At 37.4% G+C, this 115,343-nt stretch carries 104 protein-coding genes, 1 pseudogene, 1 riboswitch and 1 other annotated feature (2 of these 107 cut by a window edge); of the genes and pseudogenes, 33 read left to right on the forward strand and 72 right to left on the reverse strand.

What is annotated here, in order from left to right:
• Both brnQ and AC6CHV_RS17050 read right to left on the reverse strand, forming a co-directional pair.
• On the reverse strand, positions 1–1,077 hold the 5' portion of the coding sequence (gene brnQ, locus AC6CHV_RS17045) for a branched-chain amino acid transport system II carrier protein (RefSeq protein ID WP_498079296.1). It extends 267 nt beyond the left edge of the window; only the first 1,077 of its 1,344 coding nucleotides appear in the window; its start codon is at positions 1,075–1,077; the stop codon falls past the left edge of the window.
• Between the two features lie 1,107 nt (positions 1,078–2,184).
• Positions 2,185–2,850 (reverse strand): phosphatase PAP2 family protein, encoded by a 666-nt coding sequence (locus tag AC6CHV_RS17050; protein ID WP_440274691.1) that lies wholly within the window; start codon positions 2,848–2,850, stop codon positions 2,185–2,187.
• A gap of 141 nt (positions 2,851–2,991) precedes the next feature.
• Here AC6CHV_RS17050 and AC6CHV_RS17055 point away from each other — a divergent pair, with 141 nt between their 5' ends.
• Positions 2,992–3,693 (forward strand): metallophosphoesterase, encoded by a 702-nt coding sequence (locus AC6CHV_RS17055; RefSeq protein WP_498079297.1) that lies wholly within the window; start codon positions 2,992–2,994, stop codon positions 3,691–3,693.
• 205 nt (positions 3,694–3,898) lie between these two features.
• On the opposite strand, the gene AC6CHV_RS17060 is transcribed toward AC6CHV_RS17055, so the two are convergent.
• Entirely contained in the window at positions 3,899–4,786 is an 888-nt protein-coding gene (locus AC6CHV_RS17060; protein ID WP_498079298.1) for a LysR substrate-binding domain-containing protein, read from the reverse strand.
• Positions 4,787–4,905: 119 nt separating this feature from the next.
• Between AC6CHV_RS17060 and AC6CHV_RS17065 the strand changes: the two genes are divergently transcribed.
• Positions 4,906–6,096: a coenzyme F420-0:L-glutamate ligase gene (locus AC6CHV_RS17065; protein WP_341333372.1), complete on the forward strand. Its 1,191-nt coding sequence runs from the start codon at positions 4,906–4,908 to the stop codon at positions 6,094–6,096.
• 124 nt (positions 6,097–6,220) lie between these two features.
• Positions 6,221–7,081 (forward strand): mechanosensitive ion channel family protein, encoded by an 861-nt coding sequence (locus AC6CHV_RS17070; protein ID WP_440274693.1) that lies wholly within the window; start codon positions 6,221–6,223, stop codon positions 7,079–7,081.
• A 157-nt stretch (positions 7,082–7,238) separates the two neighbouring features.
• Here AC6CHV_RS17070 and AC6CHV_RS17075 read toward each other — a convergent pair whose 3' ends face one another.
• The 3 genes from AC6CHV_RS17075 to AC6CHV_RS17085 all read right to left on the reverse strand — a co-directional run bounded on the left by AC6CHV_RS17075 (position 7,239) and on the right by AC6CHV_RS17085 (position 10,821).
• On the reverse strand, positions 7,239–8,510 hold the full coding sequence (locus AC6CHV_RS17075) for a cytosine deaminase (protein WP_440274694.1): 1,272 nt from the start codon (positions 8,508–8,510) through the stop codon (positions 7,239–7,241).
• Entirely contained in the window at positions 8,500–9,759 is a 1,260-nt protein-coding gene (codB, locus tag AC6CHV_RS17080; RefSeq protein ID WP_440274695.1) for a cytosine permease, read from the reverse strand. The genes AC6CHV_RS17075 and codB overlap by 11 nt, the downstream gene beginning before the upstream one ends.
• Before the next feature lie 324 nt (positions 9,760–10,083).
• Positions 10,084–10,821 (reverse strand): SDR family NAD(P)-dependent oxidoreductase, encoded by a 738-nt coding sequence (locus AC6CHV_RS17085; protein ID WP_440274696.1) that lies wholly within the window; start codon positions 10,819–10,821, stop codon positions 10,084–10,086.
• A gap of 197 nt (positions 10,822–11,018) precedes the next feature.
• Between AC6CHV_RS17085 and AC6CHV_RS17090 the strand changes: the two genes are divergently transcribed.
• Complete coding sequence (locus AC6CHV_RS17090) at positions 11,019–11,621, forward strand: TetR/AcrR family transcriptional regulator C-terminal domain-containing protein (RefSeq protein WP_498079299.1); 603 nt, start codon at positions 11,019–11,021, stop codon at positions 11,619–11,621.
• Between the two features lie 36 nt (positions 11,622–11,657).
• Here the strand turns inward: AC6CHV_RS17090 and AC6CHV_RS17095 are convergent, their stop codons facing one another.
• Together AC6CHV_RS17095 and AC6CHV_RS17100 are read right to left on the reverse strand one after the other, a co-directional pair.
• Positions 11,658–12,233, reverse strand: a complete 576-nt coding sequence (locus tag AC6CHV_RS17095; RefSeq protein ID WP_498079300.1) for a uracil-DNA glycosylase family protein — start codon at positions 12,231–12,233, stop codon at positions 11,658–11,660.
• A gap of 85 nt (positions 12,234–12,318) precedes the next feature.
• Positions 12,319–13,053, reverse strand: coding sequence for a sulfite exporter TauE/SafE family protein (locus AC6CHV_RS17100; protein WP_341333378.1), 735 nt, complete (start codon positions 13,051–13,053; stop codon positions 12,319–12,321).
• 185 nt (positions 13,054–13,238) lie between these two features.
• Between AC6CHV_RS17100 and AC6CHV_RS17105 the strand changes: the two genes are divergently transcribed.
• Positions 13,239–14,147 carry a nuclease-related domain-containing protein gene (locus AC6CHV_RS17105; RefSeq protein WP_341333379.1) on the forward strand — a complete coding sequence of 303 codons (909 nt, stop codon included), beginning with the start codon at positions 13,239–13,241 and terminating at the stop codon, positions 14,145–14,147.
• Between the two features lie 30 nt (positions 14,148–14,177).
• Here the strand turns inward: AC6CHV_RS17105 and AC6CHV_RS17110 are convergent, their stop codons facing one another.
• The 5 genes from AC6CHV_RS17110 to AC6CHV_RS17130 all read right to left on the reverse strand — a co-directional run bounded on the left by AC6CHV_RS17110 (position 14,178) and on the right by AC6CHV_RS17130 (position 19,020).
• Positions 14,178–14,525 carry a hypothetical protein gene (locus AC6CHV_RS17110; RefSeq protein ID WP_440274187.1) on the reverse strand — a complete coding sequence of 116 codons (348 nt, stop codon included), beginning with the start codon at positions 14,523–14,525 and terminating at the stop codon, positions 14,178–14,180.
• A gap of 3 nt (positions 14,526–14,528) precedes the next feature.
• Positions 14,529–14,858: a hypothetical protein gene (locus tag AC6CHV_RS17115; protein ID WP_498079301.1), complete on the reverse strand. Its 330-nt coding sequence runs from the start codon at positions 14,856–14,858 to the stop codon at positions 14,529–14,531.
• A 125-nt stretch (positions 14,859–14,983) separates the two neighbouring features.
• Positions 14,984–16,777: an ABC transporter transmembrane domain-containing protein gene (locus AC6CHV_RS17120; RefSeq protein ID WP_498079318.1), complete on the reverse strand. Its 1,794-nt coding sequence runs from the start codon at positions 16,775–16,777 to the stop codon at positions 14,984–14,986.
• Between the two features lie 29 nt (positions 16,778–16,806).
• Positions 16,807–18,546 (reverse strand): ABC transporter ATP-binding protein, encoded by a 1,740-nt coding sequence (locus AC6CHV_RS17125; RefSeq protein ID WP_341333381.1) that lies wholly within the window; start codon positions 18,544–18,546, stop codon positions 16,807–16,809.
• Positions 18,547–18,558: 12 nt separating this feature from the next.
• Positions 18,559–19,020: a PadR family transcriptional regulator gene (locus AC6CHV_RS17130; RefSeq protein WP_341333382.1), complete on the reverse strand. Its 462-nt coding sequence runs from the start codon at positions 19,018–19,020 to the stop codon at positions 18,559–18,561.
• 384 nt (positions 19,021–19,404) lie between these two features.
• Here AC6CHV_RS17130 and AC6CHV_RS17135 point away from each other — a divergent pair, with 384 nt between their 5' ends.
• On the forward strand, positions 19,405–20,805 hold the full coding sequence (locus tag AC6CHV_RS17135; RefSeq protein ID WP_341333383.1) for a purine-cytosine permease family protein: 1,401 nt from the start codon (positions 19,405–19,407) through the stop codon (positions 20,803–20,805).
• Between the two features lie 235 nt (positions 20,806–21,040).
• On the opposite strand, the gene hprK is transcribed toward AC6CHV_RS17135, so the two are convergent.
• From hprK to proB, 7 genes are all read right to left on the reverse strand, one after another.
• Positions 21,041–21,979: an HPr(Ser) kinase/phosphatase gene (gene hprK, locus AC6CHV_RS17140; protein ID WP_498079302.1), complete on the reverse strand. Its 939-nt coding sequence runs from the start codon at positions 21,977–21,979 to the stop codon at positions 21,041–21,043.
• Between the two features lie 104 nt (positions 21,980–22,083).
• The gene (locus AC6CHV_RS17145; RefSeq protein WP_341333385.1) at positions 22,084–22,926 is read right to left on the reverse strand and encodes a sulfurtransferase; all 843 of its coding nucleotides are present in this window, start codon (positions 22,924–22,926) and stop codon (positions 22,084–22,086) included.
• Between the two features lie 19 nt (positions 22,927–22,945).
• Positions 22,946–24,142 (reverse strand): class I SAM-dependent rRNA methyltransferase, encoded by a 1,197-nt coding sequence (locus tag AC6CHV_RS17150; protein WP_341333386.1) that lies wholly within the window; start codon positions 24,140–24,142, stop codon positions 22,946–22,948.
• 111 nt (positions 24,143–24,253) lie between these two features.
• Complete coding sequence (locus AC6CHV_RS17155) at positions 24,254–24,856, reverse strand: hypothetical protein (protein ID WP_341333387.1); 603 nt, start codon at positions 24,854–24,856, stop codon at positions 24,254–24,256.
• A gap of 267 nt (positions 24,857–25,123) precedes the next feature.
• Entirely contained in the window at positions 25,124–26,296 is a 1,173-nt protein-coding gene (locus AC6CHV_RS17160; protein WP_341333388.1) for an Alp7A family actin-like protein, read from the reverse strand.
• Positions 26,297–26,665: 369 nt separating this feature from the next.
• On the reverse strand, positions 26,666–27,910 hold the full coding sequence (locus AC6CHV_RS17165) for a glutamate-5-semialdehyde dehydrogenase (RefSeq protein ID WP_440274185.1): 1,245 nt from the start codon (positions 27,908–27,910) through the stop codon (positions 26,666–26,668).
• Positions 27,903–29,030 carry a glutamate 5-kinase gene (gene proB, locus AC6CHV_RS17170; protein WP_440274184.1) on the reverse strand — a complete coding sequence of 376 codons (1,128 nt, stop codon included), beginning with the start codon at positions 29,028–29,030 and terminating at the stop codon, positions 27,903–27,905. The genes AC6CHV_RS17165 and proB overlap by 8 nt, the downstream gene beginning before the upstream one ends.
• A 51-nt stretch (positions 29,031–29,081) precedes the next feature.
• Positions 29,082–29,302: a binding site (T-box leader), on the reverse strand.
• Positions 29,303–29,591: 289 nt separating this feature from the next.
• Between proB and ahpC the strand changes: the two genes are divergently transcribed.
• Positions 29,592–30,155, forward strand: a complete 564-nt coding sequence (gene ahpC / locus AC6CHV_RS17175) for an alkyl hydroperoxide reductase subunit C (RefSeq protein ID WP_099351424.1) — start codon at positions 29,592–29,594, stop codon at positions 30,153–30,155.
• Positions 30,156–30,167: 12 nt separating this feature from the next.
• Positions 30,168–31,748: an alkyl hydroperoxide reductase subunit F gene (gene ahpF, locus AC6CHV_RS17180; RefSeq protein WP_498079303.1), complete on the forward strand. Its 1,581-nt coding sequence runs from the start codon at positions 30,168–30,170 to the stop codon at positions 31,746–31,748.
• A 58-nt stretch (positions 31,749–31,806) separates the two neighbouring features.
• Here ahpF and AC6CHV_RS17185 read toward each other — a convergent pair whose 3' ends face one another.
• The gene (locus AC6CHV_RS17185; protein WP_341333392.1) at positions 31,807–32,148 is read right to left on the reverse strand and encodes a zinc ribbon domain-containing protein YjdM; all 342 of its coding nucleotides are present in this window, start codon (positions 32,146–32,148) and stop codon (positions 31,807–31,809) included.
• An 82-nt stretch (positions 32,149–32,230) separates the two neighbouring features.
• Positions 32,231–33,664, reverse strand: a complete 1,434-nt coding sequence (locus tag AC6CHV_RS17190) for a multicopper oxidase family protein (RefSeq protein WP_440274182.1) — start codon at positions 33,662–33,664, stop codon at positions 32,231–32,233.
• 304 nt (positions 33,665–33,968) lie between these two features.
• Here AC6CHV_RS17190 and AC6CHV_RS17195 point away from each other — a divergent pair, with 304 nt between their 5' ends.
• Entirely contained in the window at positions 33,969–34,904 is a 936-nt protein-coding gene (locus AC6CHV_RS17195) for an EamA family transporter (RefSeq protein ID WP_498079304.1), read from the forward strand.
• 52 nt (positions 34,905–34,956) lie between these two features.
• Here the strand turns inward: AC6CHV_RS17195 and AC6CHV_RS17200 are convergent, their stop codons facing one another.
• The 6 genes from AC6CHV_RS17200 to AC6CHV_RS17225 form a co-directional block, all read right to left on the reverse strand.
• Positions 34,957–36,207, reverse strand: a complete 1,251-nt coding sequence (locus AC6CHV_RS17200) for a nickel pincer cofactor-dependent isomerase, group 22 (RefSeq protein ID WP_440274180.1) — start codon at positions 36,205–36,207, stop codon at positions 34,957–34,959.
• A gap of 104 nt (positions 36,208–36,311) precedes the next feature.
• Positions 36,312–37,316 (reverse strand): 4-hydroxythreonine-4-phosphate dehydrogenase PdxA, encoded by a 1,005-nt coding sequence (gene pdxA / locus AC6CHV_RS17205; protein ID WP_440274179.1) that lies wholly within the window; start codon positions 37,314–37,316, stop codon positions 36,312–36,314.
• A 70-nt stretch (positions 37,317–37,386) separates the two neighbouring features.
• Complete coding sequence (locus AC6CHV_RS17210) at positions 37,387–38,694, reverse strand: four-carbon acid sugar kinase family protein (protein ID WP_440274178.1); 1,308 nt, start codon at positions 38,692–38,694, stop codon at positions 37,387–37,389.
• Positions 38,695–38,960: 266 nt separating this feature from the next.
• The gene (locus AC6CHV_RS17215) at positions 38,961–40,733 is read right to left on the reverse strand and encodes a PrpR N-terminal domain-containing protein (protein ID WP_498079305.1); all 1,773 of its coding nucleotides are present in this window, start codon (positions 40,731–40,733) and stop codon (positions 38,961–38,963) included.
• 35 nt (positions 40,734–40,768) lie between these two features.
• Positions 40,769–41,578, reverse strand: coding sequence for an ATP-dependent sacrificial sulfur transferase LarE (gene larE / locus AC6CHV_RS17220; RefSeq protein ID WP_440274474.1), 810 nt, complete (start codon positions 41,576–41,578; stop codon positions 40,769–40,771).
• Between the two features lie 716 nt (positions 41,579–42,294).
• On the reverse strand, positions 42,295–43,671 hold the full coding sequence (locus AC6CHV_RS17225) for a GntP family permease (RefSeq protein WP_440274475.1): 1,377 nt from the start codon (positions 43,669–43,671) through the stop codon (positions 42,295–42,297).
• 823 nt (positions 43,672–44,494) lie between these two features.
• On the opposite strand from AC6CHV_RS17225, the gene AC6CHV_RS17230 reads away from it, so the two are divergent.
• The 15 genes and pseudogenes from AC6CHV_RS17230 (at position 44,495) to AC6CHV_RS17300 (ending at position 61,043) form a co-directional block, all read left to right on the forward strand.
• Positions 44,495–45,373 (forward strand): LysM peptidoglycan-binding domain-containing protein, encoded by an 879-nt coding sequence (locus AC6CHV_RS17230; RefSeq protein ID WP_341333402.1) that lies wholly within the window; start codon positions 44,495–44,497, stop codon positions 45,371–45,373.
• Positions 45,374–45,906: 533 nt separating this feature from the next.
• Positions 45,907–46,353 carry an AsnC family transcriptional regulator gene (locus AC6CHV_RS17235; RefSeq protein ID WP_498079306.1) on the forward strand — a complete coding sequence of 149 codons (447 nt, stop codon included), beginning with the start codon at positions 45,907–45,909 and terminating at the stop codon, positions 46,351–46,353.
• Positions 46,354–46,402: 49 nt separating this feature from the next.
• Entirely contained in the window at positions 46,403–47,251 is an 849-nt protein-coding gene (locus AC6CHV_RS17240) for a M55 family metallopeptidase (protein WP_440274477.1), read from the forward strand.
• A gap of 153 nt (positions 47,252–47,404) precedes the next feature.
• The gene (locus AC6CHV_RS17245; protein WP_341333405.1) at positions 47,405–48,331 is read left to right on the forward strand and encodes an ABC transporter permease; all 927 of its coding nucleotides are present in this window, start codon (positions 47,405–47,407) and stop codon (positions 48,329–48,331) included.
• Between the two features lies 1 nt (position 48,332).
• Positions 48,333–49,277, forward strand: coding sequence for an ABC transporter permease (locus AC6CHV_RS17250; protein ID WP_341333406.1), 945 nt, complete (start codon positions 48,333–48,335; stop codon positions 49,275–49,277).
• Between the two features lie 12 nt (positions 49,278–49,289).
• A complete protein-coding gene (locus AC6CHV_RS17255) occupies positions 49,290–50,306 on the forward strand; it encodes an oligopeptide/dipeptide ABC transporter ATP-binding protein (RefSeq protein WP_498079307.1) in 1,017 nt (338 codons plus the stop codon).
• Positions 50,306–51,256 (forward strand): oligopeptide/dipeptide ABC transporter ATP-binding protein, encoded by a 951-nt coding sequence (locus AC6CHV_RS17260; protein WP_121448161.1) that lies wholly within the window; start codon positions 50,306–50,308, stop codon positions 51,254–51,256. Before AC6CHV_RS17255 ends, AC6CHV_RS17260 begins: the two co-directional genes overlap by 1 nt.
• A gap of 5 nt (positions 51,257–51,261) precedes the next feature.
• Positions 51,262–51,468 (forward strand): annotated as a pseudogene (locus AC6CHV_RS17265) (peptide ABC transporter substrate-binding protein); the annotation flags it as partial.
• A 146-nt stretch (positions 51,469–51,614) separates the two neighbouring features.
• Entirely contained in the window at positions 51,615–51,986 is a 372-nt protein-coding gene (locus tag AC6CHV_RS17270; protein WP_341333409.1) for a DUF3899 domain-containing protein, read from the forward strand.
• 59 nt (positions 51,987–52,045) lie between these two features.
• Positions 52,046–53,842, forward strand: a complete 1,797-nt coding sequence (locus AC6CHV_RS17275; protein WP_341333410.1) for a S9 family peptidase — start codon at positions 52,046–52,048, stop codon at positions 53,840–53,842.
• A 364-nt stretch (positions 53,843–54,206) separates the two neighbouring features.
• The gene (locus AC6CHV_RS17280) at positions 54,207–55,835 is read left to right on the forward strand and encodes a peptide ABC transporter substrate-binding protein (protein ID WP_341333411.1); all 1,629 of its coding nucleotides are present in this window, start codon (positions 54,207–54,209) and stop codon (positions 55,833–55,835) included.
• Positions 55,836–56,280: 445 nt separating this feature from the next.
• The gene (locus AC6CHV_RS17285; protein WP_341333412.1) at positions 56,281–57,135 is read left to right on the forward strand and encodes a manganese catalase family protein; all 855 of its coding nucleotides are present in this window, start codon (positions 56,281–56,283) and stop codon (positions 57,133–57,135) included.
• Between the two features lie 279 nt (positions 57,136–57,414).
• Positions 57,415–58,305 carry a hypothetical protein gene (locus AC6CHV_RS17290; protein WP_341333413.1) on the forward strand — a complete coding sequence of 297 codons (891 nt, stop codon included), beginning with the start codon at positions 57,415–57,417 and terminating at the stop codon, positions 58,303–58,305.
• Positions 58,306–58,457: 152 nt separating this feature from the next.
• The gene (locus tag AC6CHV_RS17295) at positions 58,458–59,366 is read left to right on the forward strand and encodes a nuclease-related domain-containing protein (RefSeq protein ID WP_341333414.1); all 909 of its coding nucleotides are present in this window, start codon (positions 58,458–58,460) and stop codon (positions 59,364–59,366) included.
• A 1,197-nt stretch (positions 59,367–60,563) separates the two neighbouring features.
• A complete protein-coding gene (locus AC6CHV_RS17300; RefSeq protein WP_341333415.1) occupies positions 60,564–61,043 on the forward strand; it encodes a PAS domain-containing protein in 480 nt (159 codons plus the stop codon).
• 171 nt (positions 61,044–61,214) lie between these two features.
• Here AC6CHV_RS17300 and AC6CHV_RS17305 read toward each other — a convergent pair whose 3' ends face one another.
• Both AC6CHV_RS17305 and AC6CHV_RS17310 read right to left on the reverse strand, forming a co-directional pair.
• Positions 61,215–61,985 carry a class I SAM-dependent methyltransferase gene (locus tag AC6CHV_RS17305; RefSeq protein WP_341333416.1) on the reverse strand — a complete coding sequence of 257 codons (771 nt, stop codon included), beginning with the start codon at positions 61,983–61,985 and terminating at the stop codon, positions 61,215–61,217.
• A gap of 134 nt (positions 61,986–62,119) precedes the next feature.
• Positions 62,120–63,778 (reverse strand): PAS domain-containing sensor histidine kinase, encoded by a 1,659-nt coding sequence (locus tag AC6CHV_RS17310; protein WP_341333417.1) that lies wholly within the window; start codon positions 63,776–63,778, stop codon positions 62,120–62,122.
• Positions 63,779–64,075: 297 nt separating this feature from the next.
• On the opposite strand from AC6CHV_RS17310, the gene AC6CHV_RS17315 reads away from it, so the two are divergent.
• Positions 64,076–64,525, forward strand: a complete 450-nt coding sequence (locus AC6CHV_RS17315; protein WP_341333418.1) for a YdeI/OmpD-associated family protein — start codon at positions 64,076–64,078, stop codon at positions 64,523–64,525.
• A gap of 59 nt (positions 64,526–64,584) precedes the next feature.
• On the opposite strand, the gene AC6CHV_RS17320 is transcribed toward AC6CHV_RS17315, so the two are convergent.
• From AC6CHV_RS17320 to AC6CHV_RS17430, 23 genes are all read right to left on the reverse strand, one after another.
• Positions 64,585–65,682 (reverse strand): sensor histidine kinase, encoded by a 1,098-nt coding sequence (locus tag AC6CHV_RS17320; protein WP_341333419.1) that lies wholly within the window; start codon positions 65,680–65,682, stop codon positions 64,585–64,587.
• A complete protein-coding gene (locus tag AC6CHV_RS17325) occupies positions 65,679–66,359 on the reverse strand; it encodes a response regulator transcription factor (protein WP_341333420.1) in 681 nt (226 codons plus the stop codon). The genes AC6CHV_RS17320 and AC6CHV_RS17325 overlap by 4 nt, the downstream gene beginning before the upstream one ends.
• Positions 66,360–66,453: 94 nt before the next feature.
• Complete coding sequence (locus AC6CHV_RS17330) at positions 66,454–67,269, reverse strand: ABC transporter permease (protein ID WP_341333421.1); 816 nt, start codon at positions 67,267–67,269, stop codon at positions 66,454–66,456.
• On the reverse strand, positions 67,266–68,282 hold the full coding sequence (locus AC6CHV_RS17335; RefSeq protein ID WP_498079308.1) for an ATP-binding cassette domain-containing protein: 1,017 nt from the start codon (positions 68,280–68,282) through the stop codon (positions 67,266–67,268). Before AC6CHV_RS17335 ends, AC6CHV_RS17330 begins: the two co-directional genes overlap by 4 nt.
• A 178-nt stretch (positions 68,283–68,460) precedes the next feature.
• Positions 68,461–68,940, reverse strand: a complete 480-nt coding sequence (gene rlmH / locus AC6CHV_RS17340; RefSeq protein ID WP_498079309.1) for a 23S rRNA (pseudouridine(1915)-N(3))-methyltransferase RlmH — start codon at positions 68,938–68,940, stop codon at positions 68,461–68,463.
• A 93-nt stretch (positions 68,941–69,033) separates the two neighbouring features.
• A complete protein-coding gene (locus tag AC6CHV_RS17345) occupies positions 69,034–69,189 on the reverse strand; it encodes a CxxH/CxxC protein (protein WP_341333424.1) in 156 nt (51 codons plus the stop codon).
• 150 nt (positions 69,190–69,339) lie between these two features.
• Entirely contained in the window at positions 69,340–70,581 is a 1,242-nt protein-coding gene (locus AC6CHV_RS17350; protein WP_341333425.1) for a S1C family serine protease, read from the reverse strand.
• 114 nt (positions 70,582–70,695) lie between these two features.
• Complete coding sequence (locus AC6CHV_RS17355) at positions 70,696–71,808, reverse strand: ABC transporter permease (protein WP_341333426.1); 1,113 nt, start codon at positions 71,806–71,808, stop codon at positions 70,696–70,698.
• Complete coding sequence (locus AC6CHV_RS17360) at positions 71,805–73,064, reverse strand: ABC transporter permease (RefSeq protein ID WP_341333427.1); 1,260 nt, start codon at positions 73,062–73,064, stop codon at positions 71,805–71,807. The genes AC6CHV_RS17355 and AC6CHV_RS17360 overlap by 4 nt, the downstream gene beginning before the upstream one ends.
• An 11-nt stretch (positions 73,065–73,075) precedes the next feature.
• Positions 73,076–74,008, reverse strand: coding sequence for an ABC transporter ATP-binding protein (locus tag AC6CHV_RS17365; RefSeq protein WP_341333428.1), 933 nt, complete (start codon positions 74,006–74,008; stop codon positions 73,076–73,078).
• A gap of 147 nt (positions 74,009–74,155) precedes the next feature.
• On the reverse strand, positions 74,156–74,785 hold the full coding sequence (locus tag AC6CHV_RS17370; RefSeq protein ID WP_121448181.1) for a response regulator: 630 nt from the start codon (positions 74,783–74,785) through the stop codon (positions 74,156–74,158).
• A gap of 16 nt (positions 74,786–74,801) precedes the next feature.
• Positions 74,802–75,884 carry a sensor histidine kinase gene (locus tag AC6CHV_RS17375; protein WP_341333429.1) on the reverse strand — a complete coding sequence of 361 codons (1,083 nt, stop codon included), beginning with the start codon at positions 75,882–75,884 and terminating at the stop codon, positions 74,802–74,804.
• 413 nt (positions 75,885–76,297) lie between these two features.
• Positions 76,298–77,092 (reverse strand): exodeoxyribonuclease YycJ, encoded by a 795-nt coding sequence (gene yycJ / locus AC6CHV_RS17380; RefSeq protein ID WP_341333430.1) that lies wholly within the window; start codon positions 77,090–77,092, stop codon positions 76,298–76,300.
• Positions 77,093–77,098: 6 nt separating this feature from the next.
• Positions 77,099–77,875 (reverse strand): two-component system regulatory protein YycI, encoded by a 777-nt coding sequence (locus AC6CHV_RS17385; protein ID WP_341333431.1) that lies wholly within the window; start codon positions 77,873–77,875, stop codon positions 77,099–77,101.
• A complete protein-coding gene (locus AC6CHV_RS17390) occupies positions 77,862–79,193 on the reverse strand; it encodes a YycH family regulatory protein (protein WP_341333432.1) in 1,332 nt (443 codons plus the stop codon). Before AC6CHV_RS17390 ends, AC6CHV_RS17385 begins: the two co-directional genes overlap by 14 nt.
• Complete coding sequence (walK, locus tag AC6CHV_RS17395) at positions 79,183–81,018, reverse strand: cell wall metabolism sensor histidine kinase WalK (protein ID WP_341333433.1); 1,836 nt, start codon at positions 81,016–81,018, stop codon at positions 79,183–79,185. Before walK ends, AC6CHV_RS17390 begins: the two co-directional genes overlap by 11 nt.
• A gap of 8 nt (positions 81,019–81,026) precedes the next feature.
• Positions 81,027–81,734, reverse strand: coding sequence for a response regulator YycF (yycF, locus tag AC6CHV_RS17400; protein ID WP_121448187.1), 708 nt, complete (start codon positions 81,732–81,734; stop codon positions 81,027–81,029).
• Between the two features lie 252 nt (positions 81,735–81,986).
• A complete protein-coding gene (locus tag AC6CHV_RS17405) occupies positions 81,987–83,420 on the reverse strand; it encodes a peptidoglycan DD-metalloendopeptidase family protein (protein ID WP_498079310.1) in 1,434 nt (477 codons plus the stop codon).
• 682 nt (positions 83,421–84,102) lie between these two features.
• The gene (locus AC6CHV_RS17410; RefSeq protein ID WP_498079311.1) at positions 84,103–85,389 is read right to left on the reverse strand and encodes an adenylosuccinate synthase; all 1,287 of its coding nucleotides are present in this window, start codon (positions 85,387–85,389) and stop codon (positions 84,103–84,105) included.
• 230 nt (positions 85,390–85,619) lie between these two features.
• The gene (dnaB, locus tag AC6CHV_RS17415) at positions 85,620–86,984 is read right to left on the reverse strand and encodes a replicative DNA helicase (protein WP_121448191.1); all 1,365 of its coding nucleotides are present in this window, start codon (positions 86,982–86,984) and stop codon (positions 85,620–85,622) included.
• A 178-nt stretch (positions 86,985–87,162) separates the two neighbouring features.
• On the reverse strand, positions 87,163–87,609 hold the full coding sequence (gene rplI / locus AC6CHV_RS17420; RefSeq protein ID WP_121448192.1) for a 50S ribosomal protein L9: 447 nt from the start codon (positions 87,607–87,609) through the stop codon (positions 87,163–87,165).
• Complete coding sequence (locus tag AC6CHV_RS17425; RefSeq protein ID WP_440273942.1) at positions 87,606–89,579, reverse strand: DHH family phosphoesterase; 1,974 nt, start codon at positions 89,577–89,579, stop codon at positions 87,606–87,608. The genes rplI and AC6CHV_RS17425 overlap by 4 nt, the downstream gene beginning before the upstream one ends.
• A 27-nt stretch (positions 89,580–89,606) precedes the next feature.
• Positions 89,607–90,536 (reverse strand): YybS family protein, encoded by a 930-nt coding sequence (locus AC6CHV_RS17430; protein WP_341333439.1) that lies wholly within the window; start codon positions 90,534–90,536, stop codon positions 89,607–89,609.
• Positions 90,537–90,824: 288 nt separating this feature from the next.
• A riboswitch (TPP riboswitch) is annotated at positions 90,825–90,926 on the forward strand.
• A gap of 73 nt (positions 90,927–90,999) precedes the next feature.
• Here AC6CHV_RS17430 and thiT point away from each other — a divergent pair.
• Positions 91,000–91,581, forward strand: a complete 582-nt coding sequence (thiT, locus tag AC6CHV_RS17435) for an energy-coupled thiamine transporter ThiT (RefSeq protein WP_341333440.1) — start codon at positions 91,000–91,002, stop codon at positions 91,579–91,581.
• A 62-nt stretch (positions 91,582–91,643) separates the two neighbouring features.
• On the opposite strand, the gene rpsR is transcribed toward thiT, so the two are convergent.
• The 7 genes from rpsR to AC6CHV_RS17470 all read right to left on the reverse strand — a co-directional run bounded on the left by rpsR (position 91,644) and on the right by AC6CHV_RS17470 (position 97,804).
• Entirely contained in the window at positions 91,644–91,883 is a 240-nt protein-coding gene (rpsR, locus tag AC6CHV_RS17440; protein ID WP_010677416.1) for a 30S ribosomal protein S18, read from the reverse strand.
• Between the two features lie 46 nt (positions 91,884–91,929).
• Positions 91,930–92,496 carry a single-stranded DNA-binding protein gene (ssb, locus tag AC6CHV_RS17445; RefSeq protein WP_498079312.1) on the reverse strand — a complete coding sequence of 189 codons (567 nt, stop codon included), beginning with the start codon at positions 92,494–92,496 and terminating at the stop codon, positions 91,930–91,932.
• 53 nt (positions 92,497–92,549) lie between these two features.
• Positions 92,550–92,837 carry a 30S ribosomal protein S6 gene (gene rpsF, locus AC6CHV_RS17450; RefSeq protein ID WP_341333442.1) on the reverse strand — a complete coding sequence of 96 codons (288 nt, stop codon included), beginning with the start codon at positions 92,835–92,837 and terminating at the stop codon, positions 92,550–92,552.
• A 344-nt stretch (positions 92,838–93,181) separates the two neighbouring features.
• Positions 93,182–94,282, reverse strand: a complete 1,101-nt coding sequence (gene ychF / locus AC6CHV_RS17455) for a redox-regulated ATPase YchF (RefSeq protein ID WP_121448198.1) — start codon at positions 94,280–94,282, stop codon at positions 93,182–93,184.
• Between the two features lie 114 nt (positions 94,283–94,396).
• A complete protein-coding gene (locus AC6CHV_RS17460) occupies positions 94,397–96,397 on the reverse strand; it encodes a molybdopterin-dependent oxidoreductase (protein WP_498079313.1) in 2,001 nt (666 codons plus the stop codon).
• Positions 96,398–96,526: 129 nt separating this feature from the next.
• On the reverse strand, positions 96,527–96,724 hold the full coding sequence (locus tag AC6CHV_RS17465) for a DUF951 domain-containing protein (protein ID WP_099351381.1): 198 nt from the start codon (positions 96,722–96,724) through the stop codon (positions 96,527–96,529).
• A gap of 60 nt (positions 96,725–96,784) precedes the next feature.
• Positions 96,785–97,804: a YkvI family membrane protein gene (locus tag AC6CHV_RS17470; protein ID WP_440274153.1), complete on the reverse strand. Its 1,020-nt coding sequence runs from the start codon at positions 97,802–97,804 to the stop codon at positions 96,785–96,787.
• A gap of 134 nt (positions 97,805–97,938) precedes the next feature.
• Here AC6CHV_RS17470 and yyaC point away from each other — a divergent pair, with 134 nt between their 5' ends.
• Positions 97,939–98,556: a spore protease YyaC gene (gene yyaC / locus AC6CHV_RS17475; protein ID WP_440274152.1), complete on the forward strand. Its 618-nt coding sequence runs from the start codon at positions 97,939–97,941 to the stop codon at positions 98,554–98,556.
• A 26-nt stretch (positions 98,557–98,582) separates the two neighbouring features.
• Here the strand turns inward: yyaC and AC6CHV_RS17480 are convergent, their stop codons facing one another.
• The 12 genes from AC6CHV_RS17480 to AC6CHV_RS17535 all read right to left on the reverse strand — a co-directional run bounded on the left by AC6CHV_RS17480 (position 98,583) and on the right by AC6CHV_RS17535 (position 109,790).
• On the reverse strand, positions 98,583–99,320 hold the full coding sequence (locus AC6CHV_RS17480; protein WP_440274151.1) for a DUF554 domain-containing protein: 738 nt from the start codon (positions 99,318–99,320) through the stop codon (positions 98,583–98,585).
• A gap of 98 nt (positions 99,321–99,418) precedes the next feature.
• The gene (locus AC6CHV_RS17485) at positions 99,419–100,279 is read right to left on the reverse strand and encodes a ParB/RepB/Spo0J family partition protein (RefSeq protein ID WP_341333447.1); all 861 of its coding nucleotides are present in this window, start codon (positions 100,277–100,279) and stop codon (positions 99,419–99,421) included.
• Entirely contained in the window at positions 100,272–101,033 is a 762-nt protein-coding gene (locus AC6CHV_RS17490; RefSeq protein ID WP_099360704.1) for a ParA family protein, read from the reverse strand. Before AC6CHV_RS17490 ends, AC6CHV_RS17485 begins: the two co-directional genes overlap by 8 nt.
• 247 nt (positions 101,034–101,280) lie before the next feature.
• On the reverse strand, positions 101,281–102,189 hold the full coding sequence (gene noc, locus AC6CHV_RS17495) for a nucleoid occlusion protein (protein WP_121448204.1): 909 nt from the start codon (positions 102,187–102,189) through the stop codon (positions 101,281–101,283).
• A gap of 398 nt (positions 102,190–102,587) precedes the next feature.
• Entirely contained in the window at positions 102,588–103,304 is a 717-nt protein-coding gene (rsmG, locus tag AC6CHV_RS17500; protein WP_440274150.1) for a 16S rRNA (guanine(527)-N(7))-methyltransferase RsmG, read from the reverse strand.
• A gap of 15 nt (positions 103,305–103,319) precedes the next feature.
• A complete protein-coding gene (gene mnmG / locus AC6CHV_RS17505; protein ID WP_498079314.1) occupies positions 103,320–105,203 on the reverse strand; it encodes a tRNA uridine-5-carboxymethylaminomethyl(34) synthesis enzyme MnmG in 1,884 nt (627 codons plus the stop codon).
• Between the two features lie 257 nt (positions 105,204–105,460).
• A complete protein-coding gene (gene mnmE / locus AC6CHV_RS17510) occupies positions 105,461–106,837 on the reverse strand; it encodes a tRNA uridine-5-carboxymethylaminomethyl(34) synthesis GTPase MnmE (RefSeq protein WP_341333450.1) in 1,377 nt (458 codons plus the stop codon).
• Positions 106,838–107,154: 317 nt separating this feature from the next.
• Positions 107,155–107,775, reverse strand: a complete 621-nt coding sequence (gene jag, locus AC6CHV_RS17515; RefSeq protein ID WP_440274147.1) for an RNA-binding cell elongation regulator Jag/EloR — start codon at positions 107,773–107,775, stop codon at positions 107,155–107,157.
• Positions 107,772–108,548, reverse strand: a complete 777-nt coding sequence (gene spoIIIJ / locus AC6CHV_RS17520) for a YidC family membrane integrase SpoIIIJ (RefSeq protein WP_498079315.1) — start codon at positions 108,546–108,548, stop codon at positions 107,772–107,774. Before spoIIIJ ends, jag begins: the two co-directional genes overlap by 4 nt.
• A gap of 147 nt (positions 108,549–108,695) precedes the next feature.
• Positions 108,696–109,043 (reverse strand): ribonuclease P protein component, encoded by a 348-nt coding sequence (gene rnpA / locus AC6CHV_RS17525; RefSeq protein ID WP_099360698.1) that lies wholly within the window; start codon positions 109,041–109,043, stop codon positions 108,696–108,698.
• Between the two features lie 150 nt (positions 109,044–109,193).
• Positions 109,194–109,328: a 50S ribosomal protein L34 gene (rpmH, locus tag AC6CHV_RS17530; protein WP_057997955.1), complete on the reverse strand. Its 135-nt coding sequence runs from the start codon at positions 109,326–109,328 to the stop codon at positions 109,194–109,196.
• Between the two features lie 291 nt (positions 109,329–109,619).
• Complete coding sequence (locus tag AC6CHV_RS17535) at positions 109,620–109,790, reverse strand: hypothetical protein (protein WP_498079316.1); 171 nt, start codon at positions 109,788–109,790, stop codon at positions 109,620–109,622.
• Between the two features lie 640 nt (positions 109,791–110,430).
• Here AC6CHV_RS17535 and dnaA point away from each other — a divergent pair.
• The 6 genes from dnaA to gyrB all read left to right on the forward strand — a co-directional run.
• Positions 110,431–111,777, forward strand: a complete 1,347-nt coding sequence (gene dnaA / locus AC6CHV_RS17540) for a chromosomal replication initiator protein DnaA (RefSeq protein ID WP_440274144.1) — start codon at positions 110,431–110,433, stop codon at positions 111,775–111,777.
• A 253-nt stretch (positions 111,778–112,030) separates the two neighbouring features.
• Complete coding sequence (dnaN, locus tag AC6CHV_RS17545) at positions 112,031–113,167, forward strand: DNA polymerase III subunit beta (RefSeq protein WP_498079317.1); 1,137 nt, start codon at positions 112,031–112,033, stop codon at positions 113,165–113,167.
• Between the two features lie 92 nt (positions 113,168–113,259).
• On the forward strand, positions 113,260–113,478 hold the full coding sequence (gene yaaA / locus AC6CHV_RS17550; RefSeq protein ID WP_341329551.1) for a S4 domain-containing protein YaaA: 219 nt from the start codon (positions 113,260–113,262) through the stop codon (positions 113,476–113,478).
• 46 nt (positions 113,479–113,524) lie between these two features.
• Positions 113,525–114,643, forward strand: a complete 1,119-nt coding sequence (gene recF / locus AC6CHV_RS17555) for a DNA replication/repair protein RecF (RefSeq protein WP_121448214.1) — start codon at positions 113,525–113,527, stop codon at positions 114,641–114,643.
• A gap of 10 nt (positions 114,644–114,653) precedes the next feature.
• Positions 114,654–114,917: an extracellular matrix regulator RemB gene (gene remB / locus AC6CHV_RS17560; protein ID WP_165918236.1), complete on the forward strand. Its 264-nt coding sequence runs from the start codon at positions 114,654–114,656 to the stop codon at positions 114,915–114,917.
• Positions 114,918–114,982: 65 nt separating this feature from the next.
• Positions 114,983–115,343 carry the start of a DNA topoisomerase (ATP-hydrolyzing) subunit B gene (gene gyrB / locus AC6CHV_RS17565; RefSeq protein WP_498079319.1) on the forward strand. 1,562 nt of this gene lie beyond the right edge of the window, so only the first 361 of its 1,923 coding nucleotides appear in the window; its start codon is at positions 114,983–114,985; its stop codon lies off the right edge, out of view.

A 115,343-nucleotide genomic window follows, 5' to 3' on the forward strand; every position in this document is an offset into this window, starting at 1 on the left:
CATCAAGCAAATCGCTAATGGATATAAAGCAACCAAAACTGGTATAGAAAAACTAATAATTGTACTTAAACCGAAGTTTGAAATCACAGCACTAAATAATGTAAAGACAACTGCCCACTTCTTATAAGAAAGAGCAGGAATTAATTTTGTGAAATAAGAAGCACAAGATGTAATAAGTCCAATACTTGTTGTTAAACATGCTGCGATAACAATTACTGCAAGAATAACTTTCCCATACCATCCAAAGAAATGTTGAGAAGCAGCTGCTAATATTGCTCCACCATTATCTAACATTCCAAGACCTTCTACACTTGTTGCACCTAAGAATGCAAGTGAAGAATAAATAACTGCTAGTAGAACACCTGCTACTAATGCAACTTTACCTGTTGAAAGCATGATTTGTTTTTTAGAAGTTGCTCCACGTTGCTTCATAATGTTAATAATGATAATTCCAAATACAAACGCTGCAAGTGCATCCATTGTGTTATACCCTTCTTGGAAACCTTTAAAGAAGCTATTTGACATATAGGTTTCTGTAGGCTCTTGAATCGCACCAATCGGATTCACGAATGCCGCTATAATAAGAATAGCAATTACGATTAATAGTATCGGTGTTAACATTTTCCCGACAATATCAACAATCTTACTAGACTTTAAAGAAAAGAATAGTGTTACCCCAAAGAACACAATTGTAAATAGGAATAACGGAAGATAGCTGCTTTGATTTTCTAGGAATGGAACAATCCCAATTTCATAAGCAACTGTATTCGTTCTTGGAATTGCAAAGAAAGGACCAATTGTTAAATATAATGCAACAGTAAAGAAAATACCATAAATAGGATTAACTCGTCCCGCTAAAGATTCCAAATCACTTTTACCTGAGAATGCTAATGATAGTATACAAAGAACAGGTAATCCTACTCCTGTAATGATGAAACCAAGATTGGCTGTAAAAACATTATCTCCAGCTAACTGACCTAATTGTACAGGGAAAATTAAATTCCCTGCTCCAAAGAATAATGCAAACAACATAAATCCGACTGCAATTACATTGCTAAATGAATCTCTCGCTGACATATCTATTCCTCCTAAAACACTCTAGACACCTAATTATCCGATAACTTCTAGAGCATAAAAAATTATACTAGTAAACTCACTTGCTTACAAATCTAATCTTGATAGGAACTAATATATCACACAAAAAATTCAAAAGCAACACTTTTCAGAAAATAAAATTATATCAAAATACTTTTAATAATAAATGTAAGTACTGGTATTTAGTTCCACTGTACTAGCATAATCTATCATTTTAACGATATTTTCTTCATAAAACGATTACTTGTAATAATGGCTACTTTATAACGATTCAGTACTTGTTTTATCGAATAAGAACCTTTTACTTAGAACAAATTAATAAAAACTTATTACCAGAAGGGTTGTTATCGATGTTAAAAAACGGCATCAGGCTTTTTATTGTTTTATGCTCGGTAGTAGCTGCAGTGCTACTTCCAAAGAAATCGTATATAAAATACTTACCTGTTTCCTTATTCTCATCTAGTATTATTATGTTTGAAATCTTCTATTTTACCGTACACAAGCTCTGGAAAGTAAAAGGTAGTGTTGGGGCAATGGTTTGTGACACCTGTATATTAATTATAGGCCCTTATCTTTTTGCGAATTAATGGGTGTTTAATCTTTCAAAAGGAAAGTTTCTGCCATATACCTTCATCAATCTTGTCGCTGATTGGATTTACGCATACCCAATTATTTCATTACTAAGACAGCTAAAATTTTTCAAATTAAAAATTAGTTCTGCTAAGTTCTTTACCTTAATTTTTTCTAATGCTTTAATGAACTATATCTTCCACAAATTTTATGAAAAATGCATTGCACCAAAGCAATCGAAAAATCACCTAGAATTTGGCGAAGCCGACTTTTACTAATAAATCCACACAAAAAAGGGACCATTTAATTCACTGAATTAAATGGTCCCTTTTTAATAATACACTTAAAAATAATACATTTTAACGTGTTACTTCACTACAGTATCGGCCCCACCTTCGCCAAATACCACGATGACCACACATGTCATCCACCTGACTTTATTATAGTTGATAGCGCTTTCATTTTCAATCAAAACCTTTCCCTAAGATTCGACAAAATCGTTGGAATCATCTACCTGCATCAACCCGTTTGTAGCTTCTTGTTTTTGATGGCTTGTCTATCCTTGTACCACTGAAAGGTCCATATTGAAAATCCAAGCCATGTAGCACTTGCAAAATATCCACCGATAATATCGGTTGGATAATGGACTCCTAAATATATTCGACTGATCCCAATCCCCACTATCATTATTCCACTAGATATGAGTAGTACCATTCTCCCCCACACGACTGGAATATGGCGCCATAACAGGAATGTGAAGATACCGTAAAATGTGAAAGCATTCATCGCATGACCACTCGGAAAGCTATAACCCGAGATTTCAATTAATCTGCGGAATTCTGGTCTTGCCCTTTCAAATAGTTCTTTTAGTAAGATGTTTAAGAGTGGCGAACCAACCATCACGCCTATAAACAAAACCAACTCATGACGATGCTTCAATACTTTATAGAGGAAATACAAAATAAGAAGGGATAAAACAACGACGACTGGTGCAGACCCGATTAATGAAAGGAACTTCATCAGCGCGGTAAGTCTGGCTGATTCCATCCCCTGAACTAAATCAATCACACGCCTATCAATAAGGAGCACATCATGGACATGAACAAAGTAGGCCAAAGTCCCAAACACAATAATTGATGAAAAACAAAAAATAACGGCAACTGATAGCGGTTTTCTTATGTTCATTAGCGTCACACTCTCTCTAGTTTGATCACTTGCTTTTAGGAATTTATTTACTTTAAAAAAATTTGCAAAATGGGTATTCCTCACTATGACGTAGGGTGTGCTAAAATAGAAGAACCTATTATAGTAAAAGGTTGTGTGTGGATGAGACGAATGCTTGCGATAAGTGATATTCATGGTGATTTAGATAAATTTGAACGGCTTTTAGAACTAGTAAAATACAATGATCAGGCAGACCAACTTTTGTTGTTGGGAGACTATGTTGATCGAGGACCACACTCAAGGGCTGTTTTAGATAGAGTAATTGAGTTACGGGACAAAGGAGCTATTGCGTTGATAGGCAATCATGAAAAGATGATGATGGAGGCTTTCCGCGCTGATTCAATGAGTGTCAAACGATGGTTTTACAATGGCGGGATAAAAACTTTACAAAACTACGGCTATCACATTGAAAAGGATGATGCGAAGTATTGGTACACCACGGAGGAAATGCCTAATCTTCTTCAAATAAACAAAGAAATTCAGCAGCATTTAGAAATTTTAAAGGAATTTCCATATTATTATCAAACAGATACTCATATTTTTGTTCATGCAGGGGTTCATCCTGAAACACCACTAGAATCAACTGACCCCCATTTATTAGTCTGGATTCGCGAGGAATTTCACAATGGCTACATGGGACATAAGACTGTTGTTTTTGGTCATACACCTACCAAATATCTACATAAGAGTAATGAAGTTTATTTCGGAAAAAATAACATCATTGGTATTGATGGTGGCTGTGCATACGGAGGGAGACTTTACTGCCTTGATGCTACCAATTCGCAGATTTATTATGTCGAATGAATACATAGGGGCAATCTACAGTTTAAGAAATTAGAACCCCCCAAAACTAGCCTTATGCTTCTTTACTAATCAACGCTTAGCAACAATTTTTTAGAAAAGAGCCTTTTAAAAGAGTAACCTGTCTTTCTAGTAAAAGTACACTGGTTACTCAGTTTTGATTTTTATTTATCTCTTAAAAATTATGACATGGAATAGATATACACCCTCATCCTTCCTTCTTAACGATTTCAACAAACTTTGTTGATGCTGGTGATAGTGGTACATTTTTAACGTAACAGATTCCAATGCTCCGTTTTGGGATCTGTTCTGTAAGCTTTACCTCATGTAGGATGCCACTTTTTAAATATTCTTGGGAAAATTCTCTCGTGACACAGGCAATACCAAGATTTATTTTAGCAAACTCCAATAATAAATCATGAGAGCCCAGTTCAAACTCTGGCGATATCCTCAGTCCCTTTGACAATAGATATTCCTCAACATAATTTCGTGAAATGGATTTCGGTTCTAAAAATATTAATGGATATTCTATAAGATCGGACACATTGACTGACTTATATAGAAGCTCATTATAATTTTTCCCGCACACAAATATATCATGAATATCCATGCATGGAATTTGTGCTAGGGTAGCGTCATTTACCGGGAAGTTACAAATGGCGAGGTCAACCTCTCCTAACTTCAATAAAGAAATAAGTTCCTGGGTTGTCCCATTTTCAATCTTAAACTTTATATTGGGATATTCCGTATGAAAAATTTCTAAATAGGCGAGCAAAAAGTATTTCGATATCGTATCACCCACACCTATTCTTAGTTCCCCTTTTGTTAGATTCTTAAATTCCATAATCATTTCCTCACCAACATTGATGAGATTCATAGCCGAATGAACATATTCATATAAAAGATTTCCCTCATCGGTCAACGAAACCCCTTTAGGTGTACGGTTAAATAGTCTTGTATCCAATTCTCTTTCTAGTTGCATCATCGCTTGACTAACTGCAGGCTGTGTCATAAATATGTCCTTGGCCGCCTTGGAAAAGCTCCCATTCTTAGCGACTACACTAAAAACTTTATATAAATCTAATTTACCTATCATATTAATACTCCTTATACCCATTATTAGATATATTAATTTTACTTATATCCCATGGTAGATGTATAGTACTAGTAGATAATATTTACATAAAAACTTATCAGCATGTAGGAGTGATTGTTTTGGAAAGAGTAGTTGGAACAGTTGTAAGAGGTTTACGTGGACCAATCATCAATACAGGTGACAGCATTGAGCAAATCGTTGTTGATACTGTATTAACCGCTTCTGAGGTGGAAGGTTTTACAATTCAAGATAAAGATATCATAACGATTACAGAATCTATTGTTGCTCGTGCTCAAGGTAACTATGCGACAATCGACCATATCGCAAAGGATGTACAATCTAAATTTGGAGACGACACAATCGGTGTTATTTTTCCAATCCTAAGCCGTAACCGTTTTGCGATTAATCTTCGTGGAATTGCAAAAGGCGCAAAGAAAATCGTCCTTATGTTAAGCTATCCATCAGATGAAGTAGGTAATCACCTTGTGGACCTTGATTTACTTGATGAAAAAGGCGTAAATCCTTGGACGGATGTGTTAACAGAGCAACAATTCCGCGAATTTTTCGGACATAATAAACACACTTTTACAGGTGTAGATTACATTGATTACTACAAATCGTTAGTTGAAGAATACGGAGTAGAATGTGAAGTAATCTTCTCAAATAACCCAAGAACGATTCTAGACTATACTAAGAGCGTGCTAACTTGTGACATTCACACAAGATTCCGTACAAAGAAAATTTTAAAGGCAAACGGCGGAGAAAAAATTTATAGCCTTGATAATATTCTTTCAGAATCAATCGACGGCAGCGGCTATAACGAAAACTATGGCTTACTTGGTTCTAACAAAGCAACTGAGGAAAGCGTGAAGCTCTTCCCTCGTAATTGCCAACCAGTTGTAGATCAAATCCAGGAAGTCCTCAAAGAGAAAACTGGTAAAATGGTAGAGGTTATGATTTACGGTGACGGCGCATTTAAAGACCCTGTCGGAAAGATTTGGGAACTTGCTGATCCGGTTGTTTCACCTGCCTACACAGCAGGCCTTGAAGGAACGCCGAATGAGGTTAAATTAAAATATCTTGCTGATAATAATTTTGCAGATTTAAAGGGCGAAGAACTTAAAAAGGCAATCTCTGAGTTTATTAAAAATAAAGAAAACGACCTTGTTGGACAAATGGAAGCACAAGGTACAACACCTAGAAGACTAACTGACCTGATTGGCTCTCTATCTGATTTAACTTCAGGAAGTGGGGACAAAGGTACCCCGTTCATCTATATCCAAGGGTACTTTGATAACTATACAAAATAAAGAATGCCAATTCCTCTGTGATCTCACAGGGGATTTTTTCTTAGAAACATGTTTCCTTTTTTACGATTTGTGGTATTCTCTTACTAATCAAAAATGAATTGGAAACAAAGGAAGGATGATATGTTTGTTTGATTTACTTGATATCAATTGGGAGGCTCTGCTCCTACATACAGGAATTATCATTTTAAAACTAATCGGAATCTTTATCGCCTTTATTATTGTAAAAAAGATTGGAAACAAAGTGATTGACCGAACCTTTACGAAATTACAGGATAAACAAAACATTACTTTAGGGCGAGCTCATACGCTTCAAAGGCTAATGGAAAATATTTTATCATATGCCTTGATTTTTATGCTAATTGCGTCCATTTTTGGCATATTTAATATTCCTGTTGCAAGTCTGATTGCCGGTGCCGGAATTGTTGGACTGGCTGTTGGTTTTGGAGCACAAGGACTCGTAAGTGATGTTGTAACAGGCTTTTTCTTGTTATTAGAAAAACAAATTGATGTTAATGATTATGTTACCATTGGAGCTATTGATGGTGTAGTAGAGGCAGTAGGTTTACGAACCACTCAACTTCGCGGCTTTGATGGAACCTTACATTATATTCCGAATCGCGACATTACAAGTGTAAGTAACCATTCCCGCGGAAATATGCGTGCCCTTGTAGATATCGGGATTGCCTATGGAGAAGACATTGATAAAGCCATAACCGTAATGCAAGAAGTATGTGAACATGTTGCTGCAGAGAATCCAGTAATTGTTGAAGGACCAAATGTCATTGGGGTTCAAGCACTTGGAGCATCAGATGTTGTTCTACGTGTTATAGCCAAAACAGAAAATGGGGAACATTGGGGTGTTGAGCGTCAACTTCGAAAAGCGATTAAAGAGGCCTTTGACAAAAATGGAATTGAAATACCATTCCCTCATCAAGTCACCATTCATAAGAATGATGAAAGTCCACAAAGAATGGGACAAGCATAAGACGAGCGCTGTCATAAGGTGCTTTGACATCCAAAGCGATTTGGCTTAGACCAGCGAGCCGATAGCACCTGGAGCTAAACGTGAAAACCAGGTAAACAGTTTATACTCTCCTATCTTATAAAAAAAGGGCATCCTATTGTGGATGCCCGTTCTCTATTCATCGATTAAAATCAACTGCTTCTGTTTGGTCTAATGAAATCATTGTTTCACTTGGCTTTGTTTCTGCGATGATTTTTCCATTTCTAAATGAATAGCGGACTTTTGCTTGTTTACGGATTGTTTCATATTCATTTTCTGCTGACATGACAACGAAGTTTGCCGGCTTTCCTTCTTCAATTCCGTAGCGTTCTTCGATGTGTAGTGTCTTAGCGCTGTTTGTCGTAATCAAATCAATGGAATTCACAATTTGCTCATAACCCATCAATTGTGAAGCGTGGATTCCCATATGAAGTACCTGTAGCATATTACCCGTTCCTAGTGGATACCACGGGTCAAAAATATCATCATGTCCAAAGCTTACGTTTAGTCCCGCTTCTAATAGTTCTTTAACACGCGTTAGTCCTCTGCGTTTTGGGTACGTATCAAAGCGACCTTGTAGGTGAATATTCACCAGTGGATTTGACACAAAATTAATATTTGAAAGCTTTAGTAAACGGAAAAGCTTGTACGTATACGCATCATTGTATGAACCCATCGCTGTAGTGTGGCTTGCTGTTGTACGAGTACCAAGTCCGCGCTCATAGGCTTCCTTTGCCACAACCTCAACAAATCTTGATTGCTCATCATCAATTTCGTCACAATGGATATCAACTAACCGATCATATTTTTCTGCTAAATCAAAGGCAATCTTCATTGACTCGACACCATATTCACGAGTAAATTCAAAATGAGGAATACCTCCAACGACATCAGCACCCATTTTGACTGCTTCTTCAAGCAATTCTACTCCATTCGGATAGGATAATATTCCTTCCTGAGGAAAGGCAACAAGCTGAATATCTACATAATCTTTCATTTCCTCTTTCACTTCAAGCATTGCCTTTAGTGCTGTTAAGTTAGGGTCAGTAACATCGACATGGGTACGAACGTGCCCTATCCCTTGAGCAATTTGCCATTTTAGTGCTGTTTTGGAACGTGTTTTTACATCCTCAAGGGTTAAGGATTCTTTACGCTGTGACCAGCGCTGGATCCCCTCAAATAAAGTACCGCTTTGATTCCACTCCGGTTCGCCTGCCGTCAAAGTCGTATCCAAATGAATATGTGGCTCAATGAAAGGTGGCAATACTAGGGAGCCATCTACATCGATTACTTCCTCATTTGCCTCTGTTTCAACTAGTTGTTCTTTCGTAATTTTTTCAAACTGACCTTCTTTAATAACAAGATGCCAGAGACCTTCTTTTCCTCGTAAAGTTGCATTTTTAATAATCAACTGAAATCACCTTTGCTTCTTTAAGTTTTTTTGCTTCTGCTACTTTCATGAATACGAAGTAAATTACCGCTGTTCCTAGTAGTGCATTTAGTGGTGTAATCCCAGGTGCTACTTGCGCAATAGCTACACCTACACCCCACGCCGCAATTGAAACCCAGTTTACTGATTTAAAAGTCATTTCTTCAAAAGCTTTATATTCTCTGCGCTTTACAAAGAAGTAGTCTGTAATGATGATGGCACCGATAGAAGGGATCGCAGCACCAAGAAGTGTTAGGAATCCTACAAAGTTGTTGTACATCCACATTGCTAGTATGGTTCCAACTAGTCCATTTACCACTACAAATACCTTTTTAGGAATCTTCGTGATGTTTGCAAATCCTAAGCCTGAAGCATACAGTGCATTGTCATTTGTTGTCCAAATATTTAACCCGAGTACAATAATAGCTGGAATCATTAATCCCTGTAGAAACATTACTTCTGAAATATCTGCTAAGCCATAAGACATCGATCCGATTGCTCCGAAAAGGAACATTAATGAGTTTCCTAAGAAAAAGGCGATCACTGTTGCAACTACTGCTGAACGTGATGTTTTTGCAAAACGCGCAAAGTCTGGTGTTAACGTTCCTGCACTGATGAATGATCCGACGCAAATCGTAAGGGCTGCTGAAAGTGTGATGGATACGTTTGGTTTGTAATCCATCAGAGCTTCTATTCCACCTAAGGACTCAGTTGCCTCAACTGCTGAGTAGCTACCAAGAATTCCAATTGCTGGCACCGCTACGAATCCTAAAACAACCAGTGCTTTCATTCCAAAAATTGAAGTTGCTGTCATTGCAAGTCCAAAGATGAATATTAAGGCGTACACATTCCAGTCCATTGCATTTGCAACTGGAACTGCAAACATCGCTACACCTACTCCGAACCAACCAACTTGTGTAAATCCTAGTAAAAAGGATGGAAGATAGGATCCTTTATCACCAAATGCATACTTTGCCAAAAGATGTGTTGATAGTCCTGTCTTCGATGCGATATAAGCTAAGGTTCCTGTAAAAATTCCTAAAGCTAGATTCCCTGCTAACACGATTATGATAAACTCTGAAAATGTTAAGCCCATCCCAATTTCTCCACCAGCTAGCATACTTGCTGAGAAAAACGTAAGGCCTAGCATTACGGATAATGTCTTCCAAAAACCGTTTCGACTAGATTGTGGAACTGCTTGCCATGAGAACTCTGAATCCACTTTTTTCATAAATGATTCCTCCTGTATGATCATTTCTGATACCAGAAGCAAGCAGAAAAAAAAGAGGCTAATTACCAGGTATCCTGACAATTAGCCCCTTCATCTATTAAAAGGAACAGGGAAAGTTTATACACGTATCCCCACGTCTTTTAATAAAATCCGCCGTCCTTGTCAGCCTCTCTGGACTGAATTAAAGGTACCAGTTATTAAATTAATGTTATTATTGCACAAAAATCTCCAAATCGTCAACAACTATATTTAAAATGTTTGACTAGAATACTATTTCCCCGAAAATAAAAAAGCCCAGCACCAGTAAGGTGATGGGCAATATGATTATTGAGCTGTATAGCCGCCGTCAACAATTAAGCTGTTTCCTGTCATGAATGTAGAATCATCACTAGCAAGGAATAATACAGCTTTAGCCATTTCTTTAGCTTGTCCTAGGCGCTTCATTGGAGTCATAGAACGTAATACTTCTTTGCTTTCTTCAGGAATAATTGGAGTGTCAATGAAACCTGGGCAAAGAGCATTTACACGAATATTTTGCTCTGCATATTCAAGTGCTAATGAACGAGTTAAGTTCACTACGCCACCTTTTGCTGCATTATAGGCTGCTGAACCTGGTGATCCCACCCAACCATACATTGATGCAGTGTTTACGATTACTCCACCATCAGCTTTTAAGAATTCACGGATCGCTTCACGTGCCACTAAGAAAACACCATCTAAGTCAACATTAACCGTATTTCTCCACTCAGAATAGTCTAATTCATGTGATGGTTGAACTCGACCAATACCAGCATTATTGAAAACAATATCGACTTTACCGAATGCTTCAATTGTTTGTTTATAGATATTTGCTACTTCTTCTTCACTCGTAATGTTTGCTTTTACAAATAAAGCCTCTGCATTTAGCGCTTTCAATTCTTCCTCAAAAGCTTTTCCCTTTTCTTCATTTAAATCAACAAGAACAACCTTTGCTCCTTCTTCAACAAATAAACGAGCTGTTGCTGCTCCAATTCCTGAAGCTCCCCCAGTTATAATAGCAACTTTATCTTGTAGTTTTCCCATTATATAATCCCCCTTATTGTATAATATGGATAGCATTAACCTATAGTAGAGTAATATTTACTCCAATAGGCTTTGTCACCATTTGGTCACAATTCTATTTTACTACCTTGACTAGACTTAACAATCATCAAAGAAATTCAAAGTGTCTAAATAATAGACATTTCCAATAAAATTGTCTATTTTACGGAGGTTTTTTTATGAATGATGAATTGGATCTCACATCTAAACGACGAAATCGAACCCAAGAACACTTAAAGCATGCCCTTATTGACCTTATTAAAGAAAAGGGTTACCATTCCGTTTCTGTAAAAGACATTGTAGATAAGGCTACCTATAATCGCAGTACCTTTTATATTCACTACCATGACAAAATTGATTTAGCTGAAGACTTGCTAAATTCCATGATGGTAGGATTATGGAACTCGGTTGGAAAACACCATCCTCCAGGACAAAAAGTGTATACATCTAAGATAGGCAAGCCTTCTTTTAATATCGTGTCTTATATTTATGAGCATCGACACTTTTTTGAACTCATTAAATATGACGACACATTACCAGGGTTACATACAAGCTTCCCTCAAACCATCTTAAAAATTTATCAAGAAAAATTTATATTTGAAACAATCAACAATATTCCAGTCAATATGGACTATTTTAAACGCTATACAGCGTATGGCTTTTACGGGCTTATCCAAAATTGGATTACAAGCGGATTTAAAGAGTCCCAAGAGGAATTTATTGAGGAAGTCATTGAATTAACAAAAACGCATATCTATTCGTTTAAGTATATAAGTCATTAAAAAGGACAGGTTCAGCATAGTGGACCCGTCCCTTTTTTATATATGCTTCCGAAGTTCCGATTCTACTAACTTCATATCCTCCAATAGTTGTGGATACAAGTTTGGCCTTCTTCTGGCCGCGAGTGGATGATACGCAACAGTCGTTTGATATCCATTCATTTGATAGAAATTGCCCCTAAGCCCTTTGACTTCAAGCTCTGGATTCTGAAAAAAAGATTGCACTGCTACATTGCCTAGACAAACAATAAGTTTAGGTTTTTGTTCCTCCAGTTGCGTATACAAATGGTTTATACAAATCTCGCGTGTCTTTTCCTTATCATAGGCGCGTTTCGGTTGTCGTTTTAAAATGTAAGTAACATATATTTGCTCTTTATCTAATCCCGCTTCATATACTGCCTTTTGCAAGGTTTGCCTCGTTCCACAAACCATTGGATTACCTTCACGATCTTCACGAGCACCAGGATTATCCAAAATAATCATGATCGGTGCTTTCGGATTGCCCTCACCCCAAATCATTCGCGCTCCTTGTTGATACAACCCACAATCTTCACAATTCTTCACATCTTCGGGTACAGGATCCTCATTCCACATCACCGGACAGAACGAATTCATTTTACTCACACTCCTTATGATTATGATAACCAGAACTAGAAAAAACCAAAAAAATCTGGACTATTTAATGAGTCCAGATTTTTATTTAAAGAACATTCTCGGTTACAATTTGAAAAATAAGTAGTACTGTTACAATTCTTAAAATTGGCTTTACATATTGAGGCTTTAACTTTTGCGCAATACGCACCCCGATTTGAGCCCCTGTAAAAGAACCAAGTAACAAGGCAATGGCAACCGGCCAAATGATCTTACCAGTAGCAATATAGGTCATCGCAGCTCCAAAACAACTTGAAAATGTAGCAAGGCGGACCAATCCGACGGCACGAATGTATGCAATATTTAAATGATTATATAGATAAAGCATTAAAGTGCCTTGACCAGGCCCAAATAGTCCATCATAAATGCCAATACTATATAGCCCGGGTGCACTAATTTTATTGAACTTCAATGGCTCATTTCCGGTAAAATCTCCTTTTCCCACAAAAGAAACAATGAAAGCGAATAGTAGCAGGACAATTGCTACAATATACATGTTTTCTGATGAAATCCGTGAAGCGATGAGGCCCCCACTTATCCCGCCAGAAAGGCTAACCGGTATAATCCAAACCGATTCTTTTAAAGAGAGCTCCTTTTTACGCAACAAGTAGAAGAAACTCGAGAACGAACTTATTGTATTGGAAACCTTATTCGCTCCAATTGCCGAATGAACAGGTACACCTAAAAGTAACATCGACGGCAAACTGATTAATCCCCCACCACCAGCAAGCGTCCCCAAAGTCGTCGCACAAACCCCAATAAAAAACAGGATAATATACTCCATTTATTACCACCCCTTGTACCTTAAGTATAGTAGCAAAAGAGTGATTAAGAAATTTAATCTTTATTATAGAAATGGATAAGTATTTCCTATGGAACACTGGACACAAAAAGTTAAAGGAATTTTCACATTTAACAGGTTGAATTTCTATTAAAATAGGAATGAATAAATAGAAAGGAAGTGGACGTTTGTTACTTAAAGTGCGAACTGAATCAGAGGAATTGTTAGCTCTTCGTTCGTTAGATATTCGAATGGAGTTAACTGCAAAGGAGAAATTTCTCTACCAAAACCTTGAAAGAGGCTATGAAGGAGAGGTGAAATTTGATTCCATGCTACATGATCTTCGTGAAGAAAGATATATAATCAATGACCTTTTATTAGAAGTAAACAACTCCTTTTTCCAAATTGATACATTGCTTATTTCAAGGGGCATAATTAATGTTTTAGATATAAAAAACTTTCAAGGGGATTGTTACCTTAAATCTGACAATCTTTTTTCTGTTACAACTGGCCGTGAATATAAAAACCCCATAACTCAAATAAACAGAAGCGCCTCTTTATTCCGCCAATTACTCCAAAATCTCAATCAACATTACCTAGTGGATGCCTCCATTATTTTTATCAATCCCGAGTTTACATTATACCAAGCACCTCTTGAACAGCCATTTATTTTACCAACTCAAGTAAATCGATTTTTGAGAGATTTAAATAAGGGATCTTCTCCGTTAACTGACGGAGATAGAAAAATTGCTCAAAAACTATTAGAATTGCATCAGCCGAAGAACCCCTTCACCAAGTTGCCATCCTATACTTATGAAAAAGTTAAAAAAGGGATCTTTTGTAAGAACTGTAAGTCCTTTCAGATTACAATAAATCACCATAACCTAGTTTGTGATAACTGTGGAGGAGTGGAAAAAATAGACCAAGCTATTTTGCGAAATGTGAAAGAATTCAATTTGCTTTTTCCTAATCAAAAAATTACAACTCAAGCCATTTATGAATGGTGCAAACTTGACCTATGCAAACGCACATATTCGAGAGTCCTAAAAGCAAACTTTAATACTATTGGTAACACAAAAAATACATACTACGAATAAAAGTTAGTACTGTAAAAAATAAAACCTCATCTAACTATTTCGATGGGGTTTTTTGTTGTTGGTGTATTTTATTTTGGGTGGTCCTCCATGTGGCTCTTTAATTTTTTGCAATGAGGGCTTGTATTCTGACTCTATTAATTTCGTTTTCGCGTTCTTTGTCCGAATCACACCTTCTTTCCGACTCATTCCTGCATCCTTGTCTATCTTTCTGTCCGAATCAAGCTCGTTTTCTGACTCTACTAATCTCGTTTTCGCGTTCTTTGTCTCAATCACACCTTCTTTCCGACTCATTCCTGCATCCTTATCTATCTTTCTGTCCGAATCAAGCTCGTTTTCTGACTCTACTAATCTCGTTTTTGCATTCTTTGTCTCAATCACACCTTAATTCCGACTCATCCCTGCATCCTTATCTATCTTTCTGTCCGAATCAAGCTCGCTTTCTGACTCTACTAATCTCGTTTTCGCATTCTTTGTCCAAATCACACCTTCTTTCCGACTCATTTCTTCACCTTTGTCTATCCTTCTGTCCGAATCAAGCTCGTTTTCTGACTCTACTAATCTCGTTTTCGCATTCTTTGTCCAAATCACACCTTCTTTCCGACTCATTTCTTCACCTTTGTCTATCCTTCTGTCCGAATCAACACCGCTTTCTGACTCTGTTTCCCCCTTTTCCTCATTCCTTGTCCGAATGAAGCATTGATTCCGTCTCACTCTGGTTTCACTACCCTCCACTTGTCCTACAACAAGTACCTTTCTCTAATTTAAAACACAGAAAACAGCCTAGCTTCACCTGCTAGGCTGTTTTCGAATTTGCACCCTACCTTATAACCAGTATCTCATATCTCCTGTAGGTTAAATTGACTGTCATACATGTCAAAGTAGAAGCCTTTTTTCTTTAAAAGCTCTTGATGTGTGCCTGATTCAATAATTTCTCCTTGATGAATAACGAGGATGCGATCGGCGTTTTCAATGGTCTTCAAACGGTGAGCAATCATAAAACTTGTCCGCCCTTCTGTTAATTTATTGATGCCCTTTTGTATTTCAATTTCAGTATTGGTATCAATACTAGAAGTTGCCTCATCAAGAATAAGAATATCTGAATCTGCTAAAATCGCCCTTGCAATCGCTAATAATTGACGCTGCCCCTGGCTTAAATTTTCACCACCAGATGTAATTTGAGTAAGGTAAGCTTCAGGTAAATGTTGAATAAATTGATGTGCTGATGCCATTTTTGCTGCATTTATTACTTCTTCCTCTGTTGCTTCCAAACACCCGTATCTGATATTCTCCATGATCGTACCCGAAAATAAGAAAGTATCTTGAAGGACGACACCGATTTTTTTTCGTAAACTGCTTATTTGATAGTCCTGTATATTTCGACCATCTACTTTTAGCTCACCCGCTGTTACGTCATAAAACCGCGATAATAGATTAATAATGGTCGTCTTACCTGAACCAGTCGGGCCAACAAGCGCGACTTTCTCACCCGCTTTGACAGAAAAATGAACATTCTTTAAGATTGGCTGACCATCCTCATAACCTAAAGTCACATGAGAAAATTCAACATCACCCTTCAAGGAATCAACCACAATCGCATTCTCTTTATCTACAATATCCGGAGTCTCATCCATAATTTCAAAGACACGTTCCGCACCAGCTATAGCTGATTGGAACATATTGATTAGATTTGAAAGCTGATTGATTGGTCTAAAAAATTGACGAGAATAGAGAACGAATGCACCGATAATCCCAACAGTCGCTAGATTATGCACTGCAAGTACGGCGCCTATCGCAATCACAAGACCGAGTCCTAGATTATTAATAAAATTATTAACTGGACCTAGAAATCCCGAAACAGTGTCAGCGGCCATAGCAGATCTGCGCAACCGCTCATTGATACCCGAAAATTGCTCGTTTATCTTTTCTTCTTTTCCAAAGAGCCTAATGACCTCACTTCCAGAGATGGATTCTTCAATTACACCATTTAACTCACCCAGATCGCGTTGTCTTTTTATAAAATAGCTACTGCTATATGTAATGATTTTTTTCGTTGTTAAAATCATCAGCGGGATGACTAAAAGGGTAACAATAGCGAGCACCCAATTAAGTGAAAACATTGCAATCGCTACTCCCGAAATCATTAAAATTGATGACAAGATTTGAATAACGCTTTGGCTTAATGCGTTATTTAAGGTATCAATATCATTTGTTACCCTACTCATTAAGTCTCCGTGTGTACGTTTATCAAAGAATTTTAAGGATAGAGTGTGGAGCTTATTAAATAAATCTTGACGTAAATTTCGAATGGTTTCCAAGGATACCCGAACCATCATGAAGGTTTGAAGCCATGTAAACAAAGCGGTTGCCACATATATAGCGGTAAGTATTCCTAAAAACTTTATTGTCCCAGTTATGTCTTTTGGAATGATATATTCATCAATAATGATACCGATCAAATATGGTCCAGCGAGCCCTAGCAAAGTAGATAGGATAACAAAGATAATTGAAAAAACTAATGCCATCTTTTGCTTCTCCATCTGCTTCCAGATACGGTGAATCGTCCCCTTCCAATCCTTTGCCTTTTCTACGGGTCCCCCAAATCCTCTTGGCCCACGCGCTCGGGCTAACATATTAGCATTCGGTTGTGATGTGGCTTTACTCATCCGAACTCAACCTCCCTCCCAGTTTGTGTAGCAACGATTTTTCGATACACTTCACTCTTTCTGAGTAACTCATCATGTCTGCCGCTAGCCTCAATTTCGCCATCGTTCATCACAAGAATTTGATCTGCATCGATAATGGATGAAATCTTTGATGAAATGATGAACACGGTTGAATCAGCATAATCTTCTCGTAATGCCTGTTGAACTAAGCCTTCCGATAAAGCATCAATTGCAGAGGTTGAATCATCAAGCACTAAAATACTCGGCTTGCGGATAAAAGCTCGCGCCATCGATAAACGCTGCTTTTGACCACCTGATAGATTCGTTGCACCTTGCAACAATGAGTGTGAAAACTTATCTTCTAATCTCATAATAAATTCACTTGCTGCAGCAGATTCCGTAGCTTGATCCAACTCACGTTCTGATGCTAATTCTTTTCCGAAACGCAAATTCTCCTCAATCGTTCCTGAAAACAAGGTAGCCTTTTGAGGAACAAAACCGATACTATTTCGTAAGTTTTCAAGTGGTATATCTTTTACATTAACCCCATCGATAAGAATTTCACCAGAATCAGGGTTATATAGACGCGGAATAAGCTTCACTAATGTCGACTTTCCGCTTCCTGTTGAACCAATAATGCCGATTGTTTGCCCCGCCTTAGCTTTAAAAGAAATATCCTGGAGCACATTATTTCCGTTTTTACTATAACTAAAATTTACCTTCCGAAATTCCACTTCGCCTTTTAAATCATATATAGTGCGAGGCTGAACCGGCTCTGTAATATCAATTTTTGTTTCAAGCGTATGAACAATCCTCTCAGCAGAAGGAAAAGAACGTGCAATTTGCATCAAGACATGACTGCTACTAATTAACCCGTTCATCATGATATTTAAATAGTTTAGAAAGGCTAAAATAACCCCCACCTGAAGTGTACCTTCGTTTACCTTGATGACTCCTAACCAAAGCCCAGCTATTATTCCAAGATTAACAACAAACATCATAATGGGCATTAGGGTTAAAACAAACTGTTCTGCGGTCATCAGACGATTCGTTAACAAATTATTAACCTTTTTAAAGTGGGCCTTTTCGTAATTTTGGCGATCAAACGCCTTGATGACCCGAATCCCAGCTAACGTTTCTTGCAACTTTGTATTCACCTTATCCATTGCCTTCTGTACTTGAGAAAAAAGTTTCCCTGATTTTACAGAAAAGAAATAAATAAAAGCAATTAGAACCGGGATGGCGACTAATAAAATGGGAAACAGTTCCCTCGCAGTAAACCAAACAATCACGACCGAACCAATAAATAAGAGTGGGCCTCGTACAAAAATACGTAATATCATAATAACAGCCTGCTGCACTGTCGTAATATCGTTTGTCGTAATCGTAATCAATTTTCCAGTCCCAAACGAATCAATATTCTGATTCGAAAATCGGCCTGTTTTTTTAAACACATCATGGCGAATATCAGTTGCAAAATTTACAGCAGCCTTGGCTGAAAAAACAATACAGCCGATTCCACCTATCAATCCAATGATTGCACATAGCAGCATAACGAGTCCAAATTTAATGACATATTCATTATCCTGATTGGCAATTCCTGTATCAATCATCTTCTGCATGATTGTTGGTTGTAAAAGATCCATCACCACCTCAATACACATAAAAAGAGGTGCTAAAATGGCAAATAACAGATATGGCTTTATATACTTAACTAGTTTTTTCATGGCTTTCATGAAAGTTTCCCCTTACTTCCCACTATTCTTTTTTAATTGTTCAGTCATTTCTTCAATGAACGAAATTAATTCAAGTACCCCTCGGGAATTCCCACGTGTTTGTTTTACAGCATGTCGAAATTCCTTTTCCCAGCGCTCCATCGCTGTCCTTAGTTGAATAAACTCCCCCGAGTTCTTCCAGGCCATTCTCTCTTTCCACTCAACCCAAAAATCACCCTCGACATGCTTTGCTTCATCTAGCCGTTTTTGACCATTTTTATGAATTGAATAAACCTTTTTTTGTGTATCAGCATCTCGTTCAATCAGGCCCTGGTCCTCCAACTCCTGAAGTGCTGGATATACAGTCCCAGCACTTGCAGAGTAAGCACCATTTGATCGCTCTTCTAATTCCTTCATAATCTGATAGCCATGCATTGGTTCTTCCTTTAACAAATGCAAAATAGCTATTTGAACAAACCCTCTTTTTCTCCTCATTGCATGCTGCCTCCTTAATTATATCGATAATTATAATCGATATATCGGAGTGTTACAATCGTAACCCTTTAAATGATCAAAATACCGAAAACCCGAACTTTTAATGCCACATTCTTTTATACTATCCATCCAATGATATAATACGCACATTTCCAAGCATTTCAGATATATTATTCGGTATTTGTGGATAATCCTAAGAAAAACCCGGATTATGTAACCTAGACATGCTGTAAATAGGTTTTATCACGGAATATGCTGGTTTATCGCGTTTGATGCAACGTTATCTTTAGTGATATAGTTATTCTAGTTAAGCGAACTGTGCACTTATATTTATTTCACAAGAAATGTTTTTGTGAAATTATTCACAAAAAGGGAGTTGATAAAATGGGATCTAATATCCAACCGGAGCAAAATCGCAACGAAGCGTTGAGTGATGACTATTCCTTGGATAGAGTACCTCTTAACAAAAGAAACATGAGTTGGTTAAGTATAACGAATATTACATTCGGAATTGCAACGGCTATTTTTTATTTTCAAATGGGAAGTGTAATGGCACTTCAATTTGGCGCAATTAACGCCATCATTTCCGCGATATATGCGATTATCGTTGCCGGTATTCTTGGAACTTTCATTGCGTACCTATCTGCAAAGTCAGGTATGAACGTAAATTTATTATCAAGGGGTGGCGGGTTCGGCTATATTGGCGCTTCATTAACCTCCATAATTTATGCCACAAATTTCATCATGTATTGTGCACTTGAAGGTTTAATCTTAGTTTCCGCAGTCCACGAATTCTTACCTATTATTCCAGAATGGGCTTTAATTCTTTTCTTCGGTACCATTGTCATTCCACTAAACTGGTTTGGAATTAAGCAGTTGGATAAATTACAAAAATGGTCATTGCCATTGTTCGGTGTATTTTTAGTTGGAGCAATCGTAGTGGCAGCAATCAAGCCATCTGTTTATGATGGAACTTTCTGGTCCTATATGCCAGAAAATGTTCAGGTTGGAGGAACCGCTCTCTTGCTTTGTATTGGAATGCAACACGGAATTATGGGATTAACTCCACTACTCGCATCCGATTATGCTCGATTCCTTAAACCTAAGGACACGAAAATTGGAGTATTTGCAATTGGGTTTGTCCCGCAGATCTTCTGTTTTGGTGTAATGGGAGGCTTAGGTATTTGGTTTGGTGTTCGTCTAGGTGAACCAAATCCTGGTGTGTATATCGTAATGCTTCTAGGAATGTGGGGAGCGTTGTTTACGATGATTACCCAAGTGAGAATCAATGTCACAAATATATATAGTGGTTCACTTTCTCTTTCAAATTTCTTCGAAAACATTTTTAACTTTAAACCTGGAAGACGCTTTTGGGTAGTTGTAACAGGAGTATCTGCCATCTTCTTAATGCTCACCGATATTGTCAATCATCTTGGCACTGTCTTGACCTTCCAAGGAGTCTTCTTATTATCTTGGGCAGCTATTTTAGTTACTGATGCTGTCTTTGTTAAGAAATTATTAAAAATTGGCCCTGGATATTACGAGGCAAGACAAGAGAACTTATATAAATGGAATCCCGTCGGTGTTGCTGCTTTATTAATTTCAAGTGCCCTCGGTACTGTAGCAGCACTTGGATTTATGGGAACCTTCTTACAAAGTACGGCCGCATTTTTTGCAGCAATCCTTGCATCGATCCTAACAATAATCTTAGCCATTGCTACAAAAGGAAAATATTATATAAAAAAAGAAGCAACAGATATCAAAAAAGAAGAGTACGTCGCTTAACCTATTAACCCTCTACTTACTTAGAAGATGTAGAGGGGCTTTTTTTACCTTAGAAGAGTAACTGGGCATGGGCGATGCCCTCACTTGGCACCGGCAGTAAATTCCTGGGTACCTAACCGTAATAATATATCTAATCAGGGGCATCGCCAAGACCTCATCCATCTTGGCAAGGCACATTAGAAATTGAAAACCAAGTTCAACTCAAATTGGGGTTCTCAAGCTTTGAACCTCCCCTTTATTTATCGCCATTAGAGGTCGTCAACTCATTATCAATCCTACTCATGAATTCCTCTGCCGCATTGTAACCTTGTTGTTTTAAATACCAGTTGTTTGCGGCTGCTTCAATTAGCCCTGCGACATCTCGCCCAGGCTGAAGCTGAATCTCAATTGAAGGAATCTTAACACCCATAAATTCCATCGTGTTGATTTCTTGTTCTAGATCATTATACAAAGCATCTTTTTCCCACTTCGTCAAATGAATATCAAGGGAGATGCGGGTTTCATCTTGAAATGTTTTTCTTCCATACATCCGAACTACATTTAAAAGCCCGATACTACGAAGGGCTAAGAACTCCTTTGTTTTTTCATCATGTGTACCTAGAATCGTTTGTGGACTTAGCTTTTTTAAGACGACGATATCATCTGCTACGAGCCGATGTCCCCTGCGAATCAAGGTATGCGCAGTCTCACTTTTTCCTACACCAGAATTCCCCCGGATCAGAATACCAATCCCCGACACATTCATACAAACACCGTGTACAGCAATTTCTTCCGCTAATTCCTTAATTAAATAGGCGTCCAATCTTACAATATAATCAGAAGTAATCTCAGGCTGATTTGTAACCAGCAATGGAATGCCTTGTTCCACACAATGCTGTTTTAAATAGGTTAGCCCCTCTTCCCCACATGTTACGATAAAACAAGGAGGATGGTATTTAACAATATTTCCAATCCGAATTCTACGTTCCTCTTTTGTAAGTTTATGTAAATACGTGACTTCCTTTTCTCCTAAAATTTGAACTCGCTCTGTTGGAAAAAAGTCAAAGTGACCAACGAACTCAAGACCCGGTCGATGTACCCGGGATTGCGTAATTGTATTCTGTAATTGGTCTTCACCAGCCAATACCTTCAATGAAAACCTACGGACCAAGTCTGCCACGGTTATCCTTTTCACTGTACCCTCACCGTCCAAATAATGTTTAAGTGTATTATACTTTATTGAGGGGGTAAACGTCATCAGTATGTTAATGAAAAAGAGCCTCCCTTTCAGAAAGGCACTTATCTCTCATTCCCTTTTGCAACCGGATTGTCTTCATAAGAAACCCAATCACTATAACTACCTGCATATAGTCTGACATTCTTAAATCCTGCCATTTTCAAAGCAATATAATTAGGAGTAGCTGTTACACCAGACCCACAATAAACAATGATTGGTTCGTCTTTTTTAAGGTCTGCAAATCTCTTTTTCTGTTCTTCACTATCTTTAAAGGTCCCTTGTTCCATCCCTTCTATCCAACATCTATTTATTGCGCGGGGAATATGTCCTGCAATACGATCGATAGGCTCAAATTCCCCTTTATAGCGGCTTTCATCTCTCGAATCTATTAAAATGGGAGAATCCATTTTCTGATCAACGATTTCCTTAACCTCTTCATAAGAGGCTAACATGTCTTCACGTATATTTATGTTAAATGAAGCTGATTCTAGTTCTGGTATTTCATTTGTTGTAGGATAACCTGCTTCAGTCCAACCTTTAAAGCCTTCGTTTAATACATAAACCTTCTCATGTCCAAGATAGGTCAGTAACCACCAAAAACGAGATGCAAACTGACCTTCACCCCCATCATAAGCAACTACTGTTTTTGAATGATCGATTCCAGCTTTTTCAACCCCACGTTTAAACTGCTCTATATCCGGCAGTGGATGCCTTCCCCCATGCTCCGATACAGGAGCTGATAGCTGCTTTTCTAAATCAAAATAAAAAGCACCAGGTAAATGACTTTCCTGATAGAGCTTTTCTCCTTGGGTTGGATTTCCTAAAGCAAACCGGCAATCCACAATCTTTATATCCTTGTTATGTAGTTGTTCAACAAGCCATTCCTTATTTACTACGAAATCCATCTCATTCGCCTCCATCTTCCTAGCCATTTAGCTTTTTGATAAATACTACTTTTAGATAGTTACCTTCCTTAAATTGCGAAATTGTTTGAAAGTCTGAAGGTAATGTGAATTCCTCTTTAATTTTGTATTTGCAATTACTTTCCTTAAACGCCGCATCAATAAAGCTCTTAAATTTTTTCATATCAAAGGATGCACTATTTGTTGAAGCAACAATTATTCCATTATTTTCTGTAATTACAATTGCTTCCTTCAATAGATTTTTATAGTCCTTTTCAGCACTAAATGTCATTTTCTTCGACCTTGCAAAACTAGGCGGATCAAGAATTACCACGTCAAATTTTAAGTTCTTTTTACCTGCGTACTTAAAATAATGAAAAACGTCTTCAACAATAATGTCATGGGCCTCATAATCAATTCCGTTTACACTAAACTGCTCAATCGTTTTTGGCAGACTACGATTCGCTAAATCCACACTCGTTGTCTTTGCAGCTCCACCCATTGCTGCAAACACAGAAAAGGCCCCTGTATATGAAAAGGTATTTAATACAGTCTTCCCATTTGCATACTTATCGCGAATTGTTCTTCTTACATCCCGCTGATCGAGAAACACCCCGACCATGGCTTCTTCATTAAAATAAACGGCAAAATTAACCCCATTTTCTTTAACAATAATCGGAAATTGGCCACGTTCACCTTCAACAAACCCATCTTCTTCAATAAACTTCCCGTCTTCACGAAATCGTTTTTTCTGATAAATTGCTTTATACTGGACTAGATTTTTAAGTGAGGTTAACACATGATTGAAATATGTATAGATGCCTTTACTGTACCAATTAATTAAATAATACCCATCAAAATAATCAATGGTGAAGCCCCCAATTCCGTCTCCTTCTCCATTAAATACACGGAAGGCATTCGTTTCCTTGTCATTAAAAAATGACTTTCTTTTGTCTAAGGCAGCTTTCATCTTTCTTTCAAAAAAGGACTGATCAATCTTTTCATCCATGTTCCTCGTTAGGATCCAGCCATATCCTTTATTTTGCTTGCCATAATAGCCCCTCCCAATAAATGAATGTCTTTCGTCAACAAGGTTAATTTGGGCTCCCTCTTCTAAATGGCTTGTATTATTCATCACTTGCTTTGTAATAAGCGGATAACCCCCTTTGTACTTATTAGCGAGTTTTGAATTTACTTGTATATTCAATTCCGTTTCCATGATCTCCATCCTCATCCTATGGTTTTCTTTCTACTATCATACATTTCTCTTCTTTCATTTAAAAGGGACAGTACCACGTCACCATAATGTAACAAGTACTGTCCCTTCATTTTACTTATTCATCGCAGAAAGAAAATCCCCCAAAAGACTGTCTAAATCAGCGTTCTCTGCATCATTATCTTCTTCTTTTGGTTCATCTTGCTTGGCAGCTTCCCAGTTAAAATTATCTAAGTCATCCTCAAGGTTGGTCGCATCCTTAGCTACAGCGACTTCGTCAACCGAATGTACATGACCTTCCTCGGTGATTGGCTTAGCCTTATGTTGCTCCACAGACAATTCCTCTTGAAGATATAAGGCTTCATCTAAATCTACTGATTTGCTGTTTAACGAAGCTAGTAGTGCAGTCGCACGAACTGGGTCAGATAAAAGGTGGTAAATAATACTTCCTAGTAATGCTTCAGAATGCTCATGCTTAAGCCAATTTCGCTGTGATTTACTTAATTTATGAGGGAGTGGAACGGTGATGACTTCCCGCTCCCTTGAATAAGTCTGGCCGACTCCCTGCATGACAAACTCAGCTATTTTACTAGAAAAATTCCTTCGCTCTGTTTCCTTCAGTTTTTGTAGATGCTTTAATAAATGATCAGGTGTATCAGATGGTACTCGAAACGAAATCGCTTGGCCCCTCTTTACCTCAGGTGAGGTTGTTTTCATAGGATCACCTTATCTTATTTTTTTGAAGATGTTCAAAAAAGTCGGATAAAAATGACACTTCGAATTTCTGCGCACTGCACCAAGTACATCGTGAATCACTTGGTTATGCGCTTGCGTCTACTAGCTTATTCTCGAAGTCAATTCCTCAGCGCAAGGCTGCATGGAGGCTAACTCAAGCAGTTGCCTCGCTCCGGTACTCAAAGCTGCACCGCCTTGAACTTCTTGGTCCTTTTTGTCCTCATTTTTGAACCCTTATTTTTTAAATTCTTATTTTTTTACTGGCTCTTGTGGTACCTTTTGCTTCTCATTTTTTCTTATAAAGTCAGTAATAAGCTTATAATAGGCATTTGCCATCATCCAAATGCTCTCTTTTTCATCTTCAAAGAATTCAATATTATAACCATCAAGGTTGTTATTTAATGTTTTAATATAATCTTTAAGCACATTTGATCCACCACCGACGAAATAGCAGATTTCCGTTTGAGAGTTTTTCAGCCAAACATTGCGTAGTAATCGATATTGCTTTTTCGCCAATTCAAGCAAGATTCGATCTGTAATATCATGAACGCTTGTCCGACTTCCTTTTACCATAATATGATTTCGGTTATTTTTTCTCGTAATAATATCTACTACATCTCGGCGACTATCTAACTCTATTCCGTGCTTAGAGCGAATTTCTTCTCTAATGGCTTCCAATGATTCGGATACCCCGAGATTAAAGCCTTGGGCCTTATCATCATCAACAGTTCGGTTACGAATCACCGCAATATCCGTGGAAAGACCACCAATATCTTGAATTAAAATCTGCTTATCAATTAGATCCTTATTGATTACTTTCAAATTATTATCCATTACAAGATTAATATAAGCCGCAAAACCTTCTGGATAGATTTTCACTTCATTGAATTTAATGTTGACCTTTAATCCTTGATATCTCGGTGTTACAAGAAATTCGACTTGATGAACTGATCCTGTTAACTTTGATCGATATCCAGCATCTTTTCCTTCTTTTACTTCTCGAAGTGGCAATCCTGTTCCTAATGTGTAATTTGCATCAATTACATTTTTTGACCTCGGAAAGGAAGTTGTGTTTCCCTCACGTACTGCATCCAATGCCAATGTAGCAAAAAGCATAATCAATGTCTGATCCTCTTCTGATTTGCTGCTCCCCGGGTCTAATTCTGATGCACTGTTACTCTTGGTTGCCAAGTGCCCTACACGATAAATGACATTATTCTCTTTTAGGGCAGGGGAGTGAACCTTAATATGAATTCCTTCCAACGGATCCTTACTATTTAATTCTTCTATACCAATTACCGGACGGTCCTCGGTGTCTCTTGCAATAATATTAGGAATATTTAATTCATACTCTAGTTCTCCGAAGATTGCCTTAATAGAATCATTTCCAACATCAACTGCTGCAATTCTGGACATAGTCATTCAAACATCATCCCTTTTCAATTTAGTTAGATTTGTTGCTATGTAGGTCTGTTGAACTTATTCACTTAATAAAAGGGTATAAGAGATTACTAGATTCCACAATGACTCTCAGCAAAAAGAAACAAAACTGTAAACCTGTAAACACTCTGTAAACATGTCGGTTTTTGTATACATTTCTGTAAACAACGAATACAAACCCGTATACATGTTGTTATCTCGGGATGTATACAGATTTGTAAACATGTAAACAGGTTTGTATACATCTTGTTTACTTTTTGTGTACGTGTAAACATTTTTGTAAACAGCAAAAAAATAAAAAGGGATGTTCCCAAGATTGTTGGAAACATCCCTTATATTTCGTATTCAATTTTACTTAATTTGCCCATTTCCTCGAATTGTATATTTTGTGGAGGTTAAGGCCTGTAGCCCCATCGGTCCACGTGCATGTAGTTTTTGAGTACTAATTCCAATTTCTGCACCAAATCCAAATTCAAATCCATCTGTGAATCTGGTAGATGCATTATGGTAAACAGCTGCTGCATCCACTTCTGTAAAAAATTTCTCTACATTTTCAACGGTTGAAGAGATAATGGCTTCGGAATGCTTTGTTCCATATTGATTAATATGGGTAATCGCCTCTTCTACACCCTCCACCACTTTTAAAGCGACTTCTAGCCCTAAAAATTCAGTACCCCAGTCTTCCAAGCTCGCAGGAATGATTTCCTTCCCTGCTTTTTGGACCTTTTCATCTCCATGTATTTGAACATCTTTTTCCTGTAAGGCTGTTATTAACTCTTGTAAATGTTCTGATGCCCAATCCTTTTGGACAAGAACATTCTCAATTGCATTACATACCGATGGACGCTGTGTTTTCGCATTAATCGCAATTTCAATCGCCATGTTTGGATCAGCTGTTTCATCTATATATACATGACAATTTCCTGCTCCTGTTTCTAATACAGGAACTGTCGAATTTTGTACGACTGTCTGAATTAATTTTGCACCACCACGCGGAATCAACACATCTAGATACTCATTTAACTTGAACATTTCTGATGCTGTTTCTCGGCTAGTATCCTCTAATAGTTGAACACCATCAACTGGTAGATTAATTAACTCAAGTGCATGTTGAATAACCTTCACAAGGGCTTTATTTGAATGAATTGCTGTAGAGCTACCACGAAGGAGTACTGCATTTCCCGTTTTTAAACATAAACTTGATGCATCAACGGTTACATTTGGTCTTGCCTCATATATCATTCCGATGACCCCTAGAGGAACTCGAACTTGAGCAATTTTAAGTCCGTTTGGACGCTCCCATTCTTCTATTAATTGTCCAATTGGGTCCTCTAGTTTCGTTAATTGAACAATGGCATCTGCCATATCTTGAATCCGCTGTTCATTTAACTTTAAGCGATCAAGTAAAGACTCACTCATTCCCTTTTCTTTTCCTGCTTGCAAATCCTTGTTGTTTTCTTCCAAAATAAACGTTTGTTCTTTGATAAGTTGCTCAGAAATTGTCGAAAGAGCCTTGTTCTTTTGTTCTGTGGTTGCCTTTGCTAAAAGTGATGCTGCTATTTTTGCCTTTTTCCCTTTTAGAATTAACTCACTCATACGTAACTCTCCTCTCTTTTTGACTTACCCAATTATCTCTATGAATGACAACACGTTGATCACTGTTTACCTTAACCATTGCCTTAGTGCTTGATAATCCTTTAATCTCTACTAATTGGTCAGAAGAAAAGTTTACCTTTCCTTTTCCGATTGTATCTCCCTTAAGATTTACAACCTCAACAACATCATTTATGTCAAAATTACCGATAATATTAGTGACACCTGCAGGTAGAAGGCTTTTTCCATGCCTTAGTATAGCCGCTGCAGCACCCTGATCGACTTCAATTTTCCCGCTTGGAATTGAGTGCAAGGCTAGCCACTGCTTTGATGTATTCATACTAGGTCGTGAGGAGTCTCCAATATATGTTCCATCCCCTTTTCCTGCAAGAATATCGACAAACTTCTCATCTCCAGAACCAGATCCAATAAACACTTTTACTCCTAAACCGACAGCTGTCTTTGCTGCCTCAATTTTTGACTTCATTCCTCCAGTGCCTACCTTTGACCCCGAACCAGAAGCTCCCCTTACTAATTCGTCATTAATCTCATTGAGGAAATTGTACCTCTTTGCATTTGGATGTGTTTGTGGATTTTGATCATAGATTCCATTGACATCTGTTATGATAATCAAAAAGTTAGCATGTACAAGCCCGCTTACTAATGCCGATAACATGTCATTATCTCCAAAGTTTAATTCTTCTAATGATACGGAATCATTCTCATTAATAATTGGTACAACATTTCGTTTTAGAAGTTCCGATAGAGTAGCATTAGCATTGTTGTATTGATCCTTGTATAAAAAATTTTGCCTTGTTAACAGTAATTGCGCGGCAACAATACCATGCTTTTTAAATTCTTCCGTATACCCCCTTAAAAGAAGGCCTTGGCCCACCGCTGCAGCTGCTTGTTTGCCAGCGACAGTTTTAGGGCGGGAAGAATAGCCAAGATCCATAAATCCAGCTGCAACAGCCCCAGATGAAATGAGAATGACTTCATGCCCAAGTTCCTTTAAACGAGCTATCGCATCCACATGTTCTTTAAGCTTATCGTTACTAAGTCCGCCATTTTGATTGGTTAAAGAACTGCTCCCTATTTTGACAACAATTCGCTTCTTCTTCATTTCATTCACCACCCATTAAATTCTATAAAAAAAGGCCCTTCCATCCCTATAAAAAAGGACGAAAAGACCATGTCTTTCGTGGTACCACCTTTATTGATACTAAGAAACGCTCTAGTATCCACTCAAAACCTTTAACGCAGGCAACGGTTAGGTTTTCCTAACAGTTCAAAGGACAGGTTCAATAGCATTGCAGGTTATAAAATCTTTCAGCCCATGGATTTTACTCTCTTTTACCTGAGGACTACTTACTAGTTCCCTTTCATCACTTCTTATTATTAAAATAGTTCGTACATTGCTTTTGAATTATAGATTAGGAATATTATGAATCAAATTTACATTTGTGTCAATGGAAGTCAGCATTAATCAAGAATTACCATTTATAAAGGTACCTTCTAATACAAAATCTAATAATTGATATTTGAATATAATTTTCATAGCATTTTAATTGACATAAATAATAACATCTATATAATAATTATTATAAACAAGTATTAATTATAGATTTATTAGTCAATAATGCTAATAATCTATATTAAATATAATTAATTGGAGGAATTTATTATGTCACTTATTGGAAAACAAGTAGAACCATTCACATTACAAGCTTATAGAAATGGTGATTTCATCGAGGTTACAGAGGAAGATTTAAAAGGTCATTGGAGTATTGTTTGCTTCTACCCTGCTGACTTCACTTTCGTATGTCCTACTGAATTAGAAGACTTACAAGAGCAATACCCAGCATTACAAGATCTTGGTGTTGAAGTATTCTCTGCTTCTAGAGATTCTCATTTCACTCACAAAGCATGGCATGATTCTTCTGAAGCAATTGGTAAAATTACTTATACAATGATCGGTGACCCTGCTCACGTACTTTCTCGTCAATTTGATGTATTAGTTGAAGAACTTGGACAAGCTGACCGTGGTACTTTCATCATTGATCCAGATGGTGTAATCCAAGCTGTTGAAATCAATGCAGACGGTATTGGCCGTGATGCAAGCACACTTATTAATAAAATTAAAGCTGCACAATATGTACGTAACAACCCTGGTGAGGTTTGCCCTGCTAAGTGGAAAGAAGGAGAAGCAACACTTAAGCCAAGCCTAGACCTAGTAGGAAAAATCTAAGGAGTGCTTTAAATGATACTAGATGCTGATATAAAGCAACAATTATCTCAATATCTTCAACTTTTAGAAAGTGACGTCCTACTCAAAGTAAGCGTGGGATCTGATAATGTCTCAAAAGATATGCAGGCTCTTGTTGATGAGTTGGCAGAGATGTCTTCTAAAATTAAGGTTGAGTATGTTCAGTTAGAAAGAACACCTAGCTTTAGCATCAATCGTATCGGCGAGGATTCTGGTATAACATTCGCTGGAATCCCTCTTGGACATGAATTTACTTCATTTGTGTTGGCTCTTTTACAAGTAAGCGGAAGAGCTCCGAAGGTTGATCAGAAGCTAATTGACCAAATAAAAGCAATTAAAGGTGAATACCACTTTGAAACTTACGTAAGCTTAAGTTGCCACAACTGCCCTGATGTTGTACAAGCTCTTAACGTGATGAGTGTTCTCAACCCTGGCATCACACATACAATGATTGATGGTGCTGCCTTTAAGGAAGAAGTTGAAAGTAAGGATATCATGGCTGTTCCAACTGCTTTCCTCAATGGAGAAGTATTTGGTAATGGACGTATGTCATTAGAAGAAATTCTTTCAAAAGTTGGAAGCGCACCTGATGCATCAGAATTTGCTAATAAAGATTCGTTTGATGTTCTTGTTATTGGTGGCGGGCCAGCAGGTAGCAGTGCAGCTGTATATGCAGCGCGTAAAGGTATTCGCACAGGTATTGTTGCTGAACGCTTTGGCGGACAAATTATGGATACACTTGGCATTGAGAACTTTATTAGTGTTAAGTACACAGAAGGCCCTAAGCTTGCAGCAAGTCTCGAAGAACATGTAAAAGAATATAATGTTGATATAATGAACCTACAGCGTGCGAAACGCATTGAAAAGAAAGACTTAGTTGAGATTGAATTGGAAAACGGTGCTGTTTTAAAAAGTAAAACCGTTATTCTTTCAACTGGTGCTCGTTGGCGTAATGTTAATGTACCAGGGGAAGCTGAGTTCAAAAACAAAGGTGTAGCATACTGTCCACATTGTGATGGTCCATTATTTGCCGGCAAAGACGTAGCCGTTATTGGTGGCGGTAACTCTGGAGTTGAAGCTGCAATTGATCTTGCTGGTATTGTTAAGCATGTAACAGTTGTTGAATTTAATCCTGAACTCAAAGCCGACACCGTGCTTCAAGATCGTCTTTTCAGTCTTCCAAACGTAACGGTTATCAAGAACGCACAAACTAAAGAAATTACGGGTACTGACAAAGTAAATGGTCTTACTTATGTTGACCGTGAATCTGGTGAAGAAAAGCATATTGAATTACAAGGTGTATTTGTTCAAATTGGTCTTGTACCAAACACTGATTGGCTTGGTAACACAATCGAACGTAACCGAATGGGTGAGATTGTTGTTGATAACCACGGTGCAACAAATATCCCTGGTGTCTTTGCTGCTGGTGACTGTACAAACAGCCCTTATAAGCAAATCATCATTTCAATGGGCTCAGGTGCAACTGCATCATTAAGTGCATTTGACTACCTAATCCGAAACAATTGGGATACAACTACTGATGATTCTGGTCAAAAGACCCTTGTTCACCAGTAATCCTTTTCAATAGTAAAAGTCGCTATTAACCTAACTGGTTAATAGCGACTTTTTTACTTTATATCTTCTTAACAAATTCTGACTTTAATTTCATCGCACCAAATCCATCAATTTTGCAATCAATATCATGGTCTCCTTCGACTAAGCGAATGTTTTTTACTTTTGTCCCCTGTTTTAGTACAGAAGAGCTCCCTTTTACCTTCAAATCTTTAATAACGGTAACAGTATCTCCATCCACCAATACATTCCCGTTTGCATCTTTGATGACTCTTTCACCTTCATTGTTATCCTCTTCTTGATTCAATGGCCATTCATAAGCACATTCTGGGCATACTAGTAACGCTCCATCCTCATACGTATACTCTGAATTACATTTTGGACAATTAGGCAAATTACTCATTTTTTCCTCCTATTAAGGTTTATTATTTGAAATTACTTATCTTGATTATATCCTTAAAAAACAATTATGTTTTTCTATATCTTTAATGATGACCCTGATGTTCTCCACTCGTACCATTATTAGGAAGCGTTGTTGGCACCTCCGATTCAGTACCGGGTTCGACTAATAAGAATTGCCCCATCATGCCGTCATCTTCATGTCGCAATAAATGGCAGTGATACATGAACGGGAAATTTGGGTCAGCGTGTTTACCAAATTCCACAACAATTCTCACCTTTGAACCATTAGGGATAAAAACAGTATCTTTTCTTCCTCGCTCATACTCTGAAGGTGGCTTATCATTGATGTCTAGGACTCGAAATGCAGCATTATGAATATGAAAATTATGCGACCATCCAAAGTTGTTGATCTCCCATATTTCTGTTGCTCCTGCTGGAACAACCTCGTCAATACGATACATATCCATTAACTTGTCATTAATCTTATTCTCCATTGTAAGTTTGAACTGACGAACTCTAGCATCTTTTGGTGCCTCTATTGGTGGTACGCTTGAAAGTTGCCCAGTAACTGGAGCTGACTCTTCTAATTCAGAGGCTGCTACTATCTTTACCAAATCAAATTCACCATTATCTAAACCAGTATTCCCACTAAAACTATGGAGAACCGTCTCCTCACCCGGCTCAAATTCTACAACGATTTCTGCACGTTCACCAGGACTTAACATAAATCGCTCCAGGGTCACTGGCTCTTCTAAGAGGCCAGCATCGTTCCCTACAAGTTTGAAAGCTCTCCCATCGCTAAAGCCAAAATTATAGGCTCTTGCATTCGAACCATTGAGCAATCGAAAACGAACCTGACTCGTTTTAACTTCAAGATAGGGGTCATACGTTCCATTCACAAGTATTTCATCACCAAGGGTGCCAAATACTCCCTCTTCGTCCTCAGTTAATTGTCCCTCATTCGTAAACAACTTATCTTGGATAATGAGTGGAATATCATCTACTCCATATTCCGAAGGGAGTTTTTTTGAATCCTCATCATCGATGATGAACATGCCTGCAAGTCCTTTATATACATGCTGGGCTGTCTTCCCATGTAAGTGAGGATGGTACCACGTGGTAGCAGATGGTTGATCAATCGTCCAATGGGGAGTCCAAGTTTCCCCAGCATCAACCATTTGGTGTGGACCTCCGTCCATTTTGGCTGGCAATCTCATTCCATGCCAGTGTAGAGTTGATGGCTCGTTCAAACTATTTACAACATTAAAAGAAACCTTGTCCCCACGAGAAACTCTAATCGTTGGACCTAAATAGGCACCATTAATCCCCCAAGTATCCGCAATCTTACCTGGCAACAATTCTGTCTCTCCCGATTGCATGGTCAATGTAAAGTTTTTTGTACCATCGGATTCTATTGTAGGCTCAATAAGCGGTGGAAGTTTTAATGGCTGATCAAAGTCTAGTTTTCCCACATTTGTAACAATATCTTCCTTACCACAACCAGCTAAACTAATCATAAGTAACATACTAAAAAGTAAAAAAAATCTATTATGTGTTCTCAATTTTTCCCCTAACTTTCTCTCTTACCCATACGGTAGTTTAATATATACCTTGTTTCTAGCCTATTTTACTATCGTTTTTTCTTTATCCATGGTGAATCATGGTTTTGTCATAAAATTGACATATTTATTCCCCGCATTTTATAATTCACCAAACGAACCCTATCTTTTTATCAAGATAATGGAAGCCTCCATTAGGCATCTAGTTTCCCCTTTTATGATACAATAGTTTAATAGTATTTAGCTTCATGGAGGTTTCATAATGAAAGTAAATAAGGGCATATTGTTTGTATTATTGGGTGCTGGATGTTATGGCTTTACACCCGTTTTTGCGAAATTAGGGTTTAGCTACGGCTATTCGCTAGGCCAAATCAATATTGTTCAAATGCTGATTTCCTCGTTTTTATTATGGACTATCACTCTAATTAAACGACCTAGCTTTAAAGGACTTACGAAGAACAATCTTCCTTTAATCATGATAACTGGATGTTTTACCGGATTAACTAGTATTTTTTATTATGGGGCAATGCAATATCTACCTGCTTCATTGGCCATTATTTTAATGTTTCAATTCGTTTGGATTGGAATTCTTTTAGAATGGATTTTCAGCAAAGTGAAACCCGCTCCTATCACTGTTTTGTCCATCCTTTTAATATTAATCGGCGTCTTTTTTGCTTCCAATATAATAAATGGGGACATCCAAGGACTACCTCTTAAAGGTTTGCTTTTTGGTATTTTATCTGCATTTACGTATGCAGGATTTATTTTTTTCAGTGGAAAAGTCGCAGTAGATGTAGACCCATTGGCTCGTACTTCATTAATGGCAACTGGGTCAACCATTTTGATACTGATCATATTCATGCGTGACATTCCATCCGTTTTTCCATTAGAGACAAGCTTAATAGCAACAGCCATTGGTGTGTCATTATTTGGCGCCGTCTTTCCTCCACTATTCTTTGCGGTGGGAGCACCATTGGTCTCTGGCGGAATTGCAAATATCCTAACATCCATCGAATTACCCATTGCCATCCTATCAGCTAGTATCATTTTGTCCGAAACGGTAACACCAAATCAATGGGTTGGAACAGCCATTATATTAGCCGCAATTGCGTTGAATGAACTTGGTGGTAAACTAATCAGAGTTCGAAAGCATAATAAAGAGGTTATTTATATCGATAAAAACAAACAGCCCCTCTAATTGGAGCTGTTTGTTTTTTTCTGTATTTATAGTTTCAATTCTAAAAGGGACATTACATAGGTAAGAAATAACCGTTATCGTCAAACTTCATTTCATGTAGGTTCTCTAATACTTCAATGTTTTCTTTATCTTTTAATTCATTAAAAATAGCTTCGGATACATATAATTCTCCGATATGAAGTGTATTTGGAATCCTTGCAATTCTAGCCTTTTCCGGTGATACACCCCAATTCGCGCGGAGTGCTGCTTTAAGAGCTTCTTGGTCATTTTCAAGAATAATGGGAATACTTGCTCGAGCTAAAAACGTACTTGTAATTACATTTTCATTCATTGCTTGATAATCAATTTTTTCAAATAGGCGCTTTGTAGTTAAGTCAGCTAAGCCAATTCCCAACGCATTTCCATGGCTCGCCTCACTTAAATTTGAAGCAATGACATATTTAATGCTCGGCTTTTGTGGTTCTTCAACTCCAAGCACCCGGATACGCCCAATAATATTAGTATCCATTCCAGTCCCACTATAGTTTTTCCCAATCTCGTCAACGACTAAAATATCCATATTTTCGACTGGAAGACTAGGCATCAATGCAAATGCCTCTTTCAATAATTCTCTTTCACGCTCTTCTACTCGATCTTTTTCGATAGCCTCGATGATAGCTATTTCTTCATGAGCGTTTTCAACAATAGCTATACCAAATAAAGTATTTGAATTAGCGATAGCCACTTTGCCGACCTCAGGCATCATTTCGCTAATTCCTTTAATACCATGTGTATGTAAAGCTAAGGCTTGTTTATGTTTCCCCATTCCAATTGACGCCATTTTCAATACGCCACTCTCAACTTTGTTTTTAAAATCCGTATGAGGCTTAACACGCCCCATAACGATAATGCCATCTGCCTGATACGCGTTCTTATCAATGTAAACAGGGATTCCGTCAGAAGTTTTGCCCACTTCAACCACATCCATGGATGAACGTATTTCACATCCTGTTGATTCCTCAGTGACACCTAGTCCCTCAAGAACCTCAATTTGTCCTTCCGCAGTAGCTCCACCGTGACTTCCCATCGCTGGAATGATAAATGGAGACGCCCCTCTTTTTTTAATTTCATCTGCCACACTTTTAACGATTAAAGGAATATTGGCGATACCTCTACTTCCCACGGTAATCGCAATTTCCATACCCGGTTTAATTTTTTCATCCGCATGTACATGAAGAAATTGCTCAACAATTGCTCCTGGGATATCATTTACACTTTCAGTTTGGAATTTCTGACGTATCTTTGCAACCTTTGGTAAAGTCATCATTCTTGTCTCCTTTTACAGAAATGCTACTTGTTGATAAAAAATGGTTTGTATACAAAGTCAGCAAGAGATCTGTATTTGACCTCTTGCTTGATATTCTCATATTACGCTTTTTTCTTTGGAGCTAATTCAACTGCCATACGTAGCGCTTCTTTTAATGATTGCTCGTCCGCAATATTTTTACCAGCAATATCAAAAGCAGTTCCATGGTCAACGCTTGTACGAATGGTTGGAAGACCTACTGTAATATTTACTCCAGCCTCTAGACCTAACACTTTAATTGGACCATGACCTTGATCGTGATATTGTGCAACAACAATATCAAAGTCTCCACGTCTTGCTCTAAAGAATAATGTATCCGCTGGAAGTGGACCTTGAACATTTATTCCTTCTGCTTGCGCTTTTTCAATAGCTGGAACAATCTTTTCTTCTTCCTCACCATGACCAAATAGTCCATTTTCACCTGCATGTGGGTTAATTCCACAAACAGCGATTCGAGGAGATTCAATTCCTGCCTTTTGTAATGTTTCATGTGCAAGTTTGATAACCGTATATTGACGTTCTGCATTTATCCTATGAATTGCATCAAGAAGTCCAATGTGTGTTGTTACATGAATGACTCTTAACGCTGGTGCAGAGAGCATCATAGCAAAATCCTTTGTATTTGTTAATTCTGCTAAAATCTCTGTATGGCCCGGGTAAATATGCCCTGCTTTATGAAGTGCTTCTTTATTTAAAGGTGCTGTACAAATCCCTTGAATTTTGCCTTCATTTGCGTATTGAATAGCTCTTTCTAAATAACGGAAAGCCGCATTTCCAGCTTCTGGCGAAACTTGTCCCCATGGTAGATCTTCAGAAACTAAATCAAGGTCGATAATATCGATCGTACCATATTGTGACTTTGCTTCTTCTGGATTGGTAATGCTATTTAATTCAAGATTGATATTTGTTACGTTTAAAGCTCTTTTTAAAATTTTCAAGTCACCTACAACAAATGGACTGCAGTTATCGTAAATATTTTTGTCATTCAAAGATTTTACGATAATTTCAGGTCCGACACCAGAAGGGTCTCCCATTGTAATCGCGATACTTGGTTTATAGCTAGTCATATATAATTCCTCCTGTAAATATCTCTTATTTGAACAAGCAAAATGTCAGTTATAATTTCTATATTAGTACTCATTGAGTACGTGTATTGAGTTCAGTAACCTTTTGAAGTGCCTTTGAAAGTGCTTGGTCGGTTCCAAACGCGCCTGCCTTGGTGACAAGTGGAATGCCATCATATAATCCTCCAAAGAGTTTCCCATACGGAATACCTGGCTCTACTTCGCCAATGACACGAATCCCTTCACCTTGTAACACTTTACAAGTAGCACCTGCAATATCTCCACCTGTTAAAACGGCACCACAAATTTTCTTACTTTCGATTAATTGACCAGCAATTTCTCCCATTGAATTGGCTATTGTGTTTCCAACATCGAAATTTGATAAACCAAGTTCACGTTGTAAGTTCTTTACTTTCCCTATCACTTCTTGGTCTCTATTCGTGGTTACTACTAAGTCGCCTTTATCTAGCAATGTTTTACTTGCTTTCACAATACGATCAATCTCAAGTTTTCTCCTATCCTCAAAAAAGAATTCTTCAGGAGAAATAACAATTTCTGCTACATTATTTTTTTCTTTAAGGACCTGAATTTGTTGATGAGTGATTGAATTTACACTGCCCGCAACCACTAATACAGGATCTCGATCACGCACTTTATTGGTATTAATAACCTCTTCCTGAATCTCTTCATTAAAGATGTGCGATGCGATTCCTGCGGAACCCACCCAGAGATATTTCTCTTGTAAGACTTGTGCTGATTTAACGATGATTTCTAACTCGTCATCAGTCGTCGCATCGACAATGATGATTTTCGACGTATCACTCAAGGAAAATTCCTTCATTATGTTAGATAAGTGGTCGATTCCTTTTCTAACATGAGAGATGGTAATTAACTCAACATCCCTCTTACTTTGTTTCTGTACCAATTTAGGCAGATAACTTTCATTTACCGGGCTGGCAGGGTCTTTTGCCATTTCAGCTTTCTCTAATAAAACTCCATTTACGAAATGTTCACCATTAATAGTAGTTCGATTACTTTTTGGAAAAGCTGGTATTACAAATGAAACCTTATAATTAAAAGCATCCATTACTGCATCAATTTCCGGACCAATGTTTCCCCTCATCGTTGAATCTATCTTCTTAAAAACATTAGAAACACCTAATTGCTTCAATTGTGCCGTTAGATCATAAACGATGTCATAGGACTTACCAGCCTCTATTGCTCGACTATCTGAATTTAAAACAATGACATCTTCAGTAAGATGTGACGGTTGTAATTGTGTATATGAAAATAGCACTGTTGTGTTTAAACCCTGTTTTGCGAATTGAACTCCAGTGTCGTTTGCACCCGTTAAATCATCTGCGATTACCGCTAGTTTCACCTACATCCCGCCCCCTTTACTACTTAGTTTGTATAATTTAGCTTTTTTTATTTGTTTCGAAACAAGTGTCACATTACATGTACAACTACTCTTTTTGTATTACTCAGCATCTTTTTCATGCGGTATTTTTAAACAAATACCTAAAAACGCTTACACTTATCATAAAACAATATGTTGCATTTAGCAATAGAATTCATGACATTTGTTCTTATTTTTATTATATGTTGCATTTTACATCAAATTGAAATAAAAGAAAGGCACAAGCTTTATTTTAGCTTGCGCCATAATGTGGAACGGTTAATCCCTAATCGCTTAGCTGCTTTCGATTGGTTCAACCCTTCTTCTTCTAGTACTTTTTTGATTACTTGTTTTTCTATATCTTCTAATGTACCAGTTATATCAATCTGTACGAATAGGTCATCTTTCTTCTCTTTTTGGTCTATTCGTTCCAAAAGTGCCTCAACTTCTTCTTTTTCAATATAGTAAGAGTGTGATTGTAGAAATAATTGTTCGATTACTTGTTTAAGTTGTTCGATATTTCCCGGCCAATCGTATTTTATAATCTCATCCATGGCTTCCTGACGAATCCCTATGACTCCATTTCCATACTTCGGATGTAATTCAGTAATAAATAGATGAACTAAATCCTCAATATCCTCCATACGTTCCCGGATTGGTGGTATATGGATTGTTAGTTGCGCCAAGGCATTATATAACTCTTGATGGAAAGAACCACTTTTCACCTTATCTCCTATATTTTCATCGGAGGACACAATCCATTTTAGTTTTTTACCATTACCATTAATATAAACTTGATAGAGTTCCTTTTGAACATATGGGTTTAATTTATGGATGTTTCTTAAAAAAACAACACCATCTGATAACGTAAGAAAAAAGCCTTCATTGATTTCTTTAAGTTGTTCCGAAGTTAATTTTTCGCAATTTAAAAGAATAAATGGTTCACTTTGTGACCTTCTATTTTGGTAAATCGATTGAGCTGCTACTGATTTCCCAGTCCCCTCTTCACCTAAAATCCAAACAGTATCATCCTTTTTACTGTATTGCTCAATTTTCTTCAAGACATTTTTAATCTGTTCGCTCTTTCCTGAAAAAGGAGAAAAGGTTGAATCTGGGGTATGAATTTCGATTGCATTTACGTTCATCCCTTCTCCTTGGTTAGCAGATTCATTAGGGAGATTATTTTCTATAAATAGAACAATATGATTTTCGTTGGGACAAGCTGTTAATTTCCAAAATGAATCATTTATGTGTATTGTTTTTGAAATCTTTTGACCTGTAATAACTATTTCTTGTATTAAATTTCTTATCGTATCTGAATTCTTTACCTTTACCCAATTAAAATCTTGATTGAACCGTTCATTGCTGTAAATGACCTCTTCATCTTCGTTAAGAACTCCAATTGCTTGCTCGCTACAACTTAGAATGGTTTTATAAAAAGAAACATCCTGTTGTAATTGAGAAAAGACACGGTAGGCTCTTCTTGTTTCTTCTAATGCGTCAATAATTGCCTCTTTACCTGATGTTATTAGAACCCCGGTTAAACCTAACTCTTTAGCAACTTGGACCGTAACCACATCACCTATGACCACTTCATAACCTTGTTTTTTTAGATTTGTTAACATTTCTTTTACTTCTATTTCTTTTGTAATCGTTAATGTTTTAATATCAAAATCCAGGAGTTTACATATTGTACCGGCGCCCTGTGTAATATTGGAGAAGCCTACAATCGCGGCTTTTCGCGAAAATCCTTTAACCATCGTTAAAATACGCAACACATCATAGCCAGAAACTTGAATATCAATCACCGGTATTGAGACAGACTCCTGAATTAAGGAAGCTGTCCCCCCACGACTTATAATGACATGGTAACCGTCTTTTTCAGCCTCTTTTGCAATGGCTACTCCTTCATGCAAGTTTCCTAGTTCAATCTGGAACTCAATATCATTAACATCTTGTGTGACTTCTTTCATTATTTCATATAATCCCTCGTAAGGGACAATTGCCAATGCCTTAATCATTTCTCCATCACCCTTGGCTTGATTTAACCATCCTATTATTTGTTACTTTTTGCTAACACCTTGTTCATACTTCCGCTTATGTACCCTTGTAAGTCAAGAGTGACATATTTATAACCGAATACCTGCAGGTTTTCGATAATTTCTTGATGATTGGCTAATATGCGTTCCATGTCTTGAGGCTCTACCTCAATTCTAGCAATATCCTCATGCGTCCGAACACGTACTTGTTTAATTCCGAGCCCTTTAATGTATTCCTCTGATCTTTCAACTTTTGTTAACTTTTCTTGCGTTATCTTTTCACCATAAGCAATCCTTGATGATAAACATGCAAACGAAGGCTTTTCCCAGGTTGGTAAATCTAATTGCTTTGAAAGTTCACGTATTTCTTCCTTAAAAAGATTCGCTTCTTGAAGTGGACCACGTACACCATGTTCTTTGGCCGCTCGTACACCAGGACGGTGTTCACTCATATCATCTGCAATTAAACCATAGACAACGTTCTTAAATCCTTTTTCACGCATGATTGGAACGATTTCCTCGAATAACCCATTTTTACAAAAGTAACAACGGTTCCTATCATTTTCCGCATAACCTGGAATGCTCAGTTCAGAAGTTTCAATCACTTGATGTGTCGCACCGATCTCTTTGGCAAGCTTCTTTGCTTCCTCTAATTCACTCGATGGATATGTTTCAGAATCGGCCGTAACCGCTAAAACCTTCTCTGCTCCCAAAACGTCAATGGCTACTTTTAGCAGAAATGTACTGTCTACTCCACCAGAAAAAGCAACCACTACATTTTCCATCTCTCTCAATATTTCCTTAAGTCGTTCATACTTTTCTCGCATTCTTTATTCCACCTATATCATAAATTTAGTAGTAAACAAGTGATACTTAATAGATTATAGTGTATTAAATCTAAATAACTTTGCATTTTGCAACACTTTTCATTATAAGCGATTTATAACCAAAGTAAAAGAATATACTAAAGCGATTTCATTTATGGCATAAATTGCATGGGCAATCCAATCTAATTCCTCGTTAGCTTTTATCGTAAGGCTGTTTTCGCAAACTTTGTTGTTTTTATATCGTTGACTTCCACTTCAGATGGACGCTTTCCCCGGGCGTGGTTTGAGCCTCCTCAACGAAATGTGGAGGCGGCTTGCACAGAAACGAGAAAATTTGCCGACTAAAGCGCCACGTCCTGTGGCGAAGTCGGCACTAGCACGTCGTGTGCGTCGGAGACCCCGACAAAGAGGCGTATTTTGCCTCTGAAGGAGGAGTTGAAATTTCTCGAGTTTCTATCCGCTGCAACTGGACAGGTCGCTGCCTCTCCTGCGGGGTCTCAAGTCTCACGCTTTTCCCGCTGGACATTGAATTTGCTTCTTTGAAATAACCCACGCACGAAGAAAATGTGAATACATTTTCGAGGAGTCGCCACCTTACGCTCCAATCAACTAGTTTTGCCTTTATTATCAGAAAGCAACAATCTTTTAGAAAAGAGCCTATCGTAAAGAAAAAGAGCTCAACACTGAGCTCTTTTAAGGTTCTTTACTTTATGAACTTAGATAAACATGTTAGCAATTAAGAGAAGAATGAATCCTGTGAACCACATAAGAGTCGTTGGTACTGACCAAACCAAGATTTGCTCTTTTACATTTTTAATACCTAGCATACGGTTTACTACCCAGAAGAAGCTATCATTAAAGTAAGAGAAAATAAGTGATCCTAATGCAGCAGCTTGAGCAGCAAGTGCCATGTTCACATCTAATTGAGCTAAAATTGGCGCTGAAATAGATGCTGCAGTTATCATCGCTACTGTTCCACTACCTTGAACTAAACGAACCATACTAGCTACAAAGAAAGGAATCAGAACTGCTGGTAGCGGTAGGTCTGCTATTTGTTGAGCAATGTAATCCCCTGTACCACTTGTACGCAATACGTTTCCTAGTGCACCACCTGCACCTGTTACTAGTAAGATAATACCAGCATCTTGAATACCTTTTTCCATTTCTTCAAGCGTTGTATTACGACTTAGTTTTCCTGCTAATGCATAAATTGCTGTGATTAAACCAAGTCCAACTGCTATGATTGGTTGACCTAAGAAATTAAAAATTCCATAAACACCTTCTGTTAATTCTAAAGCTGATAAAGTTGTATTGATAAAAATAAGGATAATCGGAATTAAAATTGGTAAAAACGATCTTGCAAATGAAGGAAGTTCTTTTGATCTTTCATTTACAATTTCCAATAACTCTGGGTAGGTCATTTCCGTTTCAGGTCTAACATATCCAGATTCTGATTCTTCACTTGGGAGTTGATAAATCTTCTTACCGAGCCATTTCGCATATAAAACCCCTACAATCATTAGAGGTATACCAAATCCAAGACCTAAAGCGATCATTAGACCAATGTCTACTCCGAAAATCCCTGCAACACCTAATGGACCTGGAGTTGGAGGTACAATGGAGTGTGTAAGCACAAGTCCAACCGCTAATGATACACCAATCGCTATAACTGATTTACCTGTTTTCTTTGAAAGTGTCTTTACTAATGGATTTAAAATAACGAAAGCTGAGTCAACAAAAATCGGAATGGAAATAATATAACCCGCTATTGCCATTGCCCACTCTTCTTTTTTCTTACCAACAAATTTAATTAATGAATAGGCTAATGTTTCGGCAGCACCTGTTATTTCAAGAATACGACCCATCATAACACCTAATCCAATTACAATACCTACTGAAGCTAATGTACTCCCGAATCCTGCTGAGATAGCTCCAGCAACATCACCAGGAACCATTCCTCCAACAAGTCCAGCGATTGAAGCTCCTATTATAAGCGCTAGAAATGCGTGAATTTTTGTTTTTAATACAAGTAAGATTAATACGATTACCCCGAGTATTAGCCCGGAAACCATTTGGATGCCTGACGGTTCCATTTTATTACTTCCCCCTTAATTTGAAGATGTGCTTTTTATTTGAATTGAAATAATGGATGGATGAGATACCAGCTTTCATTTTTTGTAAAGGTCTGTTAGAATATACCGATTATTACCGCTTACTAAATTTCTTATTTACAAGTATACGGTTACATTTATTTACATCGGTATAAATAAGACTATTACACTTGAGCTAATCAATAGATGATCTTGTAAATAAAACTTTCTATTTAAGGACAATGATTTCGATAATATTGTGTACAATTCCACTAGCATCTACTATCCATCCCCAAGAAAGAACTGCAAGTGCTTACATATGGACGATAAAAATAAGTGGCAGGAACCACTAGAATATTAGTCCTATATTTAGGTAAAATTGCAACACATTTTTTAAAGTTTTATCTAAAAGCTAAATTGGTCGCCCAAGAAATGTTGCGTATCGCATCATTACTTGTTCTTTAACAGATTCTATACTGTTCTAATAAACTTGTCAAGTAGACAATAACCGATAATTTGTTCATTTTTACAACAATATACTCATTCTGCTTACAAACATCTAGATATAGCAAACTAAGTGTTGCATCATTGTTAAACTTTGCTACACGCAATATGAACCGGTACTTATTTCCTATTCTGAAATAACAGAAGATGCTCTTACATATTTAAGAAAACCATATATTTCAACCATTAGTATGTAAGAAATATTCTTGCAATATAATTGCCACAGTTGAAACCAAATTATTACCTCCCTGTTCTTTTTCTACAGATTTTCTATGATACGATTATTGAAAATTAGCAACCAAAGAATATGGAGGGTAATTAAATGCTAAAAAAAATGGTAGCGATCTTAACAGGTACTGTACTCTCAGTAACAGTAAGTGCTAATGTACATGCTTCAATGATTACAGTACAAAAAGGAGATACCCTTTGGGATCTATCACGCGCACAAAATACATCCGTTAAAAATACTAAAATGTTGAATCATCTTTCAACTGACCTCATTCACCCTGGGGATGAACTATTTATTGCACCAGAAAAACAATATACGGTTAAGAAAGGCGACACATTATGGGACATCGCCATTCAACATCAGGTAAAGGTTTCACAATTAAAGGAATGGAACCAATTACATAGTGATCTTATCCATCCTGGATTAAATCTAGTAATCTTTGAAGGTGCAAAAACAGTTGCAGCAGCTGTTGGAGAAAAGCCAGTACAATCAGTTACAGGAACAACAAAAGAAACTACAAGCACAGTTACAACTGATAAAAAGACAATTAAGAGCACCCCTGTAGCGCCAGCGGCAACTACAGAAAAGCAAAAAGAAAGTGCACCTGTAGCACCCGCTACTGAAAAACCAAAAGAAAACTCAACTAAAGAACAACAAGCAGCATCAACAACGAATACAAGTCAGAAGGAAATAACTGTAACTGCTACAGCATACACCGCTACATGTGATGGATGTTCGGGTATTACATCTACTGGAATTAACTTAATGGAAAATCCAGATGCAAAGGTAATCTCTGTTGACCCATCTGTCATTCCACTTGGCAGCAAAGTTCATGTAGAAGGATATGGAGAAGCAATTGCAGGAGACACTGGTGGAGCCATTAAAGGAAATAAAATTGATATATTTATTCCATCCAAACAAGATGCCATTAATTACGGTGTTCAACAAGTAAAAGTAACAATTTTAGACTAAGAAGTTATCTAACGATAAAGACCCTACAAAACATTAGACTTAGTGTTTTGTAGGGTCCCTTTTATTTTTTTGGAAAACGGCTTACTGATATTATATAGAAGATAATCGTCATTCTATTATCCATTCATTTTTAGTACCCACGATACTTCCTCTTTGTTGAATCCCTTTTTAATTCTAAAGAAGCACCTAGTCTATTTACCGTTCAACTACTTATAAAGCACATAAAAGTTTCGACAATTTCCCCTCCTTTCCAAAAACTATTCTAATAAAAAGTACCTGTTCGAAAGTGAAGTATATAGTCCTTATCATTTCAAAACTCCGTAAACATGAGCATTACTAATACATAACGAAAAAATTTCTTTCTAATTAACAAAATTATAATTGATTTCTGAAAACTATTTCTATATAATTGCAACTAATTCCTTATTTAGATAATAAACTATATTTAAAGTATTTTAAATTGGTAGTGAAAATTAAATTATTATCCTTTTGTGATAGTCGTTTAGAAAAAAGTACTGAAAGGGGGAGATTAATTGCATTATGAATTAGATGAACTGGACAGTGGCATTATTCGACATTTATCAGTTGATGGGAGAATGTCGTTTAAAGACCTTGCCTGCAAATTAAATGTAACAGAAAAGACAGTAAGGCTTCGTTACAAAAGCTTAATCGAAAAAGAAATATTGAACGTAGTCGGTATTGTTGATCCACTTACTGTTGGAATTAAGGCTGGAGCCATTATTTTAATTAAGGTTCATCCTAAGTCTATTGAAACTGTTGTAAAGGACTTACAGGAAATTAAATGGATTCGCTATATTTCATTAATTTCAGGCAAATATCAACTTCTTATACAAATAGCGGTTAAAGATCAAAAGAAAATCACAGATACGATCATTCTTTTAAATGACAACGAAAAAATATTGGAAATTAATTCCATGGTACAGCTTGATGTATATAAAAATACATTTGAATTTATCTAATGACAAGATTTTTAACATCTTAATTCTAATGAAAAAGGGAGAGAGTTTGATGAAAATATTTATTTCTGCTGATATGGAGGGTATTTCTGGTGTTGCTACCAATCAACAATTAAAAACCCCGAGTGAGTATCAACGCTTTCGTAAACTAATGACAGCTGATGTAAATGCTGCAATCGAAGGGGCATTTAATGGTGGTGCTACAGAGGTAGTCGTAGCTGATGGGCACGGTAATATGTCCAATATTATTATAGAAGAATTAGATTCTAGAGCTCGACTAGTATCAGGTAGCAATAGAGTGATGTGCCAACTTGAAGGTCTTGATGAAACATTTAGCGGTATTATGTTTGTTGGTCATCACGGACGTGAAGCTGGGTCTGATGTAACAGTAATTAGTCATACATTGGCTGGTATTTGTGTAAAGGAAATGAAAATTAATGGCAAGGTTGTTGGGGAAACAGAAATGAATACAATGGTTGCAGGTTCTTTTGGTGTCCCTGCTATTTTCATTAGTGGAGACGATGCGTATGTAAAAGAAGTGAAAGAAACCTTGCCTAACGTAGAAGGGGCAGTAACCAAAAGGGCTGTTGATCGTTTTTCTGCAGAACTTCTACATCCTGAAGTAGCGCAAACTATCATTCGTGAGAAAGCAGAAAAAGCTGTTGAACGTATTGGAGAGTTTACACCTACTAAAGTGAATGGCCCCATTACATTTGAAATTGATTTTAAAGGCCCACAACAAGCTAAAATGACAACAACTCTTCCTACTGTTGAACTTATTAGTCCAACAAAGATTCGCTTCACTTGTGATGACATGGTGACAGCATACAAACATATGTGGGGTTGTGTCATTATTGCAATGGCAGCTACAAACGGTGTGCTAGGTAGTGTAAATTCATAACTTCTCAATCTATAAAAAAGTAAAAACTTAAACCCATTTTTTTGTGTTAAGCTCCTGCGCCTGTCCCTCCCTCTACAATCTTGTAAGAAATTTATAGGTTGTGAGGCAGAGGAATGTGCATAAGTTTTTCATATTCTGGAGGTGTTTTGTTACATGTATATAGTTAAACGATTCTTTACCATGTTACTTACGATTTGGATAATAGCTTCTCTAACTTTCATAATAATGAAATTTATCCCTGGTGATCCATTTGCGTCTGACTCTAATGCACTACCACCAGAAGTGTTAGAAAATATGCGAGCAAAGTTTAATTTAGATGAACCATTACCCGTTCAATATGCTCTCTATTTGAAAAATCTCGTAATGCTAGATTTAGGTCCTTCCATTCAATCGGAAACTCGTACAGTAAACCAGATTATTTCGGACGGATTCTCCGCATCTGCAATTCTCGGTCTTCAGTCCATTATTATTGCACTTGTAATTGGACTAATGTTAGGGATTGTTGCTGCCTTAAACCATAACCGATTCCTGGATTATACATCGATGATTATTGCCATAATCGGTATATCAGTACCTAGTTTCATATTAGCACCATTTTTAATTAAATATTTTGCAGTTGAATGGGGACTTCTCCCTGTTGCTTCTTGGGGTACATGGCAGCATACCATACTTCCTTCATTAGCATTAGCAACAACACCTTTAGCTGTTATCGCTAGATTTATGAGGTCTAGCATGCTTGAAGTCATGAACCAAAACTATATAAAAACTGCAAACGCTAAGGGGTTATCAACAACGAATTTAGTTTTAAAACATGGAATACGAAATGCAATATTACCTGTTGTATCTTTTATTGGTCCTTTATTTGTTTCATTAATCACAGGTACATTCGTAATTGAAAAAATATTTGCAATACCGGGAATTGGACGTTACTTCGTAGATAGTATTTTTAATCGTGATTATCCGGTAATCATGGGTACAACCGTATTCTTTAGTACGATTCTTGTTGTGACTCTTTTTGTGATTGATATTTCATATCGTCTCATCGATCCTAGAATTAAGTTATCAAGTAAGGGGGATTAACATGATAGAAAAAAGCGTAGATCATTCCCTATTTCGTCCGGCAGATCCCAAAAAACTCAAGGCTGATCCAATACAACGACCAAGTCTGAGTGTTTGGAAAGAAACAGTATTAAGTATTCTTAAAAATAAACTTGCTATATTTGGTCTTGCACTATTAGTTGTAATCATGTTTTTCGCTATCTTTGGACCGATGATGGCACCATACTCGGCGTCCGATCAAGACTTAACGAAAACAAACCTGGCTCCTTCAGGTGAACATTGGTTTGGAACAGATGATTTAGGTCGTGACATGTGGGTTAGAACATGGATGGGTGCTCGAATATCCCTAACCATTGGTCTTGTTGCAGCCGTAATTGATTTATTCTTAGGGGTTGTAATTGGGGGAATCTCTGGTTATATGGCAGGTCGCGGAAAGCTAGGAGATCGTATTGATAGTGGACTAATGAGAATAGTAGAAATTCTTTATGGAATCCCATACCTGTTAGTCGTTATTCTGTTGATGGTGATAATGGAACCCGGGGTAACCACCATAATAATTGCACTATGTGTAACGGGGTGGGTCGGGATGGCCAGAATTATACGTGGACAAGTTCTGCAATTAAAATCACAAGAATACGTATTGGCAGCACAAAAACTTGGTACTTCACATGCAAAAATAATTTCCCGACATTTAGTACCAAATATGATGGGGATTATCATCGTCAATTTAACATTTTCCATTCCAAGTGCAATCTTTGCTGAAGCATTTTTAAGTTTCCTAGGACTAGGAGTACAAGCTCCATTCGCAAGCTGGGGTACCATGGCAAATGATGCATTAGGGGTTATTTTAAGTGGACAGTGGTGGCGTTTATTTTTCCCTGCAGTGTTAATCTCATTAACAATGTTTGCTTTTAATGCATTTGGTGATGGATTACAAGATGCTCTTGATCCAAGATCTCGAGATTAGGAGGTTTTTAGATTGGCCCATTTATTAGAAGTTAAGAATTTAGAAGTTAATTTTAAAACGTATGGGGGAGAAGTCAAAGCAGTACGTGACGTATCCTTCCATGTAAATAAAGGTGAAATACTTGCAATAGTCGGTGAAAGTGGTAGTGGTAAAAGCGTTACGGTTCAATCTATTATGGGATTGATTCCAACTCCTCCAGGTATTATTAGAGGCGGTACCATTCACTTTCACGATAAAGATATTCTAAAGATGTCCAAAAAAGAAATGCGAAAAATTAAAGGTTCAAAAATAAGTATGGTTTTCCAAGATCCGATGACATCCTTAAATCCTACCATGCGCATTGGGAAGCAAATCGAAGAAGGGCTGATCCTTCACCAAGGATTATCTAAAGATGATGCAAAAAAACGAGCGATCGAAATGATTAAACTCGTAGGTATTCCAAACCCTGAAGAGCGATATAATCAATTTCCACATGAATTCAGTGGAGGTATGAGGCAAAGAGCGATGATTGCAATTGCCTTATCATGTAATCCGGAGTTGTTAATTGCAGATGAACCTACAACTGCACTTGATGTAACGATTCAGGCACAAGTCCTTGAACTAATGAAGGATTTACAAAACAAATTAGACACTTCTATTATTCTAATAACACACGACCTTGGTGTAGTTGCTGAAACTGCACAACGTGTAATTGTAATGTATGCAGGAATGATGGTCGAAAGCGGAACTGTCTTTGACCTATTTGAAAATCCAAAACACCCTTATACTTGGGGTTTACTTGAATCCATACCAAAAGTTGAGGATGGAGAGAAAAAACCATTGGTTCCAATTGAGGGATCACCACCAGATCTTTTTTCTCCTCCAAAAGGATGTCCATTTGCTCCCCGTTGTAAATTTGCAATGGACATTTGCTTAGAGGAAATTCCACCAGATTTTGAAATAGATCAGGGACATACAGCAAAATGCTGGTTGAACGACCCTAGGGCTCCAAAGGTAGAAGATTTAGTTGCAGCAGGGAGTGAAGAATAATGTCGGAACATATTCTTGAAGTTCAACAGCTTTCAAAGTATTTTCATATCAATAAAAATCAGACTGTGAAATCGGTAGACGATATATCTATCTCCATCAAAAAAGGAGAAACATTTGGCCTTGTAGGCGAAAGTGGTAGTGGAAAGTCTACCTTAGGAAAAACAATCGTAGGGTTACAGGCACCTACATCCGGAAATATCATCTACAATGGCAAAGATGTAGAAAAATTAGACAAGTCTACAAAAAAAGTAATTAACCGTGAACTGCAAATCATTTTCCAAGACCCACATGCATCTCTTAACCCTAGGATGCAAGTTGGGGACATCATCGCAGAAGGTATGGATGCTTATAAGCTGGCAAAAGGACAAGAACGTCAAAATCGCATCTATGAATTACTTGAAAGAGTAGGACTAAGACCAGAACACGCAAAACGCTACCCACATGAATTTAGTGGTGGTCAGCGACAACGTATAGGCATTGCTAGAGCACTTGCCGTTAAACCGAAGTTTATCGTTGCCGATGAACCTATTTCTGCCTTAGATGTGTCCATCCAAGCACAGGTTATTAATTTGCTAGATGATTTAAAGAAAGAGGAAGAATTAACGTATTTGTTTATCGCCCATGACCTAGGCATGGTAAAACATATAAGTGATCGAATCGGCGTAATGTACTTAGGTAAAATGATGGAAATGAGTGAAAGTGACGAACTTTTTAAAAATCCATTACATCCTTACACACAGGCACTGTTATCAGCTATTCCTAACCCAAATCCACGAGCGGATAAAAGAGAGCGTATTGTTCTTCAAGGTGATCCACCAAGTCCGGTAAACCCGCCAAGTGGGTGTCGTTTTAGAACAAGATGCCCACATGCAATGGACATTTGCTCTCAAAAAGCGCCAGAGTGGAAAGAGATTCAAAAAGATCATTGGACAGCTTGTCACTTGTATTAACTAATCAATTATCCAACCAGGAGTGGGGAACTTATTTAGATACAACCCAACCTAAAAAAAATGATCAAATGGCTCGCATGGGCTGGATTGGTATCTTTGTTAATCCAGTTGTAATGCTTGACTACTATTTGGGTGATAGCCCGAATAACCAAACAGGATGGGGAATTGAAGATTTTGATAGTCTCTTGATGCAAGCAAAAGTAGAACAAGATCTAGCCACGATGCTAAAAAAGTATAAATGAATGATTTACCATTTATTCTGTTAAAATGGGCTAAAAGGGTTTCTGAAGTATTATAAACAGGCAGGGTGAGCCATTTGTTTGACTCCTCTGCCCTGTTAAATAAGGGGCTTAAGAAGATGAAAAAAGTTATTTTTCCGATGTTTATTATCCTTTTCTGGATCGGGACAATTGCATTTCTGCATTTATCTTTACTTGAATGGATAAATGTAACATTCCTGATCGGACTGATTTCAGGTTTGATAGCTACATCCGTTAAGATAATTCATAGCGGATTTTTACACCTTTTTATGTCTGGTTTTAAGAAGTTAAATATGACCATGATGCCAAAGTCTAGGTCATTACAACAAGTGGATGAAGAATTAGAAAGTAATGAAGACATCATTCAGTTTAAGCATAACCTTTCTATGATGGTTTATAAGGTAACATTACAGTTTTCAATTTTGACTATATCTCTTTCTGTTATTGGGCTATTTGTATTTTACAACTAAAACAAATAGTCTTTTTTGTATACTAGTCCATTCAAAAATAAAGATTGGGGGAATTAGAAGTGGAAATCACACTTGAATCAAAATTACATAGTTATTTAAACGCAGTTTCTGCTTATAAACCTACTGTTATTCCAAATCAAAATACAGTTACATTTTTAACTAAGAAAACCGGCATACCTCAAGTATGGAAATGGAGCAAAGATACTTCAACGATTGAACAATACACGGATTTAGAAGATCGTATTTTATCCGTCTATCATTCACCGTCTGGTGATAAAACAGTCGTTGGAATGGATTCAAAAGGGAATGAAAAACAACAGTTTTATCTCCTAAAAGAGGAGGGTAAGATTGTTGAAGAACTAGTGGTCTCTCCTTCCCATTTCCATTACTTTGGAGGTTGGTCTCCTGATGGTAGTAAAATTGCCTATTCAAGCAATAGAAGGCATCCAGGATCATTTGACGTATTCATTATGGATGTCGAAACAAAACAGGAATCTGTTGTATTTGAGTATGATGGAAACTGTACACCTCTAGTATGGCTTAAAAATGAAGAACAGTTAGTTATCAGCATACAAGATACGAACATAGATACTTCTTTATATGTTCTAGATATACATACTGGGGAAAGAAATAGAATTGGATTTGAAGGAACTCATGCAAGATACCAATCTCTCATACTAACAAAGGATGGTAAAAGCGGCTTCGTATTATCTGATGCTTTCAATGACACTTTAGATATTTACCAATTCTGGTGGGATAAGCCTACTGCACCGAAAAAGTTATTCTCAGTTGATAAATGGGATGTTGAAGAGATAGCATTGTCACCCAATGAAGAAAAGCTAGTGTATACGGTCAACGAAGGCGGGATTTATTCACTTACGATATTTGATTTGATTACAGGTATACATGAACAAATAACAGGCATTCCAAACGGCATTTTGGACTCTCTTTCCTGGCTAGATGACGAAAACCTGATTTTCAGCTTAAATAGTCCAACCCTTCCTGGGGATATTTGGAGAGCCTCCATTGACAAAAGTAAAGTAGAAAGACTTACATTTGTAGGACGTTCAGAAAGCGTCGAAAACCTATGGCTAGAGCCTGAACTATGTACATTTTCCTCCTTTGATGGGTTAGAGGTTCCATATTTTATCTATGGGAAAAAGGAACAGTCGCAGCCCCTTGTCATATATGTCCATGGTGGTCCGGAATATCAAATTAAAGCCGAGTTTAATCCTGTTATCCAATTTTTAGCAGGACAAGGATTTGCCGTAGTAGCACCAAATGTCCGTGGTAGTATGGGATATGGAAGAAAATATGTACAATTGGATGACGGACGAAAGCGTATGGATGCTGTTGCTGATCTCGCTTGGCTTGTTAAGGATCTGATTACAAACAGGTCTGTTGATAAAAATAGAATCGGAATTATGGGAAGAAGCTATGGGGGCTTTATGGTTCTTGCGGCTTTAACACACTATCCTGATATTTGGGCAGCAGGCGTGGACATTGTTGGGATTTCTCATTTTAAAACCTTTCTTGAAAATACTGGATCATGGCGTCGAAAATTGCGTGAGTGTGAATACGGAACCCTGGACAAGGACATGGATTTCTTTGAAGAAATAGCTCCATTAAATCATACTAAGAATATATCTGTTCCGTTACTAATCTTCCATGGTCGTAATGATACCAGGGTACCGGTAAGTGAGGCGGAGCAACTTTACTCTGATTTACGCTCTCAAGGTAAACAAGCCGAACTGATCATTTTCGAGGATGAAGGGCATCAAACAGAAAAGATTGAAAACCATATTAAAATGAATTCAATGATTGTTAGCTTCATGAATCAATATTTAACAAGGTAAATTTCCTAAAGAGAAATGTAAATCGAACATTTCTCTGCTTTTCTTTTGTAGCATTTTTATTTTTTTACCATTGGTTAATTTTTGTTCGCATTAATATATTTTTTATTCTCCTTTTTAAAAATTATTATTGATTTCTGAAAATTATTTTTATATAATGACTATTATCAATTCCTATTTTAGGTATGAAAAAGTTTTCTAAATATTGAAACTAGGTAATTTCCAAAGCAGAAAACCGATTTTCGGTAAAATTGATGGATTTTAGTATCTATTTTAGGTAAATGGTTATTATTCATTGAGTCTACTACTTCTATCTAGTAATACGACGATATGATTGAATAAAAATTGAAACAAAGGGGAGAAAATCATGAAGAAAAAATGGCTAATGTTATTATCGATAGTAATGGTAGCTTCGTCCATTCTTGCCGCATGCAGTAGTAATTCTACTGGAAATGAATCAGATGGAAAAAGTTCCGCAGATGTAAAACAGGAAATGGTAGTTAATATCAAAACTGAGCCACCTGCGATTGACCCAGCAATGGCAACTGATGTTCCTTCTGGATGGGTATTAGATCATATTTTTGAAGGCTTATATACCCGTGATAAGGATGGAAATCCAGTCCTAGGTGTTGCTGAAGATGTAAAGGTTTCTGATGATGGGAAAACATACACTTTCACTCTACGTGAGGATGCAAAATGGTCTGATGGCTCACAAGTAACTGCGCAAGACTTTGAATATGCGTGGGAGCGTGTGCTGAATCCTGAAACAGGAAGTTCTTTTGCATTTTACTTGTATTACATAAAAGGTGCAGAAGAGTATAACAAAGGGAATGGAACAGTCGAAGACGTTGGTATAAAAGCAGTTGATGACCGTACATTCGAAGTTGAACTAACAAGCCCTCTTGGTTATTTTGATAGTTTGTTAACATTATGGACATTCTATCCTGTTAAAAAGGACCTTGTTGAATCGAACAAAAACTGGGCAGCTGAAGCTGAAGGCTATATTAGTAATGGTCCATTTAAAATGACTGAATGGCAACATGATAGCCAAGTAGTTATTGAGAAAAACAAAGAGTATTATGCACAAGACGTTGTAAATCTAGAAAAAGTCACATTCAAAATGGTTGGAGAAGCAACAACATTCTACCAAATGTTCAAAACTAAAGAACTTGATTTAGTTATGACATTACCTACTGATTCAATTGATGCTGAAAGAAATAATCCAGAGTATAAGGAAGTCCCTTACTATGGAACTTACATGTATATGTTTAACGTCGAGAAAGAACCTTTTAATAATGCAAAAGTACGTAGAGCATTTGCAATGGGAATTGACCGAGATGCGTTAACAAAGAATATTACAAAAGCAGGAGAAACTCCAGCATACGCAATGGTACCAACTGGAGCAGAAACGCCAGACGGTGAATTCCGTGAAACTGGTGGGGACTATTTTGAAGAAAACTATGAAGAAGCTAAAAAGCTTTTAGCTGAAGGTATGGCTGAAGAAGGCTGGACAGAACTACCGGAAGTAACGTTGCTCTATAACACAGATGAGAATCACAAAAAGACTGCTGAGGCAGTTCAAGAAATGTTGAAAAAGAACCTTGGGGTAGATATTAAGCTTGGTAACCAAGAGTGGGGTACTTACTTAGACACAACTAAGCAACATAACTATCAAATGGCGCGTATGGGTTGGATTGGAATATTCGTAGATCCAGTTGTTAACCTAGACTACTATTTAGGGGATAGCCCGAATAACCGTACTGGATGGGTAAATGAAGAGTTCGATAGCGTAATGGCACAAGCCAAGGTTGAACAAGATAGTAAGAAACGTTTTGACCTTCTTCACGACGCTGAAGAAATTCTTATGACAGACATGCCGTTTATGCCGGTGTATTTCTATACAAATAACTACCTTGTATCAGAAAAATTTGAAGATATTGCATACTATGTAAACCGTTATCCTACATTAAAGTGGGCTAAGAAGGTTTCTGAATAATGTAATTGGCAGAGAGAGTTTATAAATACTCTTCTCTGCTTTTTTTTGAAACAAAAACAAAGATCCCCTTTTATATTCGCTTTTCTTCTTTTAATACATCCTTAAATACACTTTTTTATCCTAGTGGGTTCCATGCTAATCTTTTTCATTCATTTATGCCAATTTGTGCCGTTAAAGCTTTGCGATATGAGCAGTCTAAGCCATTGCATCTAATAGGTCACTTACTGCAATGGTCCGTGCTTCTTTAGGAATTGCCTTTTGGGGGGCAAACCAGGTGAATGTAGCCCTATTGAATTGTTTTTCTGTTTTTTTAATCAACAGATAAAGTCTATTATTAATCTTTCATGATTACCTCCTCCTTTCATATTTCGTAAATTAGAATATTATCTATAAATTAAACAAACATTAACTTCGTAATAACAAGGAATATGTTAGGAGGTAAATCATGTACTTTTATAGAGAAGATTTGATTAATATTATTGTTCCAGACAAACCTGATCCCGCTGCAGCCAAAGTACTTCAAGAAACACTTGGTGGTAGGTTTGGAGAAATGAGAACAATGATGCAGTTCTTTTTCCAAAGTTCAAATTTCCGGGGAAACCAAAAACAGTACCGCGACCTAATTAGAGGTGTTTTCCTAGAGGAAATAAGCCATGTGGAACTTGTTCAAACGACGATTAATCAATTATTAAATGGCTCTGGAGAAGAAGCCGTTGGATCCGGTGGTAGTACAGGGGCCCCTTTAGAGGAGGCAATCAAACATGCAAATCCGCATCACTTTATAATGGGGGCACAAAGCTCGCTTCCTGTTGATGCTGCAGGTAATCCCTGGAATGGAAACTATGTTTATAGCCATGGAAACTTGATTAGTGATTTACTCGATAATGTCGTTTTGGAATCAACAGGTGTACTCCAAAAGACAAGAATATATGAAATGAGTTCGAATAAAACTTTTAGAGAAACATTAGCTTTCTTAATTGTACGTGATAATGCTCATCAAAATGCATTTGCTAAGGCTCTAGAAACTCTAGGTGTAGATTGGGCAAAAATTTTCCCAGTACCAAATTATGATATTAACAAATATCCAGAATGTAGAAAGTATGTAGAAATGGGCTTCCATAATGCACAATTTAACTTTAGATTAGATGAAACATTAATCGGACAAATTTTCCAAGGTGAGTCCCCAAGTAGAAATGACGGTACTCTCTCAGTAGTTCCACCACCAGATGGCTACCCAGTACCTGTTCTACCTGAGATGCCTAATGAACATAGCCCTGGAATACAAGACTTAAACAGATAAAAAGCGTCTTAACATAGACGCTTTTTTCTGTTTATGGTAAAGTTCCACACCAACCTCCTCCCCACTATTTCTTAACTCGATACCTTGATTCTCATTAAATACCTCTGTCCATACTATATTCACCATGCATATAGTTAAATGTAATTTTTTGTAAATAATTATTGCGAAAGAAATTCTTACTCATTACAATGAAAGAGTAATGGGGCATGACCTATATCATTGTTTCTTCATTTTAAAAACTTAATAAACTAAAATTTTGAAAGTGAGTTGATTCTTTTTATGTCTAACCGATTTAAATCCAAATATTTTCGGAACAAAAATGGCCCGCAAGTAAGTGTTAGAACATACGAATTTGCAAACCCTGCAGAACGTCAGCAATTGTTGAGAGATTTAGCTTTTAGTTCTGAATTTGAGATGAGGTATCGTGGTCTCTTTGAATATTATGGAAAAGACTTTATTTCCTACAAGAAAGAAAAACCCTCTGATAAAAAACGCAATGAGTTTCTTCGTGTCATTTCAAATTTCATGACCAACTATTTAGATGATGATTGTCCACCCTCTTGGAAACAATGTTCGTCCTCCTTTTGGGAAGTCCTCATTTATTCCTTTTATCCTGACCACATCAAACTTTCACCTAACGAACAAGACGTAGAAGATTTCCTTTACCAATTAAAAAAATTCGTCCGTTGGCTAGACAAGCGTAATGGCACGTCATGGTATCCAGCAGTCGAGCAATACTCATCAGAAGCTTTTCCTGAATTAAAAATCTGTGAACGAATAATAAACCGGATTTTTTTAATAGACTTCCCTCGAATTCATCATGATGACTGGAATCTTGATCAAGATATAGACCGACTAAAGCAGAAATTTAACCAATTTACTAATCAAGTTGATAGTTCGTTTAAAGTAACAAGCATTATTGGAGAAAGAGTTGTTTTGACAGAAACAAAAACGAATTGTACCTATTACGTCAAAGGTCTCCCCTATGAGATCATTTCACCTGGCATTAAAATGAGCGGAATTATTTGCAATAAAAACGGAGATCAAACGTGGCACTGGTATCACACTCATGGGATTTATCCGTCTAAAGGAGAAAGACTTGAATATCCTGTCTCGATAAAACATGAAGGTCTGAAAACCAACGATGGAGTGAATTTTTTCAAGAAGTAAGATTTGTGCCTGTCGCTCCAGTTATGAGTTGACAGGTTCTGATTCTCTAAAATTAAATGCAGGCTAGAATCCACTTTTATATATATAAAATAAAATTCGTATGTTTACTTTTTTATAAAAAAAGACTTATGGATTTTGAAAGGCTGTGGCTTATGATACTTAAGGAAAGAGCAGAATCTGAAGAGTTACTGAAAATGCGATCTTTAAACACGCGGATGGAGTTAACACAAGAAGAAAAATTTCATTTTTTCAACCTAGAAAAGGGTTATGAAGGTGAGACCAAATTTGATCAGAAGGCAGAAAGTCTTCAAGAAGAAAGATATATTATCAATGACTTGATGCTAAAAATCAACAATTCCTATTTTCAAATTGATTCAACATTTATTTCACAGGAAGGAATTCGACTCTTAGATGTGAAAAATTTTGAAGGTGACTTCTGCATAGAAAAGGATAGATTTTACGCAATTAAGACCGGTCGCGAATATAAGAATCCAATCGAACAATTAAACAAATGTACTTCACAATTCCGTCAACTACTCCGGGACCTTAAGCTCAATTACCTCGTTGAAGCCTTTGTTATTTTTATTAACCCCGAGTTCACTTTATACAACACGCAAATAGACTACCCTATTATTCTTCCCAATCAGGTTGACCGTTTTTTTAGAAATATAAATAATACACCATCTAAGTTGAATGAGGGGCATGAAAAATTGGCTAAACAATTAATTTCATTACATCAAACTAAAAATCCATATTCAAAGGTACCAAACTACCAATATGAACATCTAAAAAAGAAAGTTTATTGTAAATACTGTAGTTCCTTTCAAGTTACATTACGAAACCATACATTTATTTGTGATAAGTGTGAAGGCCATGAAACCATAGAAGATGCCATTCTACGGAATGTTAAGGAATTTCAGTTGCTATTTCCTGAACGGAAGATTACGACTTCGAATATTTTTGAATGGTGCAATGTTGATTTAACCAAGAGGACATTTTGCAGGGTATTAAATAAAAACTTTAAAGCAGTTGGAAAGACAAGTGATTCCTATTATATATAATTTTTGTTCTTATAAAGACCCTATTTCTTTGGACACAACCTTGCTTTTTCGACGACTTCCTGTCCGAAGTTAGCACGACTTCGGACACAACCGCACCTTTTCTGCGACTCTTTGTCCGAAGTTAGAACGGCTTCGGACACTTTCCTGCTTTTCCAGTGACTCCTTGTCTGAAGTTGACTCGGCTTCGGACACAACCGCACCTTTTCTGCGACTCCTTGTCTGAAGTTAGCACGACTTCGGACACAACCGCACCTTTTCTGCGACTCCTTGTCTGAAGTTAGCACGACTTCGGACACAACCGCACCTTTTCTGCGACTCTTTGTCCGAAGTTAGAACGGCTTCGGACATACCCCCGCTTTTCCGTCTCTACTTTGTCCGAAGTTAGCACGGCTTCGGACATACCCCCGCTTTTCCGACTCTTCCTTGTCCGAAGTTAGAACGACTTCAGACACTTTCCTGCTTTTCCGCTTCTTCCCTGTCCGAAGTTAGAACGACTTCATACACTTTCCTGCCTTTTCTGCGACTCCTTGTCCGAAGTTGACACGACTTCAGACACTTTCCTGCTTTTCCGACTCTTCCTTGTCTGAAGTTAGCACGACTTCAGACACTTTCCTGCTTTTCCGACTCTTCCTTGTCCGAAGTTGACACGACTTCGGACACTAGCCTGCTTTTCCGAACCTTCCTTGTCCGAAGTTGACACGACTTCGGACACTAGCCTGCTTTTCCGAACCTTCCTTGTCCGAAGTTAACATTGCTTCGGACTCTATCCTGCCCTTTCTGCAACTCTTTGTCCGAAGTTAACACGACTTCGGACACTATCCCGCTTTTCTGCCTCTTCCTTGTCCGAAGTTAGCACGACTTCGGACACAATCGCACCCTTTCTGCGACTCCTTGTCCGAAGTTAGCACAGCTTCACACACCCCCACCTTTCCGCCTCTTCCTTGTCCGAAGTTAGCATGACTTCAGACACTATCCCACTTTTCCGCCTCTTTCTAATAAGAGCTTTCAATCCCTCTATATCAAGGAATAATCAAAAGCATCTTCTGTGAGATGAATCACATTACGCTATCTATAATAATGCTATATTAATATTGAGGTTAGATAATAAGCACTCAGAAGTGTCCGATTTTTTCCTCACTAATTCTTAGATTATTTTATTCTTCTCATCAACAGAGATTATTTATAGGAGGTTTTTCTATGTCTGCTGAAAAATTGTCTGAATTAATAAGTCCTGAAGCTGTCATTAATTTTGAAACTGGTGCGATTAAAGCAAGCACTTTGGATTCAATTATTAATCTTTTACCATTTGAAATGGGTTTTTGCGATGCGGACGATATTTTCCGCTGGTATTCAAATAACCCTGACCGGGTGCATCGTCGTCGTAAAGAGGCGATTGGCCGCCATGTGCTTGAGCTTCATCCGAAAGTCGCTCACCACGTTGAGAAATTATTGAATGATTTCAGATCCGGAACGCGCGATGAATGGGAATTTTGGTTCCCTAAACGTTCAGGTGAAGAAACTGGTCAAATCTATCAAAAATTCATGGCAGTACGTGATGAAAATGGCAAATATCTTGGATGCATGGATGTAACCGTTAATATTGACCTTTTCCAAGGAAAAGAAGGTAAACATACCCCAGAAACTATTGACGAATTTATCGTCGTCAAGCCTGAGTAAATAATTTCAGAAACTACTGAAAAACACATTGAATCCCCAGTTCAATGTGTTTTTTTGGTACAAATTTACCGCTCCTATTATACTTAAAACACTATTAAGGCCATGCCACAGACCTCAGTAAACAGCACCATGTTTTGGTATTTATAAATTTACAAGTAAATTTATTTACAGTTACTTCCGTCCATCGAAAATCATTGCATTTCCTAAAACCTTTTTACCCAATAAGAGCTTAGGCAATTTAATTTCTTCAGCAAGTTTGGAACTATTCAATTCGGATATGCCATGTTTCTTTATGTTATTTATGAGCTCTTTTTCATCACCAAATATATTTTCATCCATAAATAAATCTAAGAAAACAAATACGCCACCTGGTTTTAATACTCTTAATGCCTCTTTAATAACTTCAGTTTTATCTCTTCTATCTTTTACTTCATGAAATGTTAAACAACTTACAACTATATCAAATTCATCATCATTAAAAGGGAGTTCTGAAGCACTTGCTTTCAAAAAATGAATCCTCTCATTGACTCCTTCTATTTCAGCATTTTGTTGGCATTGGGCTTTCGAATATTCCCAATTCTCACCCCAATAATCAATTCCAGTTAAAACAGAATTAGGAAAGGTCTTTGCCAATTTAATAATCAATGAGCCGTTTCCCGTACCAATATCAAGTATTTTTCCTTCTCCATCCCAAATCACTTTGGCAACGATTAGATCATGAATTTTTGACTGATAATTACCCCCAAATGTTGCAAATTGATAAACAGAATAAGAAAGTAAAAACGCTATATAAATAAAAGGCAACGATAAGAACCCTGACAGAACTCGAAGATATAAATTAATAGGTAATAATGTAACTATAAGGAGGATGACTGAAATAACCAAGAATATCAGTAGCTTACGAATTCGTATCCAAGTTTGATATTTAGCTCTTGCTTTCAAGTTATCAGCCGCCTCATAATCTATTTTTTGTCCGAGAGATGAATTACACCACTTCTACTTCGCAACAACACCCATTGTTTCATAGCTTCATTTTTCTCACTAAAAGCTGGCGAGTACGGTTCAAGATTAATACCTTATACTTGTTGAAGAGAAGGAGTAATAGGTAAGTTAATATTAATGGTGGTACCCTTGTTTATCTGACTAGATATATTCATCGTTCCACCATGATTTTCAATAATTCGAAAGCTTACCATTAATCCTAATCCTGTGCCATTTTCTTTTGTCGAGAAGAAGGGTTCTCCTAAATTAGGAATTTTCTCCTCTTCTATCCCTATTCCTTCATCTATAATTTGGATATTGACCATCTCATTATTTTCAACCTGTACGATTACATGAATGCTTCCGCCTTGAGGCATTGCTTCAATCGCATTTTTTACAATATTAATAAATACTTGCTTTAATTGATTTTGTTCACACTGTATGCATGGTATTTCTTTATCAAATTCAAGTTGGAATTGTATATTTTTTAATAATGCCTGTGGCATCAGTAATGAAATACTACTCTGTAATAGCTGTTTAATATCTATATACTCATACTTTGTTGCTTGTGGTTTTGAAAGAATAAGAAATTCACTGACTATAAGGTTAATCCGATCTAACTCGGTTAACATAACATCTACATACTGTTTATCAATGTTCGACTTATATAATTGAACAAACCCTTTAAGTGTTGTTAATGGATTTCTAATTTCATGAGCTACTCCTGCAGCTAGTTGACCGACAACTGATAATTTATCAGACCTTCTTATCATTTCCTCAGTTAATATGGCTTCTGTCATATCTTTTGCAATTTCATAAATACCAATTAGCTGATTATCGATAATAATTGGAATCATTCTTAAATTAACGACTCTTTCACTGCCATCCTCATGAATCATCGATACCGTACATTCCTGTTGTGTTCCTTCATTTACATATTGAAAATATTTCCTGTGCAAATCTATGTATTTTGGAACAAAGACAGCTTCCCACTCCTTTTCTTTGAGACTCTCAATAGAGTAACCTAATAGTTCCTCTGCAGCTTCGTTAGCCTCAATTAATTTCCCCTCTAAATTAAATGTAAAAATGGCATCGGAATTATGAACAAATAATGACTTAAACCGTTGTTCGGTTTCTTCCAAACGTTTTTCTAATAGTTTATGATTTTGTTCTTGGCTAAATTTAAGTAATTCTTCTACTTTTTTACGCTTATCAATATCAATATCAATTCCATTCAACTTTACAAGTGTTCCATGCGAGTCCAATATGGGCGTAACACGCTTTTGAATCCACTTTAATTCACCATTTGGGAGATGAATTCGATATTCACCTAATCCACTTTCCCCGTTGTAGACTTTTCGCTCTATTTCTTTTACAATGTCCATGTCTTCGTTATAAATATGTTCTTTCCATAAATTCGGGTTTTTTCTAAATTCATGAGCTTCATATCCATATAACTCACTAATTTTCTTTGATACCATCGTGTGGTTCGTTCGAAGATTAATTGAATAAATCACAGCATCAACACTATCAAAAAGTTCGACGATTTCTTTATCCTTTCTCTCCAATTCCTTAGCATAATATTTCGCTTTATCAACTTGTAAACCAACCCACCACACAGGGAATATAGAAATGAATGTCAAAATCCATTCAATGGGTGGCAAATACCCTAGTGATAAATAAACATTTATTTTAAAAATTGTTGTGGTAATAATCAAAATAGAAATTGATAATATTCTCCATCTATACTTCATTCCCTAAACTCCTTAATTTCCAACTATTATGGTCTAATGACCACTTTTGCACTCTAAATTCTTTCGTAATAGTACAGTACATATATTACCATAGTACTTTTTACTATTTCTTATTAAATTTTGGAAACAAGTTGGAAAAGAAGGATAACATACCCTTGAAACGATTGAGGAATTTATAGCTACAATCTTCGACCGCTCATACATTGTAAAACCGGAAGTTCTTTCTCCGGTGTTAAAGAGTTTCTAATAGATTAATGGGTAACAATAAAAATTGATAATTAAAGGGAGGAATTTTTTATGAGATTTCGAGCAACTATCCAACTAAGCAGAAAAACCGCAACAGGTATTCCAGTTCCGGAGGATGTTGTAGCAAGCCTCGGGTCTAGCAAGAAACCGGCAGTAATCGTTACAATCGGAGAATACAGCTACAATAGTACGATTGGTTCAATGGGGGGACAATTCATGATTCCACTCAGTGCAGAGCATCGGAAAGGTGCTGGTGTCGGAGCAGGTGACGAAGTTGATGTTGACATTGAACTAGACACTAAGCCTCGGGAACTTGTTGTGCCTGCAGATTTCTCAGAAGCACTTGAGCAAGAGACTGAAGCAAAACACTTTTTCGACGGTTTATCCTACAGCAACAAACGGAGATTTGTTCTTTCGATTGAGGGTGCTAAGACAGCTGAGACTCGCCAGCGTCGGATTGAGAAAGCAGTCAATACATTAAAAGAAGGTCGGACACAGTAATCAAATCATGCTTAATAATAGCACATTCAAAGGGACTGATTTGACAAATTCAAGTCCCTTTAATTAACTTTATACTTCTCCCAAGAATCTCCAATCAAGGTAACAGTAAACTCTGTTCCTACCCCGAACTCGCTCTGTACTCTAATATCACCTTCATGCAAATCAATTATTTTTTTGACGATGGAAAGACCGAGCCCATTTCCTCCGGCTATCCGATTTCTAGATTGATCTGCCTTATAAAAACGTTCAAAGATATGCATGAGTGAATCTTTTTCCATGCCTATTCCTGTATCCCGGATTTTAACGATGATGCTGTCTTCTCCTGATTTACATGCAACGACTGATATGGTACCTCCTTGTGGCGTAAATTTTATACTATTATGAAGTAAATTAATCCATACTTGGTCCATGAGCTCTTCATCCGCTGTAATTGTCAGGTGATCAAGTGAAATATCCATGTTAATTTTTTTCTCTGTCCACTGAGGTTCGTTCGCCAGTATATTCCGGCGAAGTTGATAATCAAGCCGATAACTTTTTCGATCAAGTGATAGATGCTCGGACTCTAAAGAGGTGAGTTTCAGAAGATTTTCGCTTAATTTGGAAAGTCGAATGCACTCCGTCTCAATAATCTCTAGGTAATGTCTGCGTTCCTCCGGTTCCAAGTCTTCATTCTTTAATGCATGGGCAAAGCCAATGATAGAAGTAAGGGGAGATTGAATTTCATGGGAAACATTCGAGATAAACTCTTGTCGCATTTCCTCCACTTCTCCCAGTTTCGTTGCCATTAATTTAATGTTTTCCACAATTTGATAATAGGGATGATGCTTATCCTGTTCGCGAAACTGGTTTGAATAAAATGAAAGATCCACATTAAAGTTTCCTTCTGAAATCATCTTCATGGCTTGTAAGATCGGATGTAAGTATTGATTTTGTTTAGATCTAACCCATGGATTTCTTGTTAGTAACAACATTAGGCAAAAAAACAAGGTAAAGCCCACGAACGAGTTAATGAGCAGGCTAAGATATTCATTAGGAACATATTGGATTTTCTTAAATAATTTTGTCGTCAGCCAGTACGCACAGGACCACGCCAATAAAAGACTTCCCACAACCGCAAGAATTCCACCGATTCGCTTTACATAGTTAAGTCTCTTCAACCTACTACCTCCAGACGATATCCTAAACCACGAATTGTTGTGATTTTGAATGGGCAATCTTCTTGTGAAAACCGTTGGCGTAGCCGTTTAATATGAACATCAACCGTTCGTTCATCTCCCTGATAATCAAAGCCCCAAATATCCTCGATTAATTGTTCTCTTGAAAACGTTTTTTGCTGATGGGTGGCGAGCTTAAACAATAGTTCAAATTCTTTCAATGGCAAGGTAATCCGCTCCGCCCCTACCAAAACGGAATAGGATGAACGATCAATGACCACATTTCCAATCGTAATTTGATTGGCCAAGGTCACTTGATACCGTTTAAGTAGAACTTTTACTCGTGCCACTAGCTCAGCTACATCAAAAGGTTTGACCAAATAATCATCAGCACCGAGATTAAAGCCTTTTACTTTTTGTGCCGTTTCCCCTTTTGCCGTTAACATTAGTATAGGAAGAGTATCCGAGTAATACCTTCGAATCTCCTTGCAAAATGACCATCCGTCCATATTTGGCATCATAATATCGAGAATAATCAAATCAATTCTTTCTGCTTCCAGTAATGAAAGTGCATCCTTACCATCGGTTGCTTCTTCAATGGAGAACCCTTCTTTCGAAAGAATGACACAAATTAATTCTCTAATATGTGAATCATCATCTACCACTAATATTTTTGCCATAGAATCAATCCTTTTATAAAATTGAAAGGAACCTCCAATGCCACTACGATTCCATCAGTGTCTTTTTATACTACAATATTTCGAGCATTATTTACTACGCACGACGCATGTAGGCTCGAACTGTAATTGGTGCAAAAACTGCTACAATTATAGCAGCCCCAGTAAGTGAAATAGCGAGATCCCAGCCCAGGGTTCCAGAATTCGTCAAATCTCTGACGGCCGTGACGAGATGGGAAATTGGATTAATATTCACGAACCATTGTAACCAGTTCGGCATTGTATCCGCTGGAACAAATGCATTCGAAAGAAAGGTTAATGGAAAGAGGACTAACATCGAAATCCCTTGTACACTCGAAGCAGAACGAGCAATCACTCCAAAAAAGGCGAAGATCCAACTAATTGCCCATGAACACGCAATGACAAGTAGTCCAGCAATAATAACAGCACCTAGTCCTCCCTCAGGACGATAGCCTAAGATAAATCCCATTGAAAATGTAAGTACTGTTGCAATTGTATAACGGATTGTATCCGCAAGCAAAGCTCCTGCTAACGGTGCAATCCTGGCAATCGGTAATGACTTAAAGCGGTCAAATACCCCTTTATCCATATCCTCTCGTAATTGCGTACCTGTGACGATTGAAGTCGTGATTACCGTCTGAACAAGAATCCCTGGGATAATAATAGGCAAATAATTTTGCACATTGCCGGCAATCGCCCCACCAAAAATATAGGTAAACATTAGCGTAAAAATAATCGGCTGGAATGTAACATCAAATAGTTGTTCCGGTGTTCGACGGACTTTCAGTAACCCACGATAAGCCATAGTGAATGAATTTCGCACTGCCTGTTTGAAGCTAGCTTTATTCCGTAGCTGAATATTGGAAATGGACATAGTTGATTGTTTCTTCATAGAATATCCCCCTTCTTTTTCTGATTTAGATTAGCTTGGCTGTTTTTATTGCCTTCAGCTGTAATGTTCAAAAAGACCTCATCTAAAGATGGTTTCTGCACACTTAGCTCAGCCAATTTGATGTCTGCTTCCCGAAGAGCGACTAACAGATCCGTAACTCTATCCGCAGCTGCCATAGGTGCAGTAATCATACCTCCTTCTGGTGATACTGCTGATTGTACGTGTAAAACTTGTTCCACAATTATTCGAGCATTTGGGATATCCTGAGTATGTTGAATACTTAAATGCAAAGAGGAAGTTCCAATCGATTCTTTTAGTTCATTGACAGTACCTTCTGCAACTACACTTCCATGATCGATGACAGCAATTCGATCTGCTAGTTCATCTGCTTCTTGTAGATACTGAGTCGTTAACAACACGGTTGACCCAGATTTTACTAACCGGCGAATTGTATCCCACATTTGATTACGTGTTCGCGGGTCTAGTCCTGTAGTCGGTTCGTCTAGGAAAATGAGTGGTGGTTGTGCAATTAAACTTGCGGCTAAATCCAGTCGTCTACGCATTCCCCCTGAGAAATTTTTCAATGGACGTTTGGCAGCATCCATTAATCCAAATTCCTCAAGTAACTCATTTGTTTTACGTTTTGCCTCCATACGACTAAGCCCCAGTAATCGAGAGAAAATGATGAGGTTCTCTGTTGCACTTAGTGACTCATCCACTGAAGCATACTGGCCCGTAACGCCAATTAACTGACGGACTATTTGTGAATCCTTCACTACATCATATCCAAAAATCTTTGCTGATCCCGAATCAGCTCTGAGTAATGTTGCCAGCATTCGAATCGTTGTCGTCTTGCCTGCGCCATTTGGTCCCAATACACCGTAAATGGAACCAGTCGGCACTACCAAATCCACCCCGTCAACTGCTCGATGATCGCCAAAAGTTTTAATCAACCCTTTAGCCTCCACTGCATACTTCACATTTGTTAAGTTCATACTATCCTTATTTCTCATGTGACCCTCCCTGTAATAAACCTTAACTATAGCTACTTTTGTAATCACTCATCTTTCGATTACTATTGGATTATAGACGCCTTTTATGAACTGAATATGAACAAAAAAAGGAGGAATCTCAATTAGTGGCTGAGACACCTCCTTTTTTTAAAAAATTAATCTGTTATAAAAACCTCATTTACTTGTGGTACGGCTCATTCCTAATGATCCGAAACGCTCTATACACCTGCTCCACTAATATCAGTCTCATTAATTGATGCGGAAAGGTCATCTTTGAAAAAGACAATGTACCATTTGCTCGCTTCATTACGTCCTTGCTCAGGCCAAGAGAACCACCGATGACAAAGGCAACTTTGCTTTTTCCATAGGTTGCTAGGTTTTCAAGATCGGCTGCCAGCTGTTCGGATGATTTCATCTTTCCTTCAATTGCCAAAGCAATCACATGAGTGTCATCCGATACTTTTGAAAGTATCCGCTCTCCCTCTTTTTGTTTTACTTGCTCCATTTCTGACTCACTCAAATTTTCCGGCGCCTTTTCATCAGCAAGTTCAATTATGTCAATCTTGGCATAGGCCGTTAATCGTTTTAAGTATTCGTTGATCCCTTGGATCAAATATTTCTCTTTTAACTTGCCTATTGTTACGATTGTGATGTTCACACTTATCCCCACTTCGCTCACATTTTACAAACACACTATCCACAGAAGTTATCCACATATCCACATTTTCTATCCACATCTTGTATGAGAATATTAGTTCCCTACAACATATACCGCCTTATTTTGACAAAATTCACAGGTTGTTGATAAGTTTTCGTCTTCAATTTTCGTCAAAATCGGCGCTACCTCATGTTCATCAACCACGATGTCCAATGCTAATTCAATATGTTCTTCACAACATTTAATCATTTTTTTGTCCTCCATCAAACTTACCCACATCCGACTGCGAATTATGGGTATAACTTTATCTTTTTTTCTTATCCACATGTTTTATCTTACCCATTTTAGCATATAATCTTATCCACAAAAAACAGGGGAAGTTTCTCTCCCCTGTTTTCTCTACAATGATTCTCTTGCCAATCGTACTGTCGCCTTTTGTTTTTCTCCGCCTCGGTAGAATGTGACCTCCATTGTGTCTCCTACTGATTTTTCATTATATAAATGCTTTCGCAACTCAATTAGTGAGGTGATTCTTTCACCATCTAGTTCTACAATCACATCAAGTTCCCTTAATCCTGCTTGTGATGCGGGTGTATTTCGCAGTACTTCTAAAACTGCCACTCCCTCTGTTACGTCATTTGGAAGATGTAAGGTTTGCATTCGATGATAGGAGGAAATTTCACTTAAACTCTTAAGTTGTCCAACTCCTAAAAAAGGACGATTAACCTCACCATACACTTCAAGATCTTCAATAATCGGCTTTGCACTCGTAATTGGAATCGAAAGGCCAATTCCTTCAACGGCCTCCTGTGCAATTTTCATGGAATTAATTCCTATTACTTCTCCCTTGATATTTACAAGCGCTCCTCCACTATTTCCTGGATTAATCGCAGCATCTGTTTGCATGACATCAGCATTCCAATCAGGTACTCCATCCTGATTAATATCAACAGGAATCGTCCGATTTAAGCCTGAAATAATTCCTTGTGTGACTGACCCAGAAAACTCAAGTCCCAACGGGTTTCCAATCGCAATGACAGGTTCACCAAGATTAATGTTATCGGAATTTCCAAATTGAGCAACCTTTTTAATATGGCTTCCATCAATCTCGATTACAGCCAAATCCGTCCAAATATCACTTCCAAGCACTCTTCCCTTCACCCTTGCCCCATCACTAAGACTTACCTCAATATCCGAAGCGCCTTCAATTACATGATGGTTTGTGACGACAAAAGCTTTACCGTCCCCTTTTTTATAGATAACGCCAGATCCCGTTCCCGCTGTCATCGATTCCTCTGTCCAGAAATTCGTTTGTTGTAGATTGACAATACCTACAACAGCCTCACTTACTTTATTGACCGCACTGGTAATCTCGGTAGTTACGTTCACGTTGATATTTTGTTGGACACTTTCTCCTGTTACTGGTGCTTTTTCCTCCACCTCATCAAGCCCATTTACCTCTTCAGGGGTCGCATTCTCTTCACTTGGAAGTAAATGATACTTGGATAAGGTCGGTAAAAGAGCTATTACAAGGAGTGCCCCAATAACAGCACCGACTAACGCTGAGAAAAACCAACTGCCTCGGTTCCCTTTCCTTCTTTGTTGCCTTTGGTTTAGATAATCCTGATCATAGTACCCCATTACATGATTTCTCCTTTTTACACTCTTTCTATTAATTTTACCCATATTTTATGCAATTCATGATTTTGTCCCACAACGACAAAAGACAGGAGCCACTTGCCCCTGCCTTTTTCTTTAAGCGCTTTTCCGTTCCATTAAATTGATTCCGATCCCGATTAACACGACTCCCATTAACGTCAGAATACTGATTGGATATAGTAATTCACTCATTGGTGCTCCATAAATGGTGGCGGCTTTTAAGCCTTCCATCGCATGTTTAATTGGCACAAAGTCTGACACCTTTAACAAGAAGTCTGAGCTTACAATTTCTAATGGCCAATAAGCCCCACCCAGCATCGATAAGCATACTGATATCAGTGAAATAATCGCGTTGAATTGTTGAGTGCTTTTAACAACGCTGACTAAAAATAACGATAGTGCGACAATTGAGAACACGTATGGGATTAACACAATTAATGTTTTTCCAAATCCCCCGTAAAAGTCTACCCCGACGGCATACCGGAACACTATAAAGATAAGTGCAACCTGAAAATATCCCATTAGGAAACTATAAACTAAATTGCCGGCGTACATCTCCCATTTCTTTAAAGGGGATAAAATCATGCGGTCCCAAACTCCCCATGTTCTCTCTTGTAAGATGTTGTGAACATTATAAGAGATGGTGTAAATGACAAAAAACAAGGTAAATCCAAAAATCGTCTGCAGTTGGTTATCAATAATCACAGCATCATCGCTACGAAATGACGCAGCTTGAATCTTAAATAACGGGTTCTCTTCCTTTTCGTTTAATTCTTCAATAATGGCATCTGAGTCGATATAAGAATTTGTTGCTGTTGCCTCTTTAATCTTCTCTTCCATTAAAATATCGCTATAAAAAGTCTGAAGATAGCTTTCTATTATATGAAGGTTTGAAGTCTCCGTCACAATGACAATTGTGTAAGATTCCTTTTCTAGCTTCACAGCAGCCTCTGCATCACCTTCACTGACCATTTTCTTTGCCTCATCTTCAGTCATTCGTATAAATTCAAACGCCTCTGTCTTATTTAGTTCTTTCCATAATCCCGTTTCTTCAATATTTTCAATATCTGTATAAATAGGTACTTTAATATTTGAATAATTTGCGGCACCTAATAACAAAGCAAACACAATACTCATTACGGTCATGCCAATCATAAGCATTGGCTTTCTTAAAAATAATTTAAACTTTGCCTGTAAAATACTTATCATATGGCATCACCTCTTTTCGGAAAGCTAAAAACAGCTGCAGTCAGCATTATCAAACCAAAGCCCACTAAATAAAAAAGATGATGAGCAATAGCCGATAGCTCCACACCTTGAAGCAATTGTAATAAGGAGGACATTCCTGCACCATTTGGCGTAAGATTCCCCAACATACCGATAACAGAAGAAGTTTCAGCAATCGGTGTAAAGCTTCCACCTAAAAAGGCAAAGATGGACACCATTACATTTCCAAAAAAGTTTGATACGCCTTCTGAGTCTATTCGGTAGTTTAATGCGGTCAACAATGCTCCGACTCCTCCTATCGCAAAGGATAGTGATAGGTTCACTAAGAAAAACCCGAAAAGATCTTTCCAAACCACACCAAATATGAGAGAAGTAACTCCATATAAAATCGCTTGCTGGATTATCGCAATTACTATTACAGAGAAAAAGATGCCACCTAGATATGACCATCTTGACGTATTTGATAAAATAATTCGATTGAACACCTGTAACTGTTTTTCGCGATAGGCAGATGAGCCAATATGAGAGGCAATAAACATAATAAACATGACGCTCATACCGACGGAATAATATTGCAATGAATTAATTGGTTCACGCTCGGTAACAGTCTCTGTTTTTCCAATTTCCTTACTTTTTATATCTTCTAGCTGAACTCCAGCTTTCCCTATTACGGTCATGGAAGTAAGCTGTTTTTGGAAATTCATAAGGATATCCTCCACTATTTTTGGAGAAATCTGTTTTCCTTCATTTTTATAAAGGGTAATTGTCGCGGATGAAGGTTCATCAAGTAAGGCAGATGATAGAATATCATATGTGTAATGCGCTGGTATCTCAATCACAGCAGCGTAATGATCATCATTTTTAATTTCATCTAGTTTTTCAGCCTTAACTACCTCAAGTTCCACAATTTCTTTTAGTTCCTTACTACCAAACACATCATCTACTAATGTCTGAATTGGATGAAGTAGATTAGCGCTTTGGATAAGTGCTGTTTCTGCTTCCTCTGGCATTTCCTGTCCCTTTATCTCTTCAATAAATGCCTCTATCTCTTTTTGTTCATCACTATGTGTAATAAATGCCACTTTAGCCGTGATCGGTTCTGCATCTCCCCCCATCACTCCACCTAAGGCAAAGCCTAGGATAGCAATAAGGACAAGCGGCATTAGAACTAGAACAAGTAACTCCTGGGGGTTCCTTAGTAACACCAATAAGTCTTTTTTTATAAATGGAATTATCATCCTCTCACCTCCTAATCTCTTAACGCTCTACCCGTCAGATGAAGAAATACGTCTTCAAGTGTTGGCGCTTTTACTTCTACTGATATCAATGCTGTACTCGTTTCCTCAGCGATCTGGGATATTTTTTGAAACAAATTGTACTCCTTTGGAACAATTACTGTTACATTACGGTCCAACACCTTTACTTGACGTATGGTTGGATCTGCTTCAAGTAATTGAATAAATTCTTCTTTTACCCGCTCAACCTGAATAGAAATCGTATTTTCAGAGGAAAGGATATTTTTTAACTCTTCCTTTGTACCTGAGGCGATAATATGACCTTTATCCATAATATAAATACGGTCACATAAGAATTCGACTTCTTCCATGTAATGACTTGTATATAATACGGTCATTCCACGTTCCTTATTGAGCCGTTTTACCGCTTCTAAAATATAATTTCGAGATTGCGGGTCAATCCCTACCGTTGGCTCGTCCATAATAATAATTTCCGGATTATGAAGTAAAGCCACTCCAATATTTAACCTTCTTTTCATACCACCCGAAAATGTTTTAACTAGATCCTTTCTTCGGTCAGTTAGGCCAATTTGCTCTAGAACCTCTTCAATCCGCTTTTTTAACTCAGCACCTTTTAGCCTATAAATCTCTCCAAAAAACCGCAAATTTTCTTCAGCCGATAAATCCGTGTACAATGCGATTTCTTGAGGAACCACTCCTAAAATCTTACGGATATTCTGTGGATTCTTAATTGTACTTTCATTTAATAGCCTCACATCACCAGATGTTGGAACAACCAAAGATGAAAGCATAGAGATGGTGGTAGATTTTCCTGCTCCATTTGGACCAAGCAGACCCACAATCTCCCCTTTTTCTAAAAACATATTAATCCCCTGTGCAGCATACTTTTGTTTATATTTCTTCGATAAATCAATCACTTCTAACATACCGTCGCCTCCTTTATACATTAATCATAGACATTCAAGGCTTCTTACAGCACTATCTAACGTCACTTGTTTATGTTAAAAACATGACCTGAGTCATATCTGCATGAAAAAAGGGTCATCCACTGAAGTTAGGACAACCCTTGTCTTTTATGTAATATCGTTTTTCACTGCAAAAATAGCTAACTGAGTACGATCCCGAAGTTCTAATTTATGCAAGATTTGTGTGATGTGGTTTTTTACCGTTCCGACTGATAGAAATAAATCATCTGCAATTTCCTTATTTGTTTTTCCTTCCCCCACTAATTTTGTAATATCTAATTCTCGTGTAGATAAAGGCAGTTCAAGTTTCTTCTCAACCTTGTGTAATAATCGCGGCATTACTTTCGCTGCAACTTCTTCATGAATCGTTAGACCCCCTTGAAAACAACTATAAACCGCATGGATTAGTGTATTCTGGTCTGATGTTTTCAGTAAAAAAGCATTTGCCCCGTATTTTAATGCTTGGATTGCGTATTCATCATCATTAAAGGTTGTGAGGATTAAAATCTTAGTATCGGGCCAACGTTCCTTGATCTTTCTAGTTGCTTCAAGTCCATTCATAACTGGCATCCGGATATCCATTAATACCACATCAATCACATGTGCCTCCATCTTCTTAATTGCTTCTTCTCCATTTTCGGCTTCAGCCACAACACGGATTTTTCCATCTTGCTCCAACATGAGTTTTAAGCCTTGCCTAACAATCGATTGGTCTTCTACAATTAACACATTCCACATGTCCGTTTCCCCTCCCTTACGTTTTTGCTAACGGAAGTATACCTTTAATGACAAATTCCTCATCCGTTTGATAGACTGATAGCATTCCCTCCAATTCCTCAACTCGCTTCCGCATATTTGACAGCCCGAATCCCTCTTTAAATGACTCCTTCTTATAGATTCGGTTTTTCATAACAAGTTCAATATTTCCGTCTGCTGTTTTTCCAAGCAGCACCTGAACTTCACGTGAGTGGGCATGGCGCATTGCATTCGTAAGTCCTTCCTGGATTACTCTATATAGCACGACACTTTGTTCATTTGTGAGCTGTTCGGACAAGATTCCTTGTTTTGTCGTCAGTTGGACCATAATATGACTTTCAGCCTCAAGTTTTTTGAATAGCTGTAAGATGGTTGCAATTCCTTCATGTTCCCGGTCCTTTAAAGTTCGTACTGCAAAACGTGTTTCTTCTAAGCTCTCTTTAGCCAATTCCTTTAAATCTTGATAATGTTCTGGACCTTGTTTAATTGATAAGACTTCCAACTGCATTAACAATGCTGTCAACTTATGCCCAACAGAATCATGGATGTCCCTTGCAATTTTGGTCCTCTCTTGATATCGTGCTTCCTCCTCCGCCACAAGGGCAACCCTCTTTAACTTTCGATATTCCCCAAGCAATTCTTCATAAAGGTTGCGTTGTTCCTCTTGCTTCGTCCAAAGTTCATTCACTTGAAGGGCAAGAAGGTAGAATAAGAGAAAGTAGACATAAACGGATAAATCACTTTTCATCCACATTAAGAAAGCCAATAAACTGGTCACCGTAAAAGCAACAAGTCCTTTAAATGGTTGACTTTCTAGTTGAATTGCAGCTAATAACACAACGTACAATAGTAATAAAAGTGTAAATGGATTGCCTGATTCAATAACTCCTTGCGTCAGTAGAAGTGTGGTTATCGCAACATATAAATAGACTGGCTTTGATGTGATTTTCAGGAAAAAATATAAGGTCATCACAACAGCACAAATCATAATTGAATAAGCTGTTGGAACTGGCCTTTCAAAAATGAAAAACAACACCCAAAGCACCATTAAACCTGCCGCTTGCAACATAAAAGATTTCATAGCATCCCTACTTTCATCCTATTTTCAAGTTACTAGAAAATTATGGGCGCGGCAAGTGTTTTTCTTCGAAAAGTGCAACCGCCTTGAAAGTGGAACATCGACTAACTACTGCCACTTCCTGTGGCAAACGTCGATGTCAGCACTTCCTCGAAAATGCTTTGCATTTTCTTCGTGCGATGTTATGACTGTCGAAGCCTTCCTTGTCCTGTGCAAGTCCGACAAGCATAAGAAAAGCCGGTGAGAAGGATGCCTTTTATCCTTCTTGACGGATTGGCTTATGACCTCGAGCTGCTCAAAGCAGAGCTTTTCGCAAGATACTCGCTGGAGCCAATTCAAGGGGAAAACTGGCTAGGCGCTGGAGCTAGACATGCACACAAAAAAGCCCATCTGATCAAAATCAAATGGGCTTCTTTCTACACATAAGCTAGTTTTGTAGGTACCTTTGGATCTGTATCATACAAATCAAACTGTTCCCCGACAACATACCCTTTGCTTTCTAAGGTTTGCTTAACCGACATACGTGCTAAATCCTTTAAATTATTATCTTTACTTAGATGCGCCAAGTAGATTCGTTTCGTGTTATCCCCAATTACATCTGACATAGCTAACGCTGCATCCTCATTCGATACATGTCCAACATCACTTAAAATACGTCGCTTAATACTCCAGGGATAATGGCCCATCTGAAGCATAGACACATCGTGGTTACTTTCAAATACATACGCATCGGCATTTTCAATGGTGCCCTTCATACGGTCACTGACATAGCCTGTATCCGTAATTAAAACAACCTTTTTTCCCTCGTTGTGGAATACATAAAACATTGGTTCAGCCGCATCATGGGAAACACCGAAAGATTCAACATCCATATTTCCAAATGTCTTTACTGACCCCATTTGAAAAATAAACTTCTGTTCTGTCGGGATTTCTCCAATATTACGCTCCATCGCACTCCATGTCTTTTCATTTGCATAGATGGGAAGCTTGTACTTTCTAGCCAGTACACCTAGCCCCTTAATATGGTCACTATGCTCATGTGTCACAAGAATTCCGGAAAGATGCTTAATTTCTTTGTTGATTTCTTTAAATAACAGTTCTAGTTGTTTACCACTTAACCCGGCATCTACAAGCAAGGAATGCTTGTCTGTTCCAACATAGAACGCATTTCCTGTGCTCCCGCTTGCAAGCACACTAAAATGCAACCCCATAATCGTTCACTCCATCTTATTTAAAATTTGTCCTTCGATGGCATTGACATAAATATCTGTTTCATCGTCTATGGTAACATGCCAAGCTGGAGCCAATAACTGTGATTCTGAATATGGGACAAGTGGGTAATACCCAACTTCCACCTTAGATACATGGCTACCTGATTTGAGATGGAAGTTATTAAAAAGGTTTTCTAGAGTTTCCATAGGCGTAATTAACTCCTCCATCTCATGCTCTTCAAATTCAGGAATTAATGTTTGCTCATAGGACGTTACCTCATGATCCTCATTCAGATACAAATAGATGACACCACTTATATTCGATGATTGGCCAAAGACCTTGTAATTTTTATATTGTTGAATTAAAACAACCGTGCCAGCCTCTTCATCCACATCCCAAACGGTATATTTGTCCCCCGATAGGATATGTTCCTTCACAAATTGTCCGATCTTCATTTGATCTGTTAAGGAAAGCTTAATAGGATCTGTAAACTCAGCCTTTAGCATACCAGCAGTATCAATGTTAACGGTCTGATTTTTAAGAGTTTTAACATCTTCCTCTGTAAAAACCTTGATTTTCCCACTTATATAGCTTAATTCCTCCGGTTCCTTTGGCAAAGCCTCATACGTGATTTCCTCTTCCGCTAGTTTCTCGTCAATACTTAATTCTTTTAGCAAATCGAGTTGACTGCTATCCCTCTTTTGAACAAGCTGATATCCTAAAAAGATGTTGAGAATCAAGAAGGTAACGATAAATAAAGACTTGGTTTTACTCCAATCCATCTTTATGTCCTCCTAAATCCTCATTCTTTATCTCAACCTTTTTCCAACTTCCATTATACCTGTAAGTCCAAATCGGTTGAAGTGAAACAAACTGGGAATTATCTTCACTTTCTACAAGGTCATAAGCAACTGTCACAGACTCGAGCAATTCAGGATTAAAATTTGGCTTACTTATAATTTCCTCCATTACCTTTTCGCCTTTTGGTAGTCTCACCTTAATTGAGTCCAAATCGATTCGTAAGTTTATGGATGGATGAAAATATCTCGCTATATCATTGTTATCCCATTGTTGTGTAATATCTGTTAGTTTATTTTGACTAAAAACAGGGATATTTTTTACATAGAGTTTAAAAACTGTCGTTTGACTCTCTTTACTCCACCTAAAAAAGCGGTAATCATCTGTCCATCCAACATGTTCATTAACAAAATCAATGCTAGTTTGAATTAAATCTGTTGTCTGTGCTGGTTCTCCACTAATTCTTGTTGGATTAATGAACTCAATATACTTTTTATTATTATACGCTCTTAGTAACCTTGTTCCATCGGTATGAACTTCACCTGTAGTAAGAACATCCCGCTTAACAAGACTTGAATTGGTGAATAAGCGATCTTTAAAGGTATCAATTTCAATCGCATCAATATAATAGTCAACACGTTCTACAATTGTTGTGTCCTTCGGTAAGTAGACTGAATTCGTATCTGATAGTTCATATTCAATTTGCTCGGGATATCTCGTCGCCGTTGTATAAAAGTTTTTCCGGTATTCCCTTGTAAGCCTACTATTGACACGGCCCTCATACACTAAGTTGTCACCGGTGGACACAAAGTACACAATCCCTTCGCCATCTTCTTCAGAATTGACATCAATTACAAATCGGTCAAACGAAATGAAGGAATGATCCTTATCATTAATTTTTTTAATAAACGATTTATAAAGCTCTAGCGGAAACGGATCAGGAAAGTATATTTCAACTTGTCCATTTTGCTTTAAGAAGTCTGCTAAACCTTGATCCTGAACAGTATGTGTAATGTTGTGGACCTCATCAATTTCCCAAGACCTAAGTTCTTTCATGACTCGGTTCAGTTCCGTCTCGTTAAAAGTCCCAAAATGCTGACCATCAATATGATAAAGAATTTTAGTTGGCCTTATAATTTCGGAGGCGTCCTTTGTAATATTTGTCGTTACTTCCGCTACTAAGTCATCATTTTCTCCTAGGTGATCGTATTGGGGCTGATACGTCCACAAAGACCATGTAAGAACAATGCTAGAAAGCACTAAGAGAATTAAAATTGTTGTTTTTATTGATTCATACTTCATCCCAATCATCCTCTAAACCATCTTGATTCACATTGATTGGTAGGGTAAAGAAAATAGTTGTACCTACCCCTTCTTCACTTTCAGCCCAAATCCTGCCTCCATGAGCAACGACCATCTCCTTGGCAATCGCAAGACCTAACCCTGTTCCTCCTAATTTACGTGTGCGTGCTTTGTCCACCCGGTAAAATCGCTCAAAAATTCGATTGATGTTATCCTTCGGTATTCCAACACCCTGGTCTCTTACGCTTACGACGATTTCATCATTTGATTCTTCCACTTGAAAGGATACCGTTCCTCCCTCAGGTGAATATTTCAAAGCATTTGAAATAATATTATCGAGAACCTGTGTCATCTTATCTTGATCGATTTCCAGATAAATGGGCTTCTCAGGTAAATTTCGAATAAAGGAGATATGCTGCTTCCTTGTCATTTCAAATCGGTCAATGATTCGGTGGAAGTACTTTGTAAAATCAATTAAATCCTTGGATAAACGATAATCCTTACTATCTAGTTTTGATAACTTCAGCAAGTCATTGACCAACCTAATCATCCGTTCTGTTTCGGTTTGCGTTACATGTAAAAACTGAGGCGCAATCTTTTCATCCTCCCAAGCACCATCTGCTAGTGCTTCAAGATAGCTCCGCATTGTCGTTAATGGTGTTCGTAATTCATGTGAAACATTTGCGACAAACTCTCGTCTCTCACTTTCAATCTTTTCTTGCTCGGTCACGTCATATAATACAGCAATTAAACCATTGATAATGCCTGATTCCTTTTTAATAACTGAAAAACTAACCTTTATAATGTATTGTTTTTTATGCGTACTAAAATCAAGGATTTCCGTATCTATATCGTGAACAAGCTGCTCAAAAGTATATTGTTCATCTAACCCTAAGACGGAAACAATTGACTGATCAAGGACTGTTTCACGTGAAACATCTAGCATGTCAATTGCAGGCGTATTGATTAAGATTATCCGCCCCTTTTTATCGGTTGCAATTACCCCATCTGTCATATGAGCAAGCACAGAAGAGAGCTTGCGACGTTCCCCTTCTGTTGTCGCTTGTGCATCTTGTATTTTTTTCGATAAATTATTGAAGGTCATTGCAAGTTGACCAATCTCGTCATGGCCGAATAATTTTACCTTCTTTGAAAAATTACCTCTTCCTAATTCTAAAACATGCTTTCTCATTGCTGAAATTGGTCTTGTAATCGTTTGAGCGACAAAGATTCCAAGGACTGCCGTAATCGCCATCGCAATTCCAGTACCCGTTACAAAAATATCATTGATTTCTTTTATATCATCATAGACATTTTCCATCCTCGCGATTAAAAAGATTGCGCCGATGATATCTCCATTCGAACGAATTGGTGTTGAAGATACATACATCCGATCATACGTTGATTCATCTAAGCGCACATAATCTGGATTGTCGCCAAGCAGTAACGTACGTTTGACCGAATCCTCATTCGTTTTTCTGCCAACAATTCCCTGACTATATGGGTTTGAGCTCCCAACTACACGGCTTTTATTATCGATAACCCGAATTTCTTGGATATCCTCAGACTCATAGTCCTGCAATATATTCCGGATATCTTTTTCTAATGTAGAAGCATCTTCCCTCTCCTTATTCATTTCCTGCTCAATACTAAATGCAAGTATATTGACCCGTTCATTTAAGGATATTTTAAAATTTTCTACTAATCGCAACTCTAATTTCCCTATAAAATAAACACCAATAATTTGCATCGCAATTAAAATTAAGAGCAAATAGATAAGTGCAAATTTAAAATGAATTGATTGAAAAAAACCTAGTCTTTTCATTTCAAGATTTACTCCTGATCAGGGTTTCGTAAATAGTAGCCCACTCCACGTCTTGTGACAATCCATGTTGGATGGCTCGGACTGTCTTCAATTTTTTCACGTAAGCGGCGTACTGTTACGTCAACTGTACGTACATCTCCAAAATAATCATATCCCCATACCGTTTGTAACAAATGCTCTCGTGTCATGACTTGACCAAGGTGCTTGGCTAAATAGTGTAAAAGCTCGAATTCACGATGTGTTAATTCTATTGTTTCTCCACGTTTACTCACCACATAGGCATCTGGATGGATTACAAGGGAACCCACAGCAATCTCACTTGTTGTTTCCTGGCTAACTGCCTCAGAAATTTGTTGGTGTCTTCGAAGGTTCGCCTTTACCCTTGCAAGCAGTTCTCTCGTACTAAAAGGCTTTGTAACATAGTCGTCAGCTCCTAGCTCAAGCCCTAATACTTTATCAATTTCAGAGTCCTTTGCTGTTAACATAACGATCGGCATATCATACTTTTTTCGTACCTCTCGACAAACCTCCATGCCATCTTTATGTGGAAGCATGATATCAAGTAGAATGAGATCAGGACTTACTTCCTCTACCTTTTCTAGAGCCTCATTACCATCATAGGCACAAACGACTTTATACCCTTCCTTTTCAAGATTAAATTGTAATATATCCGCAATTGGTTTCTCATCATCAACTACAAGAATTACTTTTTCCATTCACTTTTTCTCCTTCACATTAAAATAAAAACCGTATCACCTAAAACAGTTTTCATATTATATTGTTCGAATTGTACCTTTTATTTTGTTCCTTTACCTCTAACTTTAGCAGAAAAAGGGAGGTATATCATCAGAAGTGTATAAAAAAACAGTGATATAGGTCATCTGTCCAATTCCGACTTCCATTTTATCGTTCTTTATACTTATTAAAAAAGCCTTCAGCATCATGCTGAAGGCGTATATTGTCTAATATTATAAGTAATCTAATGGATTTTTCAAAGCTCCATTAATATATAATTCGAAATGTAGGTGCGTCCCTGTTGAGTTACCAGTTGAACCCATTACACCAATTTGTTGGCCCTTCGTTACGGTTTGTCCAACACGAACATTAAGGGATGACATATGAGCATAAATGGTTTTCATTCCATTGTTATGGTTAATCGTAATTTTATTCCCAAAGCCGCCAGAATATCCAGCCTCTACAACTGTCCCATTGTCAGCTGCTTTAATCGTATAATTACTTGGTCTTGCAATATCAATACCTTTATGGAGTTGTCCCCATCTATATCCAACATGACTGGAGATATAACCGCCAACTGCTGGCCATGCTAACTGACCTGATCCCCTTGAAGGAACAACCTTCGTTCCTTTTTCAATTACCTCTGTTACAGGCTCTTTTGTGATGGTTTCATTAAGTTTCTTTGTTTCAGCATTCACGCCATTAACCATTTTATATTCATAGTGAACAGTCTTTTCACCCTCTTGACCTTCTTGAGTGACTTTTCTGTCCCCTTTGTACATATTTGAATTTTCGTTAACCTTCGTTTCAAAATTAATCGTTTCTTTTTTATTTTGCTCCATCTTTACCACAACTGTTAAAAATGGCTTATATGCTGTTACGTTTAATTCTTGTCCAATTTTTATAAGTGTATCCTTAGTAATTCCAGGGTTTAATGCTAATAAATCCGCTGTCTTTAAATCATGGTCTACCGCAATAGAACCCAGTACATCTCCTTCTTTAACTTGGTACTTTTTCTCCTCTAATGTACCCTTTTGAAGCAATGTGACGGTATCAGCAGGATTATGAATTTGATCTGGTGAAATTTTTTCATCTGAAACTGAAACCTTTTCCACAAATGAAACGTCTAATAAACGAGATTGTCCTTCAGCTAATGCAGGCAAAGGTTGTTCTGATTTTTCTCTCGCCTCAAGCTCTTGCAATTGCTCTTCTTTTACATATTGTAACTTTAATTGTTTCAGAGCTTCATTCGCTTCTTCTTCATTTTTTAGATAAGCAACTGGCTCTCCATCAATCGTAATCGCTTTAGCTTGTGCTGCAATTTCAATCTCTGATTCTAGCACCTTCACAGTATTTTCATTATTGAAGGTTGGTAGAAAAACCTGTTCTTCAATAATTGAAACATTATCGGCTACCAAAGAAAGCTCTTTATATTGATCTTGTAAGGAATCTACTTTTTGTTCGACTACCTTTTCTACTACATTCTTTGAATCAACTGTTCCAACTCTATTGCCATCTATGTATACATGATACACTGTTTGTATTTTTGTATCAGCTGATGCTGATCCAAACACTAATGTTGAAAGCGCAACTGAGGTTATCGCAACTCGTTTTAACAAAGTCATATATTTTCTTGGTGTTTTATTTGTATTATTTTGGTCTGACACGGTCTTTCCTCCCTGAACAAAGGTTGCTTGTCCGAAATTATCGTTCATCTCACCTTGTGAGTTGAAAAGCGTTGTCTTACAAAATACGCCAAGACGTATTCTATCGTTCGACAATTCTCTCTATTTTACACTTTATTAATTTACCATAGAATTTGAAAAAAAGTATAATAGTTTCCAATATGTAATATAATTGTAGTATTACTGACAAATTTTTACACAGAAAACTGTAGAATTTTGACATTGAAATGAGCCTTTCTTCCCTTTAAACCGTGGATTTTTTAAAGATTTATGTCGTTTTTGCACGACAAAAGACTCCTTATCAAAATATGACATAGTGAGATTGTCATGGGAAAGGAGATAAGTGTTTATATGTTGTCTGTGGGGATGGGGTTGATTTAAAATAAAGGCTGTTTTCGCAAACTTTGTTGTTTTTATCAATGGTTTCCGCTTCAGGTGGACGCTTTCCGCGGGCGTGGATTGAGCCTCTCGCTTTTCCCGCTGGACATTGAATTTGCTTCTTTGAAATAACCCACGCACGAAGAAAATGTGAATACATTTTCGAGGAGTCGCCACCTTACGCTCCAATCTACTAGGTTTCCACATTATAACTAAAAACAACAAACTTATAGAAAAGAGCCAAAATAAAAAAACATAGCTGTTTCCAACTATGTTTTTCATGTTATTAGCTATATATATTGCGCACTACATTTGTTTGTGTTCTGTCAGGTCCAACTGAGAATACAGATAATGGGATACCAGTTAACTGGGATATACGCTCAACATAGTTTCGAGCATTTTCTGGTAGTTCTTCTAACTTTTTCACTCCTGTAATATCCTCTGTCCACCCTGGAAACTCTTCATAGACTGGTTCACATTCTGCGAGGACTTTTAAACTAGCTGGGTATTCCTCAATTAGCTCCCCTTTGTGTCGATAGGCCACGCAAATTTTTAACGTTTCAATTCCTGTTAATACATCAATGGAATTAAGAGATAAGTCAGTAACTCCACTTACCCGTCTTGCATGACGTACAACTACTGCGTCAAACCAGCCTACTCTTCGAGGACGTCCAGTAGTCGTCCCATACTCACGACCAACTTCTCGAATTTGATGACCAATCTCATCGTTTAGCTCTGTTGGGAAAGGTCCGTCTCCTACACGTGTTGTATAGGCTTTTGAAACGCCTACTACAGAATTTATTTTAGTAGGGCCCACTCCAGAACCAATTGTAACCCCGCCGGCTACTGGATTTGAAGATGTAACAAATGGATACGTTCCCTGATCAATATCTAACATAACACCTTGGGCACCTTCAAATAGAACACGACGTCCACCATCTAGAGCATCATTCAACACAACAGATGTATCACAAACATATTGAACGATTTGCTGTCCATATTCATAATACTCATCTACGATATCTTCTAGAGTAAATCCTTGTGTTTCATAAACCTTTTCGAATAGTCGATTCTTCTCAGTAAGGTTATGAGAAAGCTTTTCTTCAAACACTTCTCGGTCAAGTAAGTCTGCAATACGAATTCCCACTCTGGAAGCCTTATCCATATAGGCAGGTCCAATTCCTTTTTTTGTAGTCCCTATTTTGTTTATCCCTTTGTATTCTTCTTCTAATTCATCCAACTTAATATGATAAGGAAGAATAACATGGGCACGATTGCTTATACGTAAATTATCTGTCTGAACACCCTTGTCATGCAAATAGGCTAGTTCTTTGACTAATGCCTTTGGGTCTACTACCATACCATTGCCGATGACACAGATTTTCTCTGAATAAAAAATGCCTGATGGAATCAAATGAAGTTTGTACGTTTCTCCATTAAATACGATTGTATGTCCCGCATTGTTTCCACCCTGATATCTAGCTACTACTTCAGCCTGTTCTGAAAGAAAGTCAGTAATTTTCCCCTTTCCTTCATCTCCCCACTGTGTTCCTACAACTACGACTGCTGACATTACTATGCACCCCCAGGGTTAATATAAAGATATTGTTCATTTCCAGTCAATATTTTATCAGTTTTCTTTTCTTATTACAACAAAAATACGAACATTGCATATGTAGAAATAATGAACATTCGTGTTTATTATTTCATTTTATCTCCAATAATATGTAAGAAAATCAAAAAAAGACGTATCATGAATTGATACATCTTTTTTCTGTACTCAGGTACGTTTTAACCATTTTACTACGCACCTGGTGGCATGTTTGCATCATCAAACCTTCGTTCCAGATTGACGAATTTATTATATTCTTTAACGAATGCCAACGAAACTGTTCCAACCGGGCCGTTACGTTGTTTAGCAATAATGATCTCAATAATATTCTTATTCTCTGACTCTTTATCATAGTAATCATCACGGTATAAGAACGCAACAATATCCGCATCCTGCTCGATACTCCCTGATTCACGAATATCAGACATCATTGGACGCTTGTCCTGTCTTTGCTCTACCCCACGGGATAACTGTGATAAGGCAATAACAGGAACCTTTAATTCACGGGCTAAGGCTTTTAAAGAACGAGAGATTTCAGATACCTCTTGCTGACGGTTTTCGCCGCTTCTTCCATTACCTTGGATCAACTGTAGGTAATCGATAAGAATCATCCCTAATCCACTTTCCTGCTTAAGTCTGCGACATTTTGAACGAATATCATTCACACGAATACCAGGAGTATCATCAATATAAATTCCTGAGTTGGATAAGCTCCCCATTGCCATGGTTAACTTACTCCAATCTTCCGGTGTTAAGGAACCTGTACGTAGATTTTGTGCATTAATGTTACCCTCTGCGCAAAGCATCCTCATTACAAGCTGCTCAGCACCCATCTCTAGACTAAAGATAGCGACATTTTCATCAGTCTTAGTTGCCACGTTTTGCGCAATATTAAGAGCAAATGCTGTCTTACCAACAGATGGACGGGCTGCTACGATTATTAAATCATTTCGCTGGAATCCGGCTGTCATCTTGTCCAGCTCTGTAAACCCGGTAGGAATACCGGTAATATCTCCAACACGATTATGAAGAGTTTCAATATTATCATAGGTCTGAACGAGAACGTCCTTAATATTTTGGAAAGCACCCGCATTTTTACGGTTCGCGACTTCCATTATATTTTTTTCGGCCTCACCTAAAAGTGCATCGACCTCGTCTTCTCGGGAATAGCCATCTGTAGCAATCGTTGTTGCTGTGCGAATCAATCGGCGAAGTATTGACTTTTCTTCAATAATCTTCGCGTAGTATTCAATATTCCCGGCTGTTGGTACGGAACTCGCCAACTCACTTAAGTACGAAACGCCACCTATTTCATCTAAAATTTTCGCATCCGCTAACTCGGAAGTAACCGTTACTAAGTCAACTGGTTCACCTTTATCTGAGAGACCTAGCATCGCGTCAAAAATCTTCTGGTGTGCTGTCCGATAAAAGTCTTCTGGAATCAACACTTCTGAAGCAAGAGTTAATGAGCTTGGTTCTAGGAAAATAGCACCTAAAACAGCTTGCTCAGCCTCTATATTTTGCGGAGGAATACGATCAGCAAAAATGTCACTCAACTATTCTCCACTCCCTTTACATAACTTTTTTATGTCTATCTATCTATTATACTTCTCTTTTATTTAATTCCAATGGAAAAGCTTTATTAACAATCATGTAAATAAAAAATGTGATCTTGTATGTAACAAAACCACATTCTTCATTCTATCTGTTTTCCCTATTCAGTTTCAATGGAAATTACTGTTCTTTGACATGTACCTTAACTGTTGCTGTTACTTCTTGATGCAATTTTACAGAAACATTGGTATAACCTAATGCTCTAATTCCATCAGGAAGGTCAAATTTACGCTTATCGATTTTAATGCCGTGTTTTTTCGCGAGCTCATCTGCAATTTGCTTACTTGTTACAGAGCCAAATAAACGACCACCTTCACCCGCTTTTGCTTGAAGCTCAACGGTCAATGCTTCAATCTTTTCCTTTAGCTGTTTTGACTGGGCAAGTTCCTCAGCGGCTTCTTTTGATTCTTTATTTTTCTTAGCTTCTAATGATTTCATATTCGCTGGTGTTGCCTCAATTGCAAGATTTTGCTTGAACAGGAAATTGTGAGCATATCCATCAGATACATTCTTCACTTCCCCTTTTTTCCCTTTACCTTTTACATCCTTTAAGAAAATAACCTTCATTTCTTGGTTCCTCCCTCTAAATACTCATCTATTACTAAAAGTAGCTGTTCTTCTGCCTCTTCTATTGTTGTATCTTCTATCTGTGTTGCAGCATTTGTAAGATGGCCGCCACCGCCTAAACTTTCCATAATCAGCTGCACATTGACGTCACCCAATGAACGTGCACTGATTCCCACTCTTAAGTCATGTCGGACAGAAATAACGAACGAGGCAACAACATCATTCATTGTCAGTAATGTATCAGCGGCTTGTGCAATCATCACTTGGTCATAGGTCTCATTTTGTTTTCCTTTTGCAATCGCAATTCCTCTTTTATAAATAAATGCTGACTCAATTAATCTCGATCGCTTTTTAAAATGGTCCATATTTTCTTTAAGGAATTTCTGAACAAGAATGGTATCTGCTCCTTGTGCACGAAGATAGGATGCTGCATCAAATGTTCTTGAACCCGTGCGAAGCGTAAAACTCTTTGTATCAACAATGATCCCAGCTAGTAAAGCTGTCGCCTCAAGCATATTAATTTTTTTCTTCTTAGGTTGATATTCAAGAAGTTCCGTCACCAACTCGGCTGTCGATGATGCATATGGTTCCATATAGACGAGTAATGGTGATTGAATAAATTCCTCTCCACGGCGATGATGGTCAATAACAACCACTTTATCAATTTTTGATACCAGCTTTTCCTCAATTACAAGTGATGGTTTATGGGTATCTACTACAACAAGCAGTGTGTCGTTTGAAGCAATTTCAAGTGCCTGCTCTGGCGTAATAAAGTATGACCATAATTCCGTATTTTCCTTTACTTCTTCAAGTAAACGCCCAACACCTGAATCAATTTCATTCGGATTTAATACAATATATCCTTCTTTATGATTCATTTGTGCTACTTTCAATATCCCAATGGAAGCACCTACAGCATCCATATCAGGGTATTTATGGCCCATGATGATGACTTTATCGCTATCCGAGACAATTTCCTTTAGAGCATGTGAAATAACGCGTGCGCGGACTCTAGTGCGTTTTTCCATTGGATTTGTTTTGCCCCCATAGAACTTAACCTTACCGTTTGGAAGCTTAATCGCAACTTGGTCACCACCACGTCCCAGTGCAAGGTCCAAGCTGGATTGTGCTGAAACTCCTAGCTCAGGAAGGGTTGGGACTCCAATTCCGATTCCTATACTTAGAGTTAGTGCTACGCTATCCCTTGCTGTATTTTCCCTAACATCATCCAGAATCGTAAACTTTGTTTTTTCAAGATTGGATAATATTTCTTCATTTAACACCGCAATGAAACGCTCAGATGAGGTTCGCTTTAAAAACACACCATGTTCATTGGCCCATTCATTAAGGATTGACGTAACCTGACTATTTAAAGAACTCTTCCGTTGGTCATCCATTCCTTGAGTAACTTCATCATAGTTGTCTAAAAAGATGATCCCTAGCACTGTACGCTCAGCTTCATACAATTGCACAATTTCCATTTGTTCAGTGACATCAAAGAAATAAAGTAATCGTTCTTCCCTCTTAATGATTACCTTAAACTTCTGCTCATTTAATGTAATTGTCTCACTCTCGACCTCTTGCTGAATTAAAGGAACAATTAATTCCTCAACATCATATAGTGATCTCCCCACTAACGTATCTGCGTCAAGGCAATTTGATAAGTAAGCATTGGCCCATTCAACTTGAAACTCATCATTATATAGCAAAATCCCAATCGGCATTTCCATTAACGCTTCTTCGCCAACCTTCTTTAAGCGATAGGATAGGGTTGAGATATAATGCTCCATTTCTTTTTTTAGAAGTGAATTTGCTTTGTACAAATAGTACGTAATTAATCCAAGGAGCAGAAAACTTGCTAACCCAATCACCCACTGAAAATAAACGAGAATTGCACTAAAAATACTTGTGATAACAAGTAATGCATATAAGGGATAGCGAAACAACTTTCTTTTGTAAAAGTCTGGCATGTAATTTTCAGCTCCTAAAGCTTTGTTTTACTTCTTTTTACTAATTCGATTTCGCAGTTGGAATCCTAAGTCAATTATACCTAAGATTCGAATAATATAAAGGAGAATTGGTGTTAAGATCGTTAGAACAATCGGTACGACCTTTGGAATTCTTTTTTGATAACAGTAATAATAAATAAATGACAAGCCTTGAATGACCATTAGCAACTGCATAATAAAAAAGAAATTTAAAAAGGCAGTATATCCAAATGTACCCTTTTCCATCTCAACAAAGCTCAAAAGTAAAATCAATAAGTAATACCATAAGACACTCTTTGGAAAATTAATCTCACGAAATGGCGGGAAAGGATTTATTTTTACCCGAAGCCTTACCAGAATAGGTTTAATGGCCACAACTGTTATAAAAGCCAAAAACATCGCAAGAAAAACAAACATACTTGGAATCATGTATTGCATCATTTCTACTGACTCTTCTAGCTGTTTAATGGCTTCTGTATTCATTTCTCCCCCTGTTGCCCTCATTATACTCTCAGCCATGGCAAAAGATTCTTGTGTACTTTCTTTAAGCACTTCAGTAACATTCACTTGTAAAACAAGGTTAACCGTGACAAACATCAGCACAATGGAAAACAAGTAGGACAAACATGCGCCTAAGAAAAGTTCGATTCCACTTCTTCCTCTGTTGATCATTTCACCCAATAAAATCCCTGTAACACCAAACATTATCGTAAGTATAATCCCCATTACAGAACCTAATAGTCCTGAGAGGAAAAAAGCGATAAGTAAAAATAACAATGACTGCTTTACTTTATACTTCACTGTAAACAGAATAAATGGAATGGGCAAAAGGAATGAAAGTACCGTTCCAAGTAGCGGGAGATATAGACTGACAAGTAACAGTACACTGTATACTGCTAAAAGCATGGCACCTTCTGTTAATAATTTTGTATTTTTCACCTTTTCACCTCAACTTATTTGCAACACACCTTCTGAAGAAAAGTGCCTGGCGCTTGGACCCCTCAAGCCAATGGCGTATGGAACTTGACATCAAAAAAAGTGCATGTTTTATAACCACTTTCTATTTTAAAGATTTACTAGGAAGTCTTCAACTTTTGTACTTCCATTGGATTTGTTGACTTCGGCTTTGACATAGAACACGGCAGTCTTTAGTTGAAGTTCCACTGTGACGAAACTTTTTGTTTTACTTTTCCCTAATTTCTATTATGATAGTAATTAATTAATAAACGTAACCACAAGGGGAGCAATTTGCTGAGAGTGAACGTTAAACGTTCAGACCCTTCGAACCTGTTAGTTAATGCTAGCGTAGGAATGTGGAGATTTATGAGAACTTATCCTTTTATTAAAGTTGTTCTCCTTTGGGGTGCGTTTTGTTCATTACACACTTCAAGGGGGTTTTTTTATGAGAAATACTAGGTTGCAGTCCATGATTGAAGCGGCGATTTTTGCCGTATTAGCGCTAGCACTAGATATGTTTGTGCCATCAATAAAAATTGGTCCTTCCATCTCTATATCATTCGCGATGATCCCTATATTCATTGTCGCACTTAGATGGGGACTTAAAATTGGTTTCCTTTCCGGTTTTTTATGGGGACTTCTGCAAGTGATCTTTGATCCCTGGATTATCCATCCAGTTCAAGGAGCCATCGATTATTTCTTAGCTTTTTCTTTCATTGGGTTTGCTGGTTTATTTAGAAACGGCGTTCAAGAAAGCTTACGAACTGGTAACAAAGGTAAATCATTAGCTTTAATCATTAGTGCCATTTTCATTGGAAGCCTTGCTCGCTACTTTTGGCATTTCGTATCAGGTTTTGTATTCTTCGCTGAACAACTCAAAGGCTTTGAAGCAGTATGGTTTTCTCTTACAGCTAACGGTATCACTTTTTTAGGTGCATTCATCTTCTGTTCCATTATCATGACCTTATTGATTCTTTCTTCACCCCGTTTCTTCGTACTTAAACAGGAAGTACAGAAACGATTCTAATCGTTCTCTAAATAAACAACAAAAAAGCGATGACCGCATTAGGCGATCATCGCTTTTCTTTATTATTCACCAGATACATATGGTAATAATGCCATTTGACGAGCACGTTTAATAGCAACTGTTAATTTACGTTGGTATTTTGCGCTTGTACCTGTTACACGACGAGGTAAAATTTTACCACGTTCAGAAACGAATTTTTTAAGTAAATCTACTTCTTTATAGTCGATGTGTGTAATTCCATTAGCTGTGAAGTAACACACTTTACGACGCTTTGCACGTCCACCTTTACGTCCGCCTGCCATTGATTTTCCCTCCTTTTAAGTGTTGATTATATGATTGACTTACAAGTTAGAATGGAAGATCATCATCTGAAATATCGATAGGTTGTCCATCATTTGCAAATGGATCTTGGTCTACTCTTGTAGGTCCTTGGTTTTGATTTGGGTTCTGATTCTGTCCAAATGGAGAATAGCCGCCTTGGCCTTGGTTACCTTGGTTACCGCCAAAACCACCTTGATTGCCACCATAGCTGCCTTGATTACCGCCATAGCCACCGCCAAAGTTACCTCCACCGCTACGCTGTTGGTCATTTGCATTTCTTGGTTCAAGGAATTGAACACTTTCTGCTACAACCTCAGTAACATATACGCGTTTGCCATCCTGGCCTTCATAATTTCTTGTTTGAAGACGACCATCAACGCCTGCTAAGCTGCCCTTCTTCAAGAAGTTTGCAACATTCTCAGCTGGTCGGCGCCATACAACGCAATTAATGAAGTCAGCTTCACGTTCACCTGACTGATTCGTAAATGCTCGATTCACTGCGAGCGTGAAGGTTGCTACCGCAACTCCACTTGGTGTATATCGTAATTCAGGGTCTTTTGTAAGTCTCCCTACAAGAACTACGCGATTCATCATCAGAACCATCTCCTAACAGGATATTCAAACAGAGCCTATACTCTAATAAATTCTTATGCTTCTTCTTTAACAACGATATGACGGATAATGTCTTCGTTGATCTTCGCTAAACGATCGAATTCGTTTACTGCTTCAGCGTTTGACATTACGTTAAGAATCATGTAGTAACCATCGCGGAAATCATTGATTTCATATGCTAAACGGCGCTTACCCCATTCTTTTACGTTTGTAATCTCCGCACCATTGTCAGTTAAAACGCCATTAAAACGCTCAACTAAAGCCTTTTTCGCTTCATCATCAATGTTTGGACGGATGATATACATAACTTCGTATTTTCTCATCACGTTACACCTCCTTTTGGACTAACGGCCCTTTTACCTAAAAAGGGCAAGGAGCAATTATTTCAATTACTCACAGAAAAATATTATAGCACATAAAAAAATCGTAGGCAAGAACTGTTTCAACAACGGATTATTAGCTCAATTGAAAAAATAAATAAAAAGGGCTTGAGTAAGTTAGCTTACTCTGCCCCTTTTATTTATTTTTGTCACCTTTCAGCCAAAGCTGAAAGGCGTGAGGAACTCAAAAGTTTCTCACGATTGAGCTAATAATCACCTGTTACCTTAACAAAACAGCCACAAAACGTGTATATCATCGTCCTGTGGCTAGTTCCTCGTTAAACACCTTATACATTAAATCGGAAATGAATGACATCCCCATCTTGTACAACATACTCTTTACCTTCAAGGCGAACCTTCCCTGCCTCACGAGCAGCATTCATAGAACCACCTGCAAGAAGATCTTCATACGATACCGTCTCAGCGCGGATAAATCCTCTCTCAAAATCAGAGTGAATGATACCAGCACATTGTGGAGCCTTCATTCCTTTTCTAAATGTCCACGCTCTTACCTCTTGTACACCTGCAGTAAAATACGTAGCAAGTCCTAATAAGTGATACGCAGCTCGAATCAATTGATCAAGACCAGATTCTTCTATTCCTAGCTCTTCAAGGAACATTTCCTTTTCTTCCCCTTCAAGCTCCACAATTTCTGACTCGATTTTTGCACAAACAACAATAACTTCCGCATTGTCCTTTTGAGCAAACTCACGTACTAATTGAACATATTCATTTGAAGAAGGATCTGCTACATCATCTTCGCCAACGTTCGCAACGTATAAAACTGGTTTACTTGTTAGTAAGTGCATTCCCTTTACATATTTCATTTGCTCTTCAGTAAATTCAACTGCACGAGCTGGTTGCTCATTTTCAAATGCTTCTTTTAACTGTACAAGAACCTCATGCTCAGCAACTGCATCCTTGTCCTTTTGCTTAGCAAGCTTTCCAACACGGTCAATTCGCTTATCTACTGACTCAAGGTCTGCTAAAATCAATTCTAAATTAATTGTTTCAATATCAGCAATTGGATCTACCTTACCTGCTACGTGAGTGATATTATCATCTGCAAAACAGCGTACCACATGACAAATCGCATCTACTTGGCGAATATGTGATAAAAACTTATTACCAAGACCTTCCCCTTTGCTGGCACCTTTTACAATCCCTGCAATATCAGTAAATTCAAAGGTTGTTGGTACAGTTTTTTTAGGTTGTACTAATTCAGTTAATTTATTTAAACGCTCATCTGGAACCTCAACAATCCCCACATTTGGGTCAATTGTACAGAACGGATAGTTCGCTGATTCCGCACCTGCTTGTGTAATTGCATTAAAAAGAGTTGATTTTCCAACGTTAGGAAGACCAACGATACCTGCTGTTAACGCCATTGATTTTTCCACTCCTCTTATCCGAAACATACTAGCCTTCAACAATTATAGGTTTTCCTTATAAAAAATACAAGCCGTTTCAGCTAGAAACGGCTTTTGTATAAATCCACCATTCTAAAGTTTTTCAATTCCAACAAGGCAATCATATAATGTACTGCCAAGCCCGTTATCAGAAACTTCATGTGATGTGAGATTATTGACACTACCACCAAAGATATGCCATTGTCCTTCATCAATACAAATAATCTTTGGAGATGACTCTTTTAATATTTGCACTTTCCCTGTAATTTCACCACGGTCATTAAATACCCTTACCTTATCATTCGGTTCAAGATTTTTCTGTTCAGCAATATCCTTAGAAACCTCAACTTTTATTGTTTGTAATCCTTCAATCAAATGATAATTTTGTGAATGGTTTGAACGTAAAGGATGAATCGTTAATAGTGAGTATGGGTATTTTTCACCTAACTCTTGATTAGAAAATGTCGATTCTCTTGGATATGATATTTTTATACGTCCATCATACCCTTTCATCTCTCCTAATGATGATGTGAATTCAAATTTTCCAGATGGAGTTGAAAAATGAAAATCATTCCAGGGTACAAGCTGTACAGGCAATGGTACGTGACTTTTTTCCTTGATTTCCTCAAAGGATATACCCTTCTCTTGTAAAGAACCTACTCCCATTTTTATAAATTCTTTTCTTGTATAATTAAAATCTTCACCAAACCCTAACCTTTTAGCTAATTCAGACCAAATCCAAACATCAGACTTTGCCTCTCCACGAGCTTCGACTAATTTAGGCCCATAATTAACAAAATGATGGTACATGGATGAATAATAAATATCCTCTTCCTCAAACACAGTAGCTGAAGGAAGTACATAATCGGCTAACCTCGCCGTATCAGTCATAAACTGCTCTAATACAACTAATGTATCTACTGATTGGAAGGCTTCTAGTACCCTATTTGTATTTGGAACCTGAGTTAATGGGTTTCCACTTGATACCATAATCATTTTTATTGGTGGTTCTGAAGCAGTTAGAATCCTTTCCGCTTGCTCGCTCATAACGAAAGATCTCGAATGTTTCTTTCTTTCTGGTAGAGTTAAAGCCACACTATCAAAACTTTGGCCAACTTGCGTATTTCCAAAATTAGCTCCACCACCTGGGATGCCTACATTACCACTGACTGCTACTAATGCATCAATTAGACGAATGGTATTTCCACCATTTGCGTACCGCTGCATCCCTAACCCCATATAGGTTGCCGTTGGCCCATTACTATATATGTGAGCTAAACTTGTAATTGTTTCACGTGGAACATTTGTTACTTCCTCAATTTCTTTCATTGAAATTGATTCAATAGTAGCCAATAAATCACTGAATCCCAAAGTATACTTTTCAATAAACTCTTTATCCTGTAAGTCTAAACGAATTAATTCCTTCATAATACCAATCGCTAACAAACCATCCATACCTGGAGTAATTGAGATATAGGAATTAGCTATCTTTGCCGTTCCATTGTATATGGGATCAATAACAATTATGTTAGTGCCCTTCTTTTTTACCTCTTGTAAATAACCAAAGAGATGCATATTCGTGCGTGCCACATTTCTTCCCCAAATGATTACATTTTTACTATTGTATATATCATCAGGTGCATGACTTGCTGAATTTCCAAAATCCCAATTTTGTGCTTCAATACCTGATCCCCAGCAAATGCTACCGATTAGATCAGTGGCACCACCATAACAATTAAAAAAACGATCTGGTATTTTAGTTAAAAGGCCACCGTTTGCATAGTCATGACTGTGCAGAACAGCCGTAGAACCATATTTTTGCTCTACTATTAAAAGCTTCTCTGAGATTTCTGTTAATGCTTGTTCCCATGTAATTCTTTGAAACTCTCCATCTACCTTTTTCAATGGATAAAGAATGCGATCATCAGAGTTCGTTCGTGTTTCCAGCATACGTCCTCTGCCGCAAATTTTGCCCTTTGTAATTGGATGATCTTTATCTCCATCTATTTTTACAACTTTACCGTTTTCCACTTCAACAACAAAACCACAACTGTCCCAACAATTTAAAGGACATGCAGATTTAAATGTAGCCATTCTCCTCACTCCCTACACATGTAGCAAACCTACCAAAACTTCGTATCCTCTATTATAAATCACAGCAACTAACATTCTATAGAAATTATTTCCGCTTAAAAGAAAACCCGAAAAAATAAAGCACGAGGCTTAATCCTCATGCTTCACAAGAATCTTTTTTAGTTTTCGGCCAAACTCTTTTCGAGGAATGAGTACACTATGTTCGCAGCCTTCACATTTGATTCGAATATCCATCCCTAATCGAATAATCTTCCATTTATTTGTTCCACATGGATGAGGTTTCTTCATTTCTACAATATCATGTAATCCATAGTCTTTGTCTACCACGACACCCACCCTTTATTCTTTTATATGAAGAATCTTTATATGTTGTATTGTAACAGGAAATCATTTTAAATTGTAGCGATTTACAATTGGATATAACAAAATGACGGCCAATAAGTATAAATTTGCAATACCATATAATGGGTATAAAATTGAAACGAGCGTAGAAAAGCCAAAAGTCGTAAAGGGTACCATCAGTAAAATCAATAGAATGGAAATCATCCACAAAGGCATTTTTAAATAGTCTTTAAAACGTGTGGATAATCCTAGTAATCCCGACGCTGCAGTTGTAAATATTGCTCCAAATAATAGAATGGACATGATAAATACTGCTACATACGGGAAATTTTTCATGATGATAAATAATGGAATCTCATAAAGCATGATTTCTTGAGCCACTTCAATAAGTGCCTCATTGTAAACAAAGGTGATAAATCCTAAAAATAGACCACTTCCAATACTCGCAACCCATGCTTCCCCTTTTGACTTCATTTCTTTACCAATTGCACCAAGTACAGCAACAAGCGGTAATATGTTTAATGCTGTAAATGTAAATGCGGACGGCCAATTTCCTTGCTCATGCAAAATAAAGGAAAATTCCTTTCCATTAGCTGACAAAAAAATAAACAAAACCGTTGTTAAAAAGATTATTAAGGCAGGTATAATCGCCATATTTATTGAGATCAAGCCATTGATATTCCACAAAAAGACTAGGACCAACAGGAAACCAAAAATCAGAATTCCCCACCAAAAAGGAATCGTAAATAACTCTAATGTAGCTCCTCCACCCGCTAACATCACAACCGTTGTAGAAAATAAGTATAAAATCGTAATCACATCATACACATGTGAAACCTTTTCTCCCACTAGTTCTTTTAATACAGGAACAAAGTGCTCGGCTTTTTTTTCATAACTGATCTTCATAATAATATAACAACAAATAATAAAAATGAATGTAAAAAAGATTATCGCTAAGGCACTTTGCTCTCCATAAAACTGCCAAATCTCCCTCCCTGATGCATATCCCGCGCCAATTGCGGTTCCCAAAATAAGAAACATCCACCGAAACCCTGCCCTAAACATATGATCCCTCCATAATTCCTCTATCTACTAAAAAATGCTCATAATACAAATCTAAGAATCTTTTTTGTTCAGACGTATAGAATATAAGATTTCTCCGTATACTGTTACTACAGTTAAAAAGGGGTGAAAAGCCTATGAATCTTAGATACAAATTATTTGACCATCTAAAAAATGAACCATTTCGAATTCCACATGACCAAGAATCAGCTGACCATCAAATTGCCTTAAAAATCACTTCTATGCTCCCACATACTGCTAATCAACCAATTGTTATTTTTTGCATCGGTACAGACCGTTCTACTGGCGACTGCCTTGGACCTTTAATTGGAACGAAGATTACCGAAAAAAGATTGTCCCACTTTCATGTATATGGCACATTGGACGAACCTATTCATGCAGTTAATCTTCAAGAGAAAATTGAGGAAATCAAAATGAAGTATGCAAACCCATTTATTATTGGCATAGACGCCTGTTTAGGAAGATTGAAGAACGTGGGAGCCATAACCATCGGAGACGGTCCAATCAAGCCAGGAGCAGGCGTTAATAAGGAATTAACCCCTATTGGCGACATGCATATTACTGGGATTGTAAATGTAAGTGGATTTATGGAGTTTTTTGTCCTTCAAAACACAAGATTAAGTTTAGTTATGAAAATCGCAAATACAATTGCAAGTGGTATTTGCAAGGCTGAGTTTCAGTTTCTGCGGAAAGTTGAGCTGGGGAATGTTGAAAAAGATCGATTTTCCTTATAAAAAAACCTCTTCTGTTATGAAGAGGTTTAAAATAGACCTTGTGCAAAGAACAAAATTGAATTCCAATAATACACTACTGTTACGAGGATAGCTACAACAAGAATACCAGGTAATAGATTTGCAACACGGATATTGGTAATTCCTATCAAATTGGTACCAATTGCGACAATCATTAAGCCACCCGTACCCGTCATTTCGACAATAAACGCATCCATCACTTCGGTCGGAATAAATTTATCAATTTGTGTAGCAAATAGTGCAATTGCACCTTGATACAGAATAACAGGAACTGCAGAGAATAATACACCAATCCCTAAAGTTGTTGATAATATTAAACTAGTAAATCCATCTATGATTGACTTTGTATAAAGGATACGATGGTCATGACGCAAACCACTGTCAAGTGCGCCAATGATGGCCATTGCACCAATGACAAATATTAAGGTAGCTGTTACAAAACCCTTTGCAATCGTACCTTCATCAGATGATGAACCTACCTTCTTTTCAATCCAAGCTCCTAATTGATTTAATTTATCTTCTAGTCCCCACCATTCGCCAAGAATGCCCCCAAACACTAAACTAAAGATGACAATTAGAAATTGTTCACTTTTTAGCCCCATTTGGATACCTAGCAAACAAACAGCAAGTCCAATCGCTTGCATTACAGTTGCTTTTATTTTATCTGGAATCCGGTGCAATACCTTTCCTAATAAGGTCCCAACAATTATACACAATCCGTTTACTACCGTCCCTAATAGAACCAATTTCCATTTCCCCTATTTTCTTTTTTATATAATAAAAAAACGCTGCACAGTCCAGTTATATCATCAATAAAACAAGACGTGCAGGTTTGCTAAAAGCCCTATGAGATTTTTGGTGAATCTAGCAATTCAAGAATTCTTTCAAGGTCTTCATTCGAGAAGAATTCGATTTCAATTTTTCCTTTTTTCTTGCTTTGTTTAATCGAAACAGATGTACCAAATCGCTCACGAAGGAAAGATTCTTGTTCTTTGATAAAGATATCTTTTTCCTTTTTTGGCGGTTTAGGTGTTTCACGTGGAACATTTTGATTAATTTCGCTAATCAAGGCTTCTAATTGACGAACATTAAGCTCCTCTGCAATCACTTTTTCAACAACTGCATTTAACTTTTCTTTCTTTTTCAGTCCTAGTAATGTGCGTCCATGTCCCATAGATAATCTTCCTTCAGAAATTAAATCTTGGACATGTTTTGGAAGAGATAGAAGACGAAGGTGATTCGCAATATGCGGTCTGCTTTTTCCTAATCTTTTCGCAAGCTGCTCTTGAGTAATTTTTAAATGATCAAGTAAGGATTGGTAAGCAAAAGCCTCTTCAATTGGTGTTAAATCCTCACGTTGTAAATTTTCAAGTAATGCAATTTCCATCATTTGTTGCTCATTTAACTCACGAACAACAACAGGAACTGTATTAAATTTTGCTTCTTTTGCAGCACGGAAACGTCTTTCGCCGGCCACAATTTCAAATCCTTTAATGGTTTTTCGAACAATAATAGGTTGTAATATCCCATGTGTAAGAATTGACTCTTTTAATTCAGTAATTGCCTCAGGCGCAAATGTTTTTCTTGGTTGATATGGATTCGTACGTAATTGAGTTACTTTAACTTCTTGTACAACCTCTTCATTCCCCACTTCCATCGAGGTGGAAAATAAAGCATTGATACCTTTACCTAACCCTTTAGCCATTCACAATCACTTCCTTTGCAAGATCTAAGTATACTTCAGCACCTCTAGACTTCGGATCGTAGATGATAATTGGTTCCCCATGACTTGGAGCTTCACTTAAACGGATGTTTCTAGGAATAATCGTTTTATATACTTTATCTTGAAAATACTTTTTCACTTCTTCAATGACCTGAATACCTAAATTAGTTCTTGCATCTAACATGGTCAAAAGAACTCCATCAATCATTAATTCTTTATTGAGGTGTTTCTGAACCAGGCGGATTGTATTTAATAGCTGACTAAGTCCTTCAAGTGCATAATACTCACATTGAACTGGAATGATCACAGTATCTGAAGCTGTTAATGCATTTAATGTTAACAATCCTAATGATGGTGGACAGTCTATAATAATATAGTCATATTGATCTTGCACTTCTTCTAATGCTCTTTTTAGACGAACTTCGCGAGAAATCGTTGGCACTAGTTCAATTTCGGCACCAGCCAATTGGATTGTTGCCGGAATCATATATAAGTTTTCAACTGTCGTTGGAACCGTTACATTTTTTGCCTCAACATCATCAACAAGCACATCATAAATGCACTGATCTATATTCGCCTTTTCTATGCCGCAGCCACTTGTTGCATTCCCTTGAGGGTCAATATCAACAAGTAAAACCCGCTTACCCACATAGGCTAAGCAAGCACTAAGGTTAACAGAAGTAGTTGTTTTACCTACTCCACCCTTTTGGTTAGCAATTGAGATGATTTTCCCCACGATGTCACCTACTTTCTACTATCCTACTATTTTTTCACAAAGTGAGGTCTTTATAATAGTATCACTTTTTCTATTCTATCACGAAAAAATGATATGGTTTATCTTTTTTTGACAAAAAAACAGTCAAAAATGTTTCACGTGAAACATTTCCTATGACAAATAGAATGTATTTTAATCGTTTCCACTGAAAATAGTCTCATAGAACTAAAAAAATTCCTCACCTGTTTAGGCAAGGAAAGAACACAGTCTATTTATTTTTAGGAATTCGGATTGTAAATTGATAAAAGTCGTCGAATTCTTCTTCTTCAGTATTTAAAGAGACACCACTCTCTTCAACCATGGTTAATGATTGACGAATCGTGTTCATCGCAATTCTCATATCACGGCTTACTGCTTTAAATTTTGGCTTTGGTCGCTTCTTCTCCTTTTCTAATTCAAGGATTTTATCGACACGGTCCTCTGTTTGCTTTACATTCAGCTCTTTTTCAATAATATCATGCATAAGCTTGATTTGCTTTTCTGGATCCTTGAGAGGAATCAAAGCTCTAGCATGCCGCTCTGTAAGCTTCTTCTGCATGAGTACCTGTTGGACTTCTTCAGGCAACTTTAATAAACGCAACTTATTAGCGATTGTTGATTGACCTTTCCCTAATCGTTGAGCTAACGCTTCCTGTGTAAGATTATGTAATTCTATTAATCTAGCATAAGCATACGCTTCTTCAATGGCTGATAGTTCCTCACGTTGCAAGTTCTCGATCAATGCAACGGATGCAGTTTCTGCATCATTGAACTCCTTTATAATGGCTGGAATAGTCTCCCATTCTAGCGTTTGGACGGCTCTCCAACGTCGCTCACCAGCGATGATTTCATATTGATTATCAGCAAATTGTCGAACAACAATTGGTTGAATAATCCCATGAGTACGTATGGTTAATGCTAGTTCTCTAATCTTATCCTCTGCAAAAACAGTTCTTGGTTGATATCGGTTTGGAACAATTTCATTTATCGGAATTTGTCGAACTTCTTCATTCAGGTGTGTTTCTTCTTCATCTTCTATTGAATCTTGTAGTTGTGTTTCTACCACCTGTTCTTGATTCGTTTGTTGTTTGTCATCTTTTTCACCGATGCTAAATAATCGTGAAAATGGATGCCTCATAATTCCACCACCCCTTAGAACTCCCACTAATCAAATGCGCCTTGGCGTATTTGCGCCAGATTTTTAGGCCCACACGCGGTGGGTCATAAAGACATTACCACAAGATATGGCTCTCTTAGTCTTTAATCTTTCTGCTCGAAAAATTCCCAATGTAAAATCGTGGCATACGCCGGAGGCTTAACTTTATTTAGCCAATGATTGAACGCCTCACGTAAACGTTATACCGTACATACATTCCACACTTAGATAAGTAGAGTATTCTGCTGAATAAAGTTAATAATTCTCTATTTTCTCTCTCATTCCTTCTATTATAACACGGATTCTGCAAAAATCTTACTATCTTTCTACTAATTCATGTTGAAACAAATTTACAATGTAAAAAAAGGTTCACCAATAGATTATTTAATTGGTGAACGATTTGGTGTTCCCGGTTTACGTGGGTATTTTTTTGGTGTTGGTTTTTTCTTATCGATAATCACAATATTTCGGTCACTTTTTTCAATAGGTAATAAAAAGTGATGTACATCTCTTACTTGACCACCTAGTGTAGTGATAGCTTTCTTGCCATCCTCTAGTTCCTCTGCAACAGAAGCTGCTTTCATCGCAATAAATGTCCCATCTACTTTCACAAGAGGCAAGCATAGTTCACTTAACACAGACATTCTAGCAACTGCTCTTGCCATCACAATATCAAAAGTCTCTCTAATATCTTGCTTCTGCCCAAAGGTTTCAGCACGATCGTGATAGAATGTCATATTTTCTAGCTGTAATGCCTTCGAAAGCTCCTCTAGAAACGTTATTCGCTTTTGTAGTGAATCCACTATTGAAATTTTTAGATGCGGAAAGCAAATTTTAAGTGGGATGCTTGGAAATCCAGCACCCGCTCCGACATCACAGATTGAAGCTTCTTTGGAAAAATCAAAATAAAATGCGGCAGAAACAGAATCAAAAAAATGTTTTAAATACACCTCTGGCTTATCTGTAATCGCCGTAAGGTTCATTTTTTCATTCCATTCCACTAACAAGTTGTAATACGTTTCAAACTGATTAAGTTGGGTTGGAGAAAGGGATATCCCCTTCTCTTCCAACATAGTTGTAAATAATGAAGTGTCCATTTCTTTCTCTCCTAGTTAATTTACGCGAGCAATTTTTCCTTGCTCAAGATATACGAGTAAAATGGAAATATCAGCAGGATTTACACCTGAAATCCTTGAAGCTTGAGCAATAGATAGAGGGTGTACTTCCTTTAAATTTGCTCTCGCTTCATTAGCTAAGCCAGAGATTGCATCATAATCAATGTTTTCTGGAATTTTCTTATCTTCCATTCGTTTAAGTTTGTCAACTTGCTGCAAGGATTTTTGAATATACCCTTCATACTTGATTTGAATTTCAATTTGTTCCGCAACATCAGGGTGAATCTCTTGCTCGCTTGGAGCCAATTTGCGTATATGATCATATGTCATTTCTGGACGTTTTAGCAAATCACTTGCTAAAATTCCATCCTTTAGTTCACTTCCACCAACAGAGCGGATTAATTCTTGTACTTCCTCGGTTGGTTTAATTCTAACCCCTTGGAGACGCTCCATCTCTTGTTGAATAGCTGTCTTTTTATTCAGGAACAATTGGAATCGTTCTTCAGGAATTAAGCCAATCTCATGACCTAGCTCCGTCAATCGCAAATCTGCATTGTCATGACGAAGAAGTAAACGATATTCGGCACGAGAAGTTAATAAACGATAAGGCTCAGCAGTGCCTTTTGTTACTAAATCATCAATAAGTACGCCAATATAGGCATCTGAACGACTTAAAATAACTTCATCTTTGCCAAGAGCGCGGCGTCCTGCATTAATACCGGCCATGATTCCTTGTGCTGCAGCTTCCTCATATCCAGAGGTTCCATTTATTTGACCCGCTGTATAGAGGTTTTTAATTTTTTTTGTTTCTAGTGTTGGCCATAGTTGTGTAGGTACAATTGCATCGTATTCAATCGCATATCCTGGTCTCATCATTTGTGCATTTTCAAGTCCTGGGACAGATGCGATTAAACGATGTTGAACATCCTCAGGTAAGCTTGTAGATAGTCCCTGTACATAGACTTCCTGAGTATTTCTACCTTCTGGCTCAAGAAAGATTTGATGTCTAGGCTTATCATGGAAACGAACAACTTTATCCTCAATCGAAGGACAATAACGTGGTCCTGTACCTTTAATCATGCCAGAATACATGGGTGAACGATGCAGGTTAGCATCAATAATCTGATGTGTTTCTTCACTTGTATATGTTAACCAGCATGGAAGCTGATCGGTAATGTATTTAGTCGTTTCATAAGAAAATGCTCTTGGTGTTTCATCACCAGGTTGAATTTCTGTTTTACTATAATCAATCGTATGACTATTTACCCTTGGCGGTGTTCCCGTTTTAAAACGAACTAAATTAAAACCTAACTCCTCAAGATGCTCTGATAACTTAATAGACGGTTGCTGGTTATTTGGGCCACTTGAATACTTTAATTCACCAAGGATGATTTCACCCCGTAAAAATGTACCTGTTGTAATGACAACTGTATTTGCACGATATTCTGCACCCGTATTGGTAACAACACCTTTACATACGTCATCCTCAACAATTAAACGTTCAACCATCCCTTGAACAAGAGTTAAATTCTGTTCATTTTCTAATGTTTTTTTCATTTCATGCTGATAAGAAAACTTGTCTGCCTGAGCACGTAACGCACGCACTGCAGGACCTTTTCCAGTGTTAAGCATTCTCATCTGAATATGAGTTTTATCGATATTTTTCGCCATTTCTCCGCCCAAGGCATCAATTTCACGGACAACCGTCCCTTTTGCAGGTCCACCTATAGAGGGATTACATGGCATAAACGCAACCATATCTAGGTTGATTGTTAAAACAAGTGTTTTTGCACCTAATCGCGCTGAAGCTAAGCCTGCTTCACATCCTGCATGACCAGCACCGATCACGACGACATCGTAATATCCGGCATCATAGCTCAATTTAATTTCCTCCTCTTTAAGGATGTTCAAAAAGTCGGCTAAAAGTGACACATCGAATTTCTTCAAAAATTGCTCCGAGAAAATGTTGAATATCTGGGTTATGCGCTTGCGTCTACTCGTTTATTCTTGAAGTCAATCCCTCGGCGCAAGGCTGGAAGGATGTTAACTCAAGGAGTTGCCTCGCTCGGCTACTCAAAACTGCGTCGCCTCGAACTCTTTGGTCCTTTTCAACGTCCTTTTGAACTCTAATTTATTTTCTATTTGCCTAAACAAAATTGTGAGAATAGCTGATTAATTAGACTTTCATGAACAGCATCTCCAATAATTTCCCCTAACAGCTCCCAGGTTCTTGTTAAATCAATTTGAACCATATCAATTGGTAGATCCGATTCTGTCCCTGAGATGGCATCCTCAATTGACTTTTTCGCTTGTGTTAGCAAAGCAATATGGCGGGAGTTAGAAACATATGTTAAATCATTTGCTTCAACAGTTCCAGTAAAAAACAATGATGAAATAGCTTTTTCTAAAGCATCTACCCCTTTTTCTTCAAGTAAAGAGGTTGTTACGACTGGATTGTCTTTAACAAGTTCCTTAACCTTCTCCATATTAATTTTTTGTGGAAGGTCTGTTTTATTGACGATCACTATTGTTTCCATACCTGAAATAGCCTCAAATAAACGCTCGTCCTCTTCTGTAAGCTCTTCTCCATAGTTTAAAACAAGTAATATTAGATCAGCTTTTTTCAGTACCTCTCGGGAACGCTCTACACCAATCCGTTCAACAATATCCTCTGTTTCACGGATTCCAGCTGTATCAACAAGACGTAGTGGAACACCTCGAACATTTACGTATTCCTCAATTACATCACGAGTTGTGCCAGGTATATCGGTAACAATGGCCTTGTTTTCATGAACAAGACTATTTAATAATGATGACTTCCCTACATTCGGCCTACCTATAATAACAGTAGATAAGCCTTCTCGTAAAATTTTTCCTTGGTTGGAGGTTTCTAATAACTTTATAATTTCATCGCGCACATGTTTCGCTTTTTTCAGCAAGACGTGATGCGTCATTTCCTCAACATCATCATATTCAGGGTAATCGATATTAACTTCAATATGGGCTAATGTTTCAAGTAATTCCTGACGTAATTGGTTAATGAGGGTCGATAATCTCCCTTCCATTTGACCAATTGCAACATTCATTGCGCGGTCAGTCTTCGCTCGGATCAAATCCATAACTGCCTCTGCCTGAGAAAGGTCAATGCGTCCATTTAAGAACGCACGCTTTGTAAACTCTCCTGGCTCAGCTAGTCTCGCTCCATTCGTAAGTACAAGTTGCAAGACCCGATTAACCGATACAAGTCCCCCATGGCAGTTAATTTCAATTACATCCTCTCTTGTGAAAGTCTTTGGTCCCCTCATCAAGGTAAGCATTACTTCCTCAACAACCTGGTTTGTATCTGGATCAACGATATGTCCATAATGAATGGTATGTGAATCGACCTCTTTTAGATTCTTCCCTTTAAATACTCGGTTTGCAATATCAATTGCTTCATCCCCGCTTAATCGAACAATCGCAATTGCTCCTTCTCCCATTGGAGTTGAAATTGCTGCTATTGTATCAAACTCCATTTCTTCACCTTCTTTATATCAACATTCCAAATGCTTCTTTTTAACATGAATTTTTTTTACCTGTGAATAACTTTTATCATTCACTTTTTTACTAGTATTACCTATTTATCCACAAGGATAACAAATCCTAGTTTTCCCAAAACAAAAACCATACTCCATTTTATCTTATCCACATGTGAATAACAATAATAGAGAATGCTCTTAAACGCAATAAATTACCTTTATTCGTGTTCTATAACAGGCCACATTTTGAAAAATCCTACTTCCTGTAAAAATGCACAAAAAAACCTAGGCAATCGCCTAGGCTTCTTTTTATATTACTCTACTGGTGAAATCACGATATGTCGATTTGGATCAGATCCACTTGATGATGTCTTAACCTTTTTATGATTTGCAAGAGTTGTGTGAATGACTTTTCTTTCATAAGAAGGCATTGGTTCCAACTTCACATCTTGCTTCGTGCGACTTACTTTATCTGCAAGTCTCTCCGCTAATTGGATCAAGGTTTCTTCACGACGCCCTCGATAGTTTTCAGCATCCACCATAATATTTAAATATTGATCGGAAAATCGATTTGCTACCAATTGTGTCAAATATTGGAGCGAATTTAAAGTTTGTCCCCTTTTTCCGATAAGAACCGCCATTTTTTCACCTGATAGTTGGAATGTAACATTCTTTCCATTCCGCGTAACATCCAATTTTGCTGGTATCCCCATAGTTAGAACGACACTTTCTAAATACTCCTGTGCCTTTTCTACTGGATCCTCTTTTACTGTTACTTTAACAACAGCTGGCTTCGTTCCAAAAATTCCAAATATCCCTTTTTTACCTTCATCGATGATTTGTATATCGGTGCGGTCTCTAGTTGTGTTAAGTTGAGCTAAAGCTGATTCTACTGCTTCATCGACGGTTTGCCCTGTAGCAGTTACTTGTTTCACTTTTTGGCTCCTCCCGCATTTCCAGATTTAGCTGCTCTAATATCTGGACCTTTAATTAAAATCGTTTGAACAATCATAAAGATATTACCTACAACCCAGTATAATGCTAAAGCTGCTGGGAATTGAAATGCAAAGATTACAATCATAATTGGCATTAACCATAGCATCATTGCCATTTGAGGATTGTTTTCCATCCCCATCATTGTAATCTTTTGCTGAATAAATGTGGTCACACCTGCAACTATAGGAAGAATATAATATGGATCCGATTCTCCAAGATCAAACCATAGGAAATTATGCTCAGCAATTTCTCTCGTTCTCATAATCGCATGGTAAAAACCAATTAAAATTGGCATTTGAATCAATAATGGGAAACATCCAGCCAATGGATTGACGCCATGCTTTTGGAATAGCTGCATTGTTTCTTGTTGTAGCTTTTGTTGAGTAGCTTGGTCCTTCGAGCTGTACTTTTCACGAAGTTCTTTAAGCTCAGGTTGTATAGCCTGCATTGCCTTCGAGCTTTTCGTTTGTTTAATCATTAATGGTAACAATGCAAAACGAATTAAAAGAGTTACAATAATAATGGCTAAACCATAGTTTGATTCTCCAAATAGTTCTGCAAAATAAGTAATAAGCCAGGATAACGGGTAAACAAAATATTTATTCCAGAACCCTGTGCTTTCTGCGGTAATCGGTTCACTAACCTGGGTACACCCAGATAGTAGTAGAACTAATCCTATTAGCGCACTTATTAATAATATTCGCCTTTTCAACTACTTTTCCTCCTAGTATTAAATATCTAAAGGTAAATATGTATGCCTTCTATTTTTCAACATATTCATTCTTAGAAAAATCGATCTGTTCCTTTGTATTCTAACATCTTTGTATGAAAATTTCTTTCTTTCCTTTGAAAAAATCTTCTATTTTTGCACTTTTTTTAATACTTTTGCCACCTTCAATACATGAAGAAGGCTTTTCTCCACTTCAGCATAGCTCATCTCAGCAACCGGCTTCCTGGCAATGATCACATAATCCTTGATTTGAACTTGATCTTTGTGTTCAAGAAAGAATTGGCGAATTAATCTTTTAATTCTGTTTCTAGTAACAGCGTTTCCAATTTTTTTGCTCACTGATAAGCCGATGCGAAAATGTTCAAGCTCATCCCGTTCATAAACATAAACGATAAATTGCCGATTAGCCGAAGATTTTCCCGACTTAAACACCGTTTGAAAATCTTGATTTTTTTTTATACGGTATTCTTTTTTCATCTTTTACAACTCCCGTACGACGAAACAACGTTCAATTTCTATGATCTATTCCCTCTGTCTAGTTGTCGTTTCCACTTTCCATAGTATGGGCAATAGAAAAATCGAAATAAACCTTTTTATTGAAAAAAAGACCACTGAGCTTTCAGTGGCCTATGCTGATAATACTTTTCTTCCTTTTTGACGACGACGAGCAAGAACTTTACGTCCGTTTTTTGAGCTCATACGACTACGGAAACCGTGAACTTTGCTGTGCTTACGCTTGCTTGGTTGATATGTTCTTTTCATTTATATGACACCTCCCTGAGGAATTAACTCTCAAATTATACATCAGACAGTCTTACTAATTATATTGAAAACCTATAAAAAATGTCAACCTTATTTGAAATACTATATTTTGGATAGTTTATTTTTCTTCAGAATAAGGGAATTATGATTTTGAGCTGCTACTTGCTAATTTCCTCACTTTTAAAAATCCCTACCCCTCAAATTCTAATTGGTCTAATTCCATTAGAAATATTACTTCCTCCTTATATAGGTAAAATGTACCTCTTAGACAGAACTTCTGACGCACTAGTCCTAACTTAACCACTGGATGTGATAATTTTGGTGGTCCAAATTTTTCATTTCTAGGCAAGCCACTTCCACTTTTTCTACTTGTCCAGCTCCAGCGGCTAGAAACTCGAGAAATTTCATCTCCTCTGGTAGAGGCAAAGTACGCCTCTTTGTCGGAGCTTCCAATTTTCTCATTTCTTGGCGAGCACCTTGCTCTTTTCTACTTGTCCAGCTTCAACGCCTAGAAATTCGGGAAACTTCACCTCCTTCTACAGAGGCAAAAAGCGCCTCTTTGTCGAAGCCTCCAGTTTCCTCATTTCTGAGCAAGGCGTTTCAGCTTTTCTAATTGTGGACAACTTTTTTCGACAGTTTTTTTAATCCACAACAATTATCGACAACTTTTACACATCATCTTGTGTTGTGGATAAACATTTTCCACAAGGTATAGATATTGTGGATAAGTTTTCAAAAACCATTGATTATCTAGCAATTATTTGATATTATAGTTTTGTTTTCACTCGTAATAAGTTATTAACAATTTTCTTTTATCCACAGAATGTGGATATCATGTGGACAGATTTTTTCACATTGTGAATAATAACTTGTCCACAGTCAGTGGATTATGTCGAAAAGATGTTTTTCTACTATATTATATAGTTATTCACAAATAGCCCAGTATGTATATTTATAAACTTATATTCATTTGATTAAAAATAACTGCATAAAGACTTATTTTTATACATTCGATTAATCATAATTAGTAGAAGAAATTTCAGACGTAACATCGTCTAATTACCTTGGTAGGTACAAAATAACTAACAAAGGAGGGAGATTGTTGGAGAATATTGCAGATTTATGGGCAAAAGCGCTCCAAGAGATAGAGAAAAAATTAAGCAAGCCGAGCTTCGAGACATGGCTGAAATCAACAAAAGCCCATGCCCTACAGAACGATACACTTATTATTACTGCTCCCAATGAGTTTGCTAGAGATTGGCTAGAATCTAGATATCTGCATCTAATTGCTGAAACAATATATGATCTAACCGGTGCAGAACTCGGAATCAAATTTATTATTCCTCAAAATCAGCTAGATGAAGAATTCGAATTGAAAACACCTGAGAAAAAGGCTACGAAAAACGATGAACCAGCTGAACACTCTCAAAATATGCTCAATCAAAAATACACATTTGATACATTTGTAATAGGCTCTGGAAATCGCTTTGCACATGCTGCATCCTTAGCAGTTGCAGAAGCACCAGCAAAAGCATATAACCCACTCTTCTTATATGGTGGTGTTGGATTAGGTAAAACTCATTTAATGCATTCCATTGGTCATTATGTTCAAGAGCACAACCCAAATGCAAAGGTTGTCTACTTATCATCTGAGAAATTTACGAATGAGTTCATTAACTCTATAAGGGATAACAAAGCGGTTGAATTTAGAAATAAATACAGAAATGTCGACATCTTACTTATAGATGATATTCAGTTTTTAGCTGGAAAAGAATCAACTCAAGAAGAATTTTTCCATACGTTCAATACCTTGCATGAGGAAAGTAAGCAAATTGTCATTTCTAGTGATAGACCGCCTAAGGAGATTCCTACTTTAGAAGATCGTCTTCGTTCACGCTTTGAATGGGGATTAATTACCGATATTACCCCACCTGACCTTGAAACAAGAATTGCAATTCTACGCAAAAAAGCCAAGGCAGAGGGACTTGATATTCCAAATGAAGTTATGCTATATATCGCGAACCAAATCAACACGAACATTCGTGAGCTTGAAGGTGCGCTTATTCGTATCGTTGCATATTCTTCTTTAATAAATAAAGATATAAATGCAGACCTTGCTGCAGAAGCTTTAAAAGATATCATTCCAAGTTCTAGACCGAAAGTAATTACAATTTTTGAGATTCAAAAGGTTGTTGGGCAGCATTATAGTGTAAAACTTGAGGATTTCAAGGCGAAAAAGCGAACTAAATCCATTGCATTCCCTCGTCAAATTGCGATGTATTTATCAAGGGAATTAACAGATTCCTCACTGCCTAAAATTGGAGAAGAGTTTGGAGGCCGTGACCATACAACAGTCATTCATGCTCATGAAAAAATCACAAAATTATTAAATACAGACACTCAATTACAAAAACAAATAAATGAAATCATTACACAATTAAAGGGCTAATGCACATTGATGGTTTCATCTTTTTAATTTGGACAAGTACTTGTAACGTGAATACTGTGAATAACTTCTTTGTTGTTGCGCACAGTCTGTCCACATGTGGATAGACTGTTTTCATTTGTTTCTTTCCAGTTATCCACATATTCACAGGACCTACTAGTACTTCTACGATTTTTCTTTTAAAAAATAAATATATATAAACTAAAAGTGTATTCACACGAAATCAAAAATAGAACTATCTTTAGGAGGATTTTTGATGAAATTTATTATTCAAAGAGACCATCTTGTTCAAAGTGTACAAGATGTAATGAAAGCTGTATCTTCTCGAACAACCATTCCGATCTTAACAGGGATTAAAATAGTTGCAACAAATGAAGGAGTAACACTTACAGGTAGTGATTCCGATGTCTCCATAGAATCTTTTATTCCTAATGAAGAAGCTGGAGATGAAATTGTTGAAATTAAAGAAACTGGAAGTATTGTTTTACAAGCTCGTTTCTTCAGTGAAATTGTTAAAAAACTTCCTAAGGATACAGTAGAAATCGAGGTTCATTCAAATTTATTAACTATTATTCGTTCCGGAAAAGCGGAATTTAACTTAAACGGACTTGATGCTGAAGAATATCCACAGTTGCCTCAAATTGAAGGAAACCAAGGATTTAAAATTCCTGCTGATTTACTAAAAAACATGATTCGACAAACTGTATTTGCTGTTTCCACTTCTGAAACTCGCCCTATCTTAACAGGTGTAAATTGGAAGGTTGAAAATAGCACTCTCAATTGTATTGCTACAGATAGTCATCGTCTTGCAATGAGAACAGCACATATTGAAACAGAAAATGATGGATCCTATAGTGCAGTCATTCCAGGTAAAAGTTTAAATGAATTAAGTAAAATTCTTGATGACACTACAGATTTAGTTGATATTGTCATTACCGAAAACCAAGTTCTTTTTAAAACAAAACATCTTTTATTCTTCTCTCGTTTATTAGATGGCAGCTATCCAGATACGACTAGACTAATCCCTACAGAAAGTAAAACAGAAGTCGTATTAGCGACGAAAGAATTTTTACAATCGATTGATCGTGCCTCTCTACTAGCAAGAGAAGCAAATAATAATGTCGTTAAATTTACAACTTTACCTGATGGAGTGGTCGAAATATCGTCCATATCCCCAGAAATTGGGAAAGTAAATGAAGAAATTCAAAGTAAATCCATTGAAGGTGAAGAATTAAAGATTTCTTTTAGTGCAAAATATATGATGGATGCATTGAAAGCATTGGAAAGTTCTGAAATTCGTATTAGCTTCACAGGCGCAATGAGACCGTTCTATATCAAAGCACTTGATGACGATACAGTCTTTCATTTGATTCTCCCAGTGCGTACTTATTAAGAAAAGAATGAACTACTAGGTCGTAAAAACCTAGTAGTTTTCTTTTCTAGTTGGATTTTCTTTAGTAAAATAAAAAGAAAGAAGGCGAAAAAATGGCGAAAGAAATACAAGTTTCGACAGACTTTATTACATTGGGACAGTTTTTAAAGCTAGCCGATATCATCCAGTCAGGTGGAATGGCAAAATGGTTTCTTGGTGAACATGAAGTCTATGTAAATGGAGAGCTAGAGAATCGCCGCGGTAAAAAGCTAGTAAATAAGGATGTAGTAGACATTCCTGGCTTTGGAACGTTTGTCATATCAAATGCTTAAGCTGCGGGGGATTGCCCTCGCGCTTATGCGCAAAGGGTGAGTCCATTTGTTCATAGAAGAAATAGAACTGACGAATTATCGTAATTATGAAAAATTATCCATATTATTTGAAGATAAAGTTAATGTTATCTTAGGTGAAAATGCACAGGGCAAGACAAATGTGATGGAATCTATCTATGTTTTAGCGATGGCAAAATCACATCGGACCTCAAATGATAAAGAATTGATTCGCTGGGATGAAGAATATGCTAAAATAGAGGGTAGGGTTCAAAAACGGAACGGCCCCTTATCCTTGCAGCTCGTTATCTCTAAAAAGGGCAAAAAAGCAAAAAGTAATCATTTGGAACAGCAAAAGCTAAGCCAATATGTTGGAAATATGAACGTGGTTATGTTTGCCCCAGAAGATCTAAATCTTGTAAAGGGGAGCCCACAGATAAGAAGACGATTTATTGATATGGAAATTGGGCAAGTATCTGCAGTGTATTTGCATGACCTAAGTCAATATCAAAAGATCCTCCACCAGCGGAACCACTACCTAAAGCAGCTTCAAACAAAGAGACAACATGATCAAACCATGCTTGATGTTTTAACTTCACAATTAATTCAAGCGGCCGTTAAAATTGTTAAAAAACGATTTGAATTCCTTATTTTATTACAAAAGTGGGCTGAGCCTATTCATCATGGAATCAGTAGAGGACTAGAACGGCTTCAAATTGAATATAAACCTTCAATTGAGGTATTAGAAACAGCAGATTTGTCGAAAATGGTAGATGTATATGACGAAAAATTTGCTAAAATAAAAGAGAGGGAAATTGAAAGAGGCGTTACATTAGCGGGGCCACATCGGGATGACCTTGCATTTTTTGTGAATGGAAAGGATGTTCAAACATTCGGATCCCAGGGCCAGCAACGTACGACCGCCCTATCATTAAAGCTTGCAGAAATAGAATTAATTCATTCAGAAATTGGGGAGTACCCGATTTTATTATTAGATGATGTTCTATCGGAACTGGATGATTTTAGACAATCGCATTTATTAAATACAATTCAAGGCAAGGTACAAACCTTCGTTACAACAACGAGCGTTGAAGGGATCAATCATGAAACGTTAGAGCAGGCTGCGACCTATGAAGTGTCTGCAGGACTCATAAAAAAGCTTAAATGAGGTGATGAGTTTGTTCATACATTTGGGAGACAATGTAATGGTTCGTTCATCAGATGTGATTACGATATTAGATCGACAGCTTTTAAAATCCTCCTCTATCGTTAATGAATTTTTAGATGTACAAAAAGACAGAGTGGTAGAATTGTCTAATGGGAATACAAAATCAGTCGTAGTTACTGTTGATAAAGTTTATTATTCACCTTTATCCTCTAGTACATTAAAAAAACGATCACAACATGTTTCCGATTTTGAAACAATTTTAGATGAAATATAAGCATAATAGTAACTCAAAACTTGTTCTTTTTTCGTTAATATAAAGTGTAGGTGATATTGGTGGCAATGGAAGAAAAAGAATTGCAACAACAAGAATATGATGAGAATCAAATACAGGTATTAGAAGGTTTAGAGGCAGTAAGAAAGCGCCCTGGTATGTATATTGGTTCAACTTCTGGAAAAGGTCTGCACCATTTAGTATGGGAAATTGTCGACAATAGTATTGATGAAGCATTGGCGGGTTATTGTGACGAGATTAATGTCATCATCGAAGAAGATAATAGTATCACTGTAATAGACAACGGACGTGGAATTCCGGTTGGTATCCATGAAAAAATGGGTCGTCCTGCGGTTGAAGTAATCATGACTGTCCTTCATGCAGGAGGAAAATTTGACGGCGGTGGGTACAAGGTTTCAGGTGGTTTAC

The organism is Ferdinandcohnia sp. GQ5, assembly GCF_059759275.1.

Coding starts and splice junctions, on each gene's coding strand:
- rnpA (WP_099360698.1), bottom strand. CDS start 109,043: ATGAAAAAAGAATACCGTATAAAAAAAAATCAAGATTTTCAAACGGTG.
- pdxA (WP_440274179.1), bottom strand. CDS start 37,316: ATGACTAGCTATAAACCAAGTATCGCGATTACAATGGGAGACCCTTCT.
- codB (WP_440274695.1), bottom strand. CDS start 9,759: ATGAAAAAAGTGGATTCAGAGTTCTCATGGCAAGCAGTTCCACAATCT.
- AC6CHV_RS17155 (WP_341333387.1), bottom strand. CDS start 24,856: ATGAAAACAACCTCACCTGAGGTAAAGAGGGGCCAAGCGATTTCGTTT.
- AC6CHV_RS17050 (WP_440274691.1), bottom strand. CDS start 2,850: ATGAACATAAGAAAACCGCTATCAGTTGCCGTTATTTTTTGTTTTTCA.
- AC6CHV_RS17425 (WP_440273942.1), bottom strand. CDS start 89,579: ATGCCAGACTTTTACAAAAGAAAGTTGTTTCGCTATCCCTTATATGCA.
- yycF (WP_121448187.1), bottom strand. CDS start 81,734: ATGGAAAAAGTAATTCTTGTAGTTGATGATGAGAAACCAATTGCGGAT.
- AC6CHV_RS17200 (WP_440274180.1), bottom strand. CDS start 36,207: ATGACTTTACCAAAGGTTGCAAAGATACGTCAGAAATTCCAAACTGAA.
- AC6CHV_RS17365 (WP_341333428.1), bottom strand. CDS start 74,008: ATGTTAGAAGTGATTGATTTATCGAAGAAATATAAACAAAAGTATGCT.
- AC6CHV_RS17240 (WP_440274477.1), top strand. CDS start 46,403: ATGAAAATATTTATTTCTGCTGATATGGAGGGTATTTCTGGTGTTGCT.
- AC6CHV_RS17270 (WP_341333409.1), top strand. CDS start 51,615: ATGAAAAAAGTTATTTTTCCGATGTTTATTATCCTTTTCTGGATCGGG.
- AC6CHV_RS17375 (WP_341333429.1), bottom strand. CDS start 75,884: ATGAAATCTTTTATGTTGCAAGCGGCAGGTTTAATGGTGCTTTGGGTG.
- rpsF (WP_341333442.1), bottom strand. CDS start 92,837: ATGAGAAAATACGAAGTTATGTATATCATCCGTCCAAACATTGATGAT.
- AC6CHV_RS17230 (WP_341333402.1), top strand. CDS start 44,495: ATGCTAAAAAAAATGGTAGCGATCTTAACAGGTACTGTACTCTCAGTA.
- ahpC (WP_099351424.1), top strand. CDS start 29,592: ATGTCACTTATTGGAAAACAAGTAGAACCATTCACATTACAAGCTTAT.
- AC6CHV_RS17410 (WP_498079311.1), bottom strand. CDS start 85,389: ATGTCAGCAGTCGTAGTTGTAGGAACACAGTGGGGAGATGAAGGAAAG.
- proB (WP_440274184.1), bottom strand. CDS start 29,030: ATGAAGAAGAAGCGAATTGTTGTCAAAATAGGGAGCAGTTCTTTAACC.
- dnaN (WP_498079317.1), top strand. CDS start 112,031: ATGAAATTTATTATTCAAAGAGACCATCTTGTTCAAAGTGTACAAGAT.
- ahpF (WP_498079303.1), top strand. CDS start 30,168: ATGATACTAGATGCTGATATAAAGCAACAATTATCTCAATATCTTCAA.
- ssb (WP_498079312.1), bottom strand. CDS start 92,496: ATGATGAATCGCGTAGTTCTTGTAGGGAGACTTACAAAAGACCCTGAA.
- AC6CHV_RS17165 (WP_440274185.1), bottom strand. CDS start 27,910: ATGAGTGAGTTAATTCTAAAAGGGAAAAAGGCAAAAATAGCAGCATCA.
- AC6CHV_RS17100 (WP_341333378.1), bottom strand. CDS start 13,053: ATGGAGTATATTATCCTGTTTTTTATTGGGGTTTGTGCGACGACTTTG.
- AC6CHV_RS17345 (WP_341333424.1), bottom strand. CDS start 69,189: ATGATTAAATGTTGTGAAGAACATATTGAATTAGCATTGGACATCGTG.
- AC6CHV_RS17260 (WP_121448161.1), top strand. CDS start 50,306: ATGTCGGAACATATTCTTGAAGTTCAACAGCTTTCAAAGTATTTTCAT.
- yycJ (WP_341333430.1), bottom strand. CDS start 77,092: ATGGGGTTGCATTTTAGTGTGCTTGCAAGCGGGAGCACAGGAAATGCG.
- AC6CHV_RS17145 (WP_341333385.1), bottom strand. CDS start 22,926: ATGGATTTCGTAGTAAATAAGGAATGGCTTGTTGAACAACTACATAAC.
- AC6CHV_RS17090 (WP_498079299.1), top strand. CDS start 11,019: ATGAATGATGAATTGGATCTCACATCTAAACGACGAAATCGAACCCAA.
- rpsR (WP_010677416.1), bottom strand. CDS start 91,883: ATGGCAGGCGGACGTAAAGGTGGACGTGCAAAGCGTCGTAAAGTGTGT.
- AC6CHV_RS17130 (WP_341333382.1), bottom strand. CDS start 19,020: ATGAGGAGAAAAAGAGGGTTTGTTCAAATAGCTATTTTGCATTTGTTA.
- AC6CHV_RS17225 (WP_440274475.1), bottom strand. CDS start 43,671: ATGGAACCGTCAGGCATCCAAATGGTTTCCGGGCTAATACTCGGGGTA.
- AC6CHV_RS17250 (WP_341333406.1), top strand. CDS start 48,333: ATGATAGAAAAAAGCGTAGATCATTCCCTATTTCGTCCGGCAGATCCC.
- AC6CHV_RS17460 (WP_498079313.1), bottom strand. CDS start 96,397: ATGGCTACATTTAAATCTGCATGTCCTTTAAATTGTTGGGACAGTTGT.
- AC6CHV_RS17095 (WP_498079300.1), bottom strand. CDS start 12,233: ATGAATTCGTTCTGTCCGGTGATGTGGAATGAGGATCCTGTACCCGAA.
- AC6CHV_RS17390 (WP_341333432.1), bottom strand. CDS start 79,193: ATGAAGTATGAATCAATAAAAACAACAATTTTAATTCTCTTAGTGCTT.
- AC6CHV_RS17300 (WP_341333415.1), top strand. CDS start 60,564: ATGTCTGCTGAAAAATTGTCTGAATTAATAAGTCCTGAAGCTGTCATT.
- AC6CHV_RS17370 (WP_121448181.1), bottom strand. CDS start 74,785: ATGTGGAATGTGTTAATTGTAGAAGACCAATCGATTGTTAGGCAAGGC.
- AC6CHV_RS17085 (WP_440274696.1), bottom strand. CDS start 10,821: ATGGGAAAACTACAAGATAAAGTTGCTATTATAACTGGGGGAGCTTCA.
- AC6CHV_RS17290 (WP_341333413.1), top strand. CDS start 57,415: ATGTCTAACCGATTTAAATCCAAATATTTTCGGAACAAAAATGGCCCG.
- AC6CHV_RS17325 (WP_341333420.1), bottom strand. CDS start 66,359: ATGGCAAAAATATTAGTGGTAGATGATGATTCACATATTAGAGAATTA.
- larE (WP_440274474.1), bottom strand. CDS start 41,578: ATGCGAGAAAAGTATGAACGACTTAAGGAAATATTGAGAGAGATGGAA.
- mnmE (WP_341333450.1), bottom strand. CDS start 106,837: ATGGAGTTTGATACAATAGCAGCAATTTCAACTCCAATGGGAGAAGGA.
- rsmG (WP_440274150.1), bottom strand. CDS start 103,304: ATGGACACTTCATTATTTACAACTATGTTGGAAGAGAAGGGGATATCC.
- AC6CHV_RS17160 (WP_341333388.1), bottom strand. CDS start 26,296: ATGACTATGTCCAGAATTGCAGCAGTTGATGTTGGAAATGATTCTATT.
- AC6CHV_RS17330 (WP_341333421.1), bottom strand. CDS start 67,269: ATGAAGAAACAATCAACTATGTCCATTTCCAATATTCAGCTACGGAAT.
- thiT (WP_341333440.1), top strand. CDS start 91,000: ATGAGAAATACTAGGTTGCAGTCCATGATTGAAGCGGCGATTTTTGCC.
- AC6CHV_RS17360 (WP_341333427.1), bottom strand. CDS start 73,064: ATGATAATTCCATTTATAAAAAAAGACTTATTGGTGTTACTAAGGAAC.
- AC6CHV_RS17485 (WP_341333447.1), bottom strand. CDS start 100,279: ATGGCTAAAGGGTTAGGTAAAGGTATCAATGCTTTATTTTCCACCTCG.
- AC6CHV_RS17055 (WP_498079297.1), top strand. CDS start 2,992: ATGAGACGAATGCTTGCGATAAGTGATATTCATGGTGATTTAGATAAA.
- AC6CHV_RS17310 (WP_341333417.1), bottom strand. CDS start 63,778: ATGAAGTATAGATGGAGAATATTATCAATTTCTATTTTGATTATTACC.
- AC6CHV_RS17245 (WP_341333405.1), top strand. CDS start 47,405: ATGTATATAGTTAAACGATTCTTTACCATGTTACTTACGATTTGGATA.
- AC6CHV_RS17135 (WP_341333383.1), top strand. CDS start 19,405: ATGGGATCTAATATCCAACCGGAGCAAAATCGCAACGAAGCGTTGAGT.
- rpmH (WP_057997955.1), bottom strand. CDS start 109,328: ATGAAAAGAACATATCAACCAAGCAAGCGTAAGCACAGCAAAGTTCAC.
- AC6CHV_RS17060 (WP_498079298.1), bottom strand. CDS start 4,786: ATGATAGGTAAATTAGATTTATATAAAGTTTTTAGTGTAGTCGCTAAG.
- AC6CHV_RS17385 (WP_341333431.1), bottom strand. CDS start 77,875: ATGGATTGGAGTAAAACCAAGTCTTTATTTATCGTTACCTTCTTGATT.
- AC6CHV_RS17355 (WP_341333426.1), bottom strand. CDS start 71,808: ATGATAAGTATTTTACAGGCAAAGTTTAAATTATTTTTAAGAAAGCCA.
- AC6CHV_RS17295 (WP_341333414.1), top strand. CDS start 58,458: ATGATACTTAAGGAAAGAGCAGAATCTGAAGAGTTACTGAAAATGCGA.
- AC6CHV_RS17150 (WP_341333386.1), bottom strand. CDS start 24,142: ATGGAAACGGAATTGAATATACAAGTAAATTCAAAACTCGCTAATAAG.
- yyaC (WP_440274152.1), top strand. CDS start 97,939: ATGAATCTTAGATACAAATTATTTGACCATCTAAAAAATGAACCATTT.
- ychF (WP_121448198.1), bottom strand. CDS start 94,282: ATGGCGTTAACAGCAGGTATCGTTGGTCTTCCTAACGTTGGAAAATCA.
- AC6CHV_RS17195 (WP_498079304.1), top strand. CDS start 33,969: ATGAAAGTAAATAAGGGCATATTGTTTGTATTATTGGGTGCTGGATGT.
- AC6CHV_RS17535 (WP_498079316.1), bottom strand. CDS start 109,790: ATGAGAAAATTGGAAGCTCCGACAAAGAGGCGTACTTTGCCTCTACCA.
- AC6CHV_RS17470 (WP_440274153.1), bottom strand. CDS start 97,804: ATGTTTAGGGCAGGGTTTCGGTGGATGTTTCTTATTTTGGGAACCGCA.
- AC6CHV_RS17285 (WP_341333412.1), top strand. CDS start 56,281: ATGTACTTTTATAGAGAAGATTTGATTAATATTATTGTTCCAGACAAA.
- AC6CHV_RS17185 (WP_341333392.1), bottom strand. CDS start 32,148: ATGAGTAATTTGCCTAATTGTCCAAAATGTAATTCAGAGTATACGTAT.
- rplI (WP_121448192.1), bottom strand. CDS start 87,609: ATGAAGGTTATTTTCTTAAAGGATGTAAAAGGTAAAGGGAAAAAAGGG.
- AC6CHV_RS17125 (WP_341333381.1), bottom strand. CDS start 18,546: ATGAAAGCCATGAAAAAACTAGTTAAGTATATAAAGCCATATCTGTTA.
- AC6CHV_RS17315 (WP_341333418.1), top strand. CDS start 64,076: ATGAGATTTCGAGCAACTATCCAACTAAGCAGAAAAACCGCAACAGGT.
- yaaA (WP_341329551.1), top strand. CDS start 113,260: ATGGCGAAAGAAATACAAGTTTCGACAGACTTTATTACATTGGGACAG.
- noc (WP_121448204.1), bottom strand. CDS start 102,189: ATGAGGCATCCATTTTCACGATTATTTAGCATCGGTGAAAAAGATGAC.
- AC6CHV_RS17350 (WP_341333425.1), bottom strand. CDS start 70,581: ATGGGGTACTATGATCAGGATTATCTAAACCAAAGGCAACAAAGAAGG.
- AC6CHV_RS17280 (WP_341333411.1), top strand. CDS start 54,207: ATGAAGAAAAAATGGCTAATGTTATTATCGATAGTAATGGTAGCTTCG.
- AC6CHV_RS17335 (WP_498079308.1), bottom strand. CDS start 68,282: ATGAGAAATAAGGATAGTATGAACTTAACAAATGTGAAGTATGCAGTG.
- AC6CHV_RS17190 (WP_440274182.1), bottom strand. CDS start 33,664: ATGATTAGTTTAGCTGGTTGTGGTAAGGAAGATATTGTTACAAATGTG.
- walK (WP_341333433.1), bottom strand. CDS start 81,018: ATGAAAAGACTAGGTTTTTTTCAATCAATTCATTTTAAATTTGCACTT.
- AC6CHV_RS17120 (WP_498079318.1), bottom strand. CDS start 16,777: ATGTTAGCCCGAGCGCGTGGGCCAAGAGGATTTGGGGGACCCGTAGAA.
- AC6CHV_RS17215 (WP_498079305.1), bottom strand. CDS start 40,733: ATGATTAAGGCATTGGCAATTGTCCCTTACGAGGGATTATATGAAATA.